Below are 114,410 nucleotides of genomic sequence, written 5' to 3'. Positions count from 1 at the left end.
CGCCGTTTCTGTCAGACGGAACCATTGCTTCAGCTCCGTGGGGATTTCACCGTTTCCGGCCGCGCGAAGCCGCTCCGGCGCATCCATCGGCCATTCCCCGCGCCGCACGTCCGCAGCCACCAGCAGATACCGGCTTCCGAGCCACTGGTCTTCGGCGATGAGGCGAAGCAGCAATTGGTCGATGTTGGTCGTCCGTGCAAACGCAAAAGAAATCAGGTCGGCCATGCCGGCGTATAAGTCATTTTTTGTCAGCCGTTCATCCTTCACTTTCAGATCGACCGACAGAATCCCTCCGTTCAGATCCACCTTCGCAATCGGGACATTCAGCTCAAGAGAGGACAAGCTGTCCACCAGATTGTCATCGGTCAATTCGACGGGCTTGCCGGTCTCCGAGAAAACTTCAGCGACAAGCCGTCCCGGTTCCGACAAAGGCCCTCCTTCTCTCGTCATCAGAGCCAAAGCGATGGCCGCACCGCAGGTCAGCAGAAACGCTTGCATCATCCATTTCGACTTCACGGGAATCCCCCTTCGATATTCACCGGATCTCCCGGACATCCTTAAAGGTTCATATCCCATTGTACAAAAGAAAAAAGCAGGCTATGCCTGCAAATTGAATTTCATTCTTCGGTGTCGATGATCCCGTACTTCGTATAAACGACCGCTTTGCCCCGGACCTTGACGGCCGAAGTGTGGTCGGTGAACTGGGCGATCAACACCTCGCCCTTATCCAGCTTTTCCGTATGGTGGAACCGCGTATCCTTGCCCCGGGTCAGCCCGATCACCGTAACCCCTTGTTCCTTGGCCTTGACAACGAAGTAATCGCCACTGCCCGTCCCCTGTTCGGCTCCGCCGGATTTGGCCTGTTGCTCCTGATTCATGAACGGCATTCCTCCCCGACATAGATTAGCACTTTCGCTCATGTTAAAAGAAAAGGCCGTGAACAAAAAATGCCCACGGACTCTTTCAACACGGAAAATATGTAGAAATCTTTATTTAATTCCGTCTTTGAGCGCTTTGCCTGGTTTGAATGCTGGAATTTTGCTCGCAGGGATTTCGATTTCTTCTCCGGTTTGCGGGTTGCGGCCTTTACGTGCGGAACGCTCGCGCACTTCAAAGTTTCCGAAACCTACCAATTGTACTTTGTCTCCGTTTTGCAGAGCTTCAGAGATTGCGTCAAAAATCGCATCAACCGCTTTGGTCGCGTCTTTCTTGGACAATTCTGCGCTTTCCGCCACTTGAGAGATCAAGTCGGATTTGTTCATTAGGGTTCACCTCCCTACCAAAATTAATAGACCATTCTGATATTCTGTGTTTCCGTTTTGCCGTAGAATATACGTGGAACCGCGCATAAACCGTAGAAATTCCCGAAAAAATCGGCTTTTTACGAGGTTTAGGGCCTGCGGAACAAACTTATAGTAATACAGTCAAAAGATATTTTCAAGTTTTTTAAGTCCTGGATCGGTTCAGGACATAGAAAGTCACGGACAGTGCGAGTACCAGAACAGCCCCTTTGACGATGTCATGGGCAAAATATTGGACATTCATCATTGTTAACCCGTTCACCAGAACCCCGATCAGAACGGAGCCGACAAAAGTGCCGATGATATTCGGCTTCCCCGCGCCAAGGACGGAAAAACCGACGAACACCGCCGCTACCGCTTCCATGAGCAGCGGGGCTCCCGCATCGATCTGTCCGGACCCCACCCGGGAAGCGAACAGCATGCCGCCGATCGCGGCGAACACGCCGGATGCGACATAGGCCAGGGTCCGTACCTTTTTCACCTTGATACCCGACAGGCGCGCCGCTTCCTCGTTGCCCCCCGTTACATAAATCTGCCGGCCGTATTTGGTCCGGGTGAGAAAAAAGTGGACCAGCACGACGAAAATCAAAAGCAGAATAACGGAGACCGGAATTCCCAGCCATTTTCCCTGCCCCAGCAGCAGGAAGGTTTTGTCCATTTCCCCCGCGGCCTTACTGCCGTCCGGGAATTGCATATGATTATAAATCGTGTAACCTTGGGCATACGTTTTATGAATCCCGCCGACGATATACATCATCGCAAGCGTCGCCAGCAGATCGGGTATCCGCATTTTGACGATGAGAAACGCATTGAGCAAGCCGATGATCGCCCCGATGACCAGCGGCACGACCAGTACGATATAAAGCGGCATTTGATACCAGATCATTAATGTAGCCGTAACGACGGTGCTGAGCGATACCGTGGAGCCTACGGACAAATCAAACCCGTCGACCGCGAGCGACAAAGTAACCCCGATGGCCACAAAGGTGACGATGGCGATCGAATTTAAAATATCGGTTATATTGCTGTAAGTGAAAAAGTAAGGCAGCCGGAACGAAAAGAAGGCGAAAACCAGCACAACTACGACCAACGCCCCGTACCTAAACGACAAGTTAAGCAATTTCTCTCTCATGATTGGATTTCCCTCCGTCCCCCGCTAGCGTAAAACAACGCTTGTTCCTGTGAGATTTCTCCCCGCGCAAACACGCCCGAAAGTTTGCCGTCAACCATCACGGCGATTTGATCTCCGATCCCGAGGCCTTCATCCAGCTCGCTCGTAAAATAAAGAATCCCTTTGCCTTGGGCCGCCAGGTTGCCGATGATCCGGAAAATATCGCTTTTGGCGCCGATATCCACCCCTTTGGTCGGTTCATCGAAGACCAGCACATCGGCACCCCGCTCCAGCCATTTGCCGATGGCGACTTTCTGCTGGTTGCCTCCGCTCAAGTATTTAACCTCCAGGTCGGGGCTTGGGGTTTTGATGCCGAGCGCGGAGATAACCCTCTCCGCCAAGCTACGTTCCCTGCGCGCGGACATGACGCCGAGGCGGCTTAATCTGCCCAGCAGCGGCAGACTGAGGTTCCGCTCCACGCTGTCCTGGATGACGATCCCCTGCTTGCGGCGCTCCTCGGGAATACTGACAATGCCGGCCCGGACCGCGTCGGCCGGCTGCCTGAAGCTGAAAGTCCGCCCCTTCAGCTCAATCGTCCCGGCCTCGGGACGATCCGCGCCGGACAGCAGGCGGGCCAGCTCACTCTTGCCGGCGCCGACCAGTCCGACGACGGCGACGATCTGACCGCGGCGCACTTCCAGGTCGACGCCGCGCACCTTGGTTCCCCGCTTCAAACCATTGACGCGCAGCAGCACGTCGCCGATCTCCGCGGGAACCTTGGGGAATTCCTCGGCAAACGTCTTGCCGAGCATGTGCGAAATGAGGCCGTCGATCCCTCCGGCTTCCCCCAGGGGGCCGGTATAAACCACCCGGCCGTCGCGCATGACCGTCACCCGGTCGGCATGGTCCATGACCTCCTGGAGGCGGTGCGTGATGAATACGCACGCCACCCCCTGATCCTTCAGTTCATGAAGGATTCTAAAGAAGCTGTCCGCCTCCGCTCCGCTGAGCGGTGCCGTCGGCTCATCAAAGATGATCACCTTGGCATCCTGGGACAAAATACGCGCCAGCAGAATCATCTGTTTCTCCGCGATGCTCAGCTCCGCCACTTTGCGCTTGACCGGAATGCTTACCTTCAGCCGCTCCAGCACCGCTTCCGCCCGGCGGGCGATCTCGCCAGGAAAGAGCCAGGCCTTCGTCCCCGGCTTGGCCAGCTCGTCCAGCATGACGTTCTCGGCCACCGTCAACTGGGGGACCAGCGCGGCATCCACCTCCTGATACACGCAGTGTACGCCGTGCAGCTTGGCGTCGGAGGGGCCTTGAAAGCGAACCTCCTCTCCCAGCAGCTTCATGCTGCCGCCGTCTCGCTCATAGGCGCCCGACAAAATCTTCATCAGCGTGCTTTTCCCGGCTCCGTTCGCCCCCAGCAAAGCATGAATTTGCCCTCCTTCCAGCGTAAAGTCCACCTCGTTCAAGGCGGTCACGCCGGCAAACGACTTTGTAATTTCGTGCATTTCCAGCACCTTCGGTGATAATGGCATCTTTCGAGTCTTCCTCCTTTCGCCGGGAAAAGGCGGCGCCGCCCGTTGCCGGACGGCGCGCCTTGGTATTCTCCGCAAACTATCGGTTGCTGCGTTACTCCACACCGTACTCCTTCATCCAATCCTGGATCCCTTGCTTTGATCCGCCCCAGCCTTCCACATACTGCGACAGTTCATCGGTGGAAATCTGCTGTTCCGGCAAAGCCTCGCGCGTAACCAGAACGGCTTTCAAGACCACCTGATCGTCCGTCGAATCGCCATGCAGCTTTTGATAAGCGTAGCGGACCTGAATCCGTCCGATATCCTTCGGATCCACCGCCGCCGAAGCGACCCACGGGCTCTTCGGATCCTGAATCATCTGCAGATCTTCGTCGCTAAGGTCCATGCCGTACACCTTGATCTCATCGCGGCCCGCCAATTGAATCGCCCGGGCCGCGCCCTTGGCGAATTCATCCCAGGCGGCCCATACCGCGGTGATTTCACCCTTCGGATACTGCTTCAGCACCGCTTCCATTTGCGTTTGGCTGTCCAGGGCCGGGTTGGACGCGTTGCCAAATGCCGCGATCTCCTTGATCCCGGAATTTTCCGCCAGGAACTTCTTATACTCCTGCTCGCGCCGTTCCATCGGCGCAAAGCCCGCTACCCACACTTTAACGATATTTCCCTTGCCGCCGCTATCCTGTTTCAATTTGTCGAGAGTAAGCGCGGCAAGACTTTGATCGTCCTGGGACAGCACCGTGGCTCCCGGAACGTTGACCAGCGCATCGAACACCACGACCGCGATCTTTTGCTCGACCGCCTTCTTGATGCCGGACTCCAAAAACTCCGCCGACCCGTGATCCGTCAAAATGACATCGAACTTCTGATTGATCGCCGATTCCAGCAAATCCGCCATTTTTGCCCGATTGTTCTCCGCGACGAAGGTCGTCAATTCCCCGCCGAATTTCTTCACTTCTTCCGTGACGCCCTGTACGTACTGCTGCGAAAACGTGCCGGTATTGAATTCCATGATCAAGGCGATACGTTTGCCCGCCAGTTCTTTGCCCTCTGCGGAATTTCCTTCCTTTTCCGCCTGGGCCGCCGTTGCCGGCGTGGTGGTCCCGCTATTTTCAGCGGGCATTTTCTTAATGCCGCAGGCGCTGATCGTAAGCACAAGCGCAAGCAGTAGGAAAACGAAGCCCGTTTTTTTCAAATCTGTGATTTTTTTCATCGTTTCTCCCCCTGGAATTGTGGTATGTAAAAATCTTTATAGATTACTATAATGCCAAATACCAAGTATGTAAATCGGTTTTATTTATTTAACGCAAAAAAACGCGTTTGGCTCTTTTTCCCAGCCAAACGCGTTTGGTTTTTAGCGATTAGAGAATGATGGCGATCAGGCCGCCAGAGCCTTCATTGATAATTCTCCCCAGCGTCTCCTGCAGCTTATAGCGGGCATTATCCGGCATCATGGCGATTTTGCCCTGGATGCCTTCCCGGACGATTGAGTGCAGCGAGCGGCCGAAGATGTCGGACTCCCAGATTTTGATCGGATCGTTCTCGAAATCCTGCATCAGGTAGCGGACGAGCTCCTCGCTCTGCTTCTCCGTTCCGATGATCGGCGCGAATTCGGACTCGACATCGACGCGGATCATATGAATCGAAGGTGCGGTGGCTTTCAAACGAACCCCGAACCGGGAGCCTTGACGGATCAGCTCCGGCTCATCGAGCGCCATCTCCGCCAGCGACGGAGCCGCGATGCCGTACCCTGTCGTCTTGACCATTTCCAGCGCTTCCGCGAACCGGTCATACTCCTTCTTGGCATGCGTGAATTCCTGCATCAGCTGGAGCAAATGATCCTTGCCCCGGATTTCCACGCCGACCACTTCCATCAAAATCCGGTCGTACAAATCGTCGGGCGCGTACAGGTCGATCTCGGCGACGCCCTGCCCCATGTTCAACCCGCTGAGGCCGGCCCGGTCGATAAAGTCGTACTCCATAAAGTTGCTGACGACCCGGTCCACGTCGCGCAGACGGCGGATGTCCTTGACCGTATCGCGTACGGAATTTTCATAGTTGCTGCGGAGCCAGTGGTTCTCATTCAGCACCATCACCCAGCTCGGGAGATTGACGTTGACCTCGTGTACCGGGAACTCGTACAGGACTTCGCGTAAGACGCCCGTGACATCCTCCTCGGTCATCGTGGCCGCGCTAAGGGTAATGACCGGAATGTCATACTTGGCGGCCAGTTCGCCCCGAAGCTGCTGCGTTTCCTCGCTGTTCGGGCGCGTCGAGTTGATGACGAGCACGAACGGCTTGCCGACCTCTTTCAGTTCGGCCACGACCCGCTCTTCCGACTCGACATACGAGTATCTCGGAATATCGGCGATCGTGCCGTCCGTAGTAACGACGACACCCAGGGTGGAATGCTCCTGGATGACCTTCCGCGTTCCGATCTCCGCCGCCTCCTGAAACGGAATCGGCTCTTCAAACCACGGCGTCGAAATCATACGGGGACCGTTTTCATCCTCATATCCTTTGGCGCCTTCCACGGCGTAACCTACACAATCCACCAGCCTGACATTGACCTCAAGCCCTTCGGCCACCTTGATTTGTACCGCGTTGTTCGGAACGAATTTCGGTTCGGTCGTCATAATCGTTTTCCCGGCCGCACTTTGCGGGAGTTCATCCACCGCACGCGCCCGGTCGGCTTCACTCGCGATGTTCGGGAGCACCACCGTTTCCATAAATCTTTTGATAAATGTTGATTTGCCGGTGCGGACAGCTCCGACGACACCCAGATAAATATCCCCTCCGGTACGTTCGGCAATGTCCTTAAAAATGTCTACTTTCTCCAATACCAATGATATCCCCTCCTCAAAATTCGCCGAAGGAAAAATGCTCGCCGAGCATCCGCTTCGTTATTCGCCAATAATTTGAAATCATAGCTACGGTAAGGAGCGGCAGCTCCTTTGTACCTGTGTCCGCCGCCGCAACCCCGGGTGGAGAGAACACAAACGAAGCGGCGTAACTCGTACATGCATTTGGACTAGTAAAATCATATGTACCAGATGCGGAATTATGACGGTGTAGACCGTCCGAGTCGGCTTTTTTTCAAGCTTCGCTTCGTCACGAACATGACGGGGCCATCTCCCGCCACATTGATAGTTATGAATCTATCGATTCCAATATGTATTTTTGGGCAAAAAAAAACGCAGCACCGTTGCTGCGACATTAGGCCGGCTTATTCGATTTGCGGTACAGGCGTACCGTCGACCCAGCGGTAGGGCAGGGACTTTACGGGAACGAAATAGGATCGATCGGTTAATATCTCCCGTAAATCCGCGGCCGCCCCAGGTTTTTCGCCTGATTGATCCAGGGCTTGCATAATATCGAAGGCATAATCCACATAAACGCGGCCGTCTTTGTCCACAAGATAGTCCTGCGGCTGGCCGGAATAAACGCTTTTGATGTCATACGCTTCGGCTCCGGCCGCTTCCAGATCAACCTTGAACACTCCGGGGGAAATCTCGCCGTTCACCTGGACAGGAAGTTTCCCGTCTTGTTTGTTCCGGAATAGATCGACCGACCGCTGCACATCGTTCACCTTTTGTACGGTGGCCAGGTCCATCACCTTGACCGTAGGATCCTCTTCCTCATTGATCACGAGAAAATAGACGCTCCCCCCTTTTTCGAAGGCGGTTTCCGGAATTTGCTCCAAATAACCCTGTCTATTCAACTGATCCAAATTGACCCTGAACTTCTCGTACTTTGGCGTCTCCTCACCTGCCGTTATCATCGGTAAAATCCCCTGGTCCTCTTGGAAACGGTCCACGGCCCTTTGTACCCTGTCAACGCTTTCAATATACGAAACCCGCCTTTCCTGCGGTTCCCCCCGGTATAAACAGCCGGACAACAAGCCCGACAAAATGAGGATCGTTAATCCGCACGCGATACGGCGGTACTTCCATCCGCTCCGTCGTTTTCGATTATGCATGTTCAAAGCTCCTTCTGTTCGTACTCTTTTGGTTCTAGATAAGTGTCAGCTCCCTATTAAGGGGAAAACCCTCCCTCCCCGTCCTCGAGCAAGGCGGTGGGGCGCTTCCGGCGCGCCAGCTTCCCTTTGGGCCGAGCAGGTAAATAAGGCCTTTTGTTCCCCGCGGGAGCCAAAGCGGGCCGCAATAGCGCCCCAAAAGGACCCAAAAGGCCGCTATTACGAAAGATAATTTCCCGTTAACTGGATCACCAAAGATCATCTTCCCGATTTTGGGCTTCCAACTGTTTACGGATCGCCGCTTTCAACGGGCTTTCCGGCAGCCTGACCGTGGCGGGTCCTACAATCTTCGCCTGGCAGGCCAGCCGGATCCCCTGTTCCAGCAGCGGCCCCAGCTTGCGGCGTTCCGCCTCGCCGGGAGGCGTGAGACCAGCCGGTGTCCCTTCCGCACTCTGGACTTCCACTTTACACATCAGGCAGCCCGCATTTCCGCCGCAGCGGGTGGGGATATGAACCCGTGCTTTGCGGGCGGCCTGCAGGAGGTTCGTGCCGGAGCGTACTTTTAGCGTTCGGTTCCCCGGCAAAAACGTAACTTCCGGTTCCATTGTCGGGCTTTCCTCCTTATTGGCGGGCGTTTTCAAGTTCTCCCCAAGGTCCTGACAATAGCGGCTGATTCAACAGTTCCGCCATCCTTGCAACGGTCTCCGCGGACCACTGATTCCGGCGCAGCAGCTGATAAAGCAGCGGAAGATGATGCTCCGCCTCCCGGCGCATCACACCCGCGATGTTCAAATACCGATCCGGACGCCCCCTCAGGAAGTTGAAGACAAACTCGTGACTCAGAGGCATCAGGCGGAGCTCCGCCCCGCCCAACCGAACCGACGGGGCGTTGGGCGCCAGCACTTCGCTCACTTCCGTCTGGTATTTGGCCCCTTCGGCCCTCACCTGAAAACCGCCGACCAATTCCAAAGTCCAATCGTTCAGCCGGTAATGGCTGAGTTGGGACAGATAAAGTCCGCTTTGGTCCAGACGCGGTTCGTCCAAGGCCGCTTCGGCCAACAGGCCGTGCAGTTCCTCCGCTCCGGTCATATCCGCATAAATGTCGATATCCCGGGGCGGCGAATCCAGGGGTACGCCCTGCAGCCAAAGTCCGCAGCTACCTCCCAGCAGCCAGGGCTCCTTCGCTCCCCCACAGCGGTGCGACAGCGTCTGAAGAGCACTGCTGATTTCCGGGTACTTTTCATCCCAATCCTTTATGTCTATTTCCATTTTCGATCCTCTTCTCTATCCCCGAAATCTTATGTGATCGACACGAGTCCCGTTAGAAAACCCGCCAGCATAATCACGAATGCGACCAAGGAAAGCACCCCGCGCAGAATGCCTTTCGTTTTGGTCCTGGCAAACGTAATCAAAAATACAGACAAGCCCATGACAAGAATCGCGGCCAAGGACAGCCACATTTTAGTCATTGCGTCCATGATCGGTACACTCCCCATCTGATTTCACGGCATTTATATGATGAATATTATAGCATCTCCGGAGCGAACAGGCTATGTAAACGAAACCGAATAAAAAAAGCTGCCATGATAAGGCAGCTCCGCCATTCGGCAGTAAAAAGATTTATTTCTTTATCATCATTTTCATTAAGGCTTCCATATTGTTGGAATTCATGCCGCTTTTTTTCACGGCGCCGACAATTTCGTTGATGGTGCTCTCCGAGACGGGTACCTTGGCCATCGCGGAAACCTGCTTGATCAGCTTTCTCAGTTCGGCCTCGCTCTGCATCGTCGAGGGCTTTACTGTGCTGGCCAGCTTTTTGACCGCGCCTTCCGAAATCTTCTTCCCGGTCTTCTTATTGATGGCATCCAAGGCATCCTTGGAAACTTTGCCCATATTCTCGCCTCCTCCATTGTCCTCCCCAACAGTTTATGAGTAGGAGCCGGAAAAGGTCCTGGGCCTTAGCGGATGATCCAGGATGCCCTTTAGATAACTCAGGTATGCCACTGTTCCCAGGTTTCCAGCGACATAACCTCCATTTCGGTTTTGCGGTCCCGTCCCATCAGCGCTTCCACCGCGGTTCTGGGATCCATTCCTTCGAACAAGACATGGAAGAGCTGCTTGGCGATCGGCATCTGGACCTGGTATTTTTCGGAGATCGTATGGGCGGCTTTCGTCGTCCGAATGCCCTCCACAACCATCCCCATCGAGCCTAGCACCTCCTCCAGCGATTTGCCCTCCCCGAGCAGGTAGCCGGCCCGCCAGTTCCGGCTGTGCCGGCTCGTCGCCGTAACTACAAGGTCCCCGATGCCGGCCAACCCGGAAAAGGTGAGCGGGTTGGCTCCCATCTCCACCCCGATCCGGGTAATTTCGGCCAAGCCTCGCGTCAATAAAGCCGCCTTGGCGTTGTCCCCATACCCGAGTCCATCGGACATGCCAGCGCCCAGGGCGATGATGTTCTTCAAAGCCCCGGCCAGTTCGACGCCGACCATATCCCGGTTCGTATAAACCCGGAAATAGGAGTTCATGAATAAGTCCTGGGCCGCGGAGGCTTGAGATTCCTCCAACGACGCTACGACAACCGTCGTCGGACATTGCTTCACCACTTCCTCCGCATGGCTCGGTCCGGACAGTACGACAATCCGTCCTTCCTCGCACCCCAGCTCTTCGGCGATGACCGTAGAGATTCGTTTTAAGCTCTCGGTTTCAAAGCCTTTGGTGGCGTGAACGATCAGCATGTCTTCCTTCCAATGCGGCTTCAAGGAACGTGCGACCTCCCGCACGGCCGAGGAAGGAGCGACAATGACGACCGCCTTCGCGCCTTCCACCGCTTCCTTCATGTCCGTCGTTGCGCGCAGATGGGACGAGAGTTCGACGCCAGGCAAAAAGCGCTCATTGCGGTGCAAATCGTTGATTTCATCCCGTTGCGCTTCGTTCCGGGTCCAGATCATGACATTCATTTTCTTGTCAGCCAATACGCTGGCGAGGGCCGTTCCCCAACTCCCTGCCACCAGCACAGCAGCTTTGTCAGACAACGCGTTTTCCTCCTTTGGAGCCCAGTTTGTTCTCCTTGCCCTGGGCGATTTTCACGATGTTGGTGCGGTGTCTCCAAAAGGCGAAAACGCAAATGACCAGACTCGTCCAAAAATAAGGGCCGAATTCGCCTGTTACCGCAAGAAAAACCGGCGTCAAAAACACGAAAATCAAAGAGCCGAGCGAGACGTATCTCGTAAATACAATCGAAAGGATCGCGATGATTCCGGCATACAAGGCCGGAAAGAAGGCCAGGGTCGCCATGACCCCGATCGTTGTGGCGATTCCTTTCCCGCCGCGAAAGCGGAAGTAGATCGGCCAGTTGTGACCGATAATCGCGGCGATCCCGCAAAGCGAGGCGACCCAGGCGGAATCGCCTCCCAGCCAGCGACCGATCCACACCGCCGCGATCCCTTTGAGCACGTCAAGGGCCAGCACCAGGATCGCCGGACCTTTGCCGAGCACGCGGAGCGTATTGGTCGCCCCGGCATTGCCGCTTCCGTGCTGGCGGATATCGATCCCTTTCAGCGACTTGGCCAGCAGTACGCTGAAGCTGACGGAGCCCAGCAAATAACACACGATTACAGCTACGACAGGTAAAATCACTTCGCCTCTACTCCCCTAACCTTCATCTGACTTGCGCCGCGTGAACAACCGGATCGGTGTGCCTTCAAAGTCGAAAGCGGCTCTGATTTTGTTCTCCAGATACCGTTCGTACGAGAAATGCATCAGCTCCGGATCGTTCACGAAAACGACGATGGTAGGCGGTTTGACCGACACCTGCGTGACGTAATTGATCCGAAGACGGCGCCCTTTATCGGTCGGCGGCGGGTTGATCGCAATCGCATCGGAAACGACGTCGTTCAGCAAGTGCGTTTGCACCCGTTTCGTATGCTGGTCCGCAACATGCTGAACCACCGGAAGCAGCTTATGCAGGCGCTGCTTGGTTTTCGCGGACAGAAATACCACCGGCGCATAAGTCATGAACAGGAAATGGTCGCGGATTTTTTGCTCGAATTGATGCATCGTCTTGTCGTCTTTCTCCACAACATCCCATTTATTGACTACAAACACCGAGGCTTTCCCCGCTTCATAGGCGTAGCCGGCGATATGTTTGTCCTGCTCGATAATCCCTTCCTCCCCGTTGATGAGGACCAGGACGACATCGGCGCGCTCAATGGCTTTCATCGCCCGCATCACGCTGTATTTCTCGGTCGTTTCATAAACCTTGCCGCGCTTGCGCATGCCCGCCGTATCGATCAGCACGAACTTCTGTCCGTCCTTCTCGAAAGGAGTATCGATTGCGTCCCGGGTCGTGCCGGCGATGTCGCTGACGATGACCCGCTCTTCGCCGAGAATCGCATTGACGAGCGAAGATTTGCCGACATTCGGACGTCCGATTAACGCGACCCGGATCACATCGTCTTCATATTCGTCGTCCGGCAACTCCGGCAAATTCTCAGCGATGGCGTCGAGCAAATCGCCGACTCCGGTGCCATGGCTGCCCGATACGCCGATCGGGTCGCCGAACCCAAGATTATAGAACTCGTAAATATTTTCCATCCGTCCGATATTATCGACTTTGTTTACGGCCACGATTACCGGCTTGCCTGAACGGTACAGCATTCCGGCCACCTCTTCGTCGGAGCCGGTTACACCGGCCTTGGCGTCGCACATAAAGACGATGACGTCCGCTTCCTCAATGGCGAGCTCGGCCTGCATCCGGATCGATTTCAGAATCGGCTCCTCATCGTCCAGCTCAATTCCGCCGGTATCGATAATGCTGAAAGCTTTACCGTTCCATTCGGCGGCTCCATAAATCCGGTCCCGGGTAATCCCCGGTTTGTCTTCCACGATGGCCAAGCGGTCGCCGATAATGCGGTTAAAAATCGTCGATTTCCCGACGTTCGGCCTGCCCACAATGGCCACAACAGGTCTTGCCATGCGCATTCCTCCCTGACATTTCGTCTATATTTTAATTTTTCGTGTCCTTTTTCCGTTATACCTAGAACATCATAGCAAAAAAAACCACGATTGGCGAACCGAACCGGGGCCGCTATTCCCCTCAGGCTAAATAAAATCGGCGAACCCGCTGCAAGGGTCCGCCGATCCATTCGTCTGCCTGTATCCCGCTTATTTCAGTTTGCTCAGCTTATCGCCGAAACGTTCACCCAGCGTGATGCTCAGTCCTTGGTTGCTCAGCGAAACGTTCGGGTTGTCGCCCAAATCTTCTTTTCTTACGCTGCTGCCTTTGGAAGGCTTCTCGCTTCTAGGAGCCGGAGCAGGAGCTTCTTCGGTCTCCTTAATGCTGAGGCTTACCCGTTTCTCGGCCGGATTCACATCCAACACTTTTACTTGAACGGTTTGACCTTCTTTCAGCACTTCGTGAGGTGTGCCGATATGTTTATGCGAAATTTGAGAGATATGAACAAGTCCTTCAACCCCAGGCGCGATTTCCACGAAGGCGCCGAAATTAACCAGACGCTTCACTTCCCCGCTTACGATATCCCCGGTGTGGAATTTCTCTGCGGCCGTCTCCCATGGTCCAGGTGTGGCGGCTTTGATGCTGAGGCTGATTTTGCCTTTCTCCGGATCAACCTTCAGGACTTTCACTTTCACCTTGTCGCCCTCGGAAAGAACATCAGCCGGTTTGTCGACATGATTCCAGGCGATTTCCGATACGTGAACCAGTCCGTCTACTCCGCCTACGTCCACGAAGGCGCCGAATTGAGTCAAGCGTTGTACCGTACCTTCCAGCACTTCGCCTTCCTTCAGCTCGCTCATGACTTTCAGCTTGTTGGCTTCGAACTCTTCGTCCAGTACATCCTTTTGGGAAAGGATGACTTTGTTGTTCTCGGGATCGATTTCCTTGACTTTGACGCGCAGAGTGCGGCCTTTATAGTCACTGAAATCTTCCACGAAATGACGCTCTACCATCGAGGCCGGAATGAAACCGCGAACGCCTACGTCCGCCACGATTCCGCCTTTTACGACATCGGCGACCGTAACTTCGAACGTTTCTTGGCTTTCAAAGCGTTTCTTCAGTTCTTCCCAGGCGTTCTCGCTATCGATTGCGCGCTTGGACAGAACCAGGCGCTCTTTCTCGTCGTCGATGCTGACAACCTTGGTTTCCACTTCCTGTCCCACTTGAACGGCATCGGCTGCGTTGTCCAGGTGAACCGAGGACAATTCGCGAATAGGAATAACGCCGTCATATTTATATCCAATGCTTACATAAGCCTGGTTATCTTCAATTTTGACGATCGTTCCTTTTACGGTGTCCCCTTTTTTCAAGGATACGATTTGTTCCATTTCTTCCTGGCTTGCCGTTTCAGCAGCTTCAAACTCGTTTTTTGTTTCTTCCGACATGTGAATACCCTCCTCAATTCAGAAAACCCATTTATTTAAACCCGCCTGAAGCGAAGTTCAAAACATTCATTCCTAGCTTGCCAAATCCCCCCTGCCTTCATGCATGGAAGGGAAGCAGGTCAGCCTCGCGATTTCAATTCCGCAATTCGCGCCATAATCGCCTCGGTGGCCATTTCGGCGGCGTCCGGGCCTTTGTCTTCTTTGAAAGCCGACAAATCGACAGGCGGGCCGTAAACTACTTTCATCTTGCGAAAAAGTTTATAATCCCCAATAATTGCAACCGGCACTACGGCAGCATCGCTGCGGAGCGCGAACGTAGCGGCTCCTCGCTTGCCAATGCCCGCGTCTTCCCCTTTGTTTCGGGTGCCTTCGGGAAATATCCCCATAACATGACCCTCACGAAGCAAGGTTAGCGCGGTTTTGATCGACTCCTTGCTCACACCGCCCCGTTTCACGGGGAAAGCTCCCAGTTGCTTGATGAGCCAGCCTAAGCCGACGATATCAAACAATTCTTTCTTGGCCATAAAATGAACCTTCCGCTGCAGCAAAATGCCGATGGTCGGCGGATCAAGATTGCTTATGTGATTGGAGCATAAAAGAACTCCTCCCTCAGCAGGGATATGTTCCAAGCCGTGGGCTTCCAAGCGGAATAACAGCTTGTAAATGAGGCGCAGCGCGCCCCGGCAAAAACTGTAGATCATTCCGTTTCTCTCTTTCTTACATAAGTTCTGCACATGGAAACGATGGTCTCGGCCACCTCATCCAGCGTCATGTTCGTGGTATCCAGCAGGACGGCGTCTTCCGCCTGTCGGAGCGGAGAAATTTCCCTTTCCCGATCCAGCCGGTCGCGTTCGTCCATATCGCGAATGAGCTGCTCCAAGGTGATCTGGTCCTGCTCCTTCATCTCCTTGTAGCGCCGACGGGCCCGTTCCTCAACACTGGCCGTCATAAAAACCTTGACTTCGGCATCAGGAAGAACCGTTGTACCGATATCGCGGCCGTCCATGACGACGCCTTTGCGCAAAGCCATTTGCCGCTGTAGAGAGACAAGCCTGCCTCGCAGCCCCTCGATTTGCGCATATCGGGACACCTGGGCGTTCACCGCCAGGGAGCGGATCTTCTCCGTCGCCTCTTGGCCGTTGACGCTTACCCGCTGCCCATCTTCTCCGGGTATTAATTCAATAACCAGATTGGGCACCGTTTGAAGCACTTGTTCCTCATCTTCCGGTTTGATTCCAAGCTGCTGAAAATACCAGGTTGCCGCCCGGTACATGGCACCGGTGTCGACGTAAATGTATGACAGCATGCCTGCAACCCTGCGGGCGATCGTACTCTTGCCGGCTCCGGCCGGTCCGTCGATCGCGATGTTGATTTTGTCATAAGATGATGACGCTCCGCTAGCCAAAAGGGTATTCCTCCTCAGAAGACGGTCTCAAGAAAAAAGCAGGCATTGCCTGCGACGTGAAAATTATACCACACAAAGCAAAGGGATGCAAAAGCCTTCCGCGAGCAATAGCGGATTCTAACGGTTTTCCGCACGGCGGATCGGAGTCCCTTCATATTTTTCGGCCGAAGCCATAAAATGGCGGATGGCCGGAAGCGTTAAAAGCGCCTGGAACAGAATCAGGCAGCATAACAGCACGAGCAGCGCCTTGCGAAACCACAACTCCACCTTGTCCGAAAATTGCAGAAACATCGAAACGTAAAATTCCCGGTCCTTTTTTTCACGCATGACTTCACCCCTTTATGCCTAACAATGGATTTTCCCGCCTTAACAGGTTATCCAAAAAAAAGGGTGAACCTTCATATCCGTCTGCAGGCACTTTAAGTTATCGATTTCTGAAATCGAATTGACGTTCAAAACAGTAGCGGATAATTTTTTGCCGCTCCATATCGGAGATGTTGACGAATTTCAACATAACGAGGTCTCTGCCCGTCTCCAGCTTTTTGGTCCGCACCACCTCGGCTTCAAACGGTGCGTGCTCGACGGATCCGTTCTTGTAAGGAATCAGCAGCCAGCAATATAGCTGGTCGCCCTCCATAAGTCTGTATTTGCCGTCGCAAATCAGAGAAACGCCCCCGCCGCCAACATCTTCGGTCAACGCTACAAACCGGGTATTGTCCTGCACACGGACCGCGATTTCCAGCTCGGCAACGACCCGCAAATAATGCCGGCGTTGAATTTTGGTGACCGCCTCCGGCTCCGGCTTGCGGATACGGATGAGCTGAACCACATCGTCCGCAAATCCGAGGACGTATGTATTAAAGTAATTTTTCACGCCGCCTTCGGTTAAAAAATAGATAGACAGCTCGTCCCCCACAAAAAGCCTTCTAATTCTTCCGCTGCCGACTTCGATCGGCACCTCGACCAGGTAAAAATCATCCCCAATGTCCGCGATTCGCGATTTGCACTCCTTGTCATCTTCCTTTTTATCCGCAGAGGCGACCTGGATATAAATTAAATCATTCACTTTTGGCAACAACGTCCCCACCGACCCCTTTATTCATCTAGCTGCTTTTCGTCACGTTACCGATTATATCATGAGGCGGGGCATTGGAGGAGAGTTTTGTCCCGATCAAATGGTAAACAGAAAAAGGAGAACCCGTGTGGGCCTCCTTCTCTGTGGCAGGTATGAACTTTAAGAACGGGTTCCCTGTCCCCGATTTCGGATCTCTTCGACCGTTTCTTCGGCCCCTGTTTCCGCATTGATAAAAATCTTATAATCCGAGCCGTTGATCGATCCCCCGAATTCGTAGGTCAGCACCTTCTCGGACATTTCGTTCTCGATCAGGGCCAGACGATGGTATTTCTCTTTATATTCCGAATTCAGGAACTTGCGCGCTTGCTGCAGCGTCAGCTTCGGCTTGGACACCTTTTCCCGGTTTTCCCGTTCGTAAACATAGTCGCTGGCCTGCATGCCCGTCACTTGGCCGTTGTCCAAACCAACCCTTACGGTTAGTTTTTCGGGGTAAATCAGTACGTCGTTTTGCTTGGATACGAAAGTAAAGGTACCTATATTGTCATATTCGTCATAGGCGACCGGGGTAACATCCCGGAATCCCTTATCCTGCAGGAATTTTTCCGATGCCGCTCTGGCTTCGCGGGTCCCGATCGCTTTAGGACCGATGTTCCGGTCATGCACATAAGAGATCAGATGACCCCCGTTTCGGGTAAAGTCCAGGGTCACCGTCTCTCCCTGATTGCCGTGAAGCTGTGCCGTATAGGAGGCCCATTCGGTACCGCGGCCGTTTTCAACAACTTTAAACGCGTTAGAATTCGCTGTGCCCATAAAACGGGCGGCTTCCGTCTTGATCTTTTGCTCGGTCACCGGGGTTCCGCCCAATTTCTTGACCGAACGTTTATTGTACATGCTTGATACGGAGGGCCCCCAATCCAGCTCGGGATATTCGCCCACTCTCTTGTCCACGGTTTTGAATCCGTCGATGATCGTGTTGTCGCGGGGCTCCCTTTGACTGGCCAAGGCCGTCTCCACGTCCATCCAGCGCAGCCGGTTGCTGATCACCTTGTTTTGGACTTCCTGAAGGTTCTTCGAGATCTCCGCGGAGCTTTTATAAAGTTCCTTCAAATTTTTAAGTTCGCCATCGGTCAGAGGCTGCTTCGTTAAATCCCGGATCGCCGTCTGATAAGAAAACTTGGAGATTCGGGACAAAAACTCCTCGGTTTTGTTAAACGGCAGCAGCGTCAGCGGCAGCTGATTGATTTCGTTCTGGGCTTCGCTCGTGATCCGCCACACATTGACCAGACCCTTCCGGTGCGAGCCGGTCGATGCGGTATGTACCGCCAGCGTATTCCCGAGTTCGCGGTGGAGTTTGTCCACATGAAAGGACAAATCATGAAACGCCCGTTGATATTGGTTCTCCGCCTTGATCAGTATCGCGTTTTTTTCCTGGTTCTCCTGATAACCCCAAACCAGCGCACCGATCAGTAGAATCGTGGCAACCGGAAAAAGAATAGCACTCAATCGTTTGTACATGGGTATTCGCACTCCCTTCTTCAACTGTCTGAGGGTAGTTTGACATGAAGTTGGGAGGTTTATGCATGCTTAGAGGTGTTCCTCCTCGATTTCAAAAGCATTGCGGTTATCGCAGATACACTGCTTGAATCCCGTATCGATCTGCCCCTTCTCCTTTTTGCCGCGGAGAATAAATCTTTCCCCGCAATTCTTGCATACGATTTTCACTTTTACGCGCACAAAAAAGGCACCCCTTTCAGAATACCGGCTATTCGCCTTGTTTCCAAAATAAAGGATGCCCTCTTTGAATTCTTCTTAATCTTGTCCCCTGGCTTCCGTAAGACGGAAGGGGGAACGGTTGTTGGCGCGATACATTTTGCCGATCCCTCCATACCACAAAAAGGCCATTAGAGGGACGATGTACCAGATCCAGTAATGACTCACGTTATCGAGGATCCAGTCGTAAACACCGTGCCATAGGAGCGGAAGCAGCAAGGAATAAATTAAAAACTTGGTGCTCTTCCGTCCAGTGGAAAATTTGGCTCTCCCCATATAATACCCCATCATCACGCCGAACATCGCATGACCTGAAACCGGAAGCAGCGCGCGCACGATCATCGTTCCGATCGAAGCGTGGCTGGCGAAAGCGTAGATAACGTTCTCCACGGTGGCAAAACCCAATGAAATCGCGGCCGCATACAAAATACCGTCATAGGGTTCGTCAAATTCCGTGTGATTATAGATCATATGGAACAAAACGAACCACTTCAAGGTTTCCTCAACCCCGGCGGAAATGCCGAAGGCTGAAATGAACGGGCCTTCCCCGAGCCAGATCGCGATGCCGCGCTGCACGATCATGACCGGGAGGACGATCAAGAAACCAAGCATAAACACTTTAATCACCATATGCAGTGGTTCGGCATCATACTTGTCCTTCAGATAAAAATAGGTCAAGAGAGCAATACCGGGAGCAACCGCTGCTGTGGCAATCGAGAAAAAGAGCAACGGTATCCCCCCCTTACCTTCCTCAATGACCGTCCTTATCTCCCGTGCTTCGTTTAACGCAAAAAAATCAACCAACATTAATCCTGACGTTTAAAATGGCTGCAGATGACGCCGATTGCGTTCTCCGCCATGATCACGTCTCCGTATTCGTCCAGCATGGCCGATGTTACGGAGGTAGCCTCGCCGAATTCGGCAAGAACGGCAATCAATGCCGGCACTTTCGTCTCGTCAAGCTCGTCAGGTTCCAGCCTCAGAACCCATTTCCCGTTATATTTATACAGTCTTCCGGCATCGTCAAGCATAGGCCGGAGAACGTGAGCCGCTTCAATCAGCACCTCAAAATCATCGAAAGAGTAGAGAATCGTATCGCTCTGTTCCAGCGTCACTTCCATCTCGTAAACTTCCTCGGGCAGTTCATCCTCGTAAGGCGAACTTGCTCCAAAATGATGGTGATCGTATTTGCCTCGTGTAACGATGACGACCATGCCTTGCGCAGGAAGCGCGAATACTTCCACCGCTAAAGGACCTGTGGCATCAAAGCCCACTTCGTTGTATGCCTGATCCATCATCTCCGTGAACAGATCATGGACCTTCGGAATTTCCTGCCACATATCCTCTTTCTGAATACCGCGTTCGCTCAGATCGTCAAACGTGAGGAAAATCCGTATTTTATCCTGACCAAGTCTTTCAATCCTCATACAGGATCCTCCTCTCCATGCCGTGTTATAACAGATTATGAAACCTGCTGTAATATGTGCTGGAAATGGTTCTTTGTAAGTATGTTATCACTAATTTTCCCTAAATGCACGCAATAAAATAATCAAAAAAAGAATCATTTTCCGCAATCCTCCAAAGGGAGCGAAAAATGATTCTTAGCCTTGCCAAAATTAGAAGCCGGGGACGGCCGTACGTGTTTCTTTGAGGATCGCTTCCACCTCGCGGCGGACATCGGCGTCCCCCTTAATGAAATCCGATATTTGCTTCAAACTGTATTCTTTCGAATGACCCGAATTTGTCGATGAAACCGAACTGGGAAACACCTGGGCCGTTGGATCGGCTCCATTCTTTTCCGAACCTGAATTCGAGGCTGCATGAGAAGACTTGTCGTGTTGTTTCCCATCATTCATTGCCGGCAGCTTAATCATGGATCCCGCTTCGCTAAGCATGGACATCCAGCCGCCTTTTCGCCGGGATGCCAAGCCCGTCGCCACAGCGCCAAGGATAACGCCGAATAAAAACGTGGAAGATTTCACCTAAACAACCTCCTTAGATATGTTAAAATCAGTTGTAGTGTTCGCGCTTTACGACAAACTCATGCGGCATAAATACAGGAAAGCGAGTTGATACGCTTGATCAGCAAAAAAGCGCTGCTTATCGCAGCCTTGTGTCTGTTGTTAAGCTCCTGCGCCCAGAAGCAGGCCGAGCCGGACAAGGCGGAGCAGACACCTCCGGCCGCCGAACAAACCGTACCGGCAAACAATTTATCCGGCGGCGAAGCGGGCGGCACGCCAACGGACAAGGAAGAGAGCCCGCCGCAAACCGGCGAGCCGGGCAAGCCGAACGTCGGGAAGGCGGAAGAAACGGAACCTCCGGCATTGCTGTACCATATCGATAAAGCCTACAATGTCAAACCGAATGAGGACGCAACGGAGAAAAAAGTCGTTTTGCTGACCTTCGACGACGGCCCGAAGGAGAAAGAGATGATCGAGGGCTTGATCGATACGTTGGATAAACATCAGGCGAAGGCGATCTTTTTCGTGAACGGTTATCGCGTAAAGGAGAATCCGGACCTGCTGACCCTGATTCACGAGCGGGGACAGATTATCGGGAATCACAGCTGGGATCATATCGATCTTAAGAAAGAATCGGCGGCCAGCGCCCGCAAGCAGGTGGAGGACGTACAGAACATTGTGGAGGAAACGATCGGGGAGCGTCCGCGCTTTTTCCGGCCGCCGTTCGGTTCGGGCAATGACCGGCTCCATAAGATCGTGGAGGAGAACGGAATGATCTATATGACCTGGTCAAACGGCTCTTTGGACTGGGATTCCAAAAACAAAAACAAACCGGAGGCGGTTATCCAGAACGTGCTCGACCAGCTTCATGCCGGAAGCAATATTCTCATGCACGAGCTGCCGTGGACGGTGGAAGCGCTCGATGAACTGTTGACGAAGCTGGAGGCGAAGGGATACGGGTTCGTCGATCCCCGCAGCATCGGCGACAAGCCGGCTGCCAGTCAATAACCGTAGCAACATGAGCATAAAAGGGGCTGTCCCTCGTCATTATTATGACTTTTGGGACAGCCCGTTTTTTATATTCACTTAGACGGCTTCAAGGTGTCCACCCCGCCCATATACTTGCGCAAGGCCTGCGGAATATGTATCGATCCGTCCTCCCGCTGGTGGTTCTCAAGTAAAGGGATCAGAATTCGCGGTGACGCGGCAGCCGTATTGTTCAGGGTGTGGCAGTATTCAAGCTTCCCTTCCGCGCCCCGGCAGCGTATGTTTGACCTGCGGGCCTGAAAGCTGTGCAGATTGGAAGAGGAGTGCGTCTCGCCGTAAGCCCCGCGGCTGGGCATCCAGGTTTCAATATCATACTGCTTGTAGGTTTTTTGCGACATGTCCCCGGCGCAAACCGCCATCACCCGGTACGGAAGCTCGAGCATATTCAGCAGGCGTTCGGCATGCCCGGTGATCTCTTGATGAAGCGATTCCGACACGGCGGGGTCCGGGCTGCAGATGACAACCATCTCCACCTTGGCGAACTGGTGAACCCGGTAAAGCCCGCGGACATCGCGTCCTGCCGACCCCACTTCATTGCGGAAGCAGGTCGAGACTGCAGCCAGCTTGATCGGCTCGCTTACATCCACGATTTCATTTTCATAAAATGAAATGAGCGGAACCTCCGACGTGCCTGCAAGCCATAGATCTTCACCCTGAATCCGGTATGCCTGGTCTTCTCCCGTAGGGAAAAATCCCGTGTTCCACATTTGCGCGCCCCGCACGAGCATAGGAACCTCCAGCGGATGAAAGCCGGCCTCCATCACGAGATCCAGAGCAAGCTGCTGAACCGCGCGATGCAGGAGCATTCCCGTGCCCTGCAAATAATAACTGCGGCTGCCGCCAACTTTGACGCCTCGGGGGATGTCCAACATCCCGTGCAAAAGGCCAAGCTCCACATGGTCACGGGAGTAGAAGTCGAACTTCGGCGGCTCTCCATGTTTGCGGAGCTCCACGTTATCCGCGTCGCTGTTCCCTGGCGGCGTGTCGGGCGAAGGAACGTTCGGGACTAGGCCCATCAGCCGGTCGAATTCCCGCTGCGTCGACTCCAACTCCGTCTCGACAGCCCTTAAATCCTCATTCAAGCGCCTTACCCGCATTTTCAAACGATCGGCGCCCTCTTCCGGCCAATGTCCCGATTTGGAACATTCGGCTATGATTTTCGTACTCCCGTTTCTCTGCCGCCGCAACTCTTCCGCTTGTTTCAACAAATCGCGCCGCTGCTCGTCCCGCCGGAGCAACTCCTCGATCGAGACGCCGATTTTTTTGGCGTCAGCCGCCATTTGAACCGCTTCCCGATGTTCCCGAATCCATCTAACATCCAACATAACAATACCGCCCCTTCCGCATGGTAAAAAGACAAAGAGCGCCCTCATCCTTGGGACGAGGAGCGCTCTGCTCGCGGTGCCACCCAACTTATTACAACGATTCAAGCGCTGTAATCACTTGGTTCCGCGATAACGGGCGGTCCGGTAAACTTGGAGAAGACCGGGCTTCTCCTGGCGAAAACGCCTCCGAGTTGGATGCTCATCATCGGCATAGTGCGGATTTGAAATTTTTCTTATTTTAGCTAAAATGAAGCGGAAATTCAACCCCGATGGACAGCCCGTATTTCTCACCCCAAGGCGAATCGCTTAGTCCCCACCACAGCAGAACGAGCAAAATCGCCACAAAAACATAAAGAAGAGAATTGAAAAACCATTTCGTCCATTTGATCCGCTGCGAAGGATAAAGCTCCCTGCGGGGCGGGAGCTTGCTGACCTCCACCTCGCCCGGGTCCTCCTCGTCCACAAGGGTAATCATCCCGGAAGCATATCCTTCGGATGCCTCGGCAGGAATGGCCCTCGTTGATGTGACGCCGCCGTCGGCCGATGCGCTCCTTCCATTTTTGCGGCTCCGTTTATGACGTTCCGATCTGCTTAAACGTTCGTTCATGATTCCCTCCGATATTTTATGACTAATCCCGAGATGAGGTCGATGAGAAAGTGACAAACGATCGGTGCCCAGAGGGTTCCGGTTTGCACATAGATATAACCTAAACCATAGCTGCTGGCAAAGACCCAGCCTGTCGGCAGCCAATGCCTCAAGTAACGGATATGAATCGCCGCAAAGAGCACGCTTGTCCAATACGGTCCGATTCCGTTTTGGATAGCGCCGCGAAACAACAGCTCCTCGCATACCGACACGACCAGGGCGATCACAATAATGTGCCAAACGGGCCTTGTCCTGAAAAGCTTGCTGTTAATCCCTCCGTCATCCATCGCTTCCTCCATGATGAATTTGGAGAGCAGTGCGTCGATCAGAAGCATGGCGGCGGCCAGGCCGGCACCCCAATATAGGAAATTTGGATCATTTGGAAGTTTCAAGATAGAAAGTGGGTTTCTTTTCTGAAAAAAGAGAATGATTAAGCCGATAAATAAAGCAAGTCCCTGAGTAAAGTACAGATTGATCAGCAGCAGTCGATCATCGAGCTGAGCCGGATCCACTTTTTGAATTTTTACGTTGCCGAATTTGAATTTTTTCATAGTTTTTGTCAGACCCTGTCCTTTAAAATATGGTGTAAAGATGCATCCGGCATAGTCTCGCAAGACTCACGGACTAAAACATGGATAAGGAGCGTTCGTTCTATGAACAGAAAGAAATCATCGCGTTTTGAGGTCTGGTTTACCTTCGGATTCCTGTTTACGCTGATCGCAGCGTTCGGCACCTTCATGCTCGGCCTGAGCATGGGGATCACCCGTACGGAGGCCAAGTACTTGAATTATAAAGCCTCCGCGCTCGAATCGGAAACCGAGGTTTCCTACGGGCAGCAGGATCTCGTCACATTCTATTATGTCGTTTATCAGCCCTATCAGCAATTTAAAGAAGAGTACATAAGCATGACAGATCGCCTTCAAAGCGCCGACTCCAAGCTTGCAGCGGCCAAAATTTTAAAGGAGGCTCAGGAGTCCGCCCAGAACCAATACGGCCTCATTTCGGCCAACCCGATTTCGGGCTCTTCGCCGCTGTTGAAGCAAGCCCAGAACGATATATTAAAGAGCCTGAAGCTGTTTGACGAAGGAATCTCCCGCAACGTATCCTTCATGAGCGGCGAGACCGGGCCGAAACTAGCCCGGATCTTGTCAAGCGATGAATTTGCGAAAAACGCCATGGATTACGGCCTGAAAGCCCAAAGCAAGTTCTATGCTTCAATTTTAAAATGGAGCGCCAAAGCCGATCAACAAATTCCGGATAATTATACATTCCGGGCCGACACCTTGATCAAGCAGTGGAAGACGTTCTCGTTGGCCCAGAAGAACAAAGCGGTGTCGGACATGATGCAGAACAGCAGATTATATGTATCTTATCTGCCGCAGGATATGACGGCTAAAATCGATCAAATGATCGCAAGCGGCAAGGCTTCCGCCTTGAAACTAAATTCTGTGTCTTCAATTGTGAAAATCCTCACAGAAACGGAAGCCGTCCAAAGCAAGGAGTTCATGAAATGGAAAGCGACATATTATAAATCCGAGATTCTACCCGAACTCCCTTTCTTTGCGGGAAGCTGAGATTCGCGTTCAGTCGAGAGTTTTCGACATACCTAAAATGATAACTAAAATGCTACCGCGATTCAAGAACCGCCCGGCCTATCGCTTCGCGGGATTTGAAAGAGTATTGACACCCTCTTACGCAGCATGATACATTATGAAAAATTAGATTTGCAAAACACGTTGAAGGAAAAGAAGTCGTCCGGAAGCTCCCAGAGAGCCGGTGGTGCTGCGAACCGGTAGCGGAAAGGCAACTTCAGCGATCCTGAGTCACTGCGTTGAACCTCTTGGCCTAAGTCAGTAGGCGCAGTCGGATGAATTCCGTTATCATTCCGTCATTTCGACACTGAGGCTATGTCCTGCAAAGGCGCAGCGAATTAGGGTGGTACCACGAACAACTCTCGTCCCTTACTACGGCAGTAGTATGCGGTTCGGGAGTTTTTTTATCACCTGTTTTCAAAGGACATAGCTTAAAGTGGCATAATTTGGCCGACCTCCGCTCTTTGACGCACTATAACGGCAGTGGAGAAAAGCGTCCCCGTTTGCGACTGCTTTCGAAGGATGTCCGTCAAGTATGACCATCCTTACGAACAGCAATCCTATAAAAAAATACTTAGGAGGAAGAAATCATGTTTAAAGTGTTAGTATCGGATCCGATCAGTGACATGGGGATCCAGCAACTGATGGACGCAAACGACGTCGTCGTAGAGAAAAAGACAGGGCTCACCGAAGATGAACTGGTTCAAATCATCCCTGAGTATGACGCTCTGCTCGTCCGCAGCCAAACGAAAGTGACCGAGAAGATTATGGAAGCCGGCAAAAACCTGAAGGTGATCGGACGAGCCGGTGTCGGCGTCGACAACATTAACTTGGAAGCCGCCACGAAGCGAGGGATTGTCGTGATCAACGCCCCCGACGGCAACACGATTACAACCTGTGAGCATGCTTTTGCGATGATGATGGCCTTGGCACGCCATATTCCTCAAGCCTATGCCAAGACGATCCAAGGCACTTGGGACCGTAAATTCCTCGGCGTCGAGCTGCGCAACAAAACATTGGGCGTACTCGGGATGGGCCGAATCGGCAGCGAGGTCGCCAAACGGGCCAAAGCGTTCGGCATGGACATCCTGGGTTATGATCCGTTCCTGACCGAGGAGCGCGCCGAGAAGCTTGGCATCAAGCTGGCAACGGTGGATGATATCGTGCGGAATGCCGACTTCATTACGGTGCATACCCCGCTCACGCCGGAGACGAAGCACATGATTTCGCGCCCGCAATTCGAAGTGATGAAGAAAGGCATGCGGATCATCAACTGTGCGCGCGGCGGTGTGGTTGACGAATTGGCGCTGGTCGAGGCGATCGATCAGGGAATCGTTGCCGGTGCCGCCTTTGACGTCTTTGAAAAAGAACCGCCTGAAGCGGATCACCCTTTCCTGCATAACCCGAAAATCATCGTGACCCCTCATTTGGGCGCGTCCACGGTCGAAGCACAGGAAAATGTGGCGATCGACGTTTCGGAACAGGTGCTGCATATTTTGCGCAACGAACCGTTCAAAAACGCCGTCAACATGCCACCGGTAGCCCCTAGCGTCATGAACAAGCTGCAGCCTTACTTCGAGCTTGGCGAGAAACTCGGCGCATTTGCCGCCCAACTGAACAACGAGGCGGTTCAAGAAATCCACGTCGATTACGCGGGCGATTTGTCCGAGGTCGATACGCAGCCGCTGACCCGCTATATCATTAAAGGGGTGCTGTCCCGCCATTTCGGCAGCGACGTCAACATCGTAAACTCGCTGCACCTGGCCAAGGCCCGCGACGTTAATGTGGTCGTTTCCCAGGCTTCCGCCACCAAAGGGTTCACGAACCTGATCAGCGTTTCGCTGAAAACCCAGGACGGCTCGGAACGCCGCGTTGCCGGAACTTTATTGAACGGATACGGCGCCCGGATCGTGCAGATCGACAAGTTCCCGGTCGATATCGCTCCCGAAGGCCATCTGATCTTTATTTCGCACAACGACAAACCCGGCATTATCGGCAGCGTCGGCACGCTGCTCGGCAAGAACGACGTCAATATCGCGGCGATGCAAGTCGGACGTAAAATCGTCGGCGGCGAAGCGATCATGGTCCTCACCGTCGATAAAGAAACGCCAAAGGAAGTGCTCAGCGATCTGACAAAATTGCCGGAAATTAACAAAGCGCAACAAATTGCCTTCGAATAAAGAAAAATCAGATATGTTTCACGTTGAACAAGATTTATCTTCCGCGTTCAACAAAAAAACACCCTTTTCTTAAAGGGTGTTTTTTTGATTTTATCTTTCCTGCGGTTTCTCGACAGGAAGAAGCATATGAAAGATCGTGCCTGTACCGGGCTCGCTTTCGGCATGGATCGTTCCGCCATGGGCGTCCACGATATTTTTCACGATGGAAAGACCGAGCCCCGTCCCGCCTCTTTCGCCCCGCACCCGCGCCTTATCGGCTTTGTAAAACCGTTCGAAGACGAAGGGCAAGTCGTCGGCCGGGATCCCGACGCCGCTGTCCTTCACGCTGACATGCAGCGCGGGCCCTTCCCGCTGCGCCTCCATCGCCGCACCGATCACGATCCCACCGCCATCCGGCGTATGGCGAAACGCATTATCCAGGAGATTCGTCAGCACTTGCTCCAGGCGGTCTTCATTCGCATGGGACAAGTGCAAGCCGCTTTCCCCAAGATCAAGTTGCAAGGCGATTTCGTGCTCCTTCGCCCGGACCAGAAATTTACGGTATACCCTTTCGGCCAGTTCCCGGAAATCCACCTCACGCATCGGCATGTCGGTATGGCCGGCCTCCATGCGCGCCAGGTCCAACAGATCGCGGACCAACCGGCCCATCCGCAGCGACTCGTCGTGGATGACCTGCACCAGTTCGGCGCTCTCCTCGGGCGATGTCGCCATTCCGTCCAACAGCGCCTCGCTGTATCCCTGCATCATCGACAGCGGGGTGCGAATTTCGTGGGATACGTTGGCTACGAAATCCCGCCGCATCTTCTCCAGCCGGACTTCCTCGGTGACATCTCTTAACACCGCGACGGCCCCGCGGATCTCCCCGTCGGAGGTAAGCGGCGCCATATGCACGGACCACACGCCCTTTTTGACATGAATGTTCATGCTTTGGTCGCCTTCCTGGGCCAAAATCCGATGAAACATCTCCATCAGCGGCTTGGGCACTTTGTTGGCGTTCCCCGGCCCGGATGCGGATGAAGCCGCCCCCCCTTCCGGATCGCCTGCTTCCTGCTCCGACAAATCCCCCCACATCTCCAGTATGCGATCCCCCGGGGGATTGGTCAGGATAACATAACCGTTTCCGTCCAGTGTGATTACGGCGTCGTTCATACTGCGAAGCACGCTGGAGAGATGCTCTTTCTCGTGATTCAAACTGCGGATCGTCTTCTCCAGTTCCTCGGCCATATGATTGAACGTGTTGGAGAGCACGCCGATTTCATCGCTGGTACGCAGAGATAACCGGGTGTCGTACTTTCCTTTTCGGACCGAATCGGCCGCCTGGATCAGCCGCTGCATTGGTTGAGTTATTTTGGTAAACAAAAACAAGGCAAAGAATGTAGTCAGAGAGAACCCAATCATCCCTATAATGACGAACAGCTGTTTAACCGCTCCGGAATTCGTGAAGTTGGTGTCGATATACGGGAGCAGGAACAAGCCCATGGAAAGCAGGACAAACGCAACCAGACAAATGATCGTAATCCACAGTTTGCCGACAAGCGTTCTCCAGAAGCGCACTTATTTCGCGACCTCCAGTTTATATCCTACGCCCCAGACCGTCGTTATCATGGCTGCGGATTCGGGCGAAACCTTATTCAGTTTTTCGCGAAGACGCTTGACATGCGTATCGACCGTGCGTAGGTCACCGAAAAATTCGTAGTTCCATACATCTTTCAACAGCTCCTCCCGGGAAAATACTTTATCCGGAGATACCGCTAAATAATGTAGAAGTTCATATTCTTTCGGTGTAAGACTGACCTCATGGCCGCTGGCCGTCACCCGGTGGGCGTCATGTTCAATGACGAGGTGCGGGAACACGATGTTGTTGCTGGTTCCGCTCTCCTTGGTCAAATAGGCGGTCGCCGAAGCGCGGCGCATAATCGCTTTGACCCGGTATATCACTTCACGCGGGCTGAACGGCTTTACCACGTAATCGTCGGCACCGACTTCAAACCCTTGAACGCGATTGATTTCCTCCCCCTTGGCCGTCAGCATCAGAACCGGCGTGGATTTCACCTGCCGCAACCGATTGCAGACCTCCACGCCATCGATTCCTGGCAGCATGACGTCGAGCAGAATCAGCCCGTAATCATTGGACGTCGCTTTTTTCAGCGCCGTTTCGCCGTCTTCGGCTTCATCGATTTCGTATCCTTCCTTTTCCAAATACATCTTAAGCAGGCGGCGAATCCGCTCTTCATCGTCGACTACCAGAATGCGATTTTCTTGATCTGACATGGACAACAACCCCTATTCATCATCTTACATTTCAGCTTAACGGCAAAACTTCGAGATCAGGCGCGAGCTTAATCCGTTCCCGCATAGGAATGAAGCCCGGCAATAATAAGGTTTACGCCCACGAGCGTAAACATGACAACGAGGAACCCCAGAACGGCAAGCCAAGAAGCCTGCTTGCCCTGAAATCCGCGGGATAACCGTAGATGCAGGTATGCGCTGTAATACAGCCATGTAATCAAAGCCCAGACTTCTTTGGGATCCCAGCCCCAAAACCGCCCCCAGGCTTGCTGCGCCCAGATCATGGCAAATACAAGCGCCCCCAGCGTAAAGATCGGGAACCCGATCGCGATGGCCCGGTAGCTGATCTCGTCGAGATCATCCGGGTCGATCCCCTTCAGCATAGGAGCCAGCAGTTGACTGAGCGGCCGACGGAGGATAAGCCTTAGCAAGGCATAAATAACGATACCTGATAGTATCGACCACAATACCGTGTTGAATTTACGGCCCGCATTGACGCCCTTCATCCAGGACGGAGCTTCAAACAAAGCCTGATCCATCCCCAGGAAAGGCTGGATGGATTCGATCTTGCTGTTATGAGGAGCCACGATAGGCGGCAATTTGTACACTTCTTTACCTATTGTACTATTTTCCTCTACTTGGCTGTCAATATTTGTCGTATTTTGAGTGAAAACCGCTTCGTATCCGGCGGCACGGAACGAGTATACCGAGACAATGAAGCCCACTACTATAATAATAGAAAAAAGCGTAAATTCAACCCATCTTTTTTGCCGGCGGCCACTTTTGTCATGGCTGCCAAAGTTGACGGTCCGCAGCAAATACATCAGCCCGGCGGCGAAACCAACCGCGAAGAAGGATTCTCCCGTCGCGGCCAAGGTGACATGAATGTACAGCCAGATGGATCTCAGTGACGGGATCAGAGGCTGCACTTCCTGCGGGAACACCGCCGCATAAGCCATCACCAGAATCGCAAGCGGCAGCGCGAACATACCGAGCAATATTTTGCGGTAAATGAGAAAAACGACCGTAAAGGCGATCATGATCATCATCGACAGGAAACTCATGAATTCGTACATGTTGCTTACCGGAACATGTCCGCTGTAAGCCCAACGGGTCCCGCAGTAGATCAGGTGGGCCAGAAGTCCGAGCGATGAGGTCGCGAAGGAAATGCGTCCCCATTTGCGTTCATGCTGCTTGGGGTCCCGGTTCTTCCACGTTTTCCCCGTTACCGCGATCGCGTAAAAGATAAATGAGAGACAATAAAGATAAAAGGCACTTACAAACGCCAGCCTGCTGATCTCCAAAAAATTCATGACCGTTCCCCCCCGTTTTCCAATTCCTTCTCATTCACATCCACGTTCATTCCCTTCAAGAACGCGGCTACTTCCCGGCGCAGGCCAAACCAATTCTTCGACGTATGGGCGCCGAGCGTCACTACACCGTTATCGATGCGCAGCCAGATCCGGCGGTGATGCCAGTAGAATCCCATAACCAGTCCGATCATCACAATGCCGAGTCCCAGCCAGACAAAAGGCATCGCGCGGTCGACGCGAATGTTCAGATAACTGGAAGACGCGATAAAATCGACATCGTCCATCCCGAGGACGTCCAGCGAAAGTTTGTTCTGAAGTCCGCCCAACTTTTTGTTGATCGCATCCTGTTGAAAACGCTCTTTGTCAACGGCTTTGGGAAAATAAATATATTGAACCCCTTCTTCCGGTAAATCGGGTCCTTTCACCAGGAATAAAAAAGCCGGAGCATTCGGATCGTTCGATTTGGAGACCGGCTGCCCCTTTTCGTTGAGGGAAAAGTCCATGTACTTGTTCTTAAGCTCCAGCGTGTAAGGTCCCAGCTCGTATTTCAGCTGCGGGTCGGTCATGTCCAGTTGAAACTTGCCGTACTGTTTTCCCGTTTTCACATCGACCAGAACGGGTTTCACGGACCGAAGCTTCGGCGTAAGATCGAAATCGAACTGATAGGCTTTAACCCCCTGGTAATTCAAGGGATCGTTGACGCGAATCGCATGCTGTTTGACTTCCGTAAGCTCCGGCTCTTTGGAGGGATCGTCGCAATTCGCCGTACATTTATAGAGCACCGCTTTGGTCTCGAACAGCTTGGGAACGACTTTTCCGGTTTCCCGGAATTCCTCGGACATTTCTTCTTCCGTATAGTATTCCACGGTGAACTTCTCATTCTTAAGATACAAATTCGTACCGGGAATTTTCGTGATCTCCCCTTCGGGGAACCAGTAATGCTTGTCAAGATGCAAGCCCGGAAGACCGCGGAACAGCACGGCCAGCAGGAACACGATCAGTCCGATATGAATAACGTAGGGTCCCCAGCGGCTGAACCGCTGCTTCTCCGCCAGCAGCGCATCGCCGTCCGTGTGCACGCGGTAACCTTTTTTCTTCAACGGGGCAATCGCCCGCTGCGTCCAAGCTGCACCGTCCTCCTGGATGGGTCCCCGGTAAACCACCTTTTGGCGCGTAAGGAACTGCATGTGCTTCCTGATCTTCTGCTTTGAAAGCGCTTTGTAAAGCGGCAACACCCGGTCCAGGCTGCAAATGACCAGGGAGGCCCCGATCATGACGAGCAGCGTGACGAACCACCAGGACTCATACGTATGGGACAGCCCCAGCTTGTAATAAATGTCCCCAATCGTCCCGTACTTTTCTTTATAAAAGGTAGAGGGATCGAAACTGACAAAATTGCTCTCCTGTTCGAAGATCGTCCCGAATATGGCCCCGATTAGGGTAAATATGATCAGATATACCGCAACTTTCACCGAAGAAAAGAAATTCCAGATTTTATCGATCCAATTCGGGTTGGCCCGCTGCGAGCGCCGGGCGGCCCCGTCATACCGCATTTCCAGCAGCTCAGTGGAATCGCCGCTGTCGTCCAGGGGTTTCCCGCACGCTTCGCAGAGAACCGTACCGACCCGATTCTGATGACCGCACTCGCACTTCGTGTTCTTAATCATGGCTACTACGCCCCCTTATCGTCGTCAAGGATTTACCAGCTGCTTGATTTGGTCGTCCAGTGTCTCCAAATTCAGCTCCCCTTCGTGGATAGAGGCGATTCTGCCCTTCTTGTTCACAAAAAAGGTCGTCGGCATCGGCACCACGCCGTAATTGCGGACCGCATCGTTCTCAAAATCGTGAAGGACCGGGAAATCGATGCCCAGTTGCTCGGTAAAATTCCGCACGGTCATTTCATCTTCTCCGGTATTGATTCCCAGCACAACAACCCCTTGATCGCGCCATTTTTCCCATTGCGCCTGAAGGGCCGGCATTTCGTTTACGCAATAGGTACACCAGGTTGCCCAAAAATTGAGGACCACGGCTTTTCCTTTGTACTCCTCCAGCGTATGTACCTTACCATCCAGCCCAAGCAGCTTGACGGCAGGAGGCTTGTCCCCGAGTTCCGGCTTCCCGCTTTCCCCGCCGAATACGGCCGAGCTGATGGCATATCCTCCGAGTATGACGATAAAAACCAATATAATGATTTGAACAGGTCGTCTTGCTTTCCCCATAAAACAACTCTCCTCTGTGACGAATATCATAATCAACGACAAAAAAGTGAACATCCTATGAACATTATATCGAAAAGGAGCGTCTTTTCCGCCGGGGAAATTTTGAATATTATGTGACCTTCTCAATTATATAATAAAATCGCATCGCTGCAATTCAAAAGGCCGCTCATCCGGCGGCCTCCCTGCTTTAAAATATTTGACGAGAACGCTCAGCGTTCTCTATGGCTTCTCCCGATCGTCGATTCTCGGATGATCAGTTCCGGATCGATCCGCTGGACCGCGCTTCTTTTGATCCTTCCTTCGATGCGCTTCAGCAGCATCTCGGCGGCGGCCAGTCCGATCTTATCGGCAGGCTGCCGGACGGTCGTCATCTGCGGATGCAGTTGCGAGGCGATGTATTGATCGTCATACCCCACCACCGCAACTTGTTCGGGAATTGGGATTCCCGCTTCCATCAGCGCGTTTACGACGCCCAGGGCAATATTGTCATCGCCCGCAAAAACGGCCGTCGGCAGCTTCCCTTTCTCCAACCACCGCCTGCCGGTCTCGTAGCCGAAGGCGATTTCAAAGTCTCCGTTAACGATTTCAAAAGGGGCGATTCCTTTTTCCTCAAGGGCTTGGAGAAATCCCGCCCGGCGTTCCCGGGTGCTTCGGAACGTTTCGTTTCCGCACAGATGGGCTATGGAAGTATGGCCGAGTTCCAACAAATGCGATGCGGCGGCATAACCGCCCTTCAAGTTGTTGATCGTTACGGAAAAAGTGTCATTTTCCGGTTTCTGGTTATCGATCAGGACGTAGGGTATCCCCCGCCGCTTCATTTCCACAATGTAGCTGTCCTCCTCCATCGGGGAGAGAAGAATCAGCCCGTCAACCCGGTCTTCCTGAATCAAATAGTGGCTCCCGTCGGAACCCAGACCGTTCGACACCGAGATGGCCAGAAAATAACCGTGCATGGCCAGCACTTCATTCATTTCTTTTACGATAGCATCGAAAAAGGAGTCTTGAAGTGTTGTCACAATCAAGCCGATAATCCCCGTCTTCCCGCGGGCCAGACTTCTCGCGGCGGCATTCGGCCGATAATCCAGCTCCCGGATGGCATCCAGAACCTTTTGCCGGTTCTTTTCCCGGACCGTCTCCGCCCCGTTTAACACGCGCGATACCGTGACTACGGATAGACCCGACTTTTTGGCCACGTCAAAAATGCTAACTTTCATACCCATTTCTCCTTGCGGCATCATATTCCGACCCAGGGTCTAACCCAAGTATACATTGCCGGAAGCTCTTCCGCTAACCCCGTTTTCAAAAAAGCCGCCCTTCCGGGCGGCTCGCTAAGCAATCTCCGCAAAATTTTACCGGTTCAAGATTTCAGTCACTTTCTTCTGAATTACCGGCATCACTTCCTCCACGGTTTTATGGCCGGTTTCGATCGGCTGCATCTCATTGATAAACATATCGTTGATTTGCGAATAGTGAACGACAAGGTGGTTATACGACTCAAAACCATACTTTGTCGATCCTTCGATAACTTTCTTGATATCCTCCGGTTTGATCCCTTCAAAATGCTTGTAATATGATTCGGCCGCCTTGGAATTAACGGGCGGATTGCCGCCGCTGAGCTCGATGGACTTCTCCTGGATTTCATCCGTCAGCAGGAACTTGATCCACTCGAACGCTTCTTTCGGATGTTTCGAATCCTTCAGAATCATCAGCGGATCGACAAACAGGTTGCTCCGAACCTTGTCGTTCCCGCCCCAAGGTACCGCCGCCACACCGACCTTAAACGGAAAATCGTTGGAGCCCGCGAGAATCCAGGAACCGCCTACCGTCATACCGATTTTGCCGGCCACAAACGGATCGCCGTTCTGACCCGCGACGCTCTTGCTCCATTCGGAAGTCGGCGACACTTTTTCTTTGAAGATCAGGTCAAAGAGCTTGTTATAGGCGGCGATCACTTCCGGAGAATCAAAATGCGTCTCCGACGGTACGCCGCCGTTCGTCCAAGTATCCTCCGAATACGGCTCCGCTCCGAAATACAGCGGTTTCATATCGCGTTCGGACCAGGCGAAATCCAGGCCGTATTGGGTTTTGGCGATGTCGTCGGAATGCACGGTCATCTTTTTGGCATCCTCAACCATTTTGTCGAAAGTCCAGCTCTTGTCCTCATAATCGCTCGGCGGGTACGGCAAATTGGCCGCATCAAACATGTCCTTGTTATACATCATCAAGGTTACGTAGATATTGACCGGTATACCGTAGGTTTGCCCTTTCACTTTATAAATTTCCATCAATTCCTTGGGAATGCTGTAGGTAGCGGGATCAAACCCGTCTTCCTTCATCAGGTCGGTCAAATCAAGCAGCATGTCTTTATTGTAATATTCCGCGAAACCGCCATACCCGTAGTGGCTCGTCACATCGGGCGAATTGCCGCCGGCGATCAGCGTCTGCAGTTTGCTGTCAAACTGCTCATAAGGAGCTTTCTCCACTTTGACTTTGATATTGGGATGCTGCTTCTCAAATTCAGGGATAAGCTGTTCGATAAACGTGCGATCCGGGGAATCGATCGTGTAATGCGTGATGGTCACTTGACCGCCTCCGCCGGAGTCCGTTCCTCCACCGCCGCCAGGGACCGTATCCGCAGCCGACTTCCCGCCGGCGCAGCCCGACAGGGATATCGCCGCAAGCAGCAACAATACCATACCAATAACACCTTTCCGCCTTCTCCGAATGTTCATGTTCCAATCCTCCTAATCGATTTATCATTTTGATTTCCGCGCTTTCGCGGCAGGCTACGACTTGATGCCGGTAAGAACGATCCCCTCCACAAACTGCTTTTGGGCTACGGCGAACAAAGTGACGATCGGAACCATGGCCAGGACGGAGGCGACCATCAATAAATGCCAGGGCGGAATCCGGAATCTCGACGACGTTAACGACGACATGCCGATCGGCAGCGTAAAATACTCGGACGAGCTCAAATAGAGCACCGGAGTCAGCAGATCGTTCCAACTATAGATAAAAGCGAAAATCGCCACCGTAGCCAAAGCAGGTCCGGAGAGAGGCAGCGCGATTTTGTACCAGATCCGCATTTCACTGCACCCGTCCATCCGTCCCGCGTCGAACAAATCATCGGGTAGAGTCAGGAAAAATTGGCGCAGTAAAAAGATGTTATACGCGGAGCCGAAAAAAGCGGGAACAATCAACGGCAAAAAGGTATCGATCCACTGCAGCTTGGAAAACAGGATAAACTGCGGCACCATGATCGCCGGATACGGCAACATCATCGTGCTGAGCAGCAGCATAAACCAGATGTTGTTGCCCCTCCCCCGGTATCTCGCAAACCCGTAAGCCACAAGCGCCGAGGAGATCAATGTCCCGATTACCGTCATCACAGCAACGATCAGGCTGTTTTTGTATAACGTGCCGAATTGCAGCGTATCGAAAATCTCGCTATAATTTCCAAAACTCCAGGTTTCCGGTATAAAAGTCGGCGGAAATTTCAACATCTCCCGGCTCGATTTCAAAGACGTAGATACCATAAAAAACAGGGGAAGCAGCATCGTAAACGTCGTCACCAGCAAAAGCAGAAAGCTGATGATTCTCACCGTATCCGGTTTCCGTGGACGCGGAGTTTCAAACGACGGACGACCGGGCTCCGCGGCAGTTCGAACCGGGCTCATCTACGGCCACCTCCTTCATAATGGACGAAGCGGTTGGATAACTTCATAATCAAGGCGGTACAAATCATGACCGCGATCAGCAGCACCCAGGCAAGAGCGGAGGAGTAGCCGGCGCGATACTCTTTAAATGCGCTGGTGTACAGGTTGTAGACGTAAAACCAGGTGGAATAATTCGGCCCGCCTTGCGTCATTACGTATGCCTGAGTGAAGACCTGGAACGAATCGATGATGCCCATAATCAGTTGGAACAGCAAAACCGGAGAAATCATGGGCAAGACGACGTGTACAAAAATTTTGAACCTTCCGGCCCCATCGAGTCTGGCCGCCTCCACCAAACTGGACGGCACGCCTTGGAGTCCGGCAAGGAACAGAATCATTCCGGAACCGGCTGTCCAAAACGTCATAATGATCAAAGCATACAAGGCGGAATCCGGATCCATCAGCCAGGCCGGTCCTTTAATGCCGAACCAGGACAGCATGTAATTGAACAAACCGATTTGCGGATTAAAAATCCAATACCACAGCAGAGACATCGCAACGCCCGACACCATACTCGGAAAATACATGGCCGTTCTGAAAAATCCGCGCAGCGGAATTTTCTGGTGCAGCAGCAGCGCAAACCCGAGCGCGAGCAAAAGCTGAACGGGAACGCTGATAAAAGTGAACTTCAGGGTTACCCGGACGGATTGCCAGAACAGTTCATTTTGGAACATCTCCCGGTAATTCGCCAATCCGACAAATTCTGGAGGGTGGATAATGTCATAGTCCGTAAAGCTGAAATAAAGTGATGATAAAATCGGGTAAAGCGCAAAAACCAGGAAGCCGATGATCCAAGGTGAAATAAACAAATACATGTAAAAGGTTTGCCTCCGACTCTCACGATGAGTCACAATATCACCATCCTCTTTTAAAAAATTAAAGCGCTTTAACTTTTTGTCAGTATGTATCGCATGTACTGAATCATCTAGATGCCAACCTAAAAGTTTAAGTGCTTTAACTTTATTTCCTTTGTATACTTAGCATAGAAGATCATCCCAAAATAATCAATAGTTTTTTTTCAAATGTAATCGCTTCCTGTTATTAAACCTCACATAACCCTATGAAATCAAGGATTTCTCCGGCTTTCCGATTTCAATATACAGCTGAAAATGGGTGGATATTTAAATGTATGTAACAAAAAATAACACAGCACTGGATGAGTGCTGTGCCCTGTTTCATTTTTCTTTTCTCGGAGCCGGTCTGTTTCCCGGCTTGCCCGCCGTTCTGGCCAGCTTAACTAGGCCTTCAACCTCTTCCTTGGTTAAATGACGGTACAACCCTCTTTTCAGGTTGCCGAGATAAAGATCGCCGAAAGATATGCGCTTCAATTTAGTGACAGGGTGCTGAATGGCTTCAAACATTCTGCGAACCTGCCGGTTCCTTCCCTCATAAATCGTGATAGAAATGGTCGAGTGCTTCTCCTCCGGGTCGATATCGTAATATTCCACCTCGGCGGGGGCCGTGATTCCATCCTCCAGCATGATGCCGTTTTTCAGCTTGTCCAATGCCGTTCCATGGGGGACTCCTTTGACCGTTGCCAGGTAAGTCTTAGCCACGTGGTGCTTGGGATGTGTCAGCAGATGGGCAAATTCGCCATCATTGGTTAACAGCAGCAAGCCTTCCGTATCGTAATCCAGGCGGCCTACCGGGTAAAGCCGCTCGTTAATCCCCTTCAAATAGTCGGTGACGATTTTTCGGCCCTGTGGATCCGAGGCGCTTGTGATGACGCCTTTCGGTTTATTGAACACAATGTACATTTTCTTCTGCGCACCGACCGTTTTCCCGTCAACGGTGATAACGTCCGCTGCGGGATCCGCTTTGGTTCCAAGTTCGGTGACGGTTTCCCCGTTGACCTGAACCCGGCCGCTTTGAATCAGTTCCTCGCACTTCCGGCGCGAAGCGACACCCGCTCCCGCCAAAATCTTCTGCAATCTCTCCATGTATATAAGTCACCTCATATCACATGATACCCATAGAACCTGAAATTAACAATAGCGGGAGGCAACTTGCGCCTCCCGCATTCCACCCGCTTCGTTATAAGGTTTGCCCTGGCCCAGGCGGATTGGCCGGACGGTCCTGGGATCCTTCCGGCAGCCCGGTTTCGCCGTTCGTACCGTCCTGAGTGCCTTCCGCCACTTCGGTCGGCGGATTCTGGTTATTCTTTTTCTTACCGGTGATCAAGCGCCAAACCACGCCCAAAGCCGCGATAATGACATACCAGAATTTTCTCAACAGCAGAACCAGACCGGCGATCAGCCCGACTTTTTTCGCCACCGCCAGGCCCGCTCCGCCAAGAATCAATGCGGTCAACCCGTATTCGGCCTTCTTGTCCGTCTTGGCGTCGAAATCCTCATAGCGCTGACCTTCTTTAAGCGTAAAGACCGGCAGCAGTTGGTCCTCAAAAATTTGCTTGGATTTCGCCAGTTCGTTCGGATCGGAGACCAAAATGGCGGATACGTTGCCCTGCCGTGTTAGAATTCTGATGTTGTAGTTGATAAAGGTGTTGTTGTTAATGTCATGCCCTCGCAATGCCCAGGTCAAGCTTTTCAGCTTCTCGTCGTAGGCCGGAGGCGTTTCCCACCCGTCGACAAACATATGGTCTTCTTCCGGCCGTTCTTTATTGCTCTCTTCAGTCCCCTTTTTGTAGCTGTCCAATAAGGCGTCCGCGTCGATTTTATCCTTCTCGTCATCCGAAATATGACCGCTATCTTCATATTCGAAGTAGACCGACCACGTTTGATCTTCGGCGATCGGGAATACGGAACCGATCTCCAACCCGTTCGGGACGCCTCCTCTTTCCCGCTCGAAGGTTTGGGTATCGGTGCCATTCAGGAACGCAAAGTCCTCGCTCAGCTTCAGATCGGCCAGATTGTTCCCGAGCGTTACCGTTTGCCCTTGCCCTACAACCCAGTTCAGTTCCGTCTCGGCTTGAACGCCGGTGGACGAGAACATGGTAGTAAGCAGCAACGCCGTTAAAACGGCCACCCCCATTTTCTGTTTCCAAGCACTTTTCATCCGCATGTTATGAAATTCCCTCTTTCTGTTATGTATTTTGTAAAAATGCAGACCTATCCATTTAACCACAACCAATAAAAAAAACCGATAATCCCGTGTCAAAACAGGAATATCGGTCCGTGAAGACAGAACTAAAATAACCCATTGTTTAGGTAAAAGGTCATGCAAAATCAACCAAATAGTATCAGACACACGGCAATCGCCGCAATGAATCCAACCACATCGGAAAACAATCCGACCTTCAAAGCGTACCTTCCGTTTCGTATCCCGACCGCTCCAAAATAAACCGTCAACACATAGAGCGTCGTGTCCGTGCTTCCCTGAATGGTTGAAGCAATGCGCCCGATCATCGAATCAGGTCCATAGGTTTTGATCAAATCGGTCGTGAAGGCCAAAGAGCCGGTGCCGGTCAACGGCCGAAGAATTCCGAGCGGCAGGACTTCCGGGGGAACGCGAAGCGCCTCCAGAAAAGGCGACATCCATCCGACGAAGAACTCCAGCGCCCCCGATGCCCGAAAGACACTGATGGCGACCATCATCCCTACCAGATGCGGAATGATGCCGATGGCGGTGGAGAAGCCGTCCTTGGCTCCGTCCACAAAGGACTCGTAGACGGGGACTTTCCTTATGTAGGCGTATAAAGGGATAAACGCGATCATAACCGGAACGGCCCAGGCGGACAACAGATTGACCCAGTTCAGCAAATGTCATCTCACCTCTTTATCGTTAAATTGGGCGCGGAAGTCGTAACGGTCGGCGGTTTTTTCCAGGCGTATCTTCTTCTGTACCAGCGATCCGCGACAATGGCGGCCAGCGTAGCGATGGCCGTAGCCAGCAGGGTAGAGCCGACGATCTCCGCGGGATTAGCGGAGTGGTAATTCAAACGTATGGCGATTAAGGTTGTCGGAATCAGCGTAATGCTTGCCGTGTTCAGCGCAAGCAGGGTGCACATAGCGGGAGAGGCCGTTTCTTTGTCGGGATTAAGCTCCTGCAACTGCTGCATCGCACGGATCCCCATCGGCGTGGCGGCATTGCCGAGTCCGAGCAGGTTGGCGCTCATATTGGATAAAATAAATCCCATGGCCGGGTGATTCTTCGGAACATCGGGAAACAAATAGGCTACGACAGGACCCAATAGGCGTGAGATGGCCTTTACCAGGCCGGATTCTTCGGCAAGCTTCATAATCCCCATCCAAAACACAAGCACACTGATGAGCCCAAAACAGACGGTAACTCCTGTAGCCGCCCCTTCGAATGCAGCTTGGGTGACCGTGTTAATATCGCCTTTTATGGCGGCAAACAGAAAACCGATGAGTATTAAGCCCAGCCAAATTTTGTTGACCACAAGGATTTCCCCCTTCCCAAAACGGTCCTTAATCCCTGGCGAGCAGCAGCCTTCTTAGCACCATTTCCAGCGAACCGGGCCAGGTTGCGGGATACCCACCGTCCGGCCGATAGGAAGAGGATGTCTTCGCTTGATGAAAGCTGCTCTTTGCCGGCGGGTTGCCGCCATCGGAGCGGCTTTGGTAGACCGGAACCTTGCCGATTTCCCGCCCTTGGAGCGAAACCACAATTTCTCCCCGATAAGCGAAGGACAACACCTCTCCTTCCCGGCTCTTAAAATGAAGCTCGACCTCCCGCTTCTCGCTTTCCATGAGCGGGTATCGAAACCCGGTACCCGCGGTTAAACCGGTTTTTACCGCTTGCCCTTCTTCCACCAGCGTTTGCAGCGGAAAATGGGCGAAGCCGTAATCCAGCATTTTTCGATGATCGTTCCAGTCATCCCCGTCGTTGATCGTCACCGCGACCAACTGCTGGCCGCCCCGGGTGGCGGAACTGACCAGACAGCGTCTGGCCGTCTTGGTATACCCGGTTTTTACGCCGTCGGCCCCTTCATAAAAACGCAGCATTTTATTTTTATTATCCCAACGGTAATCCCAAGGATCATTGGGATTCGGAGCTCTTCGGCTTGGCGTTTTCACAATTTCCTTAAATAATGGATTATGCAGCGCATAGGCCGTAAGCTTGGCCAAGTCGTTCGCCGAAGAATAATGCCCGTCGGCGTCAAGGCCGTGAGGGTTTTTAAATTGCGTATGTTCCAGCCCAAGCATCTTGGCCTTTTGGTTCATCAAATACACGAAGCCTTCCTCGGAGCCGCCGACATGCTCGGCGATCGCCGTCGCCGCGTCGTTGCCGGACCGGAGCATTAAGCCGTACAGCATGTTTTCCAGACTCATTTCCTCGCCGAGGTGAAGATAGATCGAAGAGCCTTCTTTGCCGTAAGCGTTCCGGCTTACCTTGACAAGCTCATCGGGTTTGCCGTGCTCGATGGCGACGATGGCCGTCATGATTTTGGTCAGACTGGCGATAGGCAGTTCTTGGTCTCCCGACGCACTGTATAGAATCCGGCCGGACGTCACATCGATCAGCGAGGACGCCTGGGCGTGCGTGGTCGGGGCTGCCGGTTCGCCCTGTGCTTGTCCCGATAATGAAAACGCAAGCACAAGACTTAAGGTAAGCATGCCGAGTGCCCGAATTCTGGATGTACGTTTCATCTTAATTCCTCCGACTTTCGCTTATGCGAACTGGTATATTTATATGCAGCAGTCCATGGGAGTATGTCCAAACCCCGAAAGACAAGGGACAGTTATATTTGCGCGACTGTTCAAAAAAAGACCCCTCCCGGGGTTCCGGAAAGGGAACAGCGATTACGCAAAAGGTTGGATGGCGGGCGTTGTGGTTGTTCCAGCCGTTGCGTTCGCCATATTTGCCGTGGACATTGCTCCTGTCGTCTGGGTCCCGCCGCTGTTTGGCAGCATCGATTGAATTTTGTCGATGACCGAAGGCACGGCGTCGATGATTTTCTCCATCAGATGAGTCTGGTTGTCCAACGGAACGATGTTCACGCCCTGCTTGCCCACGACCAGGAAGGCGATGGGATTGATCGAAACGCCGCCACCGCTGCCGCCGCCGAACGGCCGCCCTTTACCGCCGTCGGGATGGGTTCCGGTTTTTCCGTCTTTCTCGTCAAGGTTAAAGTCACTTCCCCCTGCGGCAAAGCCGAAACCCACGCGGCTGATCGGTAAAATGACGCTGCCGTCCGGCGTCTGGACAGGCTCGCCCACGATCGTGTTCACATCGACCATGTCCTTAATATTTTCCATAGCGGTCTGCATAAGGCCTTGTATCGGATGTTCATTCATTGGGTCACTACCTCCTTAATAAGCCGGATTTATTAAGCAAGCATTATGTTGTCCTGTCCCGGAGGGAAATATGCAAGCCGCCCTATTGCGGTTTTGATCCGGTAAGAAGCCGCCGCCATATTTTCAAACCGCCCTTTACTTTCAAAACCCGATAAATCAGTATCAGTCCGGCATAAACAGCATAACCGAAGCTAATTTCCGCCATGCAGACCAATTCCGTGGAAAATGTCGGGCTCGTACCGAACAGGGGAACGACAAACAGTTTGGGGCGCCGGCGCAGCTTGATATGATAGGACAGCCATCCGACAATCGTGCTTTTTACGGCCCACAAAGCCCCGGTCAGCGTGGCGGTATGGGCGGCATCCCGCAAGGCCACATTGGTGGACCAATCGAACTGGACAAAAGAGATTCTTTGAAGCGTGTTGATCAGCCATTTTTTAAACCCTTCCGTCGCCGTCACCATCTCACGAAGCTGCTGCATCCAATGTTTTACCTTATCCTTGTTGATCGAATTCTCCCCGGCCGCCGAAGGTCCAGCCGTAAAATTGTCGCTCCAGTCGCTCTCCACCCACAAACCTTGCTTCAGATCGGCAAAACCCATGGCAGGGATCTCATAATGAAGCGATAACAAACCGAACAGAAATGTGACATCCAGTTGGATCAGTTCGTCCCGGTTTTCTTTTTTAGCTTTCAAGCGAAATTTAATTTTGGAATTCAGGATGACGAATAGGACGATCAGCAGCAACAAAATCAGGATGCTTCCGAGCCAAAAAATCCACACAGGAAAGCCCTCCATGCCATTCTATGGAATAACAAGCTCCGATTAGTATGACACTGGGTTCATAAAAAAATTCCAGCCTTGCCAGAATTAAAAAAACCGCCCCAACGGGCGGTTCAATCCAAATCCTATTCAATCCTGTTCATTCTTGTCCACATCGTCAAACGTCAATTGCTGTTCCTCCAGTTTCTGGAATAACAGCTGTGTTTCTTCTTCCAATTGCTCGCTGCTTTCAAAATCGGCCAAATCCGGCAAATCCTGAAGGCTGGCCAGTCCGAAATAATCGAGAAAAGCCTTCGTCGTCCCGTACAAAATCGGTCTACCGATCGCATCCGCACGGCCCACTTCTTCGATCAGATCTTTGTTGACCAGGGTATGGATCGCCCTTTCCGACTTTACCCCGCGAATCTCCTCGACTTCAATCCGGGTGATCGGTTGACGGTAGGCGATGATGGAGAGTGTCTCCAGCGCGGCTTGCGACAAAGTGGAACGCGAGGGGGAATAGGCCAGTTTCTCGAAATACGGCGCATGCTGAGGCAGCGTTGCCAGCTGGTAGTTCCCGGCGATCTGTACGATCTGCAGCCCCCGATCTTGACGCTCGAAGGAGCTCTTCATATCCTGCAAGGCTTCGATAATCAAGTCCTGCCGCTGATCCGTCACTTCCGCCAGCTGCTTCGGACTGATTCCTTCTTCACCCGCCAGAAAAAGCAATCCCTCAATAATCGATTTCAATTCCTGATAATTCATCGGCCTTTCCTTCCCCTCTCCACTCCATAACGATATCATCGAACAATTTGTTCTGGTAACATACGATTTGCTTCATTTTCATTAACTCCAGTACAGCCAAAAAAGTCACTACGATTTCATGTCTGTGCATCTCCTGATGCAGCAGCTTGGAAAATAACAGTCTTCCGCCTTTTCCCACCGTTTCCAGGGCGGATACCACCTCCCTGATCCGGTCCTTTACCGAAATTTCGTCGCGATGAATCCGCGCCACGGCATTACGCTTGACCGATTTACGGATCGCCTTCTGAAACACCGCGATCAGATCGGCGGCATGAAGTCCCTTAACCGGGTTCTCCTCGATATCCGGCAAGTAGGGCGTTAAATCCTCGGGCTCCTTGGAAAAGATCAGGCTGCGTTCCCACTCACGCTCATGAAGATGCTCGGCAATCCCTTTATATTTGCGATACTCGATCAACTGGCGGATCAGCTCGTCCCTCGGGTCCTCTTCTTCCTCCAGCAGATAATCGAAATCGTCCTCCAGTTCAATAACGGGCGGTTTGGGCAGGAGCTGTTTGGATTTTATGGACAGCAGCGTCGCCGCCATGACGAGGAACTCGCTGGTCACCTCAAGCTCCAGTTCCTGCATATTGTGCAAATACTCGAGGTATTGGTCCGTGATCTCACTGATCGAGATTTGATGAATATCGATTTCGGCCTTATCGATCAGATGCAGCAGCAAATCCAGCGGCCCCTCAAATGTCTCCAGTTTGTATAATACGGTCGTCAATGAACATCCTCCACCCGTTGTACATCGTGAAGCATCCAGTGCCTCTAAAAAGAAAAAATGCAGTACCCGAAAAAGAGGGTACTACATTAAATAAGCACTATTTTAGCTGTTTCGTCAAGTTTGCCATTTCGATCGCGGCCATGGCGGCGTCCCAGCCCTTGTTTCCGGCTTTGGTGCCGGCGCGCTCAATCGCCTGCTCGATATTTTCCGTAGTCACGACGCCGAAAATGGCCGGAATGCCGGTCTTCAGACCGATGGCTGCGACACCTTTAGCCACCTCATTGCAAACATAGTCATAATGCGAAGTGGAACCCCGGATGACGGTGCCCAGCGTGATCACCGCGTCGTAATTGCCGCTTTCCGCGAGCTTCTGTGCGGCCAAAGGAATTTCAAATGCGCCCGGTACCCACGCGACGCTGATCTCTTCTTCCTTAACGCCGTGGCGTTTCAGGGCATCGAGCGCTCCGCTGAGCAGCTTGCTTGTTATAAACTCGTTGAACCGGCCTACAACGATGCCGTATTTTAACCCTTCCGATACCAGATTGCCTTCAAAAACGTTCATCATAATAATTTCATCCTCCCTGTGCTTTAAACTGTGTTTTATAACCGTTACAAACGGCTGTGCTTCCCGCGATTAAACTTCGGCGGATTCGTTTTGCTCCAAATCATCGAATTTCAGCATATGCCCGAGCTTGGCTTGCTTCGTATGCAGATAACGTGTGTTATCGGCATTTTCTTTCATTTGCAGCGGAACCCGCTCCACCACTTCAAGACCGTAACCTTCCAGGCCTTTAATCTTTCGCGGATTGTTCGTGAGCAGGCGGATATGGCGAACGCCCAAGTCCTTGAGAATTTGCGCCCCGATGCCGTAATCCCGCAAGTCGGCCGGGAAACCCAGCTTCAGATTGGCGTCGACCGTATCGAACCCCTCTTCCTGCAGCTTATAGGCTTTCAGCTTGTTGACCAGTCCGATCCCGCGGCCTTCCTGGCGCATATAGAGGAGAATCCCCCGGCCCTCTTGTTCGATCTGCCGGAGCGCTGCTTCAAATTGCGGGCCGCAATCGCACCGGTGCGAATGAAAGACGTCACCGGTCAGACATTCGGAGTGGACCCGGACCAGAACGGGCTCATCGCCATCGATTTCGCCTTTGACGAGGGCCACATGCTCCTTAGCGTCTACCTCATTCGTATAAGCCACCGCCCGGAATTCGCCGTAGTCGGTCGGCATCCGTACCTCGACTTCCCGGTTGACCAGCTTTTCTTTCTCATTGCGGTAATGAATCAGGTCTTTGACGCTGATCAGCTTCAAGTCATGCTTCTTGGCGATTTCCACCAAATCCGGCAGTCTCGCCATGGTGCCGTCCTCTTTAATCACCTCGCAGATGACGCCGGCGGGATAGGAGCCGCACATCCGGGCCAGATCGACGGCCGCCTCCGTATGGCCTGCCCGGCGCAAGACACCGCCCTTCTTGGCAATCAGCGGGAACATATGGCCAGGCCGCCGGAAGTCCGACGGTTTCGCCTTCGGGTCCATAATTCCGCGAACCGTCAAAGAGCGCTCGTAGGCGGAAATTCCGGTGGTCGTATCTTTATGATCGATCGAAACGGTAAACGCCGTTCCGTGATAGTCGGTATTTTGAGCCACCATCGGCGTAAGCTCGAGTTCCTCGGCGCGCTCCGCCGTAATCGGCAGGCAGACCAGCCCCCGGCCCTGGGTAATCATGAAATTGATCACCTCCGGAGTGGCTTTCTCGGCCAGCGCCACAAAATCCCCTTCATTTTCGCGGTCCTCGTCATCGACCACGATGATCACCTTGCCGCGCATCAGCTCGTAAATCGCTTCTTCCACGCGGTCCAGTTGAAATTCGCTCATGGGAATCCCTCCATTTTACATAAATCCGTGCTCCGACAGAAATTGCGGGTCAATGCCCCTCGCTGGAGCGGACACCGTCTTCCGGTCTCCGTTTCCCGAAGTTCCGTAATTCAAAAGATGCTCTACATATTTTCCAAGCACGTCGCATTCCAGATTAACCGTATCCCCCGCCCCTTTATAGGCGAGGATCGTCTCTTTTAAAGTATGGGGAATAATCGATATGGAAAATCCGCCTTCATGTGCTTCAACCACCGTCAGACTGATTCCGTCCACCGTTATGGATCCCTGGGGGATAATGTACCGCGAGAGTGAAGCATCGGCCAATTCGATCTCGTATACGACGGAATTTTGGTCCTGACGCTTGCGTACGATTTGACCCGTTCCGTCCACATGGCCCTGCACGATGTGTCCGCCGAACCGGCCGCCGGCCGCCATCGCCCGTTCGAGGTTTACTTTGCTGCCGGGTTTTAGATCCTTCAGATTAGTATGACGGAACGTTTGCGGCATCACATCGACCATAAATGAATGATCATCAAAAGATACGGCCGTCAGGCATACGCCGTTAACGGCGATGCTGTCCCCCAGTTTCAACCCTTCAGTGATGACCCGGGCCGCAATATGCAGTATGAGTGCCTCCCCTTGGCGGCTAACCGATTTCATCGTCCCGATCTCCTCGATAAGTCCTGTAAACATAGGCTGCCCCCTTTACGCCTCCGTATTTCCTTCGATGTCTGCCTGCACTTCCTCCGGCCAAACCGGCTTTCCTTGAATACAGACATTGTCTCCGATCGTCTCGACTTTCACACTTGCCAGCGTGACGGCTTGGCTCATTTTCTCATATCCCGGAAAAATAAAGCTCCCCGGCGCTTCCACCCCGCCGACCAGTTTCGGGGCGATAAACAGGACGATCTCATCCACCAGCCTCTTTTCCAGCAGAGAGCCGTTTAACCGGCCGCCCCCTTCGACCAGAATGGAGGAGATTTCGCGTTCCCCCAGTTTTTGGAGCGCCAACTGCAAATCCACACGCGGCCCCTCCCCGCAGGGAATCACTTCGATGCCCCGCTCCGTCAGGGCAGCCATCTTCGCACGGTCCGCGGCCTCGGTCGTCAGGACGAGGGTCGGCGCCGCTCCGTCGCTCAGTACCCGGCTGCCGACCGGAACCCGAAGCGTCGAATCGACGATGATGCGCACCGGATCCAGTCCGGGAACCGCTAGACGGGTCGTCAATTGCGGATCATCCGCCAGCACGGTTCCGGAGCCGACCATAATACCTTGATGGCGGTGCCGCATCGTGTGCACGATTCCGCGCGAGGCTTCGTTCGAAATCCACTTGCTGTCCCCCGTTTTCGTCGCGATTTTACCGTCCAGCGTACTGGCCGTTTTTATCGTGACGTATGGGAGACCGGTCGTGATGTACTTGATGAATTTCCGGTTTAAAGCCACCGCCCGTTCCCGAAGCACCCCGGTTGTGACTTCGATGGCGCTTTGCCGCAACCGTTCGATTCCCCGCCCGGCCACCTGCGGATTGGGATCTTCGGTGGCCACGACAACCCTTGCCACCTTATCCTCGATCAGCCGCTCCGCGCAAGGAGGAGTCATCCCGTGATGGCTGCAGGGCTCCAGCGTAACGTACACCGTGCTTCCTTCGGCCAAGGGGCCCGCCATGCGGAGCGCATGCACTTCCGCATGCGGCGTTCCCCTCTTCAGGTGGGAGCCCAAGCCGACCACCGCGCCGTCCTTGACCACGACAGCCCCGACGACCGGATTGATCCCGGTCTGCCCCTGGGCGCGTTCGGCCATTTGCAGGGCCAGCTCCATGTAATATTCATCGCCAATCGTTTGCATAACCGCCCCTCCTTTTGCTTTAGACATAAAAAGCTCCCGCCGGAGCATTCCGGCAGGAGCTGTTGAGAGTGATCATCCGCGAAATAAAAGCTGCGTTAAATTACACCTAACCAAGCCATGACAAAATCATAGCCGGCAGGCATTCTTCGCCTTCGCCAAATCGAGCATCTTGTTCAACATGGAAACACAAATAAACCATGTGAAAACATGAACTTTAACGAAGCTGCTTTGTTTTAATTAAAAGCACCGTACGATTGACCTACGAATGCTCTTCGCGTCTCCTTCTCCCATCCAGACTATACTGTCGGTCCCGGAATCACACCGGCTCAGCCATATGCGATCAGTTCCCGCATACGGGTCACGGACTTGTGCGCGCCCTGATCTCCGCATTCGTTGTAACAACTCATTGCCGGAGCCTCAAAGCCCGCCATCACCGTCGGTAGGGAATTTCACCCTGCCCCGAAGGAATGCATATGAAATTGATAAAGTCATTAAACCATCTGACTTGAGGAAAGAATAGCATAAAAAAAACAAAAATACAACAATACCCGATTCAGATATTGTTGTCATGTTTATTCTCCGCCCCGCTAATCATTATTACTATCACTGGAGCTTAAGTTGCTCGGTGGTTGACATTTTTTATAATCGCTCCTTTATTTAGGAAACAAAAAATAAATAGTACGCCATTCATCTGAATAAAAAAAGCCTCCGCGTGCGACAATAACATTGCCCCGTTTGCCGGGGAAAGAAACCTTCAGGAGGGAACAGCCATGGCCAAACCTGACAACCGCGCCGATAATGTGGAAAAGCTGCAGGAGAATATTCAGAATACGATCCGCAACTTCCGCGAAGGCCAGGACTACCTGAGCGAACATGCCGATGAAATCACCGGTGAGGAAAAACAACAAATTGAAGAAAAGAACGCCCGGCGTATAAACAGTATCCGCGGCTTCCGGGAGGAAGTCAAGGACGAAGCGGCTGACCGGCAATCCTAATCTTATCATGGAATAGCAGAAGGGCTCCCGGCCAAATTTGGCCTAGGGAGCCCTTCGCATTACACAAGGATTACTCGTCCCAGACGGTAACCTCTTTCATTTTGTCCCCGGGACGGATTTGATCCACCAGGTCCATACCGGACGTCACCTTTCCGAATACGGTATGCACTCCGTTCAGGTGAGGCTGCGGCTCATACACGATGAAGAACTGGCTGCCGCCGGTGTCTTTTCCGGCATGGGCCATCGACAATACGCCGCGTTCGTGCTTCGTCGTATTCGTGGCTGTTTCGCATTTGATCGTGTAACCCGGTCCACCGGTACCAGTCCCGTTAGGGCAGCCCCCCTGCGCTACAAACCCGGGAATAACGCGGTGAAACGTCAGCCCGTTATAGAAGCCGGAGTTCGCCAGCTTCTCGAAGTTCGCCACAGTACCCGGAGCCTCTTCCGGCAGAAACTGGATTTCCACTTCCCCGCCTTTTTCCAAAACGATCTTTCCTTTTTTCATATAGGTCACTTCCTCTTCTTCTTTAGTGAACATGCTTCGGGACAAACCTATTCCAGTGTACTATGAAATCCCTCGGGTAGCAAAAAAAGGCCCGATCAGAGCGTTGGAATCCTACTTCCCGGCACAAGAAAAAGCCAGTTCACACTTAGAAATGAACTGGCTTAGTCCGTGTGAAATGTTCTTCCATTTCACACGGCTGTTTATCATATAGATGAATTCCTGCAAATCTGCAGGCTTTTTACCATTCAGAACACGTTTGTGCGAAATTCATGCAAATCTACATGTATTTTTAGCGGAGAATCCCTGCTGGCCGCAAATCGCCAAAAATTCCTGCACAATAGCATCAATTTGCGAATACCGAGGGGATATGGCGAAAATTCCTGCATTTTTGCATCTATTCGGACTTCACTTACCGTCCCCTCTTATTTCAGGGACGGCTGTTTGGCAATGCGCTCGGGAATAACGTCGCAGGAGGTGATGTCCTGCAGGGTCTCCCTTTTAACCACCAGATCGCTTTGACCATTCTGCACGAACACGACCGCAGGCCGGCGGATCCTGTTATAATTGCTCGCCATGGCGTAGTTGTAAGCTCCGGTACAAGCAACCGCCAGCAAATCGCCGGATTTGACCTTCGGCAGTTCCAGATCCCAGATCAGCATGTCGCCGCTTTCGCAGCATTTACCGGCGATGGAAACCGTCTCTTCGGCCGCATCCAGGCCGCGGTTGGCCAGCATCGCTTCATACTTGGATTCGTACAGCGCCGGACGCGGGTTGTCGGTCATTCCTCCGTCAACGGAGACATATTTCCGTACCCCCGGGATGTCCTTGCTCGTACCGACCGTATATAGCGTAGTTCCGGCGTCGCCCACGATACTGCGGCCCGGTTCCACCCAAATCTCCGGCAGTTGCGGATAAGCGTCGGCAAAAGAAGACTTCACCGCATCCGTAATCGCCTTCACATAATCCGATACCTTCAATGGCGTGTCCTCGGAGGTGTAACGGATCCCGAAGCCACCGCCGAGATTGATGACTTTAAAGATGACGTTCAGTTGATCCTTGACGCGAAGCGCGAATTCCGCCACGCGCTCCACAGCCATCTGAAAGCCTTCGACCTCAAAAATTTGCGAGCCGATGTGGGAATGCAGCCCGAGCAAATTCAGGTTCAAACTGCGGGATGCCTGTTCAACCGCTTCATAAGCGGAGCCGTTGCCGATATCGAAGCCGAACTTCGAATCCGTTTGCCCGGTGGAAATATATTCATGCGTATGGGCTTCCACCCCCGGCGTGACGCGCAGCAGAACATTGACGGTGACGCCTTTTTCGGCGGCAAGCGCCTGCAGCATGTGCATCTCCGTAAAGTTATCCACTACAAAACAGCCGACGTTCGCCTGAATCGCCATCTCCAGCTCTTCCGGCGTCTTGTTATTGCCATGAAAATGGATCCGCTGCGCAGGGAAACCAGACTGCAGTGCCGTATATAATTCCCCTTCCGACACGACGTCAAGGGACAGCCCCTCTTCCTCGGCCAGCCGGCACATAGCCATAACGCAGAACGCTTTGCTGGCGTAAGCCACCTGGAAGGACAAGCCCGATGCCCGAAACGCTTCCATATATTCACGGCATCTTTGCCGAATCAAGGCTTCATCCATAATGTAGAGCGGAGTGCCGTAAGTTTCTTTCAGCTCTAGCGTATCGCATCCGCCGATTTCCAGATGTCCCTTGGAGTTGATTTTGCTGGTACCGTGTAAATACATCTATGCAGTCCTCCACTTTCAGTTTTTCATCAGTATAGCAAACAACCACCCAACTGAAAAATGGATTTTTAGGAATATCATTTGTGTTTTTTGCGGACTGGCCTACGAATCCCGCTTCTCGCGCGGCATCCTCGTCCGGTCCCTCGTCTTGTTCATGGAAGGTCTCTGCTTGGACGTGAGCACCGGGACGCGGAAGATGATGGCTGCCATCGCCTTTGCATTAAAGGGAATAAACGGCCACAAGTAAGAAGTATTAAACGACCGCTGCAGGCTGAGAAATATCATAAAAGCCGTGATCCCGCCGATAAACCCCGGCGCCCCGAAAATCGCCACCAGGATGATCATAGTCAACCTGACCGCCCGATTGGCCAGCCCCAGCTCATAGCTGGGCGTGGCAAACATGCCGATGGCGGCGACCGCCATATACAGCACAACCTCGTTGACGAACAGACCGCTCTTTACCGCGATATCCCCGATCAGAATCGCCGCGATCAAACCCATCGCCGAGGCCAGCGGAGTCGGGGTGTGAACCGCGGCCATGCGCATCAGATCCACCCCGAACTCCACCAGCAGGAATTGGGCGATCAGCGGGATTCTGGCCATTTTTTGCGGCCCGATGAAGTTCAATGCTTCCGGTTTTAATTCCGGATGAATGACGACGAGAAGCCATAACGGCAAGAGGAACAGCGAGGCGAAAATGCCGAAAAATCTGACCCAGCGCAAATAGGTGCCCATAAACGGCGTTTGCCGGTTTTCTTCCGCATGTTGGCAGAGATCGAAGAAGCTCGTCGGCAAAATCATGACGCTCGGCGAAGTGTCGACAAAGATCACGACCCTCCCCTCCATTAAATGGGAGGCGACGACGTCCGGACGCTCGGAATAACGAACCATCGGATAGGGGTTCCACCTCTTCTTGATAATCGCTTCCTCCAGCTGCTTGTCGGCCAAGGGAATACCGTCCAGCTCCACTGCCCGAACCTTTTCTTTTACGGCGTCAACCAGCACCTTGTCCACGATGTCATCGATATAGGCGATGCAGACATCCGTTTGCGAACGGCGGCCCACTTTCATCACTTCGAATTTTACGCCAGGATCGCGAAGGCGTCTGCGAACCAGGATCACGTTCGTCACAAGCGTTTCCGTAAAACCGTCCCTGGCACCGCGAACCACCCGTTCGAGGGAGGGCTCTTCGGGGCTGCGCACCGGATAGGAGCGGGTATCCAACAGGATTGCCGATTGCTCCCCTTCGATAAAAAAGACGCTCATGCCGACCAGGACACTGTTGATGGCCTTGCTCAGTTCCTCCGTTTTTTCAACCTGAATATGCGGAATGTACAGGTCGAAAAAGGATCGCAGCGCACCTAAGCTCAAATCTTCGGGAGTCAGATAAGTCAGCCGTTTGAGGATTTCCTGAAGAATCGCATCCTTAACGAAGCCATTAATAAAGAGAAGTCCTGTCTTCTTACCGCCGAAAGTCATTTCGCGAAAAACGATGTCGAAGCCTTGACCCAAACCGACAACTTCTTCGAGCGTTTTTTTCGTCGTATTCAGGCTGCGGCTGATTTGATCACTCTTCTGCCAATAACGGATCGATTCCTTCACGGAGTCTGACCGCTCGGTTTCCACTTTCCGGCGATGGACCTCCTTCGCCTCTTCACCGCCCTCCAAGTCGTATTCCCCGAAGCCCGGCATGAATCTCGGCTCCTCTCCAATGTGCTCCCCGGTTCCCCCCCGGCCGCCCCGTTCCTGACCCATCATCTCACATCAACCTCCTCAATCTGTTTACTTTCTGTAGATGAACCATTCGAAAAAGGAGCCGGCTACCTTCCCACATACCATCGCCATCAGGAGGCCGACAAGATAGTCCTGCATGCGCAGCCTTTTGGCCAGAATGGGCAAGACGTTCAGCACTTCCGTGAGCGCCGCCGCCAGCATCCCGACAAACACGCCGTTCAGCAAACCGACAATGCCGGTTCCCAGCCAGGGGCCAGGCAGGCTCCAGTTCCAGAAATCCGCGACTGTCCCGAAGAAGGCCCCCCCGATCATCGCCCCCTCATACCAATGGGCCTTGTTGTAGGACTTCGTCACTTGGGCTAACCGCGGAATCACATCCAGGACGATGAATAAAGCGATCACCCCGCCTCCAACGGCAATGCCTCCCGCCAGGCCGATAAACACCGTTACGAAAAAAGACAGAACGGAACTCAAGGCTCTTTCTCCTTCCGATCCGTGCAGGCTTCCGCCCGGCGTTTTTTCTCGTATTCCTCGAATATCACGTATTGATTCAAATTTTCTTGATAAAGGTACATTTCGACTTCCAGCGGCGTCGGCTCTTCGTTCCACTTTTTCTTAAAAAGATGATTAAAGAAAATGATCATCCCAAGGCCGATCCCGATGGAGTATGCCCCTTGAAACAAGTAGGGGTGGTCATCCTTTTTTCCCGTCAGCATTTCGACGATCCTCACCTGCACCTGGGGCATGCTGACATCGGCATGAAAATTCATGATGGTCAGCGCCGCTCCGAAAAACAGCAGCAACCAGACGATAATAAACAGGGACAGCGAAGGTTTTTTTTCGCCGGCCACCATTTCGACAAGAACATGGGGCTCCCCCAGTAATTCGATCCGCAAGCCGGGAAAGCGTTTATGAATGCATTCGATTACCTGAAGCATGTCAACAACCAGGAGGTTCCCGTCATGATAATCCGGCCGCTCCAGCACGAGAGCTTTAAGTTCTGTTTCATACGCCGGATCCGCCAGGATGCGGGCGATATCTTCCAAACGAACCGACCTTCCGGCCTGAAGTTTGACATACTTGCGCAGTCGCAGATAAACGGGAGTTGCCGTCCCTTTCTCCATCATGGACACCCCTCTACTGCAGTAATGTCCATAGTATGCCAAGTCCCCCTGCGGTTTACTCAAAACGAAAAGCCGCCCGGATGTTAAACCCGAAGCGGCTTTTTTTTACTTAGAATATTCTTATTTACTGGGCGATCTGATCCCGAATGCTCTGCAGTATTTTTTTCTCGAGGCGGGACACCTGAACCTGGGAAATCCCCAGCCTGTTAGCCACCTCGGATTGGGTCTGATCCCGGTAATACCGCAGATAAACGATGAGCCGTTCCCGTTCGCTCAAGCCGTCAATGGCTTCGTGAAGGGCGAGCTTATCAAACCAACGTTCCTGGGATTCATCGGCGATTTGATCCATCAGTGTGATCGGATCTCCGTCGTTCTCGAAGACGGTTTCGTGAATGGAAGCCGGGGGCTTGTTGGCCTCCTGCGCGAAAACCACATCCTCCGGCGTCACTCCCAGTTCCTCGGCCACTTCTTTGACCGTGGGGAGCCGATTCAGCACCTTGGACAGTTCATCCTTCTTTTTGCGCACCTTATTCGCCATTTCCTTCAGCGAGCGGCTGACCTTCAGCGTCCCGTCATCGCGCAGAAACCGCTGGATTTCTCCGATGATCATCGGCACGGCGTACGTCGAAAACTTGACGTCATAGCTGAGATCGAACTTGTCGACCGATTTCAGCAGGCCGATACAACCGATCTGGAACAGATCTTCCGGTTCGTAGCCGCGGTTCATAAACCGCTGCACCACCGACCAGACAAGCCGGATATTGCAATTTACCAGCCGGTCCCGAGCCGCGTTATCCCCGCTTTGGCTCAAGGCGATCAGCCGTTTGACTTCGCTATCGTCCAAATATTCTCTCGAGGCTTGCTTCACTTCGGCATCCATAGCTCCAACCCCTAATTGTACAAAGCTTTCTTAGATACAATCCTCTTCTTCATCCGGATGGAAGTGCCCCCGCCCATCTCGCTGGTTACATCAAATTCATCCATGAAGTTCTCCATGATCGTAAAGCCCATACCCGACCGCTCCAATTCCGGTTTGGACGTATACAGCGGCTGTTTGGCCAGCTCCACGTCCTCAATGCCGCGTCCTTGATCCTCCACCGTAAGGATCACCGTGTCGCCTTCAATCGCCGCCGAGATCGTCACGATCCCTTCGGGATCACCGTCATAACCGTGAATGATCGAGTTCGTCACCGCTTCGGAGACGACCGTTTTCAAATCGGTGATTTCATCCATCGTCGGATCGAGCTGGGAGACGAAGGCAGCGACCGTCACGCGGGCAAACGACTCGTTTTCCGATTTGGCGGCAAACTGCAGTTTCATGAAATTACGGTCGATTTGGTTCATAGAGCAACCCCCAATTCCGAAAGCGCCTGGCTTTCATCCTCGTGCACCGACATGATTTTGAACAGCCCGGACATGTCAAACAGCCGGTGAACCGGAGGGTTCACTCCGCAAACGACCATTCTCCCGCCCTTCTGCTTAATCAGCTTATATCTGCCCAAAATCACGCCGATTCCCGAGCTGTCCATAAACTGCAGCGATTCCAAGCTAAGCAAAAGATGGCGGCAGGTTCCCTTCGCAATTTCCTCGTCCAGGGATAAACGGACCTCATCGGCCGTATGGTGATCCAACTCTCCAACCAAACGAACGATCAGCGTATCCCGGTGTCTTTTCATTTCCACTTGCAGATTCACGTCTGTTCACTCTCCTCCCTGACATGAACACAACAATTCTACGACCTTGCTCCGTATTCCTTCCCGCTGACAAAACTAGAAGAAAACCGCTACGAATCTACAAAAAACAAATGGGAGGCCGTACGTTTAAACAAGGTCCACCACCCGGCTTTCTTGATGGCGGCAGCGGCTTTCAGTTCGAACTCGTTCAGGACCTTGCCGTCCTGGTACACAACAAGCTTGCCGACAATCTGCCCTTCTTGAACAGGCGCGGCGATTTTCTCCGGAACCTCCAGCTTATGCGTAATGTTGCCTTGAGCGGACCCTTTTTTAACAAGAACGCTCATCGTACGCGACGCGGCGACTTCCAGATGCGCGGCTTCCCCCTTCTGAACCTTGACTTTGCCGATGATTTCGCCGGCTTTGTAGATCGGATGAAGGGCATACTGGGAGAAGGCGTAATCAAACATCGCCGACACCTCGGCATTGCGGGTTTTGGTGTTCGGCTCCCCGAGCACGACGGCGATCAACCGCAAACCGTCACGCTTGGCGGTCGCCGCCAGACAGAAGCGGGCCTCCGACGTATATCCGGTCTTCAGACCGTCCGCACCGCTGTAGAACCGAACCAGTTTGTTCGTATTCACAAGCCAGAACGGCTTCTCTGTATCCTTGCGCAAGTAATCCTGATACGAACCGGTATACTTCGTGATCGCCTCGTATTTGAGCAATTCCCGGCTCATCATGGCGATGTCGTGGGCCGAAGAATAATGATTCTCCACAGGCAGACCATTGCAATTGGAAAAATGGGTGTCCTTCAGCCCCAACTGCGCTGCTTTCTCATTCATCATCTGCACGAAGGCCTTTTCCGTTCCGGCTATTTTCTCGGCCAGAGCCACGGAGGCATCGTTGCCGGAAGCCATGGCGACGCCCTTCAGAAGCTCGTCCACCGTCATTTCTTCCCCCGGCTCCAGGAAAATTTGCGAACCGCCCATGGAAGAGGCGTTTTCGCTGGCGGTGACTTTATCGGTCCATTTCAGCTTGCCCTGATCGATCGCCTCCATCGTCAGCAGCATCGTCATAATTTTGGTAATGCTGGCAGGCGGCAACTGCTCGTGGCTCTTTTTCTCGTAAATGACCGTGCCCGTATCCGCATCGATCAAAATCGCCGACAGCGCGTTGTCCGCCAGGGCAAGACCCTCGTCCGCCTTATGCGGTCGTCCGTGATTAGCCAATGCGGCGTTCGGCCAGAACGGAACGGCCAACAGCATCGCCAAAAAACCGAAAAACAACCGTTTCTTCAACATAGTTCCCCCTTCGAATAAAAATCAGGATTCTGCTAACCTAGTATGCCCTGTCTTTTGTCATATTATTCCTGAGTGGATCATTAATAGAGGTTGCAGTAAAAATGAGGATATGTTAAAATTTCGCTAACACTTAACGTTAGGAGATGAAGAGGATAATGTAAGATTTCTTGCCCTCGTTTAAAGAATAAAGCGCGATTGGTTTTATTCTTTTTTGGCAAGAAAGTTACTTTATTCTTTTCACTCAAAAAATAGATTCCGTCCACCCTTATACTCGGGTAGGATTTGACGTATTTTTTTGAGCTGTAAGAAAGGTAACTTTCTTGCAGCTCATTTTTATTTGGACAAAGGAGGTTACCGCCATGTCATTAATCAAGGTAACAAACCTGACGTTTGCCTACGATGGCAGTTACGACAACATTTTTGAAAATGTAAGCTTCCAAATGGATACCGACTGGAAGTTGGGCTTTACGGGGAGAAACGGCCGGGGCAAGACCACGTTTCTGAATCTGCTGCTCGGCAAATACGAATACAGCGGGACTATTTCGGCCAACGTCAACTTTGAGTATTTCCCCTTTATCGTTGAACACAAAGAGAACAACACCGTCGACATCGTCGCCGAGATCTATCCGGACTACGAGCATTGGCGGCTTATACGCGAGCTTTCGCTGCTAAAGGTGTCGGAGGATGTGCTATACCGGCCTTTCGAATCCTTGTCCCACGGAGAACAGACGAAGGTGCTGCTGGCGGCCCTGTTCCTAAAGGAAAACCGGTTTTTGCTCATTGACGAGCCGACCAACCATCTGGACCTGCATGCCCGGAAGCTGGTCAGCGATTATTTGAACGGCAAGAGCGGGTTTATTTTGGTGTCGCACGACCGGGCGTTCCTCGATCATTGCGTGGACCACATTATTTCAATCAACAAAACAGATATCGAAGTGCAGAAGGGGAATTTTTCCGACTGGTGGGAGAACAAGCAACGGCAGGACCTCTACGAGATGGCCGGGAACGAAAAACTGAAGAAGGATATCAAGCGGCTGTCCGAAGCGGCCCAGCGCACGAGCAACTGGTCGCACGAAGTGGAGAAAACCAAAAACGGTACCCGCAACTCCGGCTCCAAGGTCGATAAAGGCTACATTGGTCACAAGGCCGCCAAAATGATGAAACGGTCCAAGTCGATCGAGCAAAGACAACAATCGGCTCTCGAGGAAAAATCCCGGCTGCTGAAAAACGTCGAAAGCTCGGAAGCCCTGAAAATATCCCAATTGACGTATCATAAACACCAGCTCGTGGAGCTTGACCGCGTTTCGATTCATTATGGTGAAAAACAGGTGTGCGGCGACATCAACTTTACTATTGAGCAAGGGGACCGCATCGCGCTTTCCGGCCCGAACGGCTCGGGGAAATCCAGCTTGCTTAAGCTGATTTGCGGTGAGGACATCCCTTATACCGGCGCGTTACGAATAGGGAGCCAGTTGAAAATTTCCTATGTTTCGCAGGACACCTCGCATTTACGGGGTGATTTGTCGGACTTCGCCAGAAACAGCGGGATCGACGAAAGTCTGTTTAAATCAATTTTGAGGAAACTTGATTTTTCCCGCTTGCAATTTGAAAAAGATATCTCTTCTTTTAGCGGGGGACAGAAGAAGAAGGTACTGATCGCGAAAAGCCTTTGCGAGCGGGTTCATCTCCATGTTTGGGACGAACCGCTGAACTTTGTCGATGTCATCTCCCGGATGCAGATCGAGGAGCTGCTCCTACAGCATGCTCCGACAATCCTTTTTGTCGAGCATGACAGCGAGTTTTGCAGCCATATCGCAACTAAGACGGTGGAGTTGAAGCTTTGAGAGACGATCGCCAATTAAGAAAAACGTCTATCGGCGCACTCTTGCTTTTTGTCCGACTGTGGCCATGCCAAGCGGCTTCGCTAGCGAATTAACGGGAATTTCTCCCGTTAATTCGCTGCTTTCTGCACCATCTTGCGATTTAGCTGGAATTTCTCCAGCTAAATCTGCCTCTCCGGTGCATACCGGACTTCCGGCCGAAAAATAGCTGGAGCTTTTCCAGCTAATCTGCCCCCCGGCCGTTTTCTCGTTTGATTAACGGGAGATTTTCCCGTTAATCAGCGCCAGAAAGCAAATCCCACGAAGTGTATGCTTTCTGATATTTTAAAAAAAGCAGCCGGAAGAAGGAAATATTTCCTCACTCCCGGCTGCTTTTCAATATTCATTAAAACCTGCGCACCCCGTCGGGGGTAATCAGCGCAAAAACAAGCGGTCTACGGGGCACCTTCTCGTCCGTGATCCCGTAGGCTTCTTTCACTTTGCGGCTTGCTTCCTCCAGCCGGCTTTGGAATGACGGATTGAGATGGAGAACCGCCAGAACTTCCCCAACCTCAACCGGATCGCCGATCTTCTTGCGCAGGCTCAGGCCCGCCGCCAAATCGATGACGGAATCCTTCGTCTCGCGGCCCGCGCCCAGCAGCATCGCGGCGATGCCGATCTCCTCCGCCTGGATCGACTCGACAAAGCCGCGCTTCTCCGCCTTCACTTCCACGTGAAGCTCGGCCTTCGGCAGCAAATCCGCGTTTTCGATTTGCAGGGTATCCCCGCCTTGGGCTTGCACCATCATCTTTAGGCGTTCCAAAGCTTCTCCGCTGGCGAGCTTCTCCCGAAGAATGGCCCGCGCCGCCTCCTCATCCGGGGCTTTACCGCCCAGAACTAGCATATGCGAAGCGAGGATCAGGCACACTTCTTCCAAATCCTTCGGCCCTTCGCCCCGCAGGGTGGCAATCGCCTCCTCGATCTCGAGCGCGTTACCGATCGAGTAGCCGAGCGGCTGGTCCATATCGCTGATCACCGCGATCGTGCTCCGCCCGACTTGCGTGCCGATATCGACCATCGCCTTGGCCAGCCGGATCGAATCGTCCAGGGTCTTCATGAACGCGCCGCTGCCCGTCTTCACGTCCAACACGATGGCATCGGCCCCGGCCGCGATCTTCTTGCTCATCACGGAGCTCGCGATGAGCGGGATGGATTCCACGGTCGCGGTCACGTCCCGCAGACCGTACAGCTTCTTGTCCGCCGGCGTCATGTTGCCGCTTTGGCCGACCACGGCCAAGCCGATTTCGTTTACCTGGCGGAAGAACTGTTCCTGCCCCAGCTCCACGGAGAAGCCCCGGATCGCCTCCAGTTTGTCGATCGTCCCGCCGGTGTGGCCGAGGCCCCTTCCCGACATTTTTGCTACGGGTACGCCTGCGGCCGCGACAAGCGGGCCGATAACGATCGTCGTCTTGTCTCCCACCCCACCGGTGGAGTGCTTGTCCACTTTCACGCCGCGGATCGAGCTTAGATCGATCATATCGCCCGAGGATGCCATGTGCATCGTCAAATCCGCGGTCTCGCGCGCGCTCATACCTTGGTAATACACGGCCATTGCCCAGGCCGCCATCTGATAATCCGGGATGTCCCCTTCGCTGTAGCCCTTGACCAAAAAGCCGATTTCCTCATGGCTCAGCTCCAGGCCGTCTCTTTTTTTCCGAATCAGGTCAACCGCTCTCAACGGCTCACACCTCCCCCGCTACATTTCCGGAATAATCGCAAGCACCAGACTCAAAAATTTCTCGCGCACCCGATCCGTCGTTTCCATAACTTCATCATGCGACAGCGGCTGATCCAAAATGCCGGACGCCATATTGCTGATGCACGAAATGCCCAGCACTTCCAGCCCGGCATGTCTGGCCACGATCACTTCGGATACGGTGGACATGCCGACGGCATCTCCTCCAAGGGTACGCAGCATCCGGATTTCCGCCGGCGTTTCGTAAGACGGGCCCAGCAGCCCCACATAGACGCCTTCCTGAAGCGGAACCCCCGCTTTCTCTGCGGTCTTGCGGGCCAAATCACGCAGCCTCCGGCTGTAAGCCTGCGACATGTCGGGAAACCGGGGACCCAGTTCATTGTCGTTCTGCCCGATCAGCGGACTCGTTCCGGTCAAATTGATATGGTCGGAAATCAGCATCAAATCGCCAGGCCGGTAGGAAGTATTGATTCCGCCCGCCGCATTGGTAACGAGCAGCTTTTCCACGCCAAGCTCCTTCATGACCCGGACCGGGAACGCGGTCAATTCAGGGCCGTAACCTTCATACATATGGAAGCGGCCTTTCATAAGAACAACCGGCGCGCCGTTCAAGGTACCGATCATCAATTCCCCGGCATGCCCTTCCACCGTCGATTGGGGAAAATAAGGGATATCCGAATACGGAATGCTAACCGCCCCTTCGATATGGTCCGCCAGGACGCCCAGTCCCGAACCGAGGATCAAGCCGACCTTCGGTGAAATTTCCGTTTTGGAACGGATGTAGTCCGCCGCCTCGCGGATCATGCCAATCGTAAGTACTGTCGCCATTGTTCATCTCTCCCGTTCTTATTTCAGTAAGCGCAAAAAGCTTTTGCCATGTTCGGTGCCGTAAACGCCGAAATTGTCGGCGATGGTCGCCGCCAGATCGGAATAGGTCGACCGCACGCCCAGGTCCCCCGGTGCGGTCAGTCCTTTGCCATACACCAGGATCGGCACGTATTCCCGAGTATGATCCGTCCCCGGATGCGTCGGGTCGTTCCCGTGATCCGCGGTGATGATCAGCAGATCCTTCTCGCCCACCCGCTCCATCAGATCGGGCAGCGAGGCGTCGAATTCCTCCAGCGCGCGGGCATAGCCTTCCGGATCGCGGCGGTGCCCGTAAAGCGAGTCGAAATCGACCAGATTCGTAAACAGCAAACCGTTAAACGGACGTTCCATCAAGCGCTGCGTTTCGTCGATGCCGTGGCGGTTGCTTTTGGTCGGATAGGATTCGGTAATACCTTCCCCGGAAAAAATATCGTTGATCTTCCCGACCGAAATCACCTCCTTGCCGGCATGCTTCAACGCGTTCAATACGGTCGGCGCCGGCGGGGTAACGGCATAATCGTGCCGGTTGCTCGTCCGCTTGAAAGCGCCCGGCTGCCCGACAAAGGGTCTGGCGATGACCCGGCCGACCGAGTGCTCCGGCTCAAGGGTCAGACGCCGCGCCACTTCGCAGGCCCGATACAGTTCATCCAGCGGGATGATCTCTTCATGGGCGGCGATCTGAAATACGCTGTCCGCGGAAGTGTAGACGATCCAGGCCCCCGTTTTCATGTGCTCCTCGCCAAGCTCGTCCAATATCTCCGTGCCCGAAGCCGGTTTGTTCCCGATGATCTTCCGGCCGGTCTCCTGCTCGAACCTCGCGATCAAATCCCGCGGAAAACCGTTGGGATAGGTTTGAAAAGGGGTGTCGATTTTAAGCCCCATCAATTCCCAGTGTCCGGTCATCGTGTCTTTGCCCGAAGAAACTTCAGCCATTTTGCCGAAATAAGCCGCCGGAGCATCGACCGGATTCAAGTGGGGCAATTCCGCAATATTGCCTAGCCCCAATTTTTGCAGATTCGGCAGCTTCGTGCCGGGCACCCGCTCCAGAATATGTCCGAGCGTGTGCGAGCCCTTATCGCCAAATTTGACGGCGTCCGGGGCTTCCCCGATTCCTACGCTGTCCAGGACGATTACGGTGATTTTATCGAAACGGTTTTTATGTTCCATCTTTCGTCACTCCTTCAATCTTTGCTGTTAGTTATCCCTGCGGCGGCCAAATCCATTCCCGGATTGCCGCAGCTAAGCATCAGGGTCTTGAACGGCTTCCCTGACCCGGGCTCTGGGATGAAAATGATCATAGACCGACTTCAGATTGGGCCTCGCCTGGCTCAAGTAAATCTGCAGTGTCGCCACATCGGCATGCCCGAGCATCTCTTGAACGGATTTTATATCCGCTCCCCCCTGAAGCAAATGGAGCGCAAAAGAATGACGCAACGTATGGGGCGTGATCTCTTTAGCAATGCCGGCTTCGCGGCTATACTTCTTTATCACCTTCCAGAAGCCCTGCCGACTCATTTTGCCCCCGGTCCGGTTGGGGAATAAGGGGGATTCGGGCCCATTCGGTTCCCAAACGGGGCGTACCTGCTGCAAATACCGGTCCAACCAATCGGCAGTGATCCGTCCAAAGGGAAGCACCCGCTCCTTTCCCGTTTCCCCGGAACAGCGGAGAAAACGGACGCGCGTATCGATATCTCCTACCCTGAGCGAAATCAGCTCGCTGACCCGAACCCCCGTCGCGTACAGCAGTTCCAGCATGGCCCGATCCCGGAGGCCTAACGGGGTAGCGGTCCGGGGCATGTCCAACAGCTTTTCCGTCTCCTCCACGGTCAGCACCGCGGGCGGATTTCTGTCGAGCCTGGGCAGTTTTACTGTGGTAAAAGGATCTCGGCCAATGACCCCTTCCTGGACCAGATACTGAAAAAAAGCACGCAAGGACACGGATACCCGCATAACGGTTGCCGGAGCTTTCCCCCGATCCCGCAGCGCCGCGAAATACAGCATGATTCCCGCTTTCGACACCTCATCGAGCCCCTCGGTTCCCCGGCCCCGCAAATACGCCAGGAATTGCGTTACATCCCTCCGGTAGCTGTCCAGCGTGGAGTCGCTCAAAGCTTTTTGGCTTGCCAAATGCGAAATAAAAGAGGCTGCATATTGCTCCATCGTTTCAGCGCCTCCCTTTGACTCTGTCGAATATTGTCTTTTTATGAACATTCCTAATATACATCAATTCAACATGCCCATACCATTTCCCTGCCTAAATATACGCTTTATTCGCCAATCCAGAAAAACAGCTTCAAACGATCCGCCATACGTTCCACGCCCGTGGTTTCCGGAGACTCGGACTGAAACACCTTGATCGCCGAGCCTTCGGGAACACGGTATTTGTCCGGCGGAAATACGAAGCTCTCCAGCAGACCGATGGCTTGATAGAAAATGTAAACAAGTGCCATAAATATTAAAGCATACTTTACGGATGTAAGCCATTTCCGTAGTGAAATCACCATAACGGCCTCTCCTTTCCATAACTTGCAGCCCGTCCGATCACGCATGTAATTGTAACAACGAAAGGCTTTTGTACAGTATATAAAAAAGTATGGACGATTATGAGCCGAAGTCTCTCCCGGACAGACAAAAAAAGCCCCTGACGGCGAGAACCGTTCGGAGCTTTGCTTATTATGATTTCTTATTGCCGTTCCCCGGCTCACCGTTCTTATCCTTGCAGCGGTAACAAATGCCTTGAAAATCCAGCCGGTGATCCAGAACCGTAAAGTTGAATTCCTTCTCCAGCCGTTCTTCCAGCGGTCCCAGCCAATCTTCGCGTATTTCGTCCATGGCGCCGCACTGCACGCAGATTAAATGATGGTGATGATGTTTGGTCGTATCCGTCCGCAAGTCGTAACGGGCAACGCCGTCCCCAAAGTTAATCTTCTCCACAACATGAAGCTCGCTTAGCAGCTCCAATGTCCGGTATACGGTCGCCAGACCGATTTCCGGGGCTTTATCCTTCACCAGCATGAACACATCTTCCGCGCTAAGGTGGTCATCTTCGTTTTCCAGCAGGACTCGAACTGTGGCTTCTCGTTGGGGTGTCAACTTATACCCGTGGGATTGCAGCTGTTGTTTAATTTTTTCAATCTTTGCTTCCATGTTCTCCCCCCCAGGATCTGCCGCAAGTCGCACTTGAATCACTTCTACCATTATAGGGGGTCACAATCAACAAAGTCAAACATTAACTACAGCTACCTGCCCAGTTGCATCATATGCTGACCCATTAGCGATATACGTTTTCCTGTGTTCAAAATAAGATTTCTTTCTTGTTTACCTTCATGCCGGACAGCGACCGATCAAACATGTCAAGAATGAATAAGAATCGTTCGGCTTCCCGAAAGACGTGATCTGCCAATAACGGGTGAATGATACTTTTGATTCGACATTCATCAATTAAGTCACGCGCTGTTTTCTTAAAATCGCGCAATGATTTGACTGAAACGCGGTTTTCATCAACAAATTGGCTTAAAAGCGGATGCGTTTGCGACTCTGGGCGCATAGAACTTAAATCAATGGCCTGATACAACAGCATATCGAATTCATGACTAAACTCCCTTGCTTGTTCCACCAGTTTTCGTTCAGAAGGATCAAGCAGATGCCCTATAAACTTTGCGTGATCAGCCATGATTTTCAGGAAAAAGACATTTTCATCGATGATCGCATCAGGCAATGGTTCAAGTCTTCCATTATTGAGCTCCTCCAACCGGTTACTGAAATACCTCGCTTCCCGGCTGACATGGTCTACAAGCAGAGGGAAATTTGTTCCACCAGGGAGTTTACAGCGCAGTATCAGCCCAAGTACCTTCCTCTTAAACGCCCAAATATGTGTTGCGGCATTGTGAACTTCCGAATTAAACTGTCTAATAGTTTGGGGATCCGTATCCGCTTGAAAAGAATGGGCTCTTCTTTCGATATCCTCAAAGATCGCATAAAATTGATTAGCTTCGTTAATTAACTGCGTGTCTTCACACCTGAACCCTAATCGAAGAAAAAAGGAATGTTCTTTCATAATGCGTGACCAAAAACGCACCTCGTCCAAGGATCGCACAACAAAAGGATCCGGCAACAATATCCCTCCATTCACTTTACTGAATAAGACAATCCCTAAAATTGACTGTTAGCAAAGTATATGGGGGCGGCAGGTTTAGTTATGCTGATGGAATGAAAAAAACATCCCCCTACAAGCCAGTCTGGGCGATCAAAGGCGTGACCCACGACATCATAACAGGAGTAACAAAAGTTTCGAAGGAGGATACCGCCAACAAAACAGCGGCCATAGCCAGCGTCAATCCGGTATAAGACAAAAACGGCCGGGCCGCGGCTCCTTTGCGGTTCAACAGCACCCGGCTGCGGATAATCCCCAGCGAGAAGCTGACAGCCGCCACGCTGGCGATCAGGAGCGCCGGAATGACGATCAAGTTGTGCGGAGCCACGGAAACCAGCGCAAACAACAGCCCTTTCCAGGTAAATTGCCCGACGAGACAGCCGACGGTAAAGCCGATCAGTACGCCTTTGAGAAAATCCAGAATCAGGATACCGGGCAGTCCGATAACGGACAGGCCGAGCAGCCAAATCAAACCGAGCCACTTGAGGTGCAGCGCCGCAACCTCCCAGTAAGACATCGGCTGAAAGCTCTCCCCTCCTTCATTCACGGAGATGAAGAAATCACCCAAATAACGGGACAGATCCTGCTGCTGTTCCAAAGTGAGCGCATTGACCATCAACGCTCCGAATACGACCCCCATCAGAAAGAGTACGGAGACAAATACGTACAACGGGGTCTGGTCCTTCAAGGTATGACGAAACGGCTCCAGCATAGGCGGCCCTCCAAGCTTGATTCATCTTAGTCCGGCGCAAAAGAACATCTCTCCCGTCTTTCCGCTCACTTTAAGGTATGAACAAGCCGTGTCGCATATGCCATTCTTCCGGCCGGAAGGAGGGAACCTCACGGCTTGGACACTCTGCCGTATTTGCCCCCGCCTCCCGATTCCAGCAGGAGGGTCCCGCTCCGGGCCGCGGCGATTTTGCCGGCAAGCTCGGTTCCCACCGCGCCCGCCAGTTCCTGTTCGGGCACCCGGTGCAAAATGTTCATCTCCGTCCCGAAGGTGTCAAGCAGAAGCTCATACTTGGCCGGACCAAGTCCCGGGATAAACTCCAGCGGGATCTGATAGTGATAGTCCGGGCGATGCGCCGGCACCCGGGGCTCCGTGCGGTCGGCGATCGACAGGATCCGGTCCAGCACGCCGCGGACCAGCTTGGGACTGCCGCAGTAGGGGCAGCGTTCCACCGTTGCCTCGGTTTCCTCAACGATAAAATTGCAGCCCGAGCAATACGTCCGGTGATATTTGCCCAGCCGCGGATTCAAACCGTAATTGCCCGCGACCTTTCTTCCCCCGGTTCTTTGCAAGGCCTTCTCGAATTCCCGGTAACTCGGCTCGCGCAAAATCAGCTCATTGTATTCCCGTCCGATTTTCCCCAGGGAATGCGCGTCGGAATTGGTCAGGATCGTATACCGATCGAGCTCGCTGATCCAGCCGGCCATCTCGCTGTCGGCAGAAAGTCCCAGCTCCACCGCGCTGATCAGCTCCGGATCAAGCACATCAGCCATACGCGGGGCACAGCTGCCGTAAATGCTCCGGTGCGGCGTGAAAATATGCGCCGGTATCACCATGCCTCCACGGGCGTACACTTCCTCTTGCAAAGCTCGCGCGGGGGCATAAACGCGCTGGGAGCTGAGAGTGACGTTTTTCATTCTCTTTTCCAACCAACCCGTAAAAGACCGGATCGTTTGTAAGTCCGGGAAGAACACCAGCAAATGCGCAGGCCCCATGCCCGGTTCCCGGATTTCCAGCTCGCTGCCGAGCAAAATGGTCGTTCCTTTGTAGGCGATACCGCCGTCCGGCAATTCCCGCATTTCCCCATGCTCCAGGCTCGAGGCAATATCCTCCTGAACCCCGGGGGAATGGCAATCGATATTGCCGACAAGCTGGATACCTTTTCGCTCGGCCGCCTCTTTGGCGATGTTGGCGAAGGTGAGGTCCCGGCTTCCGCTGATTTTTACGGGCGCTCCTTTTCCGGTTCTTCCGATGTGAATGTGCAGGTCCGCGAAAAAAGAAGACAATCCACCGTTGGACGCCTGTGTCATTTTCCCGTCTCCCGGGTCCGGATCAATTGAAGCTGCCAGATGTAAGCCGCCAGGATCGTCTTGGCATCCGAGATCCGGCCCTCACCGATATAACGCTGCACTTCCTCATATGTCGCCTCGATCACTTCCAGAAATTCATCTTCATCCGGAGCCATATCCCCTGCGGTTAATTCCTCGGCCAAATAAAGGTGGATGATTTCATCGGCGAAGCCCGGTGAGGTGTAAAAGGAATGGAGAAGCGTCATTTTGGCGCATTGATAGCCCGTTTCTTCCCGAAGCTCCCGGCGGGCGGCCTCCATCGGGTCCTCCCCCTTCTCCAGTTTCCCGGCGGGAATTTCCAGTTCACAGCGTCCCAATGCCTGGCGAAATTGATCAACCAGCAGAAGACGTCCGTCCTTCACCGCCAAAACGGCGACGGCCCCCGGATGGCGGATGATTTCCCGCGTACCCGTCGAGCCGTCCGGCAGCTCCACGGTGTCGATTTGCAAAGAGATCACTTGTCCACTAAATAGCGGTTTTGTGGAGATTGTTTTCTCGATCAATTTTGGATTCGAATTTGTCATTTTAAAACTCCCCCTGTCATAACTTGTCCCTTGCGAACATATGGTGTTATTATACCAAACCCGAAATAAAGGAGCATGGCGATGAAAAGCTATTTTTCCGTTAACATGATGTGCTTTCAGGGCAAAGCCTGGCAAATCCTGATTCTTCTGTCCCAATGGAAAAAAGAAGCCGGAGCATCCGCAACGGTCGCTGACCTCCTGCACCGCTACGGATGCAAATAGGAGGGAGTACATGAAAGAATTGAACAGAAATCAAGGAGCCTTTCTTTCCTCGGAAGAGCCGGGGAGGAACGCCCTTGTCCCTGACGCGGAAACCCGTTTGCTGGAACAAGGAGCCGCTATGGGTCGGAGCGGAGCTTCCGATCCCAAAATCGCCGGGGAGCTGGCTCAGACCTTGGAGCACATGGGCATCCCAACGGATGCGGCAAAAGCGGTGCTATTCCGGACCCTTGTCCGGCTCGGCGCCTACCGTCAGGCCCGGGATTGCTATGGCGGTCTGCTGAACCCGACGGAAGAAACGTTTCTGTTGTATCTCCGCTGCCTTTTTCACTGTGGAGAACCGAAGCTGGCCCGGGAAGAAATATGCGCCCGAAAACAAAGGATCTCCCAATGTTCGGAAAGCAAACACTTTAAAGTGGAACTCGACCGCCTTGACCTGCTCGCCCGGCTGATGCTGGATTGGAAGGGGGAGCGCATATCAGGGAACCCCCGAAGCCTGGAGGAGAACACTGCATTGATTCAGTGTGCCGTCGAGTCGGGACAAGTTACGATCGCGACGAAGCTGGCCGCTGACCATATTGACGATCCTTATCTTGCCTGCGCTTTGATCCGGACCCTTTATGCGGAAGGGTATGTGGATCGGGCGAGGGAATGGCTCTCCCAGCTCGAAATGCCCTTGCTTCAGGAAGGTCCGCCGCCATACCGTGAAATCGCCTATATTTATGGGGAAATGCTTTATGACGAGGGTCTTTATGATGAGGCCGCCGCCATTTTTGAACGGTTGGCCGCCTCAACCCCCGAAATGGCCGAAGCGCGGTTTGCCGCCTGCTCCTGTTTTCTGCACGCCGCCGTATCACGCCTGACCGGACGCGTTGCGCTGTATCGTCCGGATGAGGCGGAGCGGGCCAAAATCGAGAAGCATCTGAACGAGCTTTATCAGGCCCTGCGGATGATCTCCTCCGTGCCGTGGCACACGGATTGGACTTACGCGCAACGGCGAAATTTCCCCCGTCAAGCCGACGGTACCCGGCCCCATTGAAAAAGAAACAGCCGCCGGGTTCGAAATGACGCTTTTCCGGGCGGCTGTTACAGCATTTACTTTTGGGTGAGGGACTGATTGACGATCTCCAGAGCATACTCCGCCACTTTTACGAGATCCTCGCTCTTGATCCGCTCTTCTGTGGTATGGATATGCTCATAGCCGACAGCCAAATTGACGGTGGGAATGCCCAAGCCGTTAAATACGTTGGCATCGCTGCCCCCGCCGGAAATAAACGTGCTGCCGGACATCCCCAGCCGTTGAGCGGCTTGCTTCGCCAGTACCACCACTTCGTCTTCTTCCTTAAAATGGTACGCCGGATAAGCCAAACCGCTGCGGAATTCATAACGGGTTCCGTACTCGCCGCAGACCGCTTTCACCGCTTCCTCCATATTTTCAATCTGCCGATTGATCTTCTCTAGTGAAGTACTTCGCGCTTCTGCATACAGAACTACATGATCCGGCACGATGTTCGTCTCTCCGCCGCCCACGAACTTACCGACATTCGCGGTTGTCGTCTCGTCAATACGCCCCAGCTTCATTCGCGCGATCGCTTTGCCCGCGACTTGAATCGCGCTGATGCCGTCTTCCGGGTTCACGCCGGCATGCGCCGATTTGCCGAAGATTTCAATCTCGATTTCCGCCCGGGTGGGCGCGCCGATACAGATGGAACCGACCTCCCCGTTCGAGTCGATGGCGAAGCCGTATTTCGCGTCCAAAAGCCCCGGCTGCATCGCTCGGGAACCGGCCAATGCCGATTCCTCGCCGGCCGTGATCACAAACTGGATCTGACCATGCGGCAGGCCGTTCTCCCGCAACACCTGGATGACTTCCAACAATGCGGCAACGCCGGCTTTGTCATCCGAGCCGAGAATCGTCGTGCCGTCGCTGCGGATATAGCCGTCATCGCCGATAACCGGTTTAATCCCTTTCCCCGGCACCACCGTATCCATATGGCAGGTAAACAGAAACGGCCGAACTTCGGACTTCGACGCATCGCTCGGACTCAGAGTGGCAACCAGATTCCCCGCCGCATGACCGGTACGGACCGCCGAATCATCCTCGGCGACCGTAAGCCCCAGCTCCGTAAATTTGGTCGTCAGGAAATCGGCAATCTCGCGTTCATGCTTCGTTTCGCTGTCGATTTGAACAAGCTCCAGAAATTGCCGGATAAGCCTTTCTCGATTGATCACTGGACTTTCCTCGCTTTCTTATTTACGATATTATAATTAGGAATGCTTCAAATTTATGTGCATGAAGGAGATTATTTGCGCTATGAAAAATAAATGGTTCAAAATCGTTGTTTACGTGATGCTGTTCTCCATGCTCGCCTCTACACTGATCGTCTTGTTGGAGCCGTTCTTCATTCGCTGACTTTCTTGCCCCATAGGTCTCCCGTATATCCGAACAACTCGGTAAAATACGGCACGATCCCGCGTGCCGTTTCCTCCACATCGAACCTGCGCCCGGTAACGTCCTCCAAGGAAGTCACGCCATACTCCTGAATGCCGCAAGGAATAATACCCCGAAATCCCTCCCGGCCAATCCCGGCTTTGACGTTAAGCGCAAATCCGTGGCTCGTGACAAAACCTTTGCGCTGGCGGCATTTATTGAATTTTACGCCGATGGCGCAAATTTTTTCATCCCCTACCCAAACCCCGGTATATGCCGGTTTCCGGGAACCTTCGATACCGAAGCTCTCGAGATAATTGATTATCACCTGTTCCAGATTACGCAAATACCCGTGTAAATCCAGCCCTTTTCCCGCTTCAAGATACAAAAGAGGATAGCCTACCAACTGACCGGGGCCATGGTATGTAATATCCCCGCCGCGGTCGATTTCAAACAGGGCGATGCCTTGTTCACGCAGCTGCTCGGGTCCGAGCAGAAGGTGCTCGGGATGGCGCTGCGAGCCGATCGTATAGGTCGGCGGATGCTGAAGAAGCAGCAGGTGTTCCCCCTGCTGCTGTTCATCAATGGCCCGAACGAGCTGCTTCTGCTTTTCCCAAGCCTCTCCGTACTCCATCTCGCGGATGTAAGAAATATGCAAGGATTTCGTCATTGCCGCTGCCTCCAGATCAATAGACTTGCGTATCTAGCGAATAACTTTCCATGTTGTCTTTTACGCGCTGCATAAACCTTCCGCAAATTACACCGTCCAGAATGCGGTGATCGAGAGACAGGCACAGATTGGCCATCGACCGGACGGCAATCATGTCGTTGATGACAACCGGCTTCTTCACGATGGATTCGAAGGTCAAAATCGCCGCCTGCGGATAGTTGATGATCGGCTGCGTCAAGATCGAGCCGAAAGAGCCCGTATTGTTGACCGTAAAGGTGCCGCCCTGCATATCGTCGAGCTTCAGTTTGCCAGCCCGAACTTTGGTCGCCAGCTCTTCGATCTCCCGGGCCAGTCCGGCGATATTTTTCTGGTCGGCCTTCTTGATGACCGGAGTCAGGACCGAATCCTCCGTCCCCACGGCCAGGGAAATGTTAATGTCGCGTTTGACGATAATTTTATCTACGGCCCAAACCGAGTTCATGATCGGATAATCCTTGATCGCGCTCACGACCGCTTTAAGCAGGAAGGCCAAATAGGTCAGGTTGACCCCTTCTTTGCGCTTGAACTCGTCCTTGATTTTGTTGCGGAGCTGGACGAGGTTCGTCACGTCCACCTCAATCATCATCCAGCCGTGCGGAATCTCCGACACGCTCTGGCGCATCCGGGTTGCAATCGTATTGCGAATCGGCGTGACGTCGATAAAATACTCGGAACGGTCTTCGCCCTCAACTTCGATTGTCGGGATGCGCGGTGTTTCGGTCAAATGCAGGCCGGAATGGCGGACCGGTTCGGAAGCCGCCCGGCTCAAGTCCGCGACGACAGAAATCGCCGGCGGGGCTGCGGCCGGCTGCAGCGCCGGATGTGAAGCCTGACTGCCGGCGGCAGGCTGTACCGGTGCCTGAGTCGGCGCCGGGGCGGAAGTTCCGCCGCCGCCCGCAATATAGGCGAGCACATCCTTGCGCGTAATCCGGCCGCCCAGCCCGGTGCCGGGCACGGACCGGAGGTCGACGCCGTGCTCCGCGGCCAAGGTTTGGACCGCCGGCGAGTAGCGGTGACGCTGCGAGCCTTCCCCGGCTTCGACCGCCGGGACGGCAGGCTCGGGAGCTTCCGTCCGCGCTACGCCTGGAGCCGCCGGGGCCGCAGCCGCAATTTCCGTCTCGATCCGGCAGATCACGGTGCCGACCGAGATTTCCTGACCTTCCTCCGCCAGAAGCTCGCCCATAATCCCGTCCAGGGTCGACGGAATCTCCGCATTCACCTTGTCCGTAATCACCTCGCAAATCGGTTCATACTGCTCAACCCGGTCACCCGGCTTCTTCAGCCACTTGCCGATCGTGGCCGAGACGAGCGATTCGGCGAGTTGAGGCATAACGACATCGGTTAGTTGTTTGTTGCTTGACATATCCGCATTCACTCCCATGCTTTAAAAAAGCGCCAATTGCAGCATCGCTTCTTTAACTTTATCCTTGCTCAGCATAAAAAACTTCTCCATCGGCGGGCTAATCGGCATCGCTGGCACATCGGGCCCGCACAGTCTCTGAATCGGCGCATCCAGTTCGAACAGGCATTCCTCCGCGATGATCGCCGTTACCTCGGCGCCCACGCCTCCGGTCTTGTTGTCTTCATGCACGATCAGTACCTTCCCTGTCTTCCGCGCCGCTTCCACGATCGCCTCGCGGTCCAGCGGCTGAAGGGTGCGCAGATCCAAGATGTGCGCGCTGATTCCCTGTTCCGCCTCAAGCTCGGCCGCCGCCTGCATCGCAAAATGAAGCGGGAGACTGTATCCGATCACGGTGATGTCGGTACCTTCGCGGAGCACGTTGGCCTTGCCAATGGGAACGATGTAGTCGTCCTCCGGCACATCCTCTTTAATCAGCTTGTAGCATTTTTTGTTCTCGAAGAACAATACCGGGTCCGGGTCCCGGACGGCGGCTTTGAGCAGCCCCTTGGCGTCATAAGCCGAATACGGTGCAACGATTTTCAGTCCCGGAGTTCCGAAGAATATCGATTCCGTACATTGGGAATGGTACAACCCGCCAAAGATCCCGCCGCCGATCGGAGCCCGAACAACCACCGGACAGTTCCAATCGTTGTTGGAGCGATAGCGGATTTTGGCCGCCTCGCTGATGATCTGGTTCGTGGCGGGGAGCATGAAGTCGGAGTACTGCATCTCCGCGATCGGCTTCATGCCGTACATGGCCGCGCCGATTGCCACACCCGCAATCGCGGACTCCGCCAACGGCGTATCCAGCACGCGGAGTTCCCCGAATTGCTCCTGAAGCCCTTTGGTCGTCGTGAACACGCCGCCCTTGACGCCGACGTCTTCGCCAAGCACAAATACGTTCTCGTCACGTTCCATTTCTTCCTTCATGGCGAGACGAATCGCATCGATATATTCCATAACCGGCATCGCTTATTCCTCCCCTTCGCTGGCGTACACGTGCAGAAGCGTATCTTCCGGCTTCGGGAACGGCGCCAGCTCGGCCGCTTCGATGGCATCCTTGAGCTGTTGCGAAATTTCCCGGTGCAGCGCCTCATCCTGTTCCTCGCTCCACAAGCCGTGCTGGATAAGATAGGACTTCATCTTCGGAATCCCGTCCTTCTTCCAGTTTTCCTCCACTTCCTTCTTGGTCCGGTAAGCCAGATCATTATCGGAGGTTGAATGGGGCGATAACCGGTACATCATCGCTTCGATCAAGGTTGGACCCTCGCCGCGAACGGCACGTTCCCGCGCTTCTTTGACGACCCGATACACTTCCAAGGCGTCATTGCCATCGACGCGGATTCCGGGGAAGCCGTAGCCGAGCGCCCGATCGGACACTTTGCCCCCGAGCTGTTTCTTGACCGGTACGGAAATGGCGTATTGGTTGTTTTCGCACATAAAAATGACCGGCAGTTTCTGTACCCCGGCAAAGTTCAATCCTTCGTGAAAATCGCCCTGGTTGCTGGACCCTTCGCCAAACGTCACAAAAGACACGATGTCCTGCTTCTTCATCTTGGCCGCCAGGGCGATGCCGACCGCATGCGGCACCTGCGTCGTTACCGGGCTGGAGCCGGTCACGATCCGCAGCCGTTTGCTGCCGAAATGCCCCGGCATTTGACGGCCGCCGCTGTTCGGGTCTTCCGCTTTGGCAAACGCGGAGAGCATCAGTTCTTTCAACGTCATGCCGACGGACAGCACGAACCCGTAATCGCGATAATAGGGCAAAAAATAATCCCGCTCGCGATTCAGGGCAAACGCGGCCGCAACCTGTGCGGTTTCCTGTCCGATTCCGGAGACGTGAAAATTTATTTTGCCCGCCCGCTGCAGCAGTAAATTCCGTTCATCGAACTTCCGCGCAAGCAGCATATATCTGTACATGTCCACCACTTTGGCATCCGACAATCCGAGCTGCTCATGTTGGGGTTGTGTTTGTAAAGAGCTTTTCGCATTCATGGGAGTTACCTCCTTTAATTGGACCCGCGTCTTTATTTATCTCATCTTAAAACCTGGTACTAAGACTTGGGATAACCCTATTATAATCCCTTTTGCCGGAAAAAGAAAATAATAGTTGTCACTTAAAGGGAAAGAGAGCGCCCTTCAATAGCCAGAGCCGCTTCCCCGATAATTTCGGAGAGTGACGGATGGGCGTAAACGGCTTGGCCGATTTCCCACGGTGTTGCGTCAAGCAGTTGGGCCAGCGCGGCCTGTGCGATCAACTCCGTCGCATGGGCCCCGATGATTTGTACCCCGAGCAAATCCTCGGTTTCGGCATCGGCGACCATCTTTACAAATCCTTCCGGCTCCCCTTGTACCAAAGCTTTCCCGATCGCGGTAAAAGGAACCTTCGCCGTTTTTACGTCCCTTCCCTGGCGCTTGGCTTCGGCCTCGGTCCAGCCGACGGAAGCCACTTCCGGCCGGGAGTAAACGCAGCGCGGAACCTGCTCGGTTCTATAGCCATGCGACGGCTCACCCGCCAAATGGTTTACCGCCACAATGCCTTCGTGGCTGGCGGCATGCGCCAACTGCAGACCGCCGATACAATCGCCGATCGCGTAGATATGAGGCTCTGTCGTTTGCATATGCTCATTGACGCGGATAAAGCCCTGCTGCAATCCGATATCGGTATTCTCCAGCCCGATATTCTCCACATTGGCCTGCCGGCCGACCGAGACCAGCAGTTGATCGCCTTCCAATTCAATAATTGTTTCACCGTGTTGAGCCGAAATATGTACGCGGTTCTCTTTGACCTGGTACGTATCGGTCAGCACCTTAACGCCGGTCAGCACTTCGATCCCCCGGCGCTGAAGCTGCTTCTGCAGCTCGCGGGCCACTTCCACGTCTTCGGCCGGAAGCAGCTGTTCCGCGGCTTCGACAACAGTTACCTTGACGCCGAAATCATGCAGCAGGGAAGCCCATTCCACCCCGATCACGCCCCCGCCGATAATGATCATGGAATCCGGCAGCCTTTCGAGCGTCAGTGCTTCATCGCTGCTCAGGACGTGAACCCCGTCCGGCGTCAAGCCCGGAAGCGTCCGGGGACGCGATCCCGTAGCGATGATCAGGTTGGTCGGGACGACCGTCTCCATTTCGCCATCGCTCAGTTCTACCGCCACGGCTCCGCTTTTTGGCGAAAAAATCGATGGCCCGATAATCCGCCCCTTCCCCTCGAGCACCTTGATTTTATGTTTGCGCATCAAATACTGCACGCCTTTGTGCAATTGATCGACAATGCCTTGCTTCCGTTCCTGAACCTTCGGAAACACCAGGGAAACCCCGGCCGTTTCGATGCCGTAACTGACGCTGTCCTTCATTTGCGCGAACAGTTCGGCGCTCCGGAGCAGCGATTTGCTCGGAATGCATCCGCGGTGCAGGCAAGTTCCGCCCAGCTTGTCCTTTTCGATGATCACAACCTCTTTCCCCAACTGAGCCGCAGTAATCGCGGCGATATATCCGCCGGTTCCTCCCCCGAGTACCGCCACATCGCAAGTAATCGTCATTTCTACTCTCCACCATTCTTCATTGATTGATTTTCTTTTATCATTGTACCTTGTTTTTCCGCTATTACAAACCGGCTCCCGCATGGACAGAACGCCGGGAAGATTGTATGATAAGTGAAAATGACCCCGACGTGAAAGGAAGTAGCGTAACTTTATGAAACTGATGCTATCCCGTTTTCTTGCCATCGTCATTTTAGTCATCCCCGGCATTGCCGCCATGACAGGCTTTCTAAAAATGAAAGACGCCTTGTTCATATATATGTCTCAACACGGAGACGACTCGCTTACCCAAGTTTCCTTTGACTGGCTAAACTTTACGGTGGGGCTTTTGCTGTTTGTACTGGGCATCGGATTTTTGGGCGGTTGGATTTATTTTCGCGATCGTAAGCGCAATTATGCCGGACCGCGCAAAAAAGCACGGCAAGCCGCGCCGCAAACCACTTCGCAGAAATAACCGAAAAACGCCAAAAGATCTTTCTTCTTCACCTGAAGAGGAAAGATCTTTTATTTTACCCTTAAGCTTATTCATAGAGCGCATCCTTTAATTTGCTGGACATTCTCGGCGTGCTTGCCGACCTTAGCCGAAGGATGGTTTTCCGCAAGCGCTCGTTTTCCGCCCGCAGATCGGCGAGCTCTTGCATCGCTTCGCGTATCAGTGCCCGCTCCTCCCGCTCCAATCCGGGGCGTTCCACAAACCGTTCAAGAAGTAATTCATTCGATTTTTGTTCATTTGATTTTTGCATCCCTTAATCCTCCTGACTCAAGCCTTCCACTATTGTATCATTCTTTGAGAAACATAGAGGGAAACGATGACCACACCTCTTTAGATTTCTTTTCGCTCCTCAACAGAAAAAAGACCGCTGAGGCTGCGGTCTCGTCTGCTTATGCGATTTTGCGCCAAGATGAATGCGTAAAACATACAAAAGTTTATCGAGACACCGTTGCTTCCTTTTTCCCGGAGGGGGGACGGACTTAATCCTGATCCTTGCTGCCTGTCCCCGCATCCCTTCAAGACACCTTATGCTCAATCCGCAGTTTGTCGGCCACCATCGCGATGAACTCGCTGTTGGTCGGCTTGGATTTGCTGATATTGATCGTGTATCCGAACAAATGGCTGATTGAGTCGATATTGCCGCGAGTCCAGGCGACCTCGATCGCATGACGAATCGCGCGCTCCACGCGGGATGGCGTAGTTTTGAATTTCTCCGCAATCGCCGGGTACAGTGTTTTGGTGATGGCTCCCAAAATTTCGATATTGTTGTACACCATCGTAATCGCTTCGCGCAAATACTGATATCCCTTAATATGAGCAGGTACGCCGATTTCATGAATGATGGAAGTAATATTTGCGTCGAGATTTTTTCCTTTTCCCAAAGGCACCACATTGGACTTGGTAAACGTCGCCGCCGACGCACCCGATGTGGTTTGGACACCTACCAATTGACGAATCCGGTTGGCCAGCACCTCCATATCGAATGGCTTAAGGATATAGTACGAAGCCCCTAATTGGACGGCCCGCTGGGTGATGTTCTCCTGGCCGAAAGCCGTAAGCATGATGATTTTAGGCTGCGGGTTCAAGTTTAAGTCGCGCAGTCGCTCAAGGACACCCAACCCGTCCAGGTGCGGCATAATGATGTCCAAAATCAGTACGTCCGGCACCTTCGACGCGTTGTCGACCATGTCCAGCACTTCTTCCCCGTTATAAGCGATTCCCGAGACGACCATGTCGTCCTGCCCCGAAATGTATTCCGCGAGCAAATTCGTAAATTCTCGATTATCATCCGCCAACAACACTTCAATTTTCTGCACTGACCTTTGTCCTCCTTAAAGTAAATAAAATTAAGTATTTTTATTTTCTTCTCTTCCAGAATAAGGATTCGACATACAAAAGTAAATTCCTTCTGTCGAAAATTATTTTTCTTTATTTTTTTATTTACTTGAGATATAATTATTCATTTATTTACATTTTATTGCCTTATCCATTATTTTTCGACAATCCTTTACACGCCGCTAAGCGTAAAAAAAATCTTAAGGCGAATTAGCCCGCCTTAAGATTTTGTGCAGGTCCCTGCAGGATGCCGGCATCCTGCAGCATCCATTCGATAAAGCAACCATAGCCGGAGCGCGGATCGTTGACGAATACATGGGTTACCGCACCGATCAATTTTCCGTTTTGAATAATCGGGCTGCCGCTCATTCCCTGGACAATACCGCCGGTCTTCTCAATCAGCCGCGGATCGGTAATTCGCAGAACGATGCCTTTGGTCTCGGGAGCGCTTTGCTTGGAAACGTGCACGATCTCCACTTTGAACCTCTCCACCTTTTGCCCCTCGACAACGGTTAAAATTTCCGCTGGCCCCTCCTGGATTTCTTCGGAAAAAGCGACCGGAATCGGCTTTTGGTACACGCTATATTCCGGATTTTGATCCATGCGGCCGAAAATGCCGAAATGCGTGTTCCGTTCGATATTCCCCAGCGTTTTGCCTTCCCTGATGAAATGTGCTCTTTTTTCCCCCGGTTCTCCACTCTCACTCTTGGAAATGGAAGTAACGCTCGATTGCAAAATTTGTCCGCTTCCCACAACGATCGGGGTTTGCGTATTCATATCGGTGATGACATGGCCAAGCGCCCCATACACGCCTTGATTCGGTGCATAGAAGGTTAAAGTGCCGACGCCCGCCGCGGAGTCACGGATATAAAGGCCAAGTCTCCAAGCCTTGTCCTGACCGTCATAAGCCGGGTGCAATTGCGTCGTCAGCGCTTTTCCATTTCGCTGATAACTGACTTTCAGCGGCTTGCCAGAGTCACCTGCCTGTCCCGCCAGCTCGGCAACATCTTTGACATCCTTTAGTTCAGTTCCATTCATATGCGTAATCAAATCACCCACCTGAATGCCTGCGGCCTCACCCGGTGAAACCTTCTTGGCGCCGTCGCTCACCTGATGATGCCCCACAACGAGAATACCGGCGGACTTCACCTTAACGCCGATTGTCTGACCGCCAGGTATGACTTTTAAATCGGGAATCACATTTACCTTCACGGTTTTAAGAGGGAGTTTACCGAATAATTTCATTTGAAGCTTCGCTTCACCGCTGCTCATGGGGGACAGTTCCAGGGGATTCCCTAAAGAAACTTCCATGGATGGGGTCGTTTGACCGTTTAACCTGACAATGTCCGGGCGGTCCACACTTACACTTGCATGTACGGGCAAAGCCAGATGCAGTTGCCGCCCTTGTCCCTGGAACAGACGCAGTTCATCCGGCAATTCAGGCAAATGCCCCTCGGCGGCGGAGGTGCCAAAAAAACAAAAGAAGAAGGCAAATAAAAGGCCGAGCAGTCTTTTCCTGAGGTTCGGGTTCAATGGCTGTCACGCTCCCTTTGCTTCTTTCGCTTGACGAAAAAGGTGGTCGCCAATTGCGTACCTATAAGATACCCCGGGTCAGGTCTTTTATTACTGTCAATGATTAACCCGGACCTTGGCAGGATTGCATAAGGAGCCAATTCCGACCGCTAGTGGGTGCCATTGAACTTCGTCCGAACCGCGTAGTTATTTCCGTTTTTGCGCCTTGGCCAAATTCAGCATTTCCTTGGCATGATGCTTTGTTTTGTCCGTGATTTCCACACCGCCGAGCATGCGTGCCAGTTCCATCACCCGTTGTTTATCGGTGAGTTCTTCGACCCGTGTCATGGTTCGGCCGTCTTCGACCACCTTTTCAATCAAGTACTGCTGATCGGCCATACAAGCCACTTGCGGAAGATGCGTGATGGAGAAAACCTGGCAAGTTTGCGAAAGGCGGTACAGCTTCTCGGCGATCGATTGTGCCGCCCGGCCGCTTACGCCGGTATCGACTTCGTCAAATATCAGCACCGGCACCTCATCATGACGGGCAAATATGCTCTTAAGCGCCAGCATAATCCGGGACAACTCCCCACCTGAAGCAATCTTGCCAAGCGGACGCAGCGGTTCCCCGGGATTCGGTGAAATTAAGAATTCGGCGCTGTCGATACCTTGCTTGCCCGGTCGGACCTTTTTTCCGTTCCAATCGATCCCATTCGCCGAATCCTCCATCGGACTCAGCTTCACCTGGAAAGAAGTTCGGCCCATTTGCAAATCCTTGAGCTCCTGCTCGATTTGAATCGCCAGCTCATCGGCTTTCTTTCGTCGCGCTTCGCTCAGTTTCGAGGCCTTTTCCAACAAAGCAGCAAGCAACTGCTCCCGCTTCTCTTGCAGCTTCTCGAGCAGTTCGTCCTTATTTTCAAGCGTTTCGCTCTCATGCCGTATTTTATTGTAATATTCCAGAATTCCTTCGACGCTATCCCCGTATTTCCGCCGCATTGAGGAAATGAGATTCAGCCGGTCTTCCACCTCTTCCAGCCGGACGGGATTAAACTCGATATTCTCCCGGTAAGAACGCAAACCGAATGACACGTCCTCAAGTTGGTAATAAGCCGTTTGCAGCTGTTCAAGCAGTGGAGGAATCCCTTTGCTGTCATAACCGGCCACCTCGGTAAGACGCGAAATCGCTTTGGCCACCGCTTCGAGTCCTTGTTGACCGTAAAGCAGCTCGTAAGCTTGGGAGACGGCATCCATCATTTTCTCGCTATGGGATAGTCTTACCCTCTCTTCCGTAAGCCATTCATCTTCGCTCGGCTTCAAAGCGGCCGCCGCAATCTCTTCCAGCTGGAATCTGTACAAATCCAACATTTGCAGCGCTTGCTGGCTGGTATTGCGCAGCTCGTTCCATTCCTTGTTCACCTTCACATAAGAGGCGTAGGTCTCCTGGTAATCTTCCTTTACCGGTCCGATCGTCTCATATCCGTACGCATCGAGCAGTTCCAGATGGCGTTCGGGGCGCAGCAGGGTTTGATGTTCATGCTGTCCGTGCAGGTTGATCAGGCTCTCCCCGACCTCGCGAAGCATAGTCAGATTCACAAGCTGTCCATTGATTCTGGCCGTACTCTTCCCTTGCGCACTGATCTCCCGCCGGATGATCAGCGACTCTTCCGGCTCGGCGCTGATTCCGAACCCGGAAAGCAATGACCAGACGCCATGACCTTCAGGAAGGTCAAAAGCGGCCTCCATTTCCGCTTTCTCACAGCCGTAACGGATCAAATCGGCCGAACCGCGTCCTCCGGCAATCAGTCCTAAAGCATCGATAATAATCGATTTACCGGCGCCCGTCTCCCCGGTCAGTACATGAAACCCGGGATGAAACGTAATATCCACCGATTCCACAACCGCTAAATTTCGAATCGACAAATGGACTAACAACGTGACAGCAACTCCCTTCGACAGCAGATCATAGAATTAAGAAATAAACCCCATAATTTGATCGATAATGAACAAACTGTACTCTTCGCTGCGGCAAATCAGCAGGATCGTATCGTCCCCGCAAATCGTCCCGAGCAGGTCCGACCATTCCATGTTGTCGAGCAACACGGCTACGGAGTTGGCTGTTCCGGGAAGGCATTTCACCACAACCAGGTTGCCGGTGTGGTCGATATGTACGAAGCTGTCGACCAGTGCGCGCTGCAGTTTCTGTACAGGGTTGTAGCGCTGGGCCGTCGGCATGGAGTATTTGTACCTTCCGTCATCCGTCGGCACCTTGATCAGCATAAGCTCCTTGATATCCCGCGAAACGGTCGCTTGCGTCACCTGAAAACCGGAGCTCCTGAGCGATTCCACAAGCTCGTCCTGGGTTTCGATCTCCCGGTTCGTAATAATTTCTCGTATTTTAATGTGTCGTTGACCTTTCATAACGTCCTCCAAATCCCTTTTACGGTCTGATTACCCTTCTTCTTCATCGTCGGCGATAAGGGTGATTTCTTTCAGCATCCCCTGATCCGCATCCAAATAAAGCACGCCGGCGCAATCCGGATACAGAAGCAAATAAGGAAGCAGTTCCTTTCGCATTCCGCTGCCCGTCCATTCTATGGCCATTCGTTCCCTGGCGGTTCTTACCAGATAGAATTCCCCGTCTTTGGTCGCGATATAGTCGATAAAAAGTCTGCTGTGCATGATGCTCCCGTCCACCTTGAAAGCAAGCGGCACCTTCAGTTTGTCGCTGACCACTTCATATCCGGAAGCTTCCAGCAAATCCACGGCGGGATGTTCCACAATCTCCTCGTTCATTCGAAAACCGATTCCGGATCTTAAGGTATAAGGTTTGCGAACCCAGGAGCGAAATCCGCGGTACCCGAGATACAGGCCGATGGCGGCAATCAGCAACATCAGCATCGCGTCTGAAAACCCACCCATCACAATCACCTCAGTGGTTGTATTCGACGCGGATGGCCGAGCTCCTGTTGTGTTTTGCCAAAATCCCGGGCGGAGTTCGAAATTTAATCATCTCTATTATAGGGAACATTTGTTCCGCTTGCAATCCCGAGCATGCGAAAAACCCGTCACGAAGACGGGTTTGCCTGAAATTTACGCCCTGCCTCTTCAATGACCTTACGGGCGATTTCCTTGATATTTCCGGAATCGGTGGAGAGACCGCCGCCTTCCCTTCCGAGCCCGAAATGCGCAAGGAACTCAATATTCCCTTCCCCGCCGGTAATCGGCGAAAAAGTAAGTCCCTGCAAGGAAAATCCAAGATCCAGTGCCTCTTTCAACACCGTCTCCAGAACCTCCTGATGCACTTTCGGGTCACGAACCACGCCCGATTTCCCTACCTTTTCCCGCCCGGCTTCAAACTGCGGTTTAATCAGCGCGGCGATATCGGCGGGACGGGAGAGAAGCTGCAGGAGCGGCGGAAGAATAATTTTCAGCGATATGAACGACACGTCGATGCTGGCGAAATCCGGAATGGGCCCGTCCAGATCGGCTGGAGTCATATAGCGGAAATTCGTCCGCTCTTTGACGTTTACGCGCTCATCGTTGCGGAGCGACCAATCCAACTGGTTATACCCCACATCGATCGCGTAAACGTAACGGGCTCCGTGTTGAAGCGCACAGTCGGTAAATCCTCCGGTAGAGGAGCCGATATCAAGCATAATCCTTCCGTTCAGGTCGATGCCGAATTCCTTGAGCGCTTTTTCCAGCTTCAAGCCGCCTCGGCTCACATAAGGATGGACGGCCCCTTTGACCGTAATGGGGATGCTGCGCGGAACTTTCATCCCCGCCTTGTCGATCCGTTCCGACCCGCTCAAGACAAGCCCCGCCATTATCGCGGCTTTCGCTTTTTCCCTGCTTTCAAAAAAACCCTGCTCCACCAGCAGGACATCGATTCTTTCCTTGGATTCGGACATTCCCATTCTCCTGACGTTCCCGGTGAAAGGAGAAACTCGCGGACGGAATTTCCGCCAGCGAGCTTTCACCGTACTGATTTATTTATTCTTTGGCTAAACGGAGGTTTTGGCCGGCACGGAGTTTATGAACTTTCCGAACTACATCCTCCGCGGTTAAACCAACTTCCTCGAGCTGTTCCTTGATACTGCCGTGTTCGATGAACCGGTCGGGTACGCCCATTACTGAAATGTCCAGACCGGACAAGTCCCGCTCCGCATAAAACTCCAGCACCGCGCTGCCCAAGCTGCCCGCCCGGGAGGCTTCCTCCAGCACGATCATGTGTTGGCCCCGCCCGGCTAGTTCCATAAGCATTCCTTCATCCATCGGCTTCAGGAATCTGGCGTTGACCACCGCGGCCTGAACGCCTTCGCGCTTCAGCATCTCCGCGGCCTCCTCGGCCACCTGCACCATCGGGCCTACCGCAATAATGACCGGGCCGTCCCCTTCTCGGAGCATCTCCCAACTCCCGATCGGAAGCGGGACCAGCTCCTCGTCCAGCGGAACCCCGGGCACATTGATGCGTGGATAGCGGAAACCGATCGGCCCGTCGTTATACTCCAGCGCGGTCTTCATCATGTGACGGAGTTCATTCTCGTCTTTCGGCATCATCAGAACCATATTGGGAATATGGCGTAAAAAAGCGATGTCAAACACGCCTTGATGCGTTTCGCCGTCGGCCCCCACAAAACCCGCGCGGTCGATGGCGAACATCACATTGGCGTTGTGACGGCAAATGTCATGGACGATTTGGTCATAAGCCCGCTGCATAAATGTCGAATATACGGCAAATACCGGCTTCATGCCTTCCATCGCCAGCGCCGCGCACATGGTCGCCGCATGCTGCTCTGCGATTCCGACGTCGATCATTCGGCCGGGGAACCGCTCCCCGAACTTCACCAAACCGGACCCGCCGGGCATCGCCGGTGTGACGGCAACAATCCTGTCATCCAGCTCGGCCAGCTCGATCAACGTGCTTCCGAATACGTCGGTGTAAGTCGGGTTGCCGACGGCCTTAAGCAGCTGTCCCGATTCAATTTTGTAAGGCGTGGAAATGCCGTGCCATTTGAACGAATCTTCCTCCGCCGGCGTGTAGCCCTTGCCCTTTGTCGTCAGTACGTGCACCAGAACCGGCCCGTTGACGTTGTTGGCTTGCTTGAAAGAATCGATCAGACCCGGCAAATCGTGGCCGTCCACGGGCCCCAGATATTTAAACCCGAGTTCTTCGAACAACACGCCGGAAACCATCATGTATTTCAGGCTATCCTTCAATTTCTCCGCCGTCTTGGCGAGTTTCCCGCCAACCGCGGGAATTTTCTTCAGCAACTGTTCGACTTCATCCTTGGCCCGCAAATAATTCCGGTCGGAGCGAAGCTTCGTCAAATAATTGTGCATCGCGCCGACGTTGGGGGCGATCGACATTTCGTTATCGTTCAGGATGACCATGAGATCTTTCTTCTCATGCCCGATATGGTTCAAAGCCTCAAAGGCCATGCCTCCGGTCAGCGCCCCGTCGCCGATGATGGCGATGACTTTATGTTTCTCTCCCTTAAGATCGCGGGCCAGAGCCATCCCCATCGCCGCGGACAGCGAGGTACTGCTGTGTCCCGCCTCCCAGACGTCATGCTCGCTTTCGCACCGTTTGACGAAACCGCATAGCCCGTCTTTCATCCGCAGCGTATCGAAACGATCCATGCGTCCGGTCAAAATTTTATGAACATAGGCTTGATGCCCCACGTCGAAAATAAATTTATCCTGAGGGCTGTTGTAACAGTAGTGCAGGGCGATAGTCAGCTCGACCACCCCCAGATTGGGAGCCAAATGTCCGCCCGTAACGGACAGCTTTTCAATTAAGAACTGGCGAATATCGGCCGCTAGCGGAGTCAATTCCTCGATGGAGCATGACTTCAAATCGCCGGGTCCCTTAATCTGTGAAAGCAGCACCTGGATTCCCCGCTTTCCTGAATGGATTTCTTGAAGAATAAAGCATAGTCGTCATTCCGAATTGAACCTGTTACCCATACTTTGAGATAATAGCCTTTATTATATCACATCCATCCCCCAGGAAGAAACCATACCGGGGGTCAATGGTCCCTGTTCAATAAATAATCGGCGATATCCAATAAACGCTCGGGGTTCGGAATACCGCCGCAAGTAACCGCTTCCTTGGCCGAGCGGGTCAGCCGGTCCACCTCGGCGCGGGATGCCTCCAAGCCTAGGAAATAGGGGTAGGTCACCTTCTTCTGCTTAACGTCGCTTTGCGTTTTTTTGCCCAGTTTCGCTTCATCTCCGACCAAATCCAAAATATCGTCCTGAATCTGAAAAGCAAGCCCCAGAGCTCGCCCATAGATTTCCAGTGCCTTCAGCTGTTCTTCCGTGGCGGAAGCGATCCGCCCGCCGGCTTTTAAGGAAAATACGATTAAGTCACCGGTTTTGCGCTCATGAATGTATTGAAGCCGCTTCAGGTCGGTCAGACCTTGCTCCCCTTCCATATCCGCGACCTGGCCGCCTACCATGCCGGATGGACCGGCATAAACGGCCAACTCCTCCACGATCGAGAGCACCTCTTCCACCTTTACGCCGGGCTGCCGCGCCGCTTGAACCACACTGTAAAAAGCATGCGTCAGCAAGCCGTCGCCCGCCAATACCGCTGTCGCCTCCCCGAACACCTTATGATTGGTCGGTTTCCCGCGCCGGAAATCATCGTCATCCATCGCCGGCAGATCATCATGGATCAGCGAATACGTATGTACCATTTCCACGGCGCAGGCGACGGGCAGCGCAGCCTCCCGGCTCGCCCCCAGCGACTCCGCCGCGGCAATGACCAGCAGGGGCCGCAGCCGTTTGCCGCCGGCCATCAGCGAATACTCCATCGATTTCGCGAGGCTCTCCGGCACTTCCCAGGCTCCCGGCAGGAAGGATTCCAGCCTCGTGCCCACGAGCCCGGAAATCTCCCCGATGTAATCGTTTATTGAAGGCTTAGCCAAGTGCATCGCTCTCCTCTATCTGTGGTTGAAACGGTTTTTTCCCGATTTCGCCGTCATTGTCCACGATCATTTCGATTTTCCGTTCGACCTGCGTCAGCTTTTGGCTGCAAAGCTGGGAAAGCCGCATACCGCTCTGGAACAATTCGATCGCCTGTTCCAGCGGTACGTCCCCCCGTTCCAACTGGGACACGATATCCTCCAACCGGTTCATCGCATCTTCGAAATTAAGCTCCTGTTCCTTCTCCTGTTCCTGTGTTTCTTTCGCCATGTTCGTTCTCCTCTCCTTTCCGCATTCCCCAAACCTGGCAATCCAACTCCCCGTCAGTCATCTTTACTTTGATCATATCGCCGGGCTCGACATCATTCAGCGATTTGATCAGCCTGGTCCCGGGCTCGTCATAGACGAGGCTGTAGCCCCTCCCCATCACCTTCAGCGGGCTTAAGGCGTCAAGCTGACGGATGCCGTACGACAGCTGCCGGGCTTTATCCTTCAGGATGGCGGTCATTGCCTGGCGCAACAGCCGTTCCCCTTCGCTCCGGCGCCGCTTGGCAAAGAGCAGGCTCTCCTGCGGATGGTAGCGCAACAGACGCTGGTGCAGACGGTCGTGCCTGGCGGCCGTCAGCTCGGCGCGGGACGCCATTCCCTGCTGCAGCCGCGCTTTAAGCATGTCCAGCCGCTCCGCGTGCTGGAGCAGCGACCGCTGCGGCTGCCGCAGCGCCGGCGACGCCTGGAGCCGGCGGAGCCGCTCGCGCGCCTGCGCCAAGCGGTGCTGCAGGCTCTGCTGCAGCGCCTGCTCGCGCTGGCGCAGCTGCGCCTTCAGCTCGGCCGCGTGCGGCACGGCGAGCTCCGCGGCGGCGGTGGGCGTTGCGGCCCGCAGGTCGGCGACGAAATCGGCGATCGTAAAGTCGGTTTCATGGCCGACGGCCGAAATGACAGGAATCGCCGATTCGTAGATCGCCCGAGCGACCTGCTCCTCGTTAAACGCCCACAGCTCTTCGAGCGAGCCGCCGCCCCGGCCGACGATCAGCACGTCGGCCTCCCCCAGGGCGTTCAGCGTACGGATCGCCTTCACGATCGCTGGCGCAGCGCCCTTGCCCTGCACCAGCACCGGGTGCAGCACGACGGCGGCCTGCGGATACCTGCGCTGCAACGTGATCAGGATGTCGCGGATCGCCGCGCCGGTCGGGGAAGTGATGACCCCGATGACCTTCGGAAACCGGGGCAGACTCCGCTTTCGTCCGGGCGCGAACAGCCCCTCCGCCTGCAGCTTGCCTTTCAGCTGTTCATAGGCGAGATAGAGGCTGCCGATCCCGTCGGGCTGCATATGGGTCGCATAGAACTGATACTGGCCGTCCCGCTCGTACACCGACACGTTTCCGCGCGCAATAACGCGCGTGCCCTCTTTCGGAATAAACGCCAGCCGCTGGTTATGCGAGGCGAACATGATACTTTTGATCCGGCTGTCCGCATCCTTTAGCGTAAAATACATATGACCGCTGGAATGGTGCGTGAAATTGGAGATTTCCCCCCGAATCCACACCTCGGACAACAATGTGTCCGATTCCAGCTTCATTCGGATATACCGGTTAAGCTCCTTAATGGATAAGACGCGCTGCTCCATTTAGGGTCCTCCTCTCCCAAAACTGGACCCGAATCCTTAAGCGAGGCCGTTTAATCTTTTTGCGGCGAGCAATGTGTTCTGCATCAGCATCGTAATCGTCATCGGCCCTACGCCGCCAGGCACGGGAGTGATTGGACCGGACACTTCCTTCACGGATTCAAAGTCCACGTCCCCGGCCAGTTTGCCATTGTCCAGGCGGTTCATGCCGACGTCGATCACGACGGCCCCCGGCTTCACATAGGAAGCATCGACGAAGTTCGCCCGGCCGATCGCGACGACCAGAATGTCCGCTTGTTTCGTTATTTCCTTCATATTGGCGGTTTTGGAGTGGCACATCGTGACCGTCGCATGCTCGCGCTGGAGCAGCAAAGACACCGGCTTGCCGACGATATTGCTGCGGCCGATGACGACCGCATGCTTGCCGGCCATCTCAATCCCGGTCCGCTTGATGAGTTCGATGACCCCGGCCGGCGTACAAGGGAGCAAACTGTCGTCGCCGATGACGAGATTGCCGACATTTACGGGATGGAATCCGTCCACATCCTTTTCCACGGCGATGGCATCGATTACGGATTTCTCGTCGATATGTCCCGGCAGGGGCAGTTGCACTAGGATCCCATGAATATTCTCCTGGCGGTTCAGCTTGTCCACCAGCGCAAGCAGGTCTTCCTGGGAAGTCGAAGCCGGGAGACGATGCACTTCCGAGTAGTAACCCAGATCCTGGCAGGCCTTCTCTTTGTTGCGGACATAAACCTGGGAAGCCGGATCCTCACCGACAAGGACAACCGCCAGCCCCGGCTTAAAGCCTTGCTTGGCCAAACGCTCGACTTCGCCGCGCAGGCTCCCCCGAATTTCCTCCGATACTTGCTTGCCGTTAATGAGTGGTGCTGTCATGTTATCCTCTCCTTATCTGAGTTTTCTATTGTTGCCCATCTATCCGGATGGCTGCCCGGACTTGATGCTATAGCTTCGTCTTCAATTGATCCAAATCCTGGATCATTTTGCCGAGCACCCCGTTCACGAATTTGCCCGAATCGGGCGTACCGAAATGCTTCGCCAGTTCGATCGCCTCATTTACGGCCACCTTGCCGGGAACATCCTCCCGAAAAATCATTTCATAGGCGGCCAGGCGCAAAATCTGCCGATCCACCTTCGACAACCGGCTGATTTGCCATCCTTTTAAATAATCGGTCAGCAAACCGTCGATCGCCTCCTTGCGGTCCCATGTCCCCTCCACAAGCTCCAGAACAAACGCCTTGGCGCCTTCCAGATCCTTTGTTTTGACCTCGCCTTCGTTCTCGCCCGCCGCTTCGGTGAGCAGCATCGTCACCGCTTCTTCGGCCTGCACTTCATTCATTTCCATATGATATAAACACTGTACCGCAATTTCTCTCGCCAATCTGCGTTTCATAGGTTGCCTCCTTGAACTTGATCTTTCCGCTACTTTCATCATGAGCCAAAAACGCGCGATTCATGACGCGCAACTTAATAAATTCCGATGATGTTATCTCTACCCTCACGGCCAAAAAAAAACCTGCAGCATGCTTCCTCCGCAAACGGGCAAAATAAAAAGATGCTCTTTTTCCGGAGGAAGCATATCACAGGAATCATTTAAATGGACGCCACCTTGACGCCAGCCAATTCTTCAGTTCCCCCCACGGAAGGAAGGGCCCCTGGTCCAAATCCTTGTACTTGCCGAAGGTATACCCGATGAACAACAAGAGCGCGCAGAACAGCATATTCCAAAATCCGAAGAACAGGTAGATCGGGCATAAGAAAACGGCGGCCGCAAGCCCGACCAAACGTCCCTTGTGACTCTCCCATAACTGCTTCCAAAACACCATGCTACCCCCTATTCAACCCGGCTTTTGATGACAGGCGACTGCACAAGGTTAGCAATATAAACGGATACGTAAGACACCGGTATACCTGTGATTTCCTCGACGTGGTCATGAACCTGCTTCTGCACTTCTTCCGTTAAAGTCGGTATCGGGGTATCCCCATCGACCAACGCCCGCACCATAATGTCCAGTCCCGATTCCGTAATGCGGATCCGCGTCTTAACCTCGCGAATTCCACGAACTCGGGAAGCGGCCTTGTACGCCAGGTTTTCGATCGTTTCGGTGGAGATCTGAATATCCCCGTACTCCGTCCGCTGATCGATCGACGAAAGGGAGTTGCGGTCGCGCCGGATGGAAATGTAGAAAAAACGAAGGCTGAGTAAAAACAGGACCGCCGCGATCGCGATGCCGGCGATCCATGCCGGCCTTTCCATGCTCTTGTCCAGCTCCAAAGGAATGGCTTCCGTCAACAGGAGGATGGCGATTACGGATAAAGCTCCGATACTCAGGCTGTAAATAAACAGCAAGAGTCTGTCCAAAATTTTGGCCACGACTATAAGCCTCCTTATACAAACGAATGGTCTATAACTATAGCAAACCCCTGACGCATTGGTCGGGGGTTTAGGCCAGGCTTATTTCACCCTGTGGCTTAAATCGGTTTCTTCGGAACGTTCTGCCGTTTTGAAGATAACGTCATGGATATGTACGTTGACTTCCACCACGTTCAACCCGGTCATGGTTTCAATCGATCTCTTGACGTTACGCTGAATCTCCGTCGCCACTTCGGGCAAACGGTTGCCGTATTCCACGATCACGGAGACATCGACCGCCGCTTCGCGTTGGCCAACCTCCACCTTCACGCCCTTGGACAAATTCTTTCGTCCGAGCAGTTCGGCAATGCCGCCGGCGAAGCCGCCGCTCATTCCGGCAACGCCCTTCACTTCCACGGTCGCAAGACCGGCGATAACCTCAATGACTTCGGGAGCGATTTGAATCTCCCCGATGTCGGTCCGTTCGAATTCCGTAGGCAAAGAACTCATTCTATCATCCACCTCTCAATAAGTATGACGCCCTCTTGTCTAAGACCGCGCACTTATTATACATACTATATCATTTCGGGTTCATTATGACAAACCGCTCCCCGGAATTAAATCTCATATTCTTCCAGAAATTTAATGTCAAAGTTCCCGTTCAGAAAAACCGGATGCTCCAGCAGCTTTTGATGGAACGGTATGGTCGTATGAATCCCCTCAATCACAAATTCGGCCAAGGCCCGTTTCATTTTGGCCACGGCTTCTTCACGGGTAGCCCCCCAGACGATCAGCTTGGCGATCATGGAGTCATAGTGCGGACTTATCGTGTAGCCGGGATAAGCGGCGCTATCCACGCGGACTCCCGGACCCCCCGGCGCGAGATAAAACCCGATTTTCCCCGGAGAAGGCATGAAATTTCGGGAAGGGTCTTCCGCATTGATGCGGCATTCGATCGACCAGCCGTTAATAACGACGTCTTCCTGGGAAAAAGACAGCGGATTGCCTTCCGCCACGGAGATCATTTCCCGAATAAGGTCGATGCCGGTAACCATTTCGGTGACCGGATGTTCTACCTGAATCCGCGTGTTCATCTCCATAAAGTAGAATTGACCGTCCGGTCCGAGCAAAAACTCCAGAGTCCCCGCCCCGGAATAATTCACCGCAAGCGCGGCCCGAACCGCAGCTTCGCCCATCTCTTGCCGCTTCTCCGGCGAGATCACCGGGCATGGCGCTTCCTCCACCAGCTTCTGGCGCCGGCGCTGCACGGAGCAATCGCGCTCGCCGAGATAAACGGCATTGCCGTGCTTGTCGGCGATAATCTGGATCTCGACGTGCTTCATGCCGGTCAAGTACTTTTCCAGATAAACGCCGGCGTTGCCGAACGCTTTTTGCGCTTCTTGCTGGGCGGTCGTAATCTGCTTGATCAACGATTCCTCGTCCTCGGCGATCCGAATGCCTTTGCCCCCGCCTCCGGCCGTCGCTTTGATGATGACCGGGTAACCGATGTCACGCGCCACCATCACGGCTTGCTCCAGATCCTCGATCAGGCCGTCGGAGCCCGGAATTACCGGTACGTTCGCTTCTTTCATCGTCTGCTTCGCCACGGCCTTGTCGCCCATCTTGGTGATGGCTTCCGGCGAAGGGCCGATGAAGGCGATGTTGCAGGAACCGCAGATTTCGGCGAAGTCGGCGTTCTCGGCCAGGAAACCGTATCCCGGATGGATCGCGTCGCATTCGGTCAGCGTCGCTACGCTCATCAGGTTGGTGAAGTTCAAATAGCTGTCCTTCGCCAGAGTCGGACCGATGCAGTAGGCCTCGTCCGCCAGCCGGACATGAAGGGAATCCTTGTCCGCTTCGGAATATACGGCAACCGTGGAAATCCCCATCTCACGGCAAGCCCGAATAATTCGAACCGCGATTTCTCCCCGGTTCGCTATCAGTATTTTATGAAAGTTCACAGTTTCCATCCTCCTTGGAAAAGCTTACCCCTACCTAATAAAAGGCACGGCCTATCGATCACTCCGGCTTCACCAAAAAGAGAGGCTGCCCGTACTCCACAAGCTGTCCGTTCTCCGCGAGAATATCGATAATCTCGCCTTTAATCTCGGCCTCCAGCTCGTTCATCAGCTTCATGGCTTCAATGATGCAAACCGTCGTTTTCTCCCCGACCTTGTCGCCGATATTTACAAACGGATTAGCCTCGGGAGAGGCGGCACGGTAAAACGTACCGACCATCGGAGAGACAATTGTATGTAAATTGGCCGCGGCTTCTGCCGGACGCTGCACCGTTTCGGCGGCACTTTCAGCAACCGGGGCCGATACGCTGGCTGCAGGAACTGCGGCCGCACCGGTCACAACGGCCGGCTGCATTTGCACGAACTCGGTTTTACCCGGTTTTCGGATACTCAGGCGAGCGCCTTCGTTTTCAATTTCCAGTTCCTGTACGGAAGTCTTGTCCACCAATTCAATCAACTCTTTGATCTCATTCAAATTAAACATATGCATCGTTCACTCCTTCAGCTTTTTCAAACAAAGCCTGGATTAGCTCAAATATTAAAAAATTGTGACCTCGTCTTAACTTTATGTATTATATCACAATCGACTAAAATGGAAAGAGCCCAAGGTTTCCTCGGACTCTTCCCATATCAGCGGGAAAATCCCCGCATTCGGCAAAATTCGACCCGGCGTCAAAACGCTCATTACTGGGTCACATATTGGACGCTAACTTTATCTTGCGATACGCCGAGCTCTTTTATGACGAGATCCATAATATTGACCGCATCCTTGGCCGCGAGCTTTTCACTGACCACCAGAACCTTGTATTTATCATCGCTTTCAGTAACGACAGCATTCGCGTAGGTTTGCTGCAATTTTTCTTCGATGTTATAAATTTTTTCTTCCTGCTCCTCCAGAGCGCTAAGCTCCTGTTGCGCCATCGCTGCCTCGTCCAGCGACTTGCTTTCGTCGTTGATGGTTTTAACCAGCTCATCCTGTTTTTTGGCGTGCTGCTCCGAACGCTGGAACTGATAGGCCGTCAGCGAATCCGCCGCCGATTGGCCTTGGCCTTCCAATTGCTTCAGCACATCCGCGTCTTTGCCCGCGGCAGCGGAATCGGCGGAACCCTCACCGGTGCCGGTTTTATCTTTCGCCGCGGCTGCCCCTTCCTGGGTCCCGGAGGCGCCGTCCTTGGCTGCACCTTCCGTATCCGCCGCGCCGGCATCCGTCTTGGCCTCATCGGCCGCCTCCTTTTTGTCCGCGGTTCCGTTCGCCTCGGCGTCGCCGCTGTTCTCAGGCGTAATCTTCCCCGCTTCTTCTTCGGATGTCACCTCGGTTTTTCCGTCCTCCGCCGAGATTTCCGAAAGCACTACATCCTCATTTTGCAACATTTCATCACCCGTCGCGGTTCCCGGTGTCTTTTCGTTATGGATGGACGAAACCTGTTCGCCTGTAGCGGACTGATTCTTGGTTGAACTGTCCTCGGTGAACAAATAATAAGCGGATAATACGACCATCAAGCTGAGCATCGATACAAGCCATACCGTTTGTCTTTTGGATTTCATTCCTAAATTCCTCCTAAATCTAAATTTGTTTTTTATTGCGATTGCTTCCGCGGCACGACCGAGATCCGGTAAGCCGGAACGTTCAGTCCTTTCTCCACCGCATCCACAATCAGACCCTTGACGGTTTTGTTTTCGGCCCCTCTGGCTACAATCAGCACGCCGCGTACCTTCGGCTTGATTTTTTTTGTAATGATCGGCTGTTCTTTCCCCGAAACTTCATACGTCACAATTTGTCCGTCACGCGAATACTGGGTGATACTCCGTTTTCCCCCGTCGGCATCGGTCTCTTCCGTTATTTCCTGCGTATCCTTCATGTTGCGCTGCACGAGGGTCTCCTCCGTCGAATCGATCGTTACCAGGACGTCCACCGTGCCCACGCCCACTACTTTTTCCAAAATTTCCTTCGTTTTGTTCTCCAGCGATTGCTCGATGCGGGCAAACGGGCTGTCATTCGCCTCAGGGCTCACGGCGTCCGGCGAGGTTACCACCCCCTGCATAACCGGAGGCTCTCTCCCCTCTCCGCCGGGCTCCACCCGCTTGACGTTAACAAAGGAATTGAACAGCATGATCGCCACCCCCACCAAACCGACGATCAACAGCAACCGGAAGGTCTGGATTCTCTTTTTCTCTCCGCCCCCTTTTCCGATCCATTGCTCGAGTTTTTTCAGCCATCCCGGCACACGATTCACCTCCTTAACTTGGTACATGCTCGCTTTCCCGAACCGTAATCGATTCGCGCGAAATCCCCCATTCCCGAAGCAGCAGTTCCTCTATCCGCTTGGTTACGGAGGAGCGAACCTCCCCGGTATCGGCCATCCCCTCGGATGCAGCGGAACTGTCCGCGGAGGCTTCCGCTGAGACTTCCGCCGATACCTCCACTTCATCAATCCGGACTTTCGCTACCGGCTCCACGGCAATCCGTTTGCTCTTTGCCTGTTCCTCGGCGGCGGACGTCTCCCCCGTTCCCATCACCACTTGAACGGATTGGATCGTCGGCCCCCCGGCCGCGCCCGCGGTGTCTCCTTCTGCGGGGGATTTCCCTTCGCGGATGTTCACGACCACCCGTTCCACCGGCCTTCCGGTTTCCTTCTCGATCTGCCGCTTCATCTGCAGGGCCGCTTCCTCTCCGGCCCACTGCAGCGCCTCCGCTTCCCGCCGTTTCCTGAGCAATTCCCCTTGCGCCAAAATGGAATCGGTTGCCGCCTCCGAGCCCGCCTTCTCCAGTCCGCCCCAACTATCCGTAAAGGCGGTTTGAATTTTTTCGGCGGCATCGGTGGAGAATAAGCGCATGAGCGGGGAGAGCAAAGTCAACAAGATGAGCAGGCTGACCACAAATTTCACGTAGCGTTCCATCGCCCGATTCGGCAGAAGCAAATCGATAAATACGGCGATCAGAACGACAAGGATAATCTCCTTCAGCCACTCTCCTATAAATGTCATGTTCCTTCCCCCTTGACCAGGTGCCCGTTATCTCATCATGACGGTGACATTCCCGGCCGTCAGCATAATCGTGATCGCCAGGAAGAACATCAGGCCCACGGCGGCCAGCGCCGCAAACACGTAAAGCATCGATTTCCCTATCGTTTCCAGGCAGGTTGCTATCGGCGACTCCCCAAGAGGCTGCATGACCGCCGCGGATAAATTGAAAATAAGCGCCAGTGTCAAAATCTTGATCGCCGGAAATGCGCAGAGAAGGAGCAGGATGATCACCCCGACCAGACCGATGGAATTTTTAACGAGCAGCGATGCCGAAATTACCGTATCGGTAGCATCGGCAAATACTTTGCCCACTACCGGCACGAAATTGCCCGTAAGATACTTGGCCGTCCGCAATGTCACGCCGTCGGCAACCGATCCGGTGATGCCTTTTACGGAGATGACGCCCAGGAACACGGTAAGCAGTACGCCCAGGATCGCCATGCCCACGGTCCGGAGCAGATTCGCCAGTTGAGTCAGCTTGTATTTCTCCGACAAGGAGCTGACGATGTGCAACACCGCCGAGAAAAACAGAAGCGGGTAGACAACCGTGTGGACGATCGTACCAACCGCGTGAACCATGAACACGACCAGCGGATGGGTGACCGAAACGGTGACGACATTCCCCATCGATGCCAGCAGTGTAAACAACAGCGGCACCATCGCCATCATAAAGTCGATCATCCCGGTGATGGCGTCCGTCGCATAGGTGACGGCCACATGAAAACTGTTGATGGCGAGTACGAGAATCACCATGTAACAGATGGAATAGGCGACCTTGCTCACCTGATTCCGCTCGAAGGCGGTCTGCAGCGTTTCCAGGATCATGCTAAAAACGGCCAAAAGTACGATCGTAACGAGAATATGACCGTTATAGAGCACCTCGTGCCACATGTACTTGAGCAATCCCGTCATGGCCGATTTGAACGAAAATTCCTGGTCTTTGGAGAACAGCATATCCATGAAAGAAGGCATGTGCCCGTCCGGGAAAAATCCGCCGTACTCCTTCATCAAACTCTGCCAGTAGGTTTCCACCTTATCCGTCGGCAGCTCTTCCGCCTGCCGCTGTATCCAGTCCCCGGCGGGACCTTCTTCCGCAGCCAGGGCGGGGAGGGGAATCTTGAGAAGCATCAGGCCGATAAGAATCAGAAACAGGGTTTTGAGCCGCCAATCGCTTTGCCTTGCTCTCATTCTTGTCCCACCTTTGCTCATGCCGGCAGCAATTTAATGACGGTCTCGATAATGATGGTGATGATCGGAATGGCCAGAACCATGATCATCACTTTTCCCGCCAGTTCGATTTTGGTAGCGATGCTGTCCTGGCCCGCATCCCTGACGATCTGCGCCCCGAATTCGGCGATATAGGCGATGCCGATAATTTTCAAAATCGTTTTTAAATAGATCATCTGTACGCCGGACGATTCGGCCAGGTCTTCCAGGACTTCGATGATTCCGCCGATCTTGCCGATCAGGAATAAAAAAATATATATACCGGTGCTTGCGGCGATTAAAAAAGCGAACAGCGGTTTTTGTTCCTTAATGACGAGGATCAGCACCGTCGCCACGAGCCCGAGGCCTACAACTTGAATGATTTCCACGTTAAGGATCACCTACTGGAAGAGAAAAATCGATTTGATTTCCTGAAACAGACTGTCCAGCAGCCGGATCACCATAAACAGCACAACGACGAAGCCGATCAGCGTCACCCAGTGGGCCATGTCTTCCTTGCCCATCTGCTTCAACACCGTGTGGATCATGGCGATGATGATCCCGATGCCCGCGATTTGAAATATGGCGTTCACTTCTATGTTCATTGACTTGGCACCTCGCTATCATATTCACAGGCGAAACAGGAGTAGGGAGGGGGGCTGGAATTAGTAGAATAAAATGACGATGAACGCTCCGCATAGCAATCCCAGGCTCTTGAACATTTTTTCATATCGGGCCTGCTCCTCCCGCGCCGCGGCTTCCTCGCTTTCCAGTTGGCGGACGGCGGTCTCGAGATGGCCGAGCTGATCGCTCCGGTCGCTTGCCCCTAGCGTAAAGCTAAGCTGGAGCAGTACATCCTTCTCGGCGGCCTTCATGGCGGTATGCTTCCAGCCCGTTTCCACCGCATCCTGCAGACTTTCCTGGGCCGTCCGGTTGCCGTCCGGGTTCATCGACTCCGCCGCGCCCCGAAAGATCGACCGGATCGGCTCCCCGCCCTGTTCGCCGATGCGCCGCAGGGCCTCCGGCAGCGGTGTAAAGCCGTACGTGACTTCCGTTTGCAGCCGCCTCAGCGCCAGGATCAGCTTGCGGATCTGGTTCGGCCGGCTGGCGTACTGCTTGGCCTGAATCCAACCGGCCAGCGTCGCCGCCGTGATGATCAGAACGGCTCCAAGCATCTTAAGCATGCTCGTCCCTGCCCTTCCAGCCGGCTTCCTGTACCCTTCTCCGCTTCCCGTCCCATAGCCGGAAGGAGGTGCCTTTCTCCGTCCGGTTCAGTACCGCGTACACTTGAAAGAAGGCGGTCTCCGAAAGCTTGGACAACGCGGGCCGGGAAGCCATGTCTTCCACGCCGGAACCATGTGCCGTGGCGATCACGCGGACTCCGGCGTGAAGCGCTTCGGCCAGCGCCTCCGCATCCTCCGGCCTTCCGATCTCATCGACGATCAGAACATCCGGCGACATGGAACGGATCATCATCATGATCCCCTCCGCCTTCGGGCACCCGTCCATCACATCCGTGCGCGGCCCGATGTCAAAGCTGGGCACCCCGCGCTTGCTGCCTGCGATCTCGGATCTTTCGTCAATGACGGCGACTTTCAACCCGGGCCATTTCGCTTCCGGATGCCTCCAGGTCCCCGCGCTGATTTGCCGGGCCAAATCGCGGATCAACGTCGTTTTTCCCTGCTGCGGCGGAGACACTATCAACGTGTGCAGGATACTGTGCTGCTTAAAATCCAGCAGATGCGGAAGCAAGTTATCGGCGATCCCGCGAATCTCCCTGGCGATCCGCACGTTAAACCCGCTGATATCGCGCAGATGCTCCACCCTTCCTCCGCTCAACACGGTCCTGCCGGCCAGTCCGATCCGATGTCCGCCGGCGATCGTAATAAAGCCTTTGCGGAGCTCCTCTTCCATCGTATAAAGCGAGTGGTTGGTGATAAGATCAAGCAGCCGATTCCCCTCCGGCTTACCGGGGATGTAGGCCTCCGCCGGCTGACGGGTCAAGCCTCCCTCAGGAGTCAAAAAGTAAAAACGTCCGCCGGCGTTCACCTCAAGCGGGCGCCCCTCCCGGATCCGCACCTCCTCGAGTTCCGCGAATAGAGCGGGCGGAAGCTTGGCCAACAGGGAGCGGAGGTGGTCGGGAAATACGTTTAGCCAGCTATGGCTATGATCCATAGGCGTACCCCCAAATCTTTCTCGCTAATATGGATGATGCATGTCTTTTTCCCTTGCGGTATATCTCATATTTATGCCTGTACTCCGTCTTTATGACGGGAAATCTATCATTTCTTCAAAATGCCGATTAAGAGACACGTAACCCCGCAACCGATCCAAAGCATCTTTCCCCAGGAAAGTTTGTCCGCCATGCCGGCCAGTCCGATGGAAGTGGTCACGATCAGGATCATCGGCCCCACAAAAGCAAGCGCCGAATTGACGGCGAGCGCTTTATCGACCCTTCCCAGCTTCAGCATCAACAGCGCCGCCAAAATTTCGATCGTACCGGAGATAATCCGCAGCGTAGCCATTCCCGTAACGAATTTATCAAGCATAAGGTCCTCCTTCTTGTCCAATGTGCTCATTTATCGATATGCCGGAGCTTGCCGTTTTAGAAAAAAAAGAACCGCCCAAAACTTTGGACGGTTCAAATCCTATTGAAAAAGGTAGCCTTTAATAGGGCGACCCGGTTTCATTCAATTCTTGATGGTCCTTATAGCTTAACGCCGGTCTTTCGGCCCGCCCACAAACACTTGGCTGTCCGTATCAAGCCCATAAGCGGTGTGGAGCGCCTTGACGACTTCGTTCAGTTTGCCCGCTTCGATGACGCAGGAAACCTTAATTTCCGAAGTGCTGACCATATTGATGTTCACGCCTTCTTTGGAGATGACGTCGAACATTTTCGCGGCTACGCCGGGATGGCTGACCATGCCCGCTCCGACGATCGACACTTTGACCAGGTCCACTTCCGAGGTAACTTCCTCGTAAGGAAGCCCATGCCGTATCCCTTCCAGCACACCGAGCGCTTTCTCCCGGTCGGAGAGCGCAACCGTAAAGCTGAAATCCGCTTTCCCGTCCTGAACACCGCTCTGAACGATGATATCCACGTCGATTTTGGCCTCCGCCAGCGAACCGAACACCTTCGCCAAAACGCCCGGTACGTGGGATACCCCCAGAATGCTGATCCGGGCCACATTTTTGTCATAAGCGATTCCGCTGACTACTACACCTTGCTCCATCTTGACATCCTCCTTGACAACTGTGCCTTCATTATGGTTAAAACTGGACCGGACGACAAGGCGAACCCGATTATGCTTCGCATATTCCACAGCGCGCGGATGCAAGACGGCCGCTCCCAGATTAGCCAGCTCCAGCATTTCGTCATAAGAAATTTCCTCCAGCTTGCGGGCGTTCTTAACGATCCGCGGATCGGTGGAATAGACGCCATCCACATCCGTGTAAATTTCGCAGAAATCGGCGGAAGTTGCAGCGGCCAGCGCTACGGCCGTCGTATCCGAGCCTCCGCGTCCGAACGTCGTGATCTCCCCGTCCTCCGTCATCCCCTGGAAGCCGGCCACGACGACGATATATCCTTCGTCCAAAGCCTGTATCACCCGTTCGGGATGGATTTCCGTAATCCGGGCCTTGCCGTGTACAGCTTCGGTGCGGAATCCGGCTTGCCAGCCGGTGAAGGAAATCGCCTTTCTACCGAGCTGTTGTATCGCGATCGATAACAGGGCGATGGAAATTTGCTCCCCGGTCGTCATGAGCATATCCATTTCCCGCGCAGGCAGTTCGCTGCCCAGTTGCTTCGCCTGATCGATCAGATCGTCGGTCGTATCGCCCATGGCGGAAACGACGACCATAACCCGGTGTCCTTCATCTTGTTTTTCCACTACGCGCCGGGCTACGCGCTGCATGCGCTCCGTATCCCCTACGGAGCTGCCTCCGAATTTCATTACATATAAAGCCAAGTCGGACCCTCCCTAATGTACGCAATCCTATCCAACAAATTTGCCTGCGGAAGTACTATTGCCATTTTTCTATCACTAACGCTTTAAACCAGTATAATACGAAAGACCGGAAGGAAGTCAATGCTTTTGACGCCATTAGCAAGAAAAACATCCCGTTGACGTTGACGCCCATCATGTAAAATTCTTTAGTTATAAAAATTCCCCCATCCGATAATGGATGGAGGATGTCGCAAAACCCTGACTCATTATAACCTTAAGCCCGGGAAATGTATTTTCCTTCGCGGGTATCGATCAGCAAAATATCGTCTTCATTGATAAACAATGGAACCTGTACGTTGAGGCCAGTTTCTACCTTGGCGTTCTTCGTAGCGCCCGTTGCCGTGTTGCCTTTGATCCCCGGCTCGGTTTCCACGACGCGAAGCTCCACGCTGTTCGGCAGGTTGATGCCGAGAATTTCGCCTTGATAGCTGACGATTTTTACATTCATATTTTCTTTCAGGAAATTAAGTTCCCATTTCAACTGGTCTTCGGACAAGCTGAATTGGTCATAAGTTTCATTGTCCATGAACACATGATCTTGACCGCTCGCATACAGATACTGGACGTCGCGGTTCTCGATAATCGCCCTGCCGATCGTTTCACCGGCACGGAACGTCTTCTCCACCGTGTTTCCGTTGCGGAGGTTTTTCAATTTGGAGCGGACGAAAGCCGCGCCTTTCCCCGGTTTAACGTGCTGAAAGTCCAGCACGGTAAAAATATCGCCGTCCACTTCGACGGTCAAGCCTGTCTTAAAATCGTTTACTGAAATCACAAAAGAACCTCCTCAAGTGGGTTAAACTATTTATTGTTATTTAAAAATTACCCGATTCAAAACCCGCCATTCGACGAATTACCCTAACATCATAAATTCTTTGGTCGATTCCGTCAAACGCTTGGCCCCATTCTCCGTAATGACAACATCGTCCTCAATCCGCACCCCGCCGAATCCCGGGATGTAAATCCCCGGTTCCACGGTAACCACCATACCCGGTCTGAGAATCGTGTCACTTAGTTTGGAGACGCGCGGTTCCTCATGAACCTCCATACCGAGGCCATGGCCCGTACTGTGACCGAATTGCTCTCCATAGCCATAACGCGTGATGATATCCCGGGCGAGCGCGTCCGCTTCGCGTCCGGTCATCCCCGGACGGAGGAACTCAAGCGTATGCATTTGGGCTTCCAGAACGATATCGTAAATCTCCCGGTGTTTGGCCGTAGGCTCTCCGATGAAAACCGTGCGGGTAATGTCCGAGCAATAACCGTTCATGTAGGCGCCGAAATCCATTGTAACGAACTCGTTCCTTTGGATCACACGGCTGCTGGCTACACCATGCGGCAGCGCGGAACGCTCTCCGGACGCGACGATGGTGTCAAAAGATGTTCCCGCCGCTCCTTGCTTGCGCATGAACGTCTCCAACTCCAGAGCCATGTCCCATTCCGTCACTCCCGGCTTAAGCACTTCCAGCATGTGCAGATAGGTGCGATCGGCCAGATCGGCGGCCTGTTTCATCAATTCAAGCTCATCGTCATCCTTGTAAAGCCGCAGCTCTTCCACCAGACCGCCCACCGGTACGAGCTTGCACGGCTGCAGATCCCGTTCCAGCGCACGGTAAGTGGAGAATACCATGTTCGTTTCCTCAAAGCCCAGCTCTTTAATCCCTTCCGCGGAAAGAAGCTCCTTCAGATTCTCCACAACGGAGGGACCATGCTGCACAATTTCAAATCCGGGCGACTGTTCGGCAGCCTGTGTCATATAACGGAAATCCGTCAGCAAAAACGCCTTCTGCCGGGTAACAAGAACATATCCCGAACTTCCCGTAAACCCCGTCAAATAGCGACGATTAAAAGCGTTCGTTACCCATAACGCCTCGAGCTGCTCCCGCTCCATCACTTTTCGCAAGCCCTCTACACGTGTATTCCCCATATTTAACTCTCCTTACTTGTTAACTTGCTTCCGCGACACACTTTACGAAATCGCCTTAAAGAAGCTTCTGCAGGTGGCGTTTAAGCGCCGCCAGCCCCAACTCATACCCGTAAGCACCGAATCCGGCGATCTGCCCCACCGCCACCGGAGCGATCACCGAATGATGGCGAAAAGCTTCTCGGGTATGAATGTTGGATAAATGCACTTCCACCGCAGGGAGGTTTACCGCGGACAGCGCGTCTCGGAGCGCGTAGCTGTAATGAGTGAGAGCCCCCGGATTGATTAGAATGCCGTCGCAGGTACCGTACGCTTCATGAATTTTATCGATCAAGTCGCCTTCGTGATTGGATTGAAAAAAAGAAAGCTCGATGTCTTCATTTCTTGCCAGTTCATTTAACCTTGCTTCGATATCCTTCAGGCTTTCGGAGCCGTAGATTCCGGGCTCGCGAATCCCCAGCATATTCAAATTCGGGCCGTTTAGCACAAGGATGCGATACATGTTGGCTCACCCTTCCTGGATCAAGGTTCATCAGAACGGCTGTTATCCGAATTCCAGAACCTCCCCTGTAAAAATAACCAAAAGTTATTTTACCATAGGAAAGTGGGTATTGAGAAGCACTTTGTCCTAGTGCAGCACCTTGTTCGGCTCCCGGGTCCTTTCATTTGTATATTCCTGCGCTGCGGTGTAACCGATAAACATTCCCCACAGCAAAAATACGCAAAACTCGCTGAACAAGGTGTCAAACGAATGCTCGGTGGCAGGGCGGGTCATTTTGGTGAACGGTCCCAAAACAAAGAACAGGACCAGCCACCAGAACACGCCGTAGGCCATACCAGGCCACGGTCCTTTTATTTTTCGGAACGCAGCCGTGTAAATCATGGAAGCGACAATAGAAAATAGAATAAAGGAGAGCCATCCCGCATAATACCCCGGCTGTGTCAGCAAATACGCATGTTTAAAGAACGGTTCCAGTAAAAACCCGGGGACGATCCCCGTAAATTTCATGTAATAAAGCAACCCTCTGAACGCGCCCCATATCAGTCCCGCAAAAAAGCCGAGCTGCAGGGAAAACAGCCAGATGTTCGTCTTTTTTTCCCGCTTGAACCTATGCTGCATCATTTCGCACTTCCCCTTTTTCCATAATCCTTTATTGTTGCCATTAGTATGCGCAATTCAAAAAAGACTAAACAAACTAGAATTTACATAAGAAGTTCGATACAATGTGTTTAAGAAGCATCTTTTTCTATTAAAACGATTCTAGGAAGGTGAAATAGTTGCCTGAGCAATCCACACCAACGATCTATGGTGGCCAAGCCGTTATGGAAGGCGTCATGTTCGGCGGAAAACATGTCAATGTCACTGCAGTTCGCCGTAAAAACGGAGAGATCACCTTTTTGGAAGTGCCCAAACAGGATAAAGCCTGGGTGAAAAAACTGCGTAAAATCCCGCTTGTCCGCGGCCTGGTCAGCATTATCGACTCCAGCGCCAAAGGATCCAAGCATTTAAATTATTCGGCCGAGGCGATGGCCGACGACGAGCTTTCGCCGGAGGAACGCGCCGCGCAAAAAGAAAAGGAAGAATCCTCCTTCTCCCTGTCCATGATTCTGGGGGTGGCGGTGGTAGGCGTGCTTTCATTTATCGTAGGGAAGCTGATTTTCACCGCCGTTCCTGCAATGGTCGAGCAGTTCATTTTTCAGCATGCATTTGAGAATCAGACTTTGCATACCCTGATTGAAGGAGTCATCAAAATCGTCTTCCTTCTGGCGTACCTATGGATTATCTCGCAAACGCCGGTCATCAAGCGCCTTTTTCAATATCATGGGGCGGAACACAAAGTGATCAGCGCTTATGAAGCCGGCGAAGAGCTTACGCCGAAGAACGTGCAGAAGTACAGCCGCCTTCATTACCGCTGCGGCAGCAGTTTTATCATTTTGACGGTGATTGTCGGCGTCATAATTTACTCCCTCCCGATCTTCAGTTGGGATTCCGTATGGGAGCGCGTATATATCCGCATCCTGCTTCTGCCGCTAGTCATCGGCATTTCGTTCGAAATGCTCCGCTTTACGAATGCGGTCCGGGACATTCCGGTACTCCGGTTCCTCGGTTATCCCGGACTATGGCTTCAATTGTTAACCACCAAAGAACCGACCGACGATCAGGTCGAAGTCTCCATCGCCTCCTTTAACCGGATGCGCGAGCTGGATGCCCGGCTGGAGCAATCCTCGGTGATGGAAACTGATATCGGCCGTTCTTCCTTGGACCCCGTGAAAGGATGATGAACGCATGAAAAAACAGGCCATTCTATTCTGGATCGTTATCGCCTTAGCCGCCTTCAGCATTTTGGATGGACTGTTTGGAAGAGGAAGATTGGACCTTGGCGGTCTGCTGATTCCGCTCACTGTCGTTGGTATCATATTTCTGCTCTATAAATTCCCGCCGCGCCAATTCCGAAAGTCGACGCCCAAGGTGAAACCTTCGGCCCGGACTATGGCCAAAGTCGCCGGAGAGCGCCGCCAGACGGGAGGAAAACGCAAGTCTTATCCTTTTCAGGTGATTGAAGGCCAAAAAGGAAAAAATGACGACGATTTGCCGAAATATCACTAATTCACGCGAGCCTGCTGATACTTTATGAACTGCTCTTCATAATACTGGTCGTTCCAGTCCCCGAAGAAGCGGTTCCCGGCCCTGAGCCCGGATTCATAAAGCAGCAGGCTCTCTTCTTTTCCGATGTCAAATTGCGTGGTCGAAATCCCGAGCGTAGGAATTTTTACCGTCCGGTAGCGGTTCTCTTGTTCGATGTAACGTTCATCGTGGGCGGACAGCATCGTCTCCACCAAAGCCTGCAGCATGGAGAACGGGCCGCGGATCACATGGGGTTGGCTACTGTTTTTGCCGACCATCTGAAACCCTACCGTCGGAATAATCTTGTCCTCCTTCAGCGCGGCCGGAGTCTGATCGAACAACCATAACGGAAAATTGCTGAGCAGCCCGCCGTCCACGATGTGGAGGAACTGATCGGGAAACCGTTTGCCTTTAGCCAGCTTCGGGGGCAAGCGGAGCAGGACAGGGTCAAAAAAGTACGGTATGCTGCAGCTCATCCTCACGGCCTTGGCCACCTCAAACGCCTCGGGGCGGAGTCCGATCTTCGCCAAATCATCAGGAAGCACCAGGATTTTGCCGCTGGTGATATCCGAGGCGATAATTTTCAATTTATTTTCCTGTAGATCCCCGAAGGTTCTTATGCCTTTATCCAGCAGGATTTTTCGGATCCACTCCTCCAACGCCTCGCCGGAGTACAACCCTTTCTTTATAAGCACGCGCAGAGCCGGACCGATTAACGAAGTGTTAAATATCGGCGCTCTGCGCAAAAAACGGGTAAATGAGGTTTCCAGAATAATTTCCCGCATCTCCTCCCCATCATAGCCGGCCGCCAGCATCGAAGCGACGATGGAACCCGAGGACGTCCCGGCAACCCGGTGAAATCGCCAGCCGTGCTCTTCCGCCGCCTTCACCGCGCCGGCCAGAGAAATGCCCTTAACTCCTCCACCCTCAAAAACGCCGTTCATAAGCATAAGAAACCCCCCATCCGCTACATAAGTCTTATGCTTATGTATGAGGATGAGGGTTGTTTGTATGCTTACTTATTGCCGTAGTAGGTTTGAAGCAACGAAATAAGTCCGAGCGGATTTTTCAGCAAATCCTTGGCACTGAAAAAGATGCTGCCGCTAATTTCCGGGACGGTCCGGTTGTAATCCAGCTGGTCGATGATTTCCTGAGCGGTATTCCAGCCGATCTCCGGTGTACCGATTTTGTAAGGCGCGTGTCCAACATAAAGCTTCACGCCCGTACCCCTGACCTCCCCGGCCCACCATTTCGCAATAATGTCATAGCGCGCTTCTTTGCGGGTCATACTCCAATAAATTTGCGGCACTACGTAGTCGATCCAGCCTTCACGAATCCAGGTGCGGACGTCGGCATAGGTGCTGTCATAGGCGGTAATGCCGGCGCGGGTATCCGATCCCGTAGGATCTGTGGCCTTATTCCGCCATACTCCGAAGGGGCTGATGCCGAAGGACACGCTCGGTTTAACCGCGTGAATACGAGTATCGAGCTCTCGAACAAGATCGTTGATATTGTCCCGGCGCCAATCTCCTTTATCGCCGATATTGTTGGCGTTATAGCTTTTGAATGTATTATCGTCATTAAACTTGACCTTTGCCGTCTCACCCGAAGGATAGAAATAGTCGTCAAGATGAACGCCGTCGATATCGTATTGGTTCACGACTTCCATGATGGCATCGACGATATGCGCCCGGGCCTCCGGAATCCCCGGATTGATGTACAGCTTGCCGTCAAACTTAACGATCCACTCCGGATGCTGCTTCGCCACATGGTTTGCCGGCAGCTTGCTCACATCGCTTCCCGTGCTGGCGCGAAACGGATTGAACCAGGCATGGAACTGCATGCCCCGCCGATGCGTTTCCTCGATGAGAAATTGCAGCGGATCATAACCCGGGTCTTTCCCCACCGTTCCGGTTAAAAAGCCGGACCAGGGGACAAGCTCGGAACGGTAAAGCGCATCCGCCGAAGGCCGAACTTGTACGAACACCGCATTGATCCCTGTCTCCTGCAGCTCATCAAGGAGTTTGGTATACTCCGCTTTTTGGGCATCGGCCTTGCCGTAAGAGGCTTTGCTGGGCCAGTCCAGATTCGAGACGGTCGAAATCCAGGCTCCGCGCAGTTCATCGTTTTGCGCCGGGATGTCCGGCTGCTGCGGCTCGGTTGGCGGTGAAGCCTCGGGCGGCTTTTCAGTCCCCCCGGCCGGTGACGTAAGCGTAATAATTCTTGAAGTCGGATCCCAATCCACCGTAAGCCCCAGCTGCTCGCCGACAAAGCGAAGGGGTACCATCGTCCGGCTGTTCCGGCTCTCCACGGAAACCTCCAGCGGCACGTTTGTCCCGTTCACTTCCGCCGTCTTGTTTCCCATCTTTAACACAAGCGTGCTACCGTCCTTTTCGATCGTGGCGGAACGGGTTGCCGATGACCAGTCAATCCCGGCCCCCATTTCTTCACTGATGACCCGAAGCGGGACCATCGTCACATTCACTATCGGCTTCACATAGGGCGCCGAATCACTCGGGAGAATTTCTCCGTCCATCATGATTTGAATGTCGCGGTCCAAAGCCGCCTGAACCTGCCCCGTTCCGGACGCAGGCCAGACAAGGACGAAAACCAAAAGAGCAAGTAACCAAACCCGAAAAAATTTCATTTGCAACCTCCAATATTAAAATCCCTTAAACAACTCTACCTAATGTAAACGCGCAGAAGGCCCCTGGAGTTGCGGACAAACCGCAAAATTTAAAGAACCGGGCCGGCGAAAAAGCAAAAAGCGCGAACGGCGAGGGGTTCTCCCTGCATTCGCGCTTTGCAAAAATATCATGTTTTGTCACTTGTCAGATTCACGATTCCCCTAGCAGTTCCTGCTGAACCCTGCGCAAATCCTCGGCCCGGGAGCTCTCCCGCTTGAAATACTCGACCAGGCCGGCAATGCACGTAATGGAATCCCAGCTCAAATGATGCTCGATTCCTTCTACATCTTTATATATATTCTCATGATCGACGCCGATCATTTCGAGGAATTCTTCAAGCAACTCGTGACGGTCAACGAGCCGTTTCCCTACTTTCTTCCCCTTGTTCGTCAAAACCAAGCCCCGATACTTTTCATAAATTAAATACTCATCTTTATCCAGCTTCTGGATCATCTTGGTGACGGATGAAGGATGGACCTCCAACCCTTCCGCAATATCGGAAACTCGGGCGTATCCTTTCTCGTCGATCAATTTGTAGATACGCTCCAAATAATCTTCCATACTGGGCGTTGGCATCTGGTATTACCTCTTTTCCATGAGTTCACGCGGACCTGACATACAATGCACATCCCGCTACTTGTTTAATGATACATGTTAAACTTGTCTGTTGGCAAGTCTGCAGATAGAGCATTTGTTGCTCATGGAAAGGCAGTTCACTCAGAATTTCAGCCATTCCGGCGTCATCTGCTGCAGCCAGATCGTAATTTGCGCCATCCGATTCGTAAACAACAATATCCCCATAAGCAGCATGATTCCACCGCCGACCTTCATGAGAACAGCCGAATAGCGGACGATCCATTTCGTCGAGCCGACAAAAAAAGCAAGGGCAAAGAATGGCAGCGCAAACCCGGCCGAATAAGCCGTAATCAACCCGAGCCAGGTCCCCGGCTCGCTCACCGCCAGTGCGATAATCGCAGCGAGGATCGGGCCGACGCAAGGGGACCATCCCGCCGAAAAGCCGATACCGAAAATAAAGGACCCGATGTAACCCGTCGGCTTGAATTTCAAATTCATCTTCCGCTCGCGCATTAAAAACTGGGGCTGGAAGATACCCAGCAGGAAAAGTCCCATCAATATGATTAATATCGCGGACAGTTGGCGAATCAAATCACGGTTATTGTTGAAAACCTCGCCGAACAAACCCGCGCCGAAGCCCAAGGTATAAAATACCGCGGAAAATCCCAAAATGAAGGCCAGCGTATGCGTCATGGTTCTGAAGCGGACTTCCCGCTTGTTCTGTTCGGTCTTTAGCGTCTGCACCGACAGACCGGTAATATAGGACAAATAGGACGGGTATAACGGGAGGCAGCAAGGCGAAATAAAAGACGCGATCCCCGCACCGAAAGCCACCCAAATATTCATGTCGGCCATAACATCCTCCCTCCATGTCTATGAGGAAAATCCCTTTTTCCCGATCAAAGTTAAGATCAGCATGGCGATCAGCAGCAAAACGATGGTAGCGCCGGGAGCCAGGTTCCAAATCCCGGCGGTTACCAGACCGGCGACCACGGCGATTTCGGCGATGGCCACGGAGAAGATCACCGAGGACTTAAAGCTTCTGGCGATCAGCAGGCTGCAGGCCGCCGGAATCGTGAGCAGCGCCGAAACGAGTAAAGCGCCGACGATTTTAATCGACGTGCTGATGACCAGCGCCGTCATCACCGTAATCAGCATATTCAGCAGTTTGACGGGCAGGCCGCTGACCGATGCCGCATCCTCTTCGAACGTCAGCAAAAACATCTCCTTGAAGAAAATCGAGATCACCGTGACGACAACGACGGTTACCGCCCCGACGACATAGAGGTCCGTGGTGTCCAGCGTATATATGCTGCCGAACAAATAGCTCATAACATCTGTATTGTAACCCATTCCCAGCGTGAAGAACAGGGAAGCCAGAGCGACCCCCCCCGCCATAATGACGGCGATGGACAGCTCGGCATAACCTTTATAGGCTTTTCGCAGCTTCTCGATCGCGAAAGAGGCCACGACGGCAAAAACGAGCCCCACCCCGATCGGATAGACGTTGATCAGAAAGCCCAGAGCCACCCCGGCGATCGTGACGTGGGCCAGCGTATCCCCGATCATCGAAAGCCGCCGCAAAACAAGAAAAATGCCGATCAGGGGAGCCGTCAGCCCGATCAGCAGCCCGCCTGTCAGCGCTCTTTGAAAAAAATCCGCAGTTAAAATCTCCAAATGTCACATCTCCTATCGCTTCTCGAGCATCGCCGTCTAGACCAACGAATGCTGCATGCCGGGAATGGTGCAGTCCTGTTCATGCGAGTGGCGCACATAAAATTTAATGCCGCCGCAGCGGTCGCGCGGTTCTTTGCCCAAGTAACTTTCAATCATTTCCATGTCATGGGACACCATCAGGAATGTCATGTGGTGGTGACGATGCATGTGGAAAATCAGTTCAAAAAAATCGGTCTGGGTTTGCGCGTCGATCCCGACCGTAGGCTCATCCAACACGAGCAGATCGGGCTGATTGATTAGCGCCCGGGCAAGGAACACCCGCTGCTGCTGTCCGCCCGACAGCTGACCGATCCGCTTCCCGGCAATGTCCGAGATTCGCATGACCTCCAGCGCCTCGCTGCATTTTTGCAGATCCTCCTTGCCGACCCGTTTAAACAGCTTCTTGTTGCTGTAGAGGCCCGACATGACCACTTCCCGCACCGTCGCCGGAAACAGCGGATTAAAGGCGTTCTTCTGCGGCACATAGCCGATGCGGTCCCAATCCCGGAACCGCCGGATGCTCTGCCCGAACAGCCGGATCTCTCCCTGCGACGGCTTCAGCAAACCGACCATCATCCGGAGTAGCGTCGTTTTGCCGGCTCCGTTGGAACCGATCACGCCGACGAAATCGCGCTCTTTCACAACAAGACTGAGGTCGGTGATGACTTTTTGATCGCCGTAGGCGAAGGAAACATGGTCCAGCTCGATGATATTCTCATGGCAGTATGCCGCCGGAGCGGCGTTTTCCGAGTTCATTGCTCTCTTCCTTCCGGTTCGTCTGTTATGCCTCTCTTTATTGTAGAGCGAGAATCAGATTTTGCAAATTCTTTTCCATCAAGGAAAAGAAATTGTCTCCGTTCTTCTGCTGCTCTTTAGTGAGCCCCTCTACCGGGTTCAACACCAGCGTCTCGACGCCGGCTTCACTCGCCAAAGTTTTGGCCAGCTTGTCGGAAACCAACTCCTCGAAGAAAATGTAACGGATGCCTTCCTTTTTGACCATTTGGGACAGCTCCACCAAATCCTGGGCCCGCGGCTCGGCTTCCGGGGACAAGCCCATAATCGCATGCTGGGTGAGGCCGTAATCCCGGCACAAATAGCCGAATGCCTGATGAGAAACCACGATTTCTTTCTTCGAGGTTTTGGCGAGTTCCTCCGTAAATTTGCCGTCAAGGTCATCCAGCTTTTGGCGGAGCTCCGCAAACCGCGCTTCATACCCTTCCTTATGTTCGGGATCCGCCTCCACGAAGCTGTTTTTGATGTTTTCGGCCATGATTTTCGCGGATTTCGGACTGACCCAAGTGTGCGGATCGATATGATGACCCTGCTCATCCACCTGGGATTCTTCCGCATGAGCTTCATCGGCATGAGCCTCGCCGGTATGAGTTTCTTCCTCCGTCCCGGCCCCGCCTTCCTCCGCGTGTCCGTGGTTATGGCCGTCGTCTCCTTCCGCATAAATCAGCTCGATGCCCTGGCTTAGCTCCACGGGCTTCACCTTCGCGTCTTGATTCAGACCTTTGAGGAAGTTCGGCACCCACCCCTCCAGTCCCGCACCATTATAAAGGAACAAATCGGCCTTGGAGGTATTCAGCATGTCCTGGCTGCGCGGCGTCCAATCATGCGGTTCCACACCGGTCGGCAGCAGATTGATCACATTGGCGTCCTCGCCGCCGATCGCCACGGAAAACTCGTAAACCGGATAAAAACTCGTGACAACGTTCAGCTTACCCTCTACAATCTCGCCTCCGGCGTTTTTCCCGCAGCCTGCAAGCAGCAAGACTCCGGCCAGCAGGATCATCGCCGGCTTCCAGCATTTATTTATGTATAAACGCATATTTTTCTCTCCCTCTCGCTTTAATCGTAATAATTACAAAGATGATTATAGAGGTATTGTAAAACAAGTGTCAACTCCATGTTGGTTTTTGGCTTATTATTTCAGCGCATGGGACAGTCATAACCACCGGCTTAGCCGGTGGCTTCCATCAGCCCTATAAGGGCATGGTACTAGCAAGCGCCTAAGAAGGCGCACTGAAAGTCTGCCAACCGCGTGCGGTCTCGGGCTTGCCCCTCAAAGGGGCTTTTTTTATTTGCCCTTTCCTACCGACTCACCCGTAAACGGGTCGAACAGTTCTTTCATCGTGAGTTGTTCGTAGTTCTTATCTTCCGTTAGCTGATTCCGAATGTACTCGGCGATCGCTTTCCTGTTTCGTCCTACCGTATCCACAAAATAGCCTCTACACCAGAATTGGCGATTTCCGTATCGGTACTTCAGATTCGCAAATTTATCGAAGATCATGAGCGAACTTTTCCCCTTCAAATACCCCATAAACTCCGATACACTCAACTTTGGCGGAATACTCACCAACATATGGATATGATCCGGACATGCTTCTGCTTCGTGGATTTCCACACCTTTACGCTCACATAATTCTCGAATGATTTTCCCAATTTCTCGCTTTAACTTCCCGTAGATCACTTGCCGTCTATACTTTGGTGCAAATACAATATGGTATTTGCAGTTCCAGCGCGTATGTGCTAGACTGCTCTTATCCATTCCCTTGCCCTCCTTGATTTGATTGTGCGGTTGGCAGACCGGCTACTATCTTATCATAAAGGTCAAGGGATTTTTACTCATAGCTATAAGCTTTCCTGAACCCCCAGTCGAACTGGGGGTTTTCTTAGACAA

126 protein-coding genes, 1 riboswitch and 1 other annotated feature (1 of these 128 running past the window's edge) are annotated in these 114,410 nt (G+C 53.2%); of the genes, 11 read left to right on the top strand and 115 right to left on the bottom strand.

Features of this window, described 5'->3' with window-relative positions; all coding sequences use genetic code 11:
- From V4U84_RS09715 to V4U84_RS09595, 25 genes are all read right to left on the bottom strand, one after another.
- Positions 1-516: the 5' portion of a hypothetical protein gene (locus tag V4U84_RS09715; RefSeq protein WP_334071591.1), read on the bottom strand. Its footprint begins 24 nt before the window's first position; the window shows 516 of its 540 coding nt (coding positions 1-516); its start codon is at positions 514-516; its stop codon lies beyond the left edge, outside the window.
- Positions 517-617: 101 nt separating this feature from the next.
- Positions 618-878: a trp RNA-binding attenuation protein MtrB gene (gene mtrB / locus V4U84_RS09710; protein ID WP_334071592.1), complete on the bottom strand. Its 261-nt coding sequence runs from the start codon at positions 876-878 to the stop codon at positions 618-620.
- 111 nt (positions 879-989) lie between these two features.
- A complete protein-coding gene (locus V4U84_RS09705; RefSeq protein ID WP_334071593.1) occupies positions 990-1,262 on the bottom strand; it encodes an HU family DNA-binding protein in 273 nt (90 codons plus the stop codon).
- A 184-nt stretch (positions 1,263-1,446) separates the two neighbouring features.
- Positions 1,447-2,433, bottom strand: coding sequence for an ABC transporter permease (locus tag V4U84_RS09700; RefSeq protein WP_334071594.1), 987 nt, complete (start codon positions 2,431-2,433; stop codon positions 1,447-1,449).
- Positions 2,430-3,953, bottom strand: a complete 1,524-nt coding sequence (locus tag V4U84_RS09695; RefSeq protein ID WP_334071595.1) for a sugar ABC transporter ATP-binding protein — start codon at positions 3,951-3,953, stop codon at positions 2,430-2,432. Before V4U84_RS09695 ends, V4U84_RS09700 begins: the two co-directional genes overlap by 4 nt.
- Before the next feature lie 94 nt (positions 3,954-4,047).
- Positions 4,048-5,163: a sugar ABC transporter substrate-binding protein gene (locus tag V4U84_RS09690; RefSeq protein ID WP_334071596.1), complete on the bottom strand. Its 1,116-nt coding sequence runs from the start codon at positions 5,161-5,163 to the stop codon at positions 4,048-4,050.
- A 148-nt stretch (positions 5,164-5,311) separates the two neighbouring features.
- On the bottom strand, positions 5,312-6,790 hold the full coding sequence (gene spoIVA / locus V4U84_RS09685) for a stage IV sporulation protein A (RefSeq protein WP_334072049.1): 1,479 nt from the start codon (positions 6,788-6,790) through the stop codon (positions 5,312-5,314).
- Positions 6,791-7,176: 386 nt separating this feature from the next.
- On the bottom strand, positions 7,177-7,929 hold the full coding sequence (locus tag V4U84_RS09680; RefSeq protein WP_334071597.1) for a DUF3939 domain-containing protein: 753 nt from the start codon (positions 7,927-7,929) through the stop codon (positions 7,177-7,179).
- Positions 7,930-8,174: 245 nt separating this feature from the next.
- Positions 8,175-8,531, bottom strand: a complete 357-nt coding sequence (locus V4U84_RS09675) for a 2Fe-2S iron-sulfur cluster-binding protein (protein WP_334071598.1) — start codon at positions 8,529-8,531, stop codon at positions 8,175-8,177.
- 16 nt (positions 8,532-8,547) lie between these two features.
- On the bottom strand, positions 8,548-9,195 hold the full coding sequence (locus tag V4U84_RS09670; RefSeq protein ID WP_334071599.1) for a nucleotidyltransferase family protein: 648 nt from the start codon (positions 9,193-9,195) through the stop codon (positions 8,548-8,550).
- Between the two features lie 29 nt (positions 9,196-9,224).
- Complete coding sequence (locus V4U84_RS09665; RefSeq protein WP_148451894.1) at positions 9,225-9,404, bottom strand: DUF2768 family protein; 180 nt, start codon at positions 9,402-9,404, stop codon at positions 9,225-9,227.
- A 142-nt stretch (positions 9,405-9,546) separates the two neighbouring features.
- Positions 9,547-9,819: a stage VI sporulation protein F gene (locus tag V4U84_RS09660; protein WP_334071600.1), complete on the bottom strand. Its 273-nt coding sequence runs from the start codon at positions 9,817-9,819 to the stop codon at positions 9,547-9,549.
- A 98-nt stretch (positions 9,820-9,917) separates the two neighbouring features.
- Entirely contained in the window at positions 9,918-10,958 is a 1,041-nt protein-coding gene (locus V4U84_RS09655) for an NAD(P)H-dependent glycerol-3-phosphate dehydrogenase (protein ID WP_334071601.1), read from the bottom strand.
- Positions 10,951-11,562: a glycerol-3-phosphate 1-O-acyltransferase PlsY gene (gene plsY / locus V4U84_RS09650; RefSeq protein WP_334071602.1), complete on the bottom strand. Its 612-nt coding sequence runs from the start codon at positions 11,560-11,562 to the stop codon at positions 10,951-10,953. Before plsY ends, V4U84_RS09655 begins: the two co-directional genes overlap by 8 nt.
- Before the next feature lie 15 nt (positions 11,563-11,577).
- Positions 11,578-12,900 (bottom strand): ribosome biogenesis GTPase Der, encoded by a 1,323-nt coding sequence (gene der, locus V4U84_RS09645; RefSeq protein WP_334071603.1) that lies wholly within the window; start codon positions 12,898-12,900, stop codon positions 11,578-11,580.
- Positions 12,901-13,089: 189 nt separating this feature from the next.
- Positions 13,090-14,325: a 30S ribosomal protein S1 gene (gene rpsA, locus V4U84_RS09640; RefSeq protein WP_148451889.1), complete on the bottom strand. Its 1,236-nt coding sequence runs from the start codon at positions 14,323-14,325 to the stop codon at positions 13,090-13,092.
- A gap of 119 nt (positions 14,326-14,444) precedes the next feature.
- Positions 14,445-15,026 (bottom strand): lysophospholipid acyltransferase family protein, encoded by a 582-nt coding sequence (locus V4U84_RS09635; RefSeq protein ID WP_334071604.1) that lies wholly within the window; start codon positions 15,024-15,026, stop codon positions 14,445-14,447.
- Positions 15,023-15,730, bottom strand: a complete 708-nt coding sequence (gene cmk, locus V4U84_RS09630) for a (d)CMP kinase (protein WP_334071605.1) — start codon at positions 15,728-15,730, stop codon at positions 15,023-15,025. The genes V4U84_RS09635 and cmk overlap by 4 nt, the downstream gene beginning before the upstream one ends.
- 117 nt (positions 15,731-15,847) lie before the next feature.
- Positions 15,848-16,057 (bottom strand): hypothetical protein, encoded by a 210-nt coding sequence (locus V4U84_RS09625; protein WP_334071606.1) that lies wholly within the window; start codon positions 16,055-16,057, stop codon positions 15,848-15,850.
- Positions 16,058-16,154: 97 nt separating this feature from the next.
- The gene (locus V4U84_RS09620) at positions 16,155-16,808 is read right to left on the bottom strand and encodes a flagellar brake protein (protein WP_334072050.1); all 654 of its coding nucleotides are present in this window, start codon (positions 16,806-16,808) and stop codon (positions 16,155-16,157) included.
- A gap of 156 nt (positions 16,809-16,964) precedes the next feature.
- On the bottom strand, positions 16,965-18,320 hold the full coding sequence (gene ypeB, locus V4U84_RS09615) for a germination protein YpeB (RefSeq protein ID WP_334077110.1): 1,356 nt from the start codon (positions 18,318-18,320) through the stop codon (positions 16,965-16,967).
- A 69-nt stretch (positions 18,321-18,389) separates the two neighbouring features.
- The gene (locus V4U84_RS09610) at positions 18,390-18,539 is read right to left on the bottom strand and encodes a hypothetical protein (protein WP_334071608.1); all 150 of its coding nucleotides are present in this window, start codon (positions 18,537-18,539) and stop codon (positions 18,390-18,392) included.
- A 75-nt stretch (positions 18,540-18,614) separates the two neighbouring features.
- Positions 18,615-19,304 carry a glutamic-type intramembrane protease PrsW gene (gene prsW / locus V4U84_RS09605; RefSeq protein WP_334071609.1) on the bottom strand — a complete coding sequence of 230 codons (690 nt, stop codon included), beginning with the start codon at positions 19,302-19,304 and terminating at the stop codon, positions 18,615-18,617.
- 77 nt (positions 19,305-19,381) lie between these two features.
- Complete coding sequence (locus V4U84_RS09600; protein WP_148451882.1) at positions 19,382-20,002, bottom strand: genetic competence negative regulator; 621 nt, start codon at positions 20,000-20,002, stop codon at positions 19,382-19,384.
- Positions 20,003-20,191: 189 nt separating this feature from the next.
- Positions 20,192-20,557: a hypothetical protein gene (locus V4U84_RS09595; protein WP_334071610.1), complete on the bottom strand. Its 366-nt coding sequence runs from the start codon at positions 20,555-20,557 to the stop codon at positions 20,192-20,194.
- Between the two features lie 96 nt (positions 20,558-20,653).
- Between V4U84_RS09595 and V4U84_RS09590 the strand changes: the two genes are divergently transcribed.
- Positions 20,654-21,544, top strand: a complete 891-nt coding sequence (locus tag V4U84_RS09590) for a polysaccharide deacetylase family protein (protein WP_334077109.1) — start codon at positions 20,654-20,656, stop codon at positions 21,542-21,544.
- 74 nt (positions 21,545-21,618) lie between these two features.
- Here the strand turns inward: V4U84_RS09590 and serS are convergent, their stop codons facing one another.
- The 3 genes from serS to V4U84_RS09575 all read right to left on the bottom strand — a co-directional run bounded on the left by serS (position 21,619) and on the right by V4U84_RS09575 (position 24,105).
- On the bottom strand, positions 21,619-22,908 hold the full coding sequence (serS, locus tag V4U84_RS09585; protein ID WP_334077108.1) for a serine--tRNA ligase: 1,290 nt from the start codon (positions 22,906-22,908) through the stop codon (positions 21,619-21,621).
- 238 nt (positions 22,909-23,146) lie between these two features.
- On the bottom strand, positions 23,147-23,515 hold the full coding sequence (locus tag V4U84_RS09580; protein ID WP_334071614.1) for a hypothetical protein: 369 nt from the start codon (positions 23,513-23,515) through the stop codon (positions 23,147-23,149).
- Positions 23,512-24,105, bottom strand: coding sequence for a CPBP family intramembrane glutamic endopeptidase (locus tag V4U84_RS09575; protein WP_334077107.1), 594 nt, complete (start codon positions 24,103-24,105; stop codon positions 23,512-23,514). The genes V4U84_RS09580 and V4U84_RS09575 overlap by 4 nt, the downstream gene beginning before the upstream one ends.
- A 102-nt stretch (positions 24,106-24,207) precedes the next feature.
- Here V4U84_RS09575 and V4U84_RS09570 point away from each other — a divergent pair, with 102 nt between their 5' ends.
- Both V4U84_RS09570 and serA read left to right on the top strand, forming a co-directional pair.
- Positions 24,208-25,128 carry a hypothetical protein gene (locus tag V4U84_RS09570; protein ID WP_334077106.1) on the top strand — a complete coding sequence of 307 codons (921 nt, stop codon included), beginning with the start codon at positions 24,208-24,210 and terminating at the stop codon, positions 25,126-25,128.
- A 153-nt stretch (positions 25,129-25,281) separates the two neighbouring features.
- Positions 25,282-25,519: a binding site (T-box leader), on the top strand.
- A gap of 217 nt (positions 25,520-25,736) precedes the next feature.
- On the top strand, positions 25,737-27,326 hold the full coding sequence (gene serA / locus V4U84_RS09565) for a phosphoglycerate dehydrogenase (protein WP_334077105.1): 1,590 nt from the start codon (positions 25,737-25,739) through the stop codon (positions 27,324-27,326).
- 90 nt (positions 27,327-27,416) lie between these two features.
- Here serA and V4U84_RS09560 read toward each other — a convergent pair whose 3' ends face one another.
- From V4U84_RS09560 to ribD, 22 genes are all read right to left on the bottom strand, one after another.
- Positions 27,417-28,880: an ATP-binding protein gene (locus V4U84_RS09560; RefSeq protein WP_334077104.1), complete on the bottom strand. Its 1,464-nt coding sequence runs from the start codon at positions 28,878-28,880 to the stop codon at positions 27,417-27,419.
- On the bottom strand, positions 28,881-29,597 hold the full coding sequence (locus tag V4U84_RS09555; protein WP_334071619.1) for a response regulator transcription factor: 717 nt from the start codon (positions 29,595-29,597) through the stop codon (positions 28,881-28,883). It lies immediately after the preceding gene.
- A gap of 68 nt (positions 29,598-29,665) precedes the next feature.
- Positions 29,666-30,928, bottom strand: coding sequence for a cytochrome c biogenesis protein CcsA (ccsA, locus tag V4U84_RS09550; RefSeq protein ID WP_334077103.1), 1,263 nt, complete (start codon positions 30,926-30,928; stop codon positions 29,666-29,668).
- Entirely contained in the window at positions 30,925-32,595 is a 1,671-nt protein-coding gene (gene resB, locus V4U84_RS09545; RefSeq protein ID WP_334077102.1) for a cytochrome c biogenesis protein ResB, read from the bottom strand. The genes ccsA and resB overlap by 4 nt, the downstream gene beginning before the upstream one ends.
- 24 nt (positions 32,596-32,619) lie before the next feature.
- Positions 32,620-33,147, bottom strand: coding sequence for a peroxiredoxin family protein (locus V4U84_RS09540; protein WP_334077101.1), 528 nt, complete (start codon positions 33,145-33,147; stop codon positions 32,620-32,622).
- A 209-nt stretch (positions 33,148-33,356) separates the two neighbouring features.
- Positions 33,357-34,361 carry a LacI family DNA-binding transcriptional regulator gene (locus V4U84_RS09535; protein WP_334077100.1) on the bottom strand — a complete coding sequence of 335 codons (1,005 nt, stop codon included), beginning with the start codon at positions 34,359-34,361 and terminating at the stop codon, positions 33,357-33,359.
- 135 nt (positions 34,362-34,496) lie between these two features.
- A complete protein-coding gene (locus V4U84_RS09530; RefSeq protein WP_334077099.1) occupies positions 34,497-35,879 on the bottom strand; it encodes an ABC transporter substrate-binding protein in 1,383 nt (460 codons plus the stop codon).
- Positions 35,880-35,933: 54 nt separating this feature from the next.
- Positions 35,934-36,824: a carbohydrate ABC transporter permease gene (locus V4U84_RS09525; protein ID WP_334077098.1), complete on the bottom strand. Its 891-nt coding sequence runs from the start codon at positions 36,822-36,824 to the stop codon at positions 35,934-35,936.
- Positions 36,821-37,678, bottom strand: coding sequence for a carbohydrate ABC transporter permease (locus V4U84_RS09520; protein ID WP_334077097.1), 858 nt, complete (start codon positions 37,676-37,678; stop codon positions 36,821-36,823). Before V4U84_RS09520 ends, V4U84_RS09525 begins: the two co-directional genes overlap by 4 nt.
- A 360-nt stretch (positions 37,679-38,038) precedes the next feature.
- Entirely contained in the window at positions 38,039-38,803 is a 765-nt protein-coding gene (locus V4U84_RS09515; protein ID WP_334077096.1) for a pseudouridine synthase, read from the bottom strand.
- A 94-nt stretch (positions 38,804-38,897) separates the two neighbouring features.
- Complete coding sequence (locus V4U84_RS09510) at positions 38,898-39,884, bottom strand: DUF2167 domain-containing protein (RefSeq protein ID WP_334077095.1); 987 nt, start codon at positions 39,882-39,884, stop codon at positions 38,898-38,900.
- A gap of 164 nt (positions 39,885-40,048) precedes the next feature.
- Entirely contained in the window at positions 40,049-40,582 is a 534-nt protein-coding gene (locus V4U84_RS09505; protein WP_334071629.1) for a spore maturation protein, read from the bottom strand.
- A gap of 8 nt (positions 40,583-40,590) precedes the next feature.
- Positions 40,591-41,223, bottom strand: coding sequence for a nucleoside recognition domain-containing protein (locus tag V4U84_RS09500; protein WP_334071630.1), 633 nt, complete (start codon positions 41,221-41,223; stop codon positions 40,591-40,593).
- 28 nt (positions 41,224-41,251) lie between these two features.
- Positions 41,252-42,433: a D-alanyl-D-alanine carboxypeptidase family protein gene (locus V4U84_RS09495; protein ID WP_334071631.1), complete on the bottom strand. Its 1,182-nt coding sequence runs from the start codon at positions 42,431-42,433 to the stop codon at positions 41,252-41,254.
- Between the two features lie 153 nt (positions 42,434-42,586).
- The gene (ytfJ, locus tag V4U84_RS09490; RefSeq protein WP_334077094.1) at positions 42,587-43,081 is read right to left on the bottom strand and encodes a GerW family sporulation protein; all 495 of its coding nucleotides are present in this window, start codon (positions 43,079-43,081) and stop codon (positions 42,587-42,589) included.
- Positions 43,082-43,163: 82 nt separating this feature from the next.
- Complete coding sequence (locus V4U84_RS09485; RefSeq protein WP_334077093.1) at positions 43,164-43,862, bottom strand: DUF2953 domain-containing protein; 699 nt, start codon at positions 43,860-43,862, stop codon at positions 43,164-43,166.
- A 129-nt stretch (positions 43,863-43,991) separates the two neighbouring features.
- On the bottom strand, positions 43,992-44,606 hold the full coding sequence (scpB, locus tag V4U84_RS09480) for an SMC-Scp complex subunit ScpB (protein WP_334071634.1): 615 nt from the start codon (positions 44,604-44,606) through the stop codon (positions 43,992-43,994).
- On the bottom strand, positions 44,575-45,372 hold the full coding sequence (locus V4U84_RS09475) for a segregation and condensation protein A (RefSeq protein WP_148451857.1): 798 nt from the start codon (positions 45,370-45,372) through the stop codon (positions 44,575-44,577). Before V4U84_RS09475 ends, scpB begins: the two co-directional genes overlap by 32 nt.
- 97 nt (positions 45,373-45,469) lie before the next feature.
- Positions 45,470-45,937 (bottom strand): 6,7-dimethyl-8-ribityllumazine synthase, encoded by a 468-nt coding sequence (gene ribH, locus V4U84_RS09470; protein ID WP_334071636.1) that lies wholly within the window; start codon positions 45,935-45,937, stop codon positions 45,470-45,472.
- 69 nt (positions 45,938-46,006) lie between these two features.
- A complete protein-coding gene (locus tag V4U84_RS09465) occupies positions 46,007-47,245 on the bottom strand; it encodes a bifunctional 3,4-dihydroxy-2-butanone-4-phosphate synthase/GTP cyclohydrolase II (RefSeq protein ID WP_334077092.1) in 1,239 nt (412 codons plus the stop codon).
- Between the two features lie 15 nt (positions 47,246-47,260).
- Positions 47,261-47,938 (bottom strand): riboflavin synthase, encoded by a 678-nt coding sequence (gene ribE / locus V4U84_RS09460; protein ID WP_334077091.1) that lies wholly within the window; start codon positions 47,936-47,938, stop codon positions 47,261-47,263.
- A gap of 12 nt (positions 47,939-47,950) precedes the next feature.
- Positions 47,951-49,090 (bottom strand): bifunctional diaminohydroxyphosphoribosylaminopyrimidine deaminase/5-amino-6-(5-phosphoribosylamino)uracil reductase RibD, encoded by a 1,140-nt coding sequence (ribD, locus tag V4U84_RS09455; RefSeq protein ID WP_334077090.1) that lies wholly within the window; start codon positions 49,088-49,090, stop codon positions 47,951-47,953.
- Between the two features lie 275 nt (positions 49,091-49,365).
- Positions 49,366-49,561, bottom strand: a riboswitch (FMN riboswitch).
- Positions 49,562-49,860: 299 nt separating this feature from the next.
- On the opposite strand from ribD, the gene tlp reads away from it, so the two are divergent.
- Positions 49,861-50,085, top strand: a complete 225-nt coding sequence (gene tlp, locus V4U84_RS09450; RefSeq protein WP_334071639.1) for a small acid-soluble spore protein Tlp — start codon at positions 49,861-49,863, stop codon at positions 50,083-50,085.
- A gap of 70 nt (positions 50,086-50,155) precedes the next feature.
- Here tlp and V4U84_RS09445 read toward each other — a convergent pair whose 3' ends face one another.
- The 9 genes from V4U84_RS09445 to V4U84_RS09405 form a co-directional block, all read right to left on the bottom strand.
- Positions 50,156-50,590 (bottom strand): peptidylprolyl isomerase, encoded by a 435-nt coding sequence (locus V4U84_RS09445; RefSeq protein WP_334071640.1) that lies wholly within the window; start codon positions 50,588-50,590, stop codon positions 50,156-50,158.
- Positions 50,591-51,012: 422 nt separating this feature from the next.
- Positions 51,013-52,344, bottom strand: coding sequence for a diaminopimelate decarboxylase (gene lysA / locus V4U84_RS09440; protein ID WP_334077089.1), 1,332 nt, complete (start codon positions 52,342-52,344; stop codon positions 51,013-51,015).
- Between the two features lie 102 nt (positions 52,345-52,446).
- Entirely contained in the window at positions 52,447-54,102 is a 1,656-nt protein-coding gene (locus tag V4U84_RS09435) for a spore germination protein (RefSeq protein WP_416367228.1), read from the bottom strand.
- A 24-nt stretch (positions 54,103-54,126) separates the two neighbouring features.
- Positions 54,127-54,552, bottom strand: coding sequence for a stage V sporulation protein AB (locus V4U84_RS09430; RefSeq protein WP_334071643.1), 426 nt, complete (start codon positions 54,550-54,552; stop codon positions 54,127-54,129).
- Positions 54,549-55,202, bottom strand: a complete 654-nt coding sequence (locus V4U84_RS09425; RefSeq protein ID WP_334077254.1) for a stage V sporulation protein AA — start codon at positions 55,200-55,202, stop codon at positions 54,549-54,551. The genes V4U84_RS09430 and V4U84_RS09425 overlap by 4 nt, the downstream gene beginning before the upstream one ends.
- 124 nt (positions 55,203-55,326) lie before the next feature.
- A complete protein-coding gene (gene sigF, locus V4U84_RS09420) occupies positions 55,327-56,082 on the bottom strand; it encodes an RNA polymerase sporulation sigma factor SigF (protein ID WP_334071644.1) in 756 nt (251 codons plus the stop codon).
- 11 nt (positions 56,083-56,093) lie between these two features.
- Positions 56,094-56,546: an anti-sigma F factor gene (gene spoIIAB, locus V4U84_RS09415; RefSeq protein WP_334077088.1), complete on the bottom strand. Its 453-nt coding sequence runs from the start codon at positions 56,544-56,546 to the stop codon at positions 56,094-56,096.
- Positions 56,543-56,896: an anti-sigma F factor antagonist gene (gene spoIIAA, locus V4U84_RS09410; RefSeq protein WP_334077087.1), complete on the bottom strand. Its 354-nt coding sequence runs from the start codon at positions 56,894-56,896 to the stop codon at positions 56,543-56,545. The genes spoIIAB and spoIIAA overlap by 4 nt, the downstream gene beginning before the upstream one ends.
- 89 nt (positions 56,897-56,985) lie before the next feature.
- Positions 56,986-58,176 carry a D-alanyl-D-alanine carboxypeptidase family protein gene (locus V4U84_RS09405; protein ID WP_334077086.1) on the bottom strand — a complete coding sequence of 397 codons (1,191 nt, stop codon included), beginning with the start codon at positions 58,174-58,176 and terminating at the stop codon, positions 56,986-56,988.
- Positions 58,177-58,538: 362 nt separating this feature from the next.
- Here V4U84_RS09405 and V4U84_RS09400 point away from each other — a divergent pair, with 362 nt between their 5' ends.
- A complete protein-coding gene (locus tag V4U84_RS09400; RefSeq protein WP_334077085.1) occupies positions 58,539-60,023 on the top strand; it encodes an Lsa family ABC-F type ribosomal protection protein in 1,485 nt (494 codons plus the stop codon).
- Between the two features lie 382 nt (positions 60,024-60,405).
- Here the strand turns inward: V4U84_RS09400 and V4U84_RS09395 are convergent, their stop codons facing one another.
- The 10 genes from V4U84_RS09395 to V4U84_RS09350 all read right to left on the bottom strand — a co-directional run bounded on the left by V4U84_RS09395 (position 60,406) and on the right by V4U84_RS09350 (position 69,378).
- Positions 60,406-61,737, bottom strand: a complete 1,332-nt coding sequence (locus tag V4U84_RS09395; RefSeq protein ID WP_334077084.1) for a pyrimidine-nucleoside phosphorylase — start codon at positions 61,735-61,737, stop codon at positions 60,406-60,408.
- Between the two features lie 18 nt (positions 61,738-61,755).
- A complete protein-coding gene (locus V4U84_RS09390; RefSeq protein ID WP_334077083.1) occupies positions 61,756-62,583 on the bottom strand; it encodes a purine-nucleoside phosphorylase in 828 nt (275 codons plus the stop codon).
- 18 nt (positions 62,584-62,601) lie between these two features.
- Positions 62,602-63,789 carry a phosphopentomutase gene (deoB, locus tag V4U84_RS09385; protein ID WP_334077082.1) on the bottom strand — a complete coding sequence of 396 codons (1,188 nt, stop codon included), beginning with the start codon at positions 63,787-63,789 and terminating at the stop codon, positions 62,602-62,604.
- A 72-nt stretch (positions 63,790-63,861) separates the two neighbouring features.
- Positions 63,862-64,782 (bottom strand): site-specific tyrosine recombinase XerD, encoded by a 921-nt coding sequence (gene xerD / locus V4U84_RS09380; RefSeq protein WP_334077081.1) that lies wholly within the window; start codon positions 64,780-64,782, stop codon positions 63,862-63,864.
- 107 nt (positions 64,783-64,889) lie between these two features.
- Positions 64,890-65,126: a DUF4227 family protein gene (locus tag V4U84_RS09375; protein ID WP_334077080.1), complete on the bottom strand. Its 237-nt coding sequence runs from the start codon at positions 65,124-65,126 to the stop codon at positions 64,890-64,892.
- A gap of 169 nt (positions 65,127-65,295) precedes the next feature.
- A complete protein-coding gene (gene fur, locus V4U84_RS09370; RefSeq protein WP_148451837.1) occupies positions 65,296-65,769 on the bottom strand; it encodes a ferric iron uptake transcriptional regulator in 474 nt (157 codons plus the stop codon).
- Positions 65,770-65,917: 148 nt separating this feature from the next.
- Positions 65,918-66,679 carry a DUF2935 domain-containing protein gene (locus V4U84_RS09365; protein WP_334077253.1) on the bottom strand — a complete coding sequence of 254 codons (762 nt, stop codon included), beginning with the start codon at positions 66,677-66,679 and terminating at the stop codon, positions 65,918-65,920.
- A 169-nt stretch (positions 66,680-66,848) separates the two neighbouring features.
- The gene (gene spoIIM / locus V4U84_RS09360) at positions 66,849-67,487 is read right to left on the bottom strand and encodes a stage II sporulation protein M (protein WP_334071654.1); all 639 of its coding nucleotides are present in this window, start codon (positions 67,485-67,487) and stop codon (positions 66,849-66,851) included.
- A 128-nt stretch (positions 67,488-67,615) separates the two neighbouring features.
- Positions 67,616-68,815 (bottom strand): endonuclease Q family protein, encoded by a 1,200-nt coding sequence (locus V4U84_RS09355; RefSeq protein WP_334077079.1) that lies wholly within the window; start codon positions 68,813-68,815, stop codon positions 67,616-67,618.
- The gene (locus V4U84_RS09350; protein WP_334077078.1) at positions 68,812-69,378 is read right to left on the bottom strand and encodes an NUDIX hydrolase; all 567 of its coding nucleotides are present in this window, start codon (positions 69,376-69,378) and stop codon (positions 68,812-68,814) included. Before V4U84_RS09350 ends, V4U84_RS09355 begins: the two co-directional genes overlap by 4 nt.
- An 81-nt stretch (positions 69,379-69,459) precedes the next feature.
- Here V4U84_RS09350 and V4U84_RS09345 point away from each other — a divergent pair, with 81 nt between their 5' ends.
- Both V4U84_RS09345 and V4U84_RS09340 read left to right on the top strand, forming a co-directional pair.
- Positions 69,460-69,600 (top strand): Z-ring formation inhibitor MciZ, encoded by a 141-nt coding sequence (locus V4U84_RS09345; protein ID WP_334077077.1) that lies wholly within the window; start codon positions 69,460-69,462, stop codon positions 69,598-69,600.
- Positions 69,601-69,610: 10 nt separating this feature from the next.
- The gene (locus V4U84_RS09340; RefSeq protein ID WP_334077076.1) at positions 69,611-70,636 is read left to right on the top strand and encodes a tetratricopeptide repeat protein; all 1,026 of its coding nucleotides are present in this window, start codon (positions 69,611-69,613) and stop codon (positions 70,634-70,636) included.
- Between the two features lie 56 nt (positions 70,637-70,692).
- On the opposite strand, the gene V4U84_RS09335 is transcribed toward V4U84_RS09340, so the two are convergent.
- On the bottom strand, positions 70,693-71,829 hold the full coding sequence (locus V4U84_RS09335; RefSeq protein WP_334077075.1) for a M20/M25/M40 family metallo-hydrolase: 1,137 nt from the start codon (positions 71,827-71,829) through the stop codon (positions 70,693-70,695).
- An 82-nt stretch (positions 71,830-71,911) separates the two neighbouring features.
- On the opposite strand from V4U84_RS09335, the gene prli42 reads away from it, so the two are divergent.
- Positions 71,912-72,010 carry a stressosome-associated protein Prli42 gene (prli42, locus tag V4U84_RS09330; RefSeq protein ID WP_334071660.1) on the top strand — a complete coding sequence of 33 codons (99 nt, stop codon included), beginning with the start codon at positions 71,912-71,914 and terminating at the stop codon, positions 72,008-72,010.
- Here prli42 and lipB read toward each other — a convergent pair.
- From lipB to lpdA, 5 genes are all read right to left on the bottom strand, one after another.
- The gene (gene lipB, locus V4U84_RS09325; RefSeq protein WP_334077074.1) at positions 72,000-72,698 is read right to left on the bottom strand and encodes a lipoyl(octanoyl) transferase LipB; all 699 of its coding nucleotides are present in this window, start codon (positions 72,696-72,698) and stop codon (positions 72,000-72,002) included. The genes prli42 and lipB overlap by 11 nt on opposite strands.
- 16 nt (positions 72,699-72,714) lie before the next feature.
- Positions 72,715-74,100: a dihydrolipoamide acetyltransferase family protein gene (locus V4U84_RS09320; RefSeq protein WP_334077073.1), complete on the bottom strand. Its 1,386-nt coding sequence runs from the start codon at positions 74,098-74,100 to the stop codon at positions 72,715-72,717.
- Positions 74,101-74,121: 21 nt separating this feature from the next.
- Positions 74,122-75,108, bottom strand: coding sequence for an alpha-ketoacid dehydrogenase subunit beta (locus tag V4U84_RS09315; RefSeq protein ID WP_334077072.1), 987 nt, complete (start codon positions 75,106-75,108; stop codon positions 74,122-74,124).
- Positions 75,109-75,111: 3 nt separating this feature from the next.
- Entirely contained in the window at positions 75,112-76,134 is a 1,023-nt protein-coding gene (locus V4U84_RS09310; RefSeq protein ID WP_334077071.1) for a thiamine pyrophosphate-dependent dehydrogenase E1 component subunit alpha, read from the bottom strand.
- Between the two features lie 122 nt (positions 76,135-76,256).
- Complete coding sequence (gene lpdA / locus V4U84_RS09305; RefSeq protein ID WP_334077070.1) at positions 76,257-77,678, bottom strand: dihydrolipoyl dehydrogenase; 1,422 nt, start codon at positions 77,676-77,678, stop codon at positions 76,257-76,259.
- A 154-nt stretch (positions 77,679-77,832) separates the two neighbouring features.
- Between lpdA and V4U84_RS09300 the strand changes: the two genes are divergently transcribed.
- Positions 77,833-78,132 carry a DUF2627 domain-containing protein gene (locus V4U84_RS09300; RefSeq protein ID WP_334077069.1) on the top strand — a complete coding sequence of 100 codons (300 nt, stop codon included), beginning with the start codon at positions 77,833-77,835 and terminating at the stop codon, positions 78,130-78,132.
- Positions 78,133-78,199: 67 nt separating this feature from the next.
- On the opposite strand, the gene V4U84_RS09295 is transcribed toward V4U84_RS09300, so the two are convergent.
- From V4U84_RS09295 to V4U84_RS09140, 32 genes are all read right to left on the bottom strand, one after another.
- On the bottom strand, positions 78,200-78,421 hold the full coding sequence (locus V4U84_RS09295; RefSeq protein WP_334077068.1) for a hypothetical protein: 222 nt from the start codon (positions 78,419-78,421) through the stop codon (positions 78,200-78,202).
- A gap of 265 nt (positions 78,422-78,686) precedes the next feature.
- Complete coding sequence (gene spo0A, locus V4U84_RS09290) at positions 78,687-79,487, bottom strand: sporulation transcription factor Spo0A (RefSeq protein WP_334071668.1); 801 nt, start codon at positions 79,485-79,487, stop codon at positions 78,687-78,689.
- 229 nt (positions 79,488-79,716) lie between these two features.
- A complete protein-coding gene (spoIVB, locus tag V4U84_RS09285; RefSeq protein ID WP_334077067.1) occupies positions 79,717-81,039 on the bottom strand; it encodes a SpoIVB peptidase in 1,323 nt (440 codons plus the stop codon).
- A 186-nt stretch (positions 81,040-81,225) separates the two neighbouring features.
- Positions 81,226-82,950 carry a DNA repair protein RecN gene (gene recN / locus V4U84_RS09280; RefSeq protein WP_334077066.1) on the bottom strand — a complete coding sequence of 575 codons (1,725 nt, stop codon included), beginning with the start codon at positions 82,948-82,950 and terminating at the stop codon, positions 81,226-81,228.
- Between the two features lie 36 nt (positions 82,951-82,986).
- Complete coding sequence (gene ahrC / locus V4U84_RS09275; RefSeq protein ID WP_334071671.1) at positions 82,987-83,436, bottom strand: transcriptional regulator AhrC/ArgR; 450 nt, start codon at positions 83,434-83,436, stop codon at positions 82,987-82,989.
- Positions 83,437-83,466: 30 nt separating this feature from the next.
- Positions 83,467-83,937: a hypothetical protein gene (locus V4U84_RS09270; protein ID WP_334071672.1), complete on the bottom strand. Its 471-nt coding sequence runs from the start codon at positions 83,935-83,937 to the stop codon at positions 83,467-83,469.
- A gap of 146 nt (positions 83,938-84,083) precedes the next feature.
- Entirely contained in the window at positions 84,084-84,929 is an 846-nt protein-coding gene (locus tag V4U84_RS09265) for a TlyA family RNA methyltransferase (protein WP_334077065.1), read from the bottom strand.
- An 82-nt stretch (positions 84,930-85,011) separates the two neighbouring features.
- Positions 85,012-86,910 carry a 1-deoxy-D-xylulose-5-phosphate synthase gene (dxs, locus tag V4U84_RS09260; RefSeq protein ID WP_334077064.1) on the bottom strand — a complete coding sequence of 633 codons (1,899 nt, stop codon included), beginning with the start codon at positions 86,908-86,910 and terminating at the stop codon, positions 85,012-85,014.
- Between the two features lie 140 nt (positions 86,911-87,050).
- A complete protein-coding gene (locus tag V4U84_RS09255; RefSeq protein ID WP_416367236.1) occupies positions 87,051-87,905 on the bottom strand; it encodes a polyprenyl synthetase family protein in 855 nt (284 codons plus the stop codon).
- 40 nt (positions 87,906-87,945) lie between these two features.
- Complete coding sequence (gene xseB / locus V4U84_RS09250; RefSeq protein WP_334071676.1) at positions 87,946-88,221, bottom strand: exodeoxyribonuclease VII small subunit; 276 nt, start codon at positions 88,219-88,221, stop codon at positions 87,946-87,948.
- Positions 88,178-89,575, bottom strand: a complete 1,398-nt coding sequence (gene xseA / locus V4U84_RS09245; RefSeq protein ID WP_334071677.1) for an exodeoxyribonuclease VII large subunit — start codon at positions 89,573-89,575, stop codon at positions 88,178-88,180. Before xseA ends, xseB begins: the two co-directional genes overlap by 44 nt.
- Before the next feature lie 36 nt (positions 89,576-89,611).
- On the bottom strand, positions 89,612-90,469 hold the full coding sequence (gene folD, locus V4U84_RS09240) for a bifunctional methylenetetrahydrofolate dehydrogenase/methenyltetrahydrofolate cyclohydrolase FolD (RefSeq protein WP_334071678.1): 858 nt from the start codon (positions 90,467-90,469) through the stop codon (positions 89,612-89,614).
- A 67-nt stretch (positions 90,470-90,536) separates the two neighbouring features.
- On the bottom strand, positions 90,537-90,986 hold the full coding sequence (nusB, locus tag V4U84_RS09235) for a transcription antitermination factor NusB (protein ID WP_334071679.1): 450 nt from the start codon (positions 90,984-90,986) through the stop codon (positions 90,537-90,539).
- 196 nt (positions 90,987-91,182) lie between these two features.
- Positions 91,183-91,419 (bottom strand): DUF2273 domain-containing protein, encoded by a 237-nt coding sequence (locus V4U84_RS09230; protein ID WP_416367227.1) that lies wholly within the window; start codon positions 91,417-91,419, stop codon positions 91,183-91,185.
- A gap of 8 nt (positions 91,420-91,427) precedes the next feature.
- On the bottom strand, positions 91,428-91,967 hold the full coding sequence (gene amaP / locus V4U84_RS09225) for an alkaline shock response membrane anchor protein AmaP (RefSeq protein ID WP_334071680.1): 540 nt from the start codon (positions 91,965-91,967) through the stop codon (positions 91,428-91,430).
- A gap of 81 nt (positions 91,968-92,048) precedes the next feature.
- Positions 92,049-92,456 carry an Asp23/Gls24 family envelope stress response protein gene (locus tag V4U84_RS09220; protein ID WP_334071681.1) on the bottom strand — a complete coding sequence of 136 codons (408 nt, stop codon included), beginning with the start codon at positions 92,454-92,456 and terminating at the stop codon, positions 92,049-92,051.
- Positions 92,457-92,563: 107 nt separating this feature from the next.
- On the bottom strand, positions 92,564-93,907 hold the full coding sequence (gene accC, locus V4U84_RS09215; RefSeq protein ID WP_334071682.1) for an acetyl-CoA carboxylase biotin carboxylase subunit: 1,344 nt from the start codon (positions 93,905-93,907) through the stop codon (positions 92,564-92,566).
- Between the two features lie 58 nt (positions 93,908-93,965).
- Entirely contained in the window at positions 93,966-94,448 is a 483-nt protein-coding gene (accB, locus tag V4U84_RS09210) for an acetyl-CoA carboxylase biotin carboxyl carrier protein (RefSeq protein ID WP_334071683.1), read from the bottom strand.
- A 200-nt stretch (positions 94,449-94,648) separates the two neighbouring features.
- Entirely contained in the window at positions 94,649-95,509 is an 861-nt protein-coding gene (locus V4U84_RS09205; RefSeq protein WP_334071684.1) for a SpoIIIAH-like family protein, read from the bottom strand.
- A gap of 32 nt (positions 95,510-95,541) precedes the next feature.
- Positions 95,542-96,189, bottom strand: a complete 648-nt coding sequence (gene spoIIIAG, locus V4U84_RS09200; protein WP_334071685.1) for a stage III sporulation protein AG — start codon at positions 96,187-96,189, stop codon at positions 95,542-95,544.
- A gap of 13 nt (positions 96,190-96,202) precedes the next feature.
- A complete protein-coding gene (gene spoIIIAF / locus V4U84_RS09195) occupies positions 96,203-96,949 on the bottom strand; it encodes a stage III sporulation protein AF (RefSeq protein ID WP_334071686.1) in 747 nt (248 codons plus the stop codon).
- Between the two features lie 27 nt (positions 96,950-96,976).
- Complete coding sequence (gene spoIIIAE, locus V4U84_RS09190; protein ID WP_334071687.1) at positions 96,977-98,176, bottom strand: stage III sporulation protein AE; 1,200 nt, start codon at positions 98,174-98,176, stop codon at positions 96,977-96,979.
- Between the two features lie 17 nt (positions 98,177-98,193).
- The gene (gene spoIIIAD, locus V4U84_RS09185) at positions 98,194-98,583 is read right to left on the bottom strand and encodes a stage III sporulation protein AD (protein WP_334071688.1); all 390 of its coding nucleotides are present in this window, start codon (positions 98,581-98,583) and stop codon (positions 98,194-98,196) included.
- 12 nt (positions 98,584-98,595) lie between these two features.
- Positions 98,596-98,799: a stage III sporulation protein AC gene (spoIIIAC, locus tag V4U84_RS09180; protein WP_009225775.1), complete on the bottom strand. Its 204-nt coding sequence runs from the start codon at positions 98,797-98,799 to the stop codon at positions 98,596-98,598.
- Between the two features lie 60 nt (positions 98,800-98,859).
- Positions 98,860-99,378 carry a stage III sporulation protein SpoIIIAB gene (gene spoIIIAB, locus V4U84_RS09175; protein ID WP_334071689.1) on the bottom strand — a complete coding sequence of 173 codons (519 nt, stop codon included), beginning with the start codon at positions 99,376-99,378 and terminating at the stop codon, positions 98,860-98,862.
- The gene (spoIIIAA, locus tag V4U84_RS09170; protein ID WP_334071690.1) at positions 99,371-100,369 is read right to left on the bottom strand and encodes a stage III sporulation protein AA; all 999 of its coding nucleotides are present in this window, start codon (positions 100,367-100,369) and stop codon (positions 99,371-99,373) included. The genes spoIIIAB and spoIIIAA overlap by 8 nt, the downstream gene beginning before the upstream one ends.
- 107 nt (positions 100,370-100,476) lie before the next feature.
- Positions 100,477-100,743 (bottom strand): YqhV family protein, encoded by a 267-nt coding sequence (locus V4U84_RS09165; RefSeq protein WP_148451795.1) that lies wholly within the window; start codon positions 100,741-100,743, stop codon positions 100,477-100,479.
- A 165-nt stretch (positions 100,744-100,908) separates the two neighbouring features.
- The gene (locus V4U84_RS09160) at positions 100,909-102,162 is read right to left on the bottom strand and encodes an aspartate kinase (protein WP_334077062.1); all 1,254 of its coding nucleotides are present in this window, start codon (positions 102,160-102,162) and stop codon (positions 100,909-100,911) included.
- A 253-nt stretch (positions 102,163-102,415) separates the two neighbouring features.
- Positions 102,416-102,973 carry an elongation factor P gene (efp, locus tag V4U84_RS09155; RefSeq protein ID WP_334071692.1) on the bottom strand — a complete coding sequence of 186 codons (558 nt, stop codon included), beginning with the start codon at positions 102,971-102,973 and terminating at the stop codon, positions 102,416-102,418.
- Positions 102,974-103,051: 78 nt separating this feature from the next.
- Positions 103,052-104,125, bottom strand: coding sequence for a M24 family metallopeptidase (locus V4U84_RS09150; protein ID WP_334077061.1), 1,074 nt, complete (start codon positions 104,123-104,125; stop codon positions 103,052-103,054).
- 55 nt (positions 104,126-104,180) lie between these two features.
- Positions 104,181-104,624, bottom strand: coding sequence for a type II 3-dehydroquinate dehydratase (aroQ, locus tag V4U84_RS09145; protein ID WP_334071694.1), 444 nt, complete (start codon positions 104,622-104,624; stop codon positions 104,181-104,183).
- 126 nt (positions 104,625-104,750) lie between these two features.
- Complete coding sequence (locus tag V4U84_RS09140; protein ID WP_334077060.1) at positions 104,751-105,245, bottom strand: YqhR family membrane protein; 495 nt, start codon at positions 105,243-105,245, stop codon at positions 104,751-104,753.
- A 155-nt stretch (positions 105,246-105,400) separates the two neighbouring features.
- On the opposite strand from V4U84_RS09140, the gene V4U84_RS09135 reads away from it, so the two are divergent.
- Positions 105,401-106,402, top strand: coding sequence for a DUF1385 domain-containing protein (locus V4U84_RS09135; protein WP_334077059.1), 1,002 nt, complete (start codon positions 105,401-105,403; stop codon positions 106,400-106,402).
- A 7-nt stretch (positions 106,403-106,409) separates the two neighbouring features.
- Positions 106,410-106,730, top strand: coding sequence for a hypothetical protein (locus V4U84_RS09130; protein WP_334071697.1), 321 nt, complete (start codon positions 106,410-106,412; stop codon positions 106,728-106,730).
- Here V4U84_RS09130 and V4U84_RS09125 read toward each other — a convergent pair.
- The 8 genes from V4U84_RS09125 to tnpA all read right to left on the bottom strand — a co-directional run bounded on the left by V4U84_RS09125 (position 106,727) and on the right by tnpA (position 114,278).
- Entirely contained in the window at positions 106,727-107,698 is a 972-nt protein-coding gene (locus tag V4U84_RS09125) for a patatin-like phospholipase family protein (protein ID WP_334077058.1), read from the bottom strand. The genes V4U84_RS09130 and V4U84_RS09125 overlap by 4 nt on opposite strands.
- 65 nt (positions 107,699-107,763) lie before the next feature.
- Positions 107,764-109,395 (bottom strand): family 10 glycosylhydrolase, encoded by a 1,632-nt coding sequence (locus tag V4U84_RS09120; protein ID WP_334077057.1) that lies wholly within the window; start codon positions 109,393-109,395, stop codon positions 107,764-107,766.
- A 190-nt stretch (positions 109,396-109,585) separates the two neighbouring features.
- Positions 109,586-110,011: a transcriptional regulator MntR gene (gene mntR / locus V4U84_RS09115; protein ID WP_334071700.1), complete on the bottom strand. Its 426-nt coding sequence runs from the start codon at positions 110,009-110,011 to the stop codon at positions 109,586-109,588.
- A gap of 141 nt (positions 110,012-110,152) precedes the next feature.
- The gene (locus V4U84_RS09110; protein WP_334071701.1) at positions 110,153-110,866 is read right to left on the bottom strand and encodes a cytochrome c biogenesis CcdA family protein; all 714 of its coding nucleotides are present in this window, start codon (positions 110,864-110,866) and stop codon (positions 110,153-110,155) included.
- An 18-nt stretch (positions 110,867-110,884) separates the two neighbouring features.
- Complete coding sequence (locus V4U84_RS09105; RefSeq protein ID WP_334071702.1) at positions 110,885-111,688, bottom strand: metal ABC transporter permease; 804 nt, start codon at positions 111,686-111,688, stop codon at positions 110,885-110,887.
- A gap of 36 nt (positions 111,689-111,724) precedes the next feature.
- The gene (locus V4U84_RS09100; protein ID WP_334071703.1) at positions 111,725-112,483 is read right to left on the bottom strand and encodes a metal ABC transporter ATP-binding protein; all 759 of its coding nucleotides are present in this window, start codon (positions 112,481-112,483) and stop codon (positions 111,725-111,727) included.
- Positions 112,484-112,520: 37 nt separating this feature from the next.
- Positions 112,521-113,558, bottom strand: a complete 1,038-nt coding sequence (locus tag V4U84_RS09095; protein WP_334071704.1) for a metal ABC transporter substrate-binding protein — start codon at positions 113,556-113,558, stop codon at positions 112,521-112,523.
- Between the two features lie 249 nt (positions 113,559-113,807).
- Positions 113,808-114,278, bottom strand: a complete 471-nt coding sequence (gene tnpA / locus V4U84_RS09090) for an IS200/IS605 family transposase (protein WP_148450426.1) — start codon at positions 114,276-114,278, stop codon at positions 113,808-113,810.
- Positions 114,279-114,410: the final 132 nt, after the last annotated feature.

It is taken from the genome of Paenibacillus sanfengchensis, assembly GCF_036864765.1.
GTDB classification, from domain to species: Bacteria; Bacillota; Bacilli; order Paenibacillales; family Paenibacillaceae; genus Fontibacillus; species Fontibacillus sanfengchensis.
This window is presented reverse-complemented; position numbering and strand designations above follow the sequence as displayed.

Coding starts and splice junctions, on each gene's coding strand:
- V4U84_RS09270 (WP_334071672.1), bottom strand. CDS start 83,937: ATGGGTGGGTTTTCAGACGCGATGCTGATGTTGCTGATTGCCGCCATC.
- V4U84_RS09695 (WP_334071595.1), bottom strand. CDS start 3,953: ATGCCATTATCACCGAAGGTGCTGGAAATGCACGAAATTACAAAGTCG.
- ypeB (WP_334077110.1), bottom strand. CDS start 18,320: ATGTACAAACGATTGAGTGCTATTCTTTTTCCGGTTGCCACGATTCTA.
- V4U84_RS09425 (WP_334077254.1), bottom strand. CDS start 55,202: ATGGAGAAAGGGACGGCAACTCCCGTTTATCTGCGACTGCGCAAGTAT.
- tlp (WP_334071639.1), top strand. CDS start 49,861: ATGGCCAAACCTGACAACCGCGCCGATAATGTGGAAAAGCTGCAGGAG.
- V4U84_RS09540 (WP_334077101.1), bottom strand. CDS start 33,147: ATGGGGAAAGCAAGACGACCTGTTCAAATCATTATATTGGTTTTTATC.
- xseA (WP_334071677.1), bottom strand. CDS start 89,575: ATGGAGCAGCGCGTCTTATCCATTAAGGAGCTTAACCGGTATATCCGA.
- V4U84_RS09205 (WP_334071684.1), bottom strand. CDS start 95,509: ATGAAATCCAAAAGACAAACGGTATGGCTTGTATCGATGCTCAGCTTG.
- V4U84_RS09510 (WP_334077095.1), bottom strand. CDS start 39,884: ATGCGGATGAAAAGTGCTTGGAAACAGAAAATGGGGGTGGCCGTTTTA.
- V4U84_RS09265 (WP_334077065.1), bottom strand. CDS start 84,929: ATGTCCGAATCCAAGGAAAGAATCGATGTCCTGCTGGTGGAGCAGGGT.
- V4U84_RS09660 (WP_334071600.1), bottom strand. CDS start 9,819: ATGGGCAAAGTTTCCAAGGATGCCTTGGATGCCATCAATAAGAAGACC.
- V4U84_RS09300 (WP_334077069.1), top strand. CDS start 77,833: ATGAAACTGATGCTATCCCGTTTTCTTGCCATCGTCATTTTAGTCATC.
- V4U84_RS09580 (WP_334071614.1), bottom strand. CDS start 23,515: ATGAACGAACGTTTAAGCAGATCGGAACGTCATAAACGGAGCCGCAAA.
- lysA (WP_334077089.1), bottom strand. CDS start 52,344: ATGTATTTACACGGTACCAGCAAAATCAACTCCAAGGGACATCTGGAA.
- V4U84_RS09340 (WP_334077076.1), top strand. CDS start 69,611: ATGAAAGAATTGAACAGAAATCAAGGAGCCTTTCTTTCCTCGGAAGAG.
- V4U84_RS09365 (WP_334077253.1), bottom strand. CDS start 66,679: ATGAAAGAACATTCCTTTTTTCTTCGATTAGGGTTCAGGTGTGAAGAC.
- V4U84_RS09230 (WP_416367227.1), bottom strand. CDS start 91,419: ATGGTGTTTTGGAAGCAGTTATGGGAGAGTCACAAGGGACGTTTGGTC.
- V4U84_RS09310 (WP_334077071.1), bottom strand. CDS start 76,134: ATGAATGCGAAAAGCTCTTTACAAACACAACCCCAACATGAGCAGCTC.
- fur (WP_148451837.1), bottom strand. CDS start 65,769: ATGGAAGCAAAGATTGAAAAAATTAAACAACAGCTGCAATCCCACGGG.
- deoB (WP_334077082.1), bottom strand. CDS start 63,789: ATGGAACATAAAAACCGTTTCGATAAAATCACCGTAATCGTCCTGGAC.
- V4U84_RS09600 (WP_148451882.1), bottom strand. CDS start 20,002: ATGAGGATTGAAAGACTTGGTCAGGATAAAATACGGATTTTCCTCACG.
- resB (WP_334077102.1), bottom strand. CDS start 32,595: ATGATTAAGAACACGAAGTGCGAGTGCGGTCATCAGAATCGGGTCGGT.
- V4U84_RS09690 (WP_334071596.1), bottom strand. CDS start 5,163: ATGAAAAAAATCACAGATTTGAAAAAAACGGGCTTCGTTTTCCTACTG.
- V4U84_RS09125 (WP_334077058.1), bottom strand. CDS start 107,698: ATGCTTATGAACGGCGTTTTTGAGGGTGGAGGAGTTAAGGGCATTTCT.
- mntR (WP_334071700.1), bottom strand. CDS start 110,011: ATGCCAACGCCCAGTATGGAAGATTATTTGGAGCGTATCTACAAATTG.
- V4U84_RS09130 (WP_334071697.1), top strand. CDS start 106,410: ATGAAAAAACAGGCCATTCTATTCTGGATCGTTATCGCCTTAGCCGCC.
- spoIIIAA (WP_334071690.1), bottom strand. CDS start 100,369: ATGGATCATAGCCATAGCTGGCTAAACGTATTTCCCGACCACCTCCGC.
- V4U84_RS09530 (WP_334077099.1), bottom strand. CDS start 35,879: ATGAACATTCGGAGAAGGCGGAAAGGTGTTATTGGTATGGTATTGTTG.
- spoIIIAC (WP_009225775.1), bottom strand. CDS start 98,799: ATGAACATAGAAGTGAACGCCATATTTCAAATCGCGGGCATCGGGATC.
- V4U84_RS09625 (WP_334071606.1), bottom strand. CDS start 16,057: ATGCGTGAAAAAAAGGACCGGGAATTTTACGTTTCGATGTTTCTGCAA.
- lpdA (WP_334077070.1), bottom strand. CDS start 77,678: ATGACGATTACTTGCGATGTGGCGGTACTCGGGGGAGGAACCGGCGGA.
- V4U84_RS09465 (WP_334077092.1), bottom strand. CDS start 47,245: ATGAGCGAATTTCAACTGGACCGCGTGGAAGAAGCGATTTACGAGCTG.
- V4U84_RS09390 (WP_334077083.1), bottom strand. CDS start 62,583: ATGGCGACAGTACTTACGATTGGCATGATCCGCGAGGCGGCGGACTAC.
- ribH (WP_334071636.1), bottom strand. CDS start 45,937: ATGATGAACGTTTTTGAAGGCAATCTGGTATCGGAAGGGTTAAAATAC.
- V4U84_RS09705 (WP_334071593.1), bottom strand. CDS start 1,262: ATGAACAAATCCGACTTGATCTCTCAAGTGGCGGAAAGCGCAGAATTG.
- ahrC (WP_334071671.1), bottom strand. CDS start 83,436: ATGAAAGGTCAACGACACATTAAAATACGAGAAATTATTACGAACCGG.
- ytfJ (WP_334077094.1), bottom strand. CDS start 43,081: ATGAATGAACATCCGATACAAGGCCTTATGCAGACCGCTATGGAAAAT.
- V4U84_RS09535 (WP_334077100.1), bottom strand. CDS start 34,361: ATGAAAGTTAGCATTTTTGACGTGGCCAAAAAGTCGGGTCTATCCGTA.
- scpB (WP_334071634.1), bottom strand. CDS start 44,606: ATGAATTATCAGGAATTGAAATCGATTATTGAGGGATTGCTTTTTCTG.
- V4U84_RS09515 (WP_334077096.1), bottom strand. CDS start 38,803: ATGGAGAGATTGCAGAAGATTTTGGCGGGAGCGGGTGTCGCTTCGCGC.
- V4U84_RS09375 (WP_334077080.1), bottom strand. CDS start 65,126: ATGGTGATTTCACTACGGAAATGGCTTACATCCGTAAAGTATGCTTTA.
- V4U84_RS09635 (WP_334071604.1), bottom strand. CDS start 15,026: ATGATCTACAGTTTTTGCCGGGGCGCGCTGCGCCTCATTTACAAGCTG.
- spoIIIAB (WP_334071689.1), bottom strand. CDS start 99,378: ATGCTTAAGATGCTTGGAGCCGTTCTGATCATCACGGCGGCGACGCTG.
- ribE (WP_334077091.1), bottom strand. CDS start 47,938: ATGTTTACAGGACTTATCGAGGAGATCGGGACGATGAAATCGGTTAGC.
- V4U84_RS09570 (WP_334077106.1), top strand. CDS start 24,208: ATGAACAGAAAGAAATCATCGCGTTTTGAGGTCTGGTTTACCTTCGGA.
- V4U84_RS09675 (WP_334071598.1), bottom strand. CDS start 8,531: ATGGAACCGGAAGTTACGTTTTTGCCGGGGAACCGAACGCTAAAAGTA.
- V4U84_RS09345 (WP_334077077.1), top strand. CDS start 69,460: ATGAAAAGCTATTTTTCCGTTAACATGATGTGCTTTCAGGGCAAAGCC.
- V4U84_RS09165 (WP_148451795.1), bottom strand. CDS start 100,743: ATGCTTGATAAATTCGTTACGGGAATGGCTACGCTGCGGATTATCTCC.
- V4U84_RS09435 (WP_416367228.1), bottom strand. CDS start 54,102: ATGATGGGTCAGGAACGGGGCGGCCGGGGGGGAACCGGGGAGCACATT.
- V4U84_RS09665 (WP_148451894.1), bottom strand. CDS start 9,404: ATGGACGCAATGACTAAAATGTGGCTGTCCTTGGCCGCGATTCTTGTC.
- V4U84_RS09520 (WP_334077097.1), bottom strand. CDS start 37,678: ATGTATTTGTTTATTTCACCTTGGATCATCGGCTTCCTGGTTTTTGCG.
- sigF (WP_334071644.1), bottom strand. CDS start 56,082: ATGGATGCCGAAGTGAAGCAAGCCTCGAGAGAATATTTGGACGATAGC.
- V4U84_RS09120 (WP_334077057.1), bottom strand. CDS start 109,395: ATGAAATTTTTTCGGGTTTGGTTACTTGCTCTTTTGGTTTTCGTCCTT.
- V4U84_RS09670 (WP_334071599.1), bottom strand. CDS start 9,195: ATGGAAATAGACATAAAGGATTGGGATGAAAAGTACCCGGAAATCAGC.
- V4U84_RS09680 (WP_334071597.1), bottom strand. CDS start 7,929: ATGCATAATCGAAAACGACGGAGCGGATGGAAGTACCGCCGTATCGCG.
- spoIIIAE (WP_334071687.1), bottom strand. CDS start 98,176: ATGAGAGCAAGGCAAAGCGATTGGCGGCTCAAAACCCTGTTTCTGATT.
- lipB (WP_334077074.1), bottom strand. CDS start 72,698: ATGACGAAATCCTTGCATATTTCTTACATCCGCGAGATGGAGTACGGA.
- ribD (WP_334077090.1), bottom strand. CDS start 49,090: ATGCAAACGATTGGCGATGAATATTACATGGAGCTGGCCCTGCAAATG.
- V4U84_RS09220 (WP_334071681.1), bottom strand. CDS start 92,456: ATGAGTTCTTTGCCTACGGAATTCGAACGGACCGACATCGGGGAGATT.
- V4U84_RS09140 (WP_334077060.1), bottom strand. CDS start 105,245: ATGATGCAGCATAGGTTCAAGCGGGAAAAAAAGACGAACATCTGGCTG.
- V4U84_RS09110 (WP_334071701.1), bottom strand. CDS start 110,866: ATGGCCGACATGAATATTTGGGTGGCTTTCGGTGCGGGGATCGCGTCT.
- xseB (WP_334071676.1), bottom strand. CDS start 88,221: ATGGCGAAAGAAACACAGGAACAGGAGAAGGAACAGGAGCTTAATTTC.
- V4U84_RS09700 (WP_334071594.1), bottom strand. CDS start 2,433: ATGAGAGAGAAATTGCTTAACTTGTCGTTTAGGTACGGGGCGTTGGTC.
- V4U84_RS09295 (WP_334077068.1), bottom strand. CDS start 78,421: ATGCAAAAATCAAATGAACAAAAATCGAATGAATTACTTCTTGAACGG.
- tnpA (WP_148450426.1), bottom strand. CDS start 114,278: ATGGATAAGAGCAGTCTAGCACATACGCGCTGGAACTGCAAATACCAT.
- xerD (WP_334077081.1), bottom strand. CDS start 64,782: ATGGAGCAATATGCAGCCTCTTTTATTTCGCATTTGGCAAGCCAAAAA.
- mtrB (WP_334071592.1), bottom strand. CDS start 878: ATGAATCAGGAGCAACAGGCCAAATCCGGCGGAGCCGAACAGGGGACG.
- folD (WP_334071678.1), bottom strand. CDS start 90,469: ATGACAGCACCACTCATTAACGGCAAGCAAGTATCGGAGGAAATTCGG.
- spoIIIAF (WP_334071686.1), bottom strand. CDS start 96,949: ATGACATTTATAGGAGAGTGGCTGAAGGAGATTATCCTTGTCGTTCTG.
- accB (WP_334071683.1), bottom strand. CDS start 94,448: ATGTTTAATTTGAATGAGATCAAAGAGTTGATTGAATTGGTGGACAAG.
- V4U84_RS09555 (WP_334071619.1), bottom strand. CDS start 29,597: ATGTCAGATCAAGAAAATCGCATTCTGGTAGTCGACGATGAAGAGCGG.
- V4U84_RS09445 (WP_334071640.1), bottom strand. CDS start 50,590: ATGAAAAAAGGAAAGATCGTTTTGGAAAAAGGCGGGGAAGTGGAAATC.
- der (WP_334071603.1), bottom strand. CDS start 12,900: ATGGCAAGACCTGTTGTGGCCATTGTGGGCAGGCCGAACGTCGGGAAA.
- V4U84_RS09350 (WP_334077078.1), bottom strand. CDS start 69,378: ATGACAAATTCGAATCCAAAATTGATCGAGAAAACAATCTCCACAAAA.
- V4U84_RS09150 (WP_334077061.1), bottom strand. CDS start 104,125: ATGGGGAATACACGTGTAGAGGGCTTGCGAAAAGTGATGGAGCGGGAG.
- spoIIAB (WP_334077088.1), bottom strand. CDS start 56,546: ATGAACCAAATCGACCGTAATTTCATGAAACTGCAGTTTGCCGCCAAA.
- V4U84_RS09095 (WP_334071704.1), bottom strand. CDS start 113,558: ATGCGTTTATACATAAATAAATGCTGGAAGCCGGCGATGATCCTGCTG.
- V4U84_RS09525 (WP_334077098.1), bottom strand. CDS start 36,824: ATGAGCCCGGTTCGAACTGCCGCGGAGCCCGGTCGTCCGTCGTTTGAA.
- spoIIM (WP_334071654.1), bottom strand. CDS start 67,487: ATGCTGGAGCCGTTTCGTCATACCTTGAAGGACCAGACCCCGTTGTAC.
- V4U84_RS09575 (WP_334077107.1), bottom strand. CDS start 24,105: ATGAAAAAATTCAAATTCGGCAACGTAAAAATTCAAAAAGTGGATCCG.
- nusB (WP_334071679.1), bottom strand. CDS start 90,986: ATGAAACGCAGATTGGCGAGAGAAATTGCGGTACAGTGTTTATATCAT.
- V4U84_RS09495 (WP_334071631.1), bottom strand. CDS start 42,433: ATGAAACGTACATCCAGAATTCGGGCACTCGGCATGCTTACCTTAAGT.
- rpsA (WP_148451889.1), bottom strand. CDS start 14,325: ATGTCGGAAGAAACAAAAAACGAGTTTGAAGCTGCTGAAACGGCAAGC.
- V4U84_RS09400 (WP_334077085.1), top strand. CDS start 58,539: ATGTCATTAATCAAGGTAACAAACCTGACGTTTGCCTACGATGGCAGT.
- aroQ (WP_334071694.1), bottom strand. CDS start 104,624: ATGTATCGCATCCTTGTGCTAAACGGCCCGAATTTGAATATGCTGGGG.
- V4U84_RS09100 (WP_334071703.1), bottom strand. CDS start 112,483: ATGAACTCGGAAAACGCCGCTCCGGCGGCATACTGCCATGAGAATATC.
- V4U84_RS09315 (WP_334077072.1), bottom strand. CDS start 75,108: ATGCCGGTTATGGAATATATCGATGCGATTCGTCTCGCCATGAAGGAA.
- serS (WP_334077108.1), bottom strand. CDS start 22,908: ATGTTGGATGTTAGATGGATTCGGGAACATCGGGAAGCGGTTCAAATG.
- serA (WP_334077105.1), top strand. CDS start 25,737: ATGTTTAAAGTGTTAGTATCGGATCCGATCAGTGACATGGGGATCCAG.
- V4U84_RS09355 (WP_334077079.1), bottom strand. CDS start 68,815: ATGACACAGGCGTCCAACGGTGGATTGTCTTCTTTTTTCGCGGACCTG.
- ccsA (WP_334077103.1), bottom strand. CDS start 30,928: ATGAATTTTTTGGAGATCAGCAGGCTGGCGTTTGTAAGTGCCTTTTAT.
- prli42 (WP_334071660.1), top strand. CDS start 71,912: ATGAAAAATAAATGGTTCAAAATCGTTGTTTACGTGATGCTGTTCTCC.
- V4U84_RS09320 (WP_334077073.1), bottom strand. CDS start 74,100: ATGTCAAGCAACAAACAACTAACCGATGTCGTTATGCCTCAACTCGCC.